At 72.4% G+C, this 109415-nt stretch carries 70 protein-coding genes and 3 pseudogenes (1 of these 73 cut by a window edge); 42 read left to right on the top strand and 31 right to left on the bottom strand.

The genetic code is table 11. The features are described 5' to 3' along the window. Positions 1-159, top strand: a pseudogene (locus ACZ7OH_RS39610) (class II fructose-bisphosphate aldolase); the annotation flags it as partial. Between the two features lie 8 nt (positions 160-167). Here ACZ7OH_RS39610 and ACZ7OH_RS39605 read toward each other — a convergent pair. Continuing rightward, positions 168-428: a hypothetical protein gene (locus ACZ7OH_RS39605; protein WP_470285597.1), complete on the bottom strand. Its 261-nt coding sequence runs from the start codon at positions 426-428 to the stop codon at positions 168-170. Between the two features lie 266 nt (positions 429-694). Here ACZ7OH_RS39605 and ACZ7OH_RS39600 point away from each other — a divergent pair, with 266 nt between their 5' ends. The 3 genes from ACZ7OH_RS39600 to ACZ7OH_RS39590 all read left to right on the top strand — a co-directional run bounded on the left by ACZ7OH_RS39600 (position 695) and on the right by ACZ7OH_RS39590 (position 8839). Next, positions 695-3517, top strand: a complete 2823-nt coding sequence (locus ACZ7OH_RS39600) for an ATP-binding protein (RefSeq protein WP_470285596.1) — start codon at positions 695-697, stop codon at positions 3515-3517. Between the two features lie 161 nt (positions 3518-3678). Then, positions 3679-6132, top strand: a complete 2454-nt coding sequence (locus ACZ7OH_RS39595; protein WP_470285595.1) for a helix-turn-helix transcriptional regulator — start codon at positions 3679-3681, stop codon at positions 6130-6132. A 4-nt stretch (positions 6133-6136) separates the two neighbouring features. Next, positions 6137-8839 carry an AAA family ATPase gene (locus ACZ7OH_RS39590; protein WP_470285594.1) on the top strand — a complete coding sequence of 901 codons (2703 nt, stop codon included), beginning with the start codon at positions 6137-6139 and terminating at the stop codon, positions 8837-8839. 19 nt (positions 8840-8858) lie between these two features. On the opposite strand, the gene ACZ7OH_RS39585 is transcribed toward ACZ7OH_RS39590, so the two are convergent. After that, positions 8859-35903, bottom strand: coding sequence for an SDR family NAD(P)-dependent oxidoreductase (locus ACZ7OH_RS39585; protein WP_470285593.1), 27045 nt, complete (start codon positions 35901-35903; stop codon positions 8859-8861). 218 nt (positions 35904-36121) lie between these two features. Here ACZ7OH_RS39585 and ACZ7OH_RS39580 point away from each other — a divergent pair, with 218 nt between their 5' ends. Then, entirely contained in the window at positions 36122-36937 is an 816-nt protein-coding gene (locus ACZ7OH_RS39580) for a DUF2306 domain-containing protein (RefSeq protein WP_470285592.1), read from the top strand. A 261-nt stretch (positions 36938-37198) separates the two neighbouring features. On the opposite strand, the pseudogene ACZ7OH_RS39575 reads toward ACZ7OH_RS39580, so the two are convergent. Then, positions 37199-37730: pseudogene (locus ACZ7OH_RS39575) on the bottom strand (helix-turn-helix domain-containing protein); the annotation flags it as partial. A 207-nt stretch (positions 37731-37937) separates the two neighbouring features. Between ACZ7OH_RS39575 and ACZ7OH_RS39570 the strand changes: the two are divergent. The 3 genes from ACZ7OH_RS39570 to ACZ7OH_RS39560 all read left to right on the top strand — a co-directional run bounded on the left by ACZ7OH_RS39570 (position 37938) and on the right by ACZ7OH_RS39560 (position 39887). Beyond that, positions 37938-38345: a hypothetical protein gene (locus tag ACZ7OH_RS39570; RefSeq protein ID WP_470285603.1), complete on the top strand. Its 408-nt coding sequence runs from the start codon at positions 37938-37940 to the stop codon at positions 38343-38345. A gap of 107 nt (positions 38346-38452) precedes the next feature. Further along, positions 38453-38617, top strand: a complete 165-nt coding sequence (locus tag ACZ7OH_RS39565; RefSeq protein WP_470285591.1) for a hypothetical protein — start codon at positions 38453-38455, stop codon at positions 38615-38617. Between the two features lie 289 nt (positions 38618-38906). Continuing rightward, a complete protein-coding gene (locus tag ACZ7OH_RS39560; protein ID WP_470285590.1) occupies positions 38907-39887 on the top strand; it encodes a VWA domain-containing protein in 981 nt (326 codons plus the stop codon). 70 nt (positions 39888-39957) lie between these two features. Here ACZ7OH_RS39560 and ACZ7OH_RS39555 read toward each other — a convergent pair whose 3' ends face one another. Together ACZ7OH_RS39555 and ACZ7OH_RS39550 are read right to left on the bottom strand one after the other, a co-directional pair. Beyond that, on the bottom strand, positions 39958-40122 hold the full coding sequence (locus tag ACZ7OH_RS39555; RefSeq protein ID WP_470285589.1) for a hypothetical protein: 165 nt from the start codon (positions 40120-40122) through the stop codon (positions 39958-39960). Positions 40123-40135: 13 nt separating this feature from the next. Then, positions 40136-40867: pseudogene (locus ACZ7OH_RS39550) on the bottom strand (divalent metal cation transporter); the annotation flags it as partial. Positions 40868-40887: 20 nt separating this feature from the next. Here ACZ7OH_RS39550 and ACZ7OH_RS39545 point away from each other — a divergent pair. Further along, complete coding sequence (locus ACZ7OH_RS39545) at positions 40888-41085, top strand: response regulator transcription factor (protein ID WP_470285602.1); 198 nt, start codon at positions 40888-40890, stop codon at positions 41083-41085. 503 nt (positions 41086-41588) lie between these two features. Continuing rightward, positions 41589-42134 (top strand): hypothetical protein, encoded by a 546-nt coding sequence (locus ACZ7OH_RS39540; RefSeq protein ID WP_470285588.1) that lies wholly within the window; start codon positions 41589-41591, stop codon positions 42132-42134. 267 nt (positions 42135-42401) lie between these two features. On the opposite strand, the gene ACZ7OH_RS39535 is transcribed toward ACZ7OH_RS39540, so the two are convergent. After that, on the bottom strand, positions 42402-42626 hold the full coding sequence (locus tag ACZ7OH_RS39535) for a hypothetical protein (RefSeq protein ID WP_470285587.1): 225 nt from the start codon (positions 42624-42626) through the stop codon (positions 42402-42404). A 237-nt stretch (positions 42627-42863) separates the two neighbouring features. Further along, a complete protein-coding gene (locus ACZ7OH_RS39530) occupies positions 42864-43919 on the bottom strand; it encodes a S1 family peptidase (protein WP_470285586.1) in 1056 nt (351 codons plus the stop codon). Positions 43920-44389: 470 nt separating this feature from the next. Here ACZ7OH_RS39530 and ACZ7OH_RS39525 point away from each other — a divergent pair, with 470 nt between their 5' ends. Next, complete coding sequence (locus ACZ7OH_RS39525; protein ID WP_470285585.1) at positions 44390-44998, top strand: tyrosine-type recombinase/integrase; 609 nt, start codon at positions 44390-44392, stop codon at positions 44996-44998. A 54-nt stretch (positions 44999-45052) separates the two neighbouring features. On the opposite strand, the gene ACZ7OH_RS39520 is transcribed toward ACZ7OH_RS39525, so the two are convergent. Then, complete coding sequence (locus ACZ7OH_RS39520) at positions 45053-45631, bottom strand: hypothetical protein (protein ID WP_470285601.1); 579 nt, start codon at positions 45629-45631, stop codon at positions 45053-45055. A gap of 215 nt (positions 45632-45846) precedes the next feature. On the opposite strand from ACZ7OH_RS39520, the gene ACZ7OH_RS39515 reads away from it, so the two are divergent. The 3 genes from ACZ7OH_RS39515 to ACZ7OH_RS39505 are packed head-to-tail and all read left to right on the top strand — an operon-like array spanning position 45847 to position 48100. Then, positions 45847-46422: a dihydrofolate reductase family protein gene (locus ACZ7OH_RS39515; protein ID WP_470285584.1), complete on the top strand. Its 576-nt coding sequence runs from the start codon at positions 45847-45849 to the stop codon at positions 46420-46422. 34 nt (positions 46423-46456) lie between these two features. Then, positions 46457-47083, top strand: a complete 627-nt coding sequence (locus ACZ7OH_RS39510) for an alpha-ketoglutarate-dependent dioxygenase AlkB (RefSeq protein WP_470285583.1) — start codon at positions 46457-46459, stop codon at positions 47081-47083. A 60-nt stretch (positions 47084-47143) separates the two neighbouring features. Continuing rightward, a complete protein-coding gene (locus ACZ7OH_RS39505; protein WP_470285582.1) occupies positions 47144-48100 on the top strand; it encodes a DUF1152 domain-containing protein in 957 nt (318 codons plus the stop codon). Here the strand turns inward: ACZ7OH_RS39505 and ACZ7OH_RS39500 are convergent. Then, entirely contained in the window at positions 48087-49382 is a 1296-nt protein-coding gene (locus ACZ7OH_RS39500; RefSeq protein WP_470285581.1) for a cytochrome P450, read from the bottom strand. The two genes, ACZ7OH_RS39505 and ACZ7OH_RS39500, sit on opposite strands and share 14 nt — an antisense overlap. Before the next feature lie 53 nt (positions 49383-49435). Continuing rightward, positions 49436-51097 carry a peptide-N4-asparagine amidase gene (locus ACZ7OH_RS39495; RefSeq protein WP_470285580.1) on the bottom strand — a complete coding sequence of 554 codons (1662 nt, stop codon included), beginning with the start codon at positions 51095-51097 and terminating at the stop codon, positions 49436-49438. 133 nt (positions 51098-51230) lie between these two features. Between ACZ7OH_RS39495 and ACZ7OH_RS39490 the strand changes: the two genes are divergently transcribed. Then, complete coding sequence (locus ACZ7OH_RS39490; RefSeq protein WP_470285579.1) at positions 51231-52226, top strand: LacI family DNA-binding transcriptional regulator; 996 nt, start codon at positions 51231-51233, stop codon at positions 52224-52226. 3 nt (positions 52227-52229) lie between these two features. On the opposite strand, the gene ACZ7OH_RS39485 is transcribed toward ACZ7OH_RS39490, so the two are convergent. Further along, entirely contained in the window at positions 52230-53093 is an 864-nt protein-coding gene (locus ACZ7OH_RS39485; protein WP_470285578.1) for a 1-aminocyclopropane-1-carboxylate deaminase/D-cysteine desulfhydrase, read from the bottom strand. A gap of 68 nt (positions 53094-53161) precedes the next feature. Between ACZ7OH_RS39485 and ACZ7OH_RS39480 the strand changes: the two genes are divergently transcribed. Continuing rightward, positions 53162-54373 carry an MFS transporter gene (locus ACZ7OH_RS39480; protein WP_470285577.1) on the top strand — a complete coding sequence of 404 codons (1212 nt, stop codon included), beginning with the start codon at positions 53162-53164 and terminating at the stop codon, positions 54371-54373. An 89-nt stretch (positions 54374-54462) separates the two neighbouring features. Here ACZ7OH_RS39480 and ACZ7OH_RS39475 read toward each other — a convergent pair whose 3' ends face one another. From ACZ7OH_RS39475 to ACZ7OH_RS39465, 3 genes are read right to left on the bottom strand one after another with little or no spacing between them, the layout of a single operon-like run. Next, on the bottom strand, positions 54463-55353 hold the full coding sequence (locus ACZ7OH_RS39475) for an ROK family protein (RefSeq protein WP_470285576.1): 891 nt from the start codon (positions 55351-55353) through the stop codon (positions 54463-54465). Then, complete coding sequence (locus ACZ7OH_RS39470; protein ID WP_470285575.1) at positions 55350-58217, bottom strand: glycoside hydrolase family 2 protein; 2868 nt, start codon at positions 58215-58217, stop codon at positions 55350-55352. Before ACZ7OH_RS39470 ends, ACZ7OH_RS39475 begins: the two co-directional genes overlap by 4 nt. Then, positions 58214-59644: an APC family permease gene (locus ACZ7OH_RS39465; RefSeq protein ID WP_470285574.1), complete on the bottom strand. Its 1431-nt coding sequence runs from the start codon at positions 59642-59644 to the stop codon at positions 58214-58216. The genes ACZ7OH_RS39470 and ACZ7OH_RS39465 overlap by 4 nt, the downstream gene beginning before the upstream one ends. Positions 59645-59781: 137 nt before the next feature. On the opposite strand from ACZ7OH_RS39465, the gene ACZ7OH_RS39460 reads away from it, so the two are divergent. Next, positions 59782-60951 (top strand): ROK family protein, encoded by a 1170-nt coding sequence (locus ACZ7OH_RS39460; protein ID WP_470285600.1) that lies wholly within the window; start codon positions 59782-59784, stop codon positions 60949-60951. A gap of 124 nt (positions 60952-61075) precedes the next feature. Here ACZ7OH_RS39460 and ACZ7OH_RS39455 read toward each other — a convergent pair whose 3' ends face one another. Then, entirely contained in the window at positions 61076-61306 is a 231-nt protein-coding gene (locus ACZ7OH_RS39455) for a hypothetical protein (RefSeq protein ID WP_470285599.1), read from the bottom strand. A 230-nt stretch (positions 61307-61536) separates the two neighbouring features. On the opposite strand from ACZ7OH_RS39455, the gene ACZ7OH_RS39450 reads away from it, so the two are divergent. The 3 genes from ACZ7OH_RS39450 (at position 61537) to ACZ7OH_RS39440 (ending at position 63921) form a co-directional block, all read left to right on the top strand. Next, positions 61537-61800, top strand: a complete 264-nt coding sequence (locus ACZ7OH_RS39450) for a hypothetical protein (RefSeq protein WP_470285573.1) — start codon at positions 61537-61539, stop codon at positions 61798-61800. A gap of 64 nt (positions 61801-61864) precedes the next feature. Then, positions 61865-63358, top strand: coding sequence for an MFS transporter (locus ACZ7OH_RS39445; protein ID WP_470285572.1), 1494 nt, complete (start codon positions 61865-61867; stop codon positions 63356-63358). 2 nt (positions 63359-63360) lie between these two features. After that, entirely contained in the window at positions 63361-63921 is a 561-nt protein-coding gene (locus ACZ7OH_RS39440) for a TetR/AcrR family transcriptional regulator (protein ID WP_470285571.1), read from the top strand. On the opposite strand, the gene ACZ7OH_RS39435 is transcribed toward ACZ7OH_RS39440, so the two are convergent. Beyond that, complete coding sequence (locus ACZ7OH_RS39435) at positions 63914-65677, bottom strand: alpha,alpha-trehalose-phosphate synthase (UDP-forming) (RefSeq protein ID WP_470285570.1); 1764 nt, start codon at positions 65675-65677, stop codon at positions 63914-63916. The two genes, ACZ7OH_RS39440 and ACZ7OH_RS39435, sit on opposite strands and share 8 nt — an antisense overlap. 200 nt (positions 65678-65877) lie before the next feature. Between ACZ7OH_RS39435 and ACZ7OH_RS39430 the strand changes: the two genes are divergently transcribed. Beyond that, complete coding sequence (locus ACZ7OH_RS39430) at positions 65878-66606, top strand: nucleotidyl cyclase domain-containing protein (RefSeq protein ID WP_470285569.1); 729 nt, start codon at positions 65878-65880, stop codon at positions 66604-66606. On the opposite strand, the gene ACZ7OH_RS39425 is transcribed toward ACZ7OH_RS39430, so the two are convergent. Next, positions 66564-68231, bottom strand: coding sequence for a phosphotransferase (locus ACZ7OH_RS39425; protein WP_470285568.1), 1668 nt, complete (start codon positions 68229-68231; stop codon positions 66564-66566). The two genes, ACZ7OH_RS39430 and ACZ7OH_RS39425, sit on opposite strands and share 43 nt — an antisense overlap. Continuing rightward, positions 68232-73022: a hypothetical protein gene (locus tag ACZ7OH_RS39420; RefSeq protein WP_470285567.1), complete on the bottom strand. Its 4791-nt coding sequence runs from the start codon at positions 73020-73022 to the stop codon at positions 68232-68234. A 468-nt stretch (positions 73023-73490) separates the two neighbouring features. Here ACZ7OH_RS39420 and ACZ7OH_RS39415 point away from each other — a divergent pair, with 468 nt between their 5' ends. Together ACZ7OH_RS39415 and ACZ7OH_RS39410 are read left to right on the top strand one after the other, a co-directional pair. Further along, complete coding sequence (locus ACZ7OH_RS39415) at positions 73491-77387, top strand: nSTAND1 domain-containing NTPase (RefSeq protein ID WP_470285566.1); 3897 nt, start codon at positions 73491-73493, stop codon at positions 77385-77387. Positions 77388-77564: 177 nt separating this feature from the next. Beyond that, positions 77565-78125 (top strand): snapalysin family zinc-dependent metalloprotease, encoded by a 561-nt coding sequence (locus tag ACZ7OH_RS39410; RefSeq protein WP_400892636.1) that lies wholly within the window; start codon positions 77565-77567, stop codon positions 78123-78125. A 53-nt stretch (positions 78126-78178) separates the two neighbouring features. Here ACZ7OH_RS39410 and ACZ7OH_RS39405 read toward each other — a convergent pair whose 3' ends face one another. Further along, complete coding sequence (locus tag ACZ7OH_RS39405) at positions 78179-79561, bottom strand: APC family permease (protein ID WP_470285565.1); 1383 nt, start codon at positions 79559-79561, stop codon at positions 78179-78181. Between the two features lie 120 nt (positions 79562-79681). Here ACZ7OH_RS39405 and ACZ7OH_RS39400 point away from each other — a divergent pair, with 120 nt between their 5' ends. Then, complete coding sequence (locus ACZ7OH_RS39400; protein ID WP_470285564.1) at positions 79682-80284, top strand: TetR/AcrR family transcriptional regulator; 603 nt, start codon at positions 79682-79684, stop codon at positions 80282-80284. Next, complete coding sequence (locus tag ACZ7OH_RS39395) at positions 80281-81345, top strand: DmpA family aminopeptidase (RefSeq protein ID WP_470285563.1); 1065 nt, start codon at positions 80281-80283, stop codon at positions 81343-81345. The genes ACZ7OH_RS39400 and ACZ7OH_RS39395 overlap by 4 nt, the downstream gene beginning before the upstream one ends. A 13-nt stretch (positions 81346-81358) precedes the next feature. Here ACZ7OH_RS39395 and ACZ7OH_RS39390 read toward each other — a convergent pair whose 3' ends face one another. From ACZ7OH_RS39390 to ACZ7OH_RS39370, 5 genes are all read right to left on the bottom strand, one after another. Beyond that, positions 81359-83038: a carbohydrate-binding protein gene (locus ACZ7OH_RS39390; protein ID WP_470285562.1), complete on the bottom strand. Its 1680-nt coding sequence runs from the start codon at positions 83036-83038 to the stop codon at positions 81359-81361. A gap of 65 nt (positions 83039-83103) precedes the next feature. Next, complete coding sequence (locus tag ACZ7OH_RS39385; RefSeq protein WP_470285561.1) at positions 83104-84975, bottom strand: RICIN domain-containing protein; 1872 nt, start codon at positions 84973-84975, stop codon at positions 83104-83106. Between the two features lie 180 nt (positions 84976-85155). Continuing rightward, the gene (locus tag ACZ7OH_RS39380) at positions 85156-85614 is read right to left on the bottom strand and encodes a dihydrofolate reductase (protein ID WP_470285560.1); all 459 of its coding nucleotides are present in this window, start codon (positions 85612-85614) and stop codon (positions 85156-85158) included. Further along, on the bottom strand, positions 85611-86408 hold the full coding sequence (locus tag ACZ7OH_RS39375) for a thymidylate synthase (protein WP_470285559.1): 798 nt from the start codon (positions 86406-86408) through the stop codon (positions 85611-85613). The genes ACZ7OH_RS39380 and ACZ7OH_RS39375 overlap by 4 nt, the downstream gene beginning before the upstream one ends. A 10-nt stretch (positions 86409-86418) precedes the next feature. Continuing rightward, on the bottom strand, positions 86419-87015 hold the full coding sequence (locus ACZ7OH_RS39370; protein WP_470285558.1) for a TetR/AcrR family transcriptional regulator: 597 nt from the start codon (positions 87013-87015) through the stop codon (positions 86419-86421). Positions 87016-87069: 54 nt separating this feature from the next. Between ACZ7OH_RS39370 and ACZ7OH_RS39365 the strand changes: the two genes are divergently transcribed. The 10 genes from ACZ7OH_RS39365 to ACZ7OH_RS39320 all read left to right on the top strand — a co-directional run bounded on the left by ACZ7OH_RS39365 (position 87070) and on the right by ACZ7OH_RS39320 (position 95936). After that, complete coding sequence (locus ACZ7OH_RS39365) at positions 87070-87741, top strand: class II aldolase/adducin family protein (RefSeq protein WP_470285557.1); 672 nt, start codon at positions 87070-87072, stop codon at positions 87739-87741. Continuing rightward, on the top strand, positions 87738-88679 hold the full coding sequence (locus tag ACZ7OH_RS39360) for a carbohydrate kinase family protein (RefSeq protein WP_470285556.1): 942 nt from the start codon (positions 87738-87740) through the stop codon (positions 88677-88679). The genes ACZ7OH_RS39365 and ACZ7OH_RS39360 overlap by 4 nt, the downstream gene beginning before the upstream one ends. 71 nt (positions 88680-88750) lie before the next feature. After that, positions 88751-89758: an Lrp/AsnC family transcriptional regulator gene (locus ACZ7OH_RS39355; RefSeq protein ID WP_470285555.1), complete on the top strand. Its 1008-nt coding sequence runs from the start codon at positions 88751-88753 to the stop codon at positions 89756-89758. Further along, a complete protein-coding gene (locus ACZ7OH_RS39350) occupies positions 89755-90642 on the top strand; it encodes a polysaccharide deacetylase family protein (protein WP_470285554.1) in 888 nt (295 codons plus the stop codon). Before ACZ7OH_RS39355 ends, ACZ7OH_RS39350 begins: the two co-directional genes overlap by 4 nt. After that, positions 90639-91922, top strand: coding sequence for an MFS transporter (locus ACZ7OH_RS39345; RefSeq protein ID WP_470285553.1), 1284 nt, complete (start codon positions 90639-90641; stop codon positions 91920-91922). Before ACZ7OH_RS39350 ends, ACZ7OH_RS39345 begins: the two co-directional genes overlap by 4 nt. Then, complete coding sequence (locus tag ACZ7OH_RS39340; RefSeq protein WP_470285552.1) at positions 91922-92701, top strand: SDR family NAD(P)-dependent oxidoreductase; 780 nt, start codon at positions 91922-91924, stop codon at positions 92699-92701. The genes ACZ7OH_RS39345 and ACZ7OH_RS39340 overlap by 1 nt, the downstream gene beginning before the upstream one ends. Beyond that, complete coding sequence (locus ACZ7OH_RS39335) at positions 92694-93680, top strand: ketopantoate reductase family protein (protein WP_470285551.1); 987 nt, start codon at positions 92694-92696, stop codon at positions 93678-93680. Before ACZ7OH_RS39340 ends, ACZ7OH_RS39335 begins: the two co-directional genes overlap by 8 nt. Beyond that, the gene (locus ACZ7OH_RS39330) at positions 93677-94816 is read left to right on the top strand and encodes a M20 family metallopeptidase (protein WP_470285550.1); all 1140 of its coding nucleotides are present in this window, start codon (positions 93677-93679) and stop codon (positions 94814-94816) included. The genes ACZ7OH_RS39335 and ACZ7OH_RS39330 overlap by 4 nt, the downstream gene beginning before the upstream one ends. A 74-nt stretch (positions 94817-94890) precedes the next feature. Next, on the top strand, positions 94891-95394 hold the full coding sequence (locus ACZ7OH_RS39325) for a winged helix-turn-helix transcriptional regulator (protein ID WP_470285549.1): 504 nt from the start codon (positions 94891-94893) through the stop codon (positions 95392-95394). A gap of 2 nt (positions 95395-95396) precedes the next feature. Further along, the gene (locus ACZ7OH_RS39320; protein ID WP_470285548.1) at positions 95397-95936 is read left to right on the top strand and encodes a pyridoxamine 5'-phosphate oxidase family protein; all 540 of its coding nucleotides are present in this window, start codon (positions 95397-95399) and stop codon (positions 95934-95936) included. On the opposite strand, the gene ACZ7OH_RS39315 is transcribed toward ACZ7OH_RS39320, so the two are convergent. From ACZ7OH_RS39315 to ACZ7OH_RS39305, 3 genes are all read right to left on the bottom strand, one after another. Continuing rightward, the gene (locus ACZ7OH_RS39315; RefSeq protein ID WP_470285547.1) at positions 95919-97391 is read right to left on the bottom strand and encodes an FAD-dependent oxidoreductase; all 1473 of its coding nucleotides are present in this window, start codon (positions 97389-97391) and stop codon (positions 95919-95921) included. The two genes, ACZ7OH_RS39320 and ACZ7OH_RS39315, sit on opposite strands and share 18 nt — an antisense overlap. A 1-nt stretch (position 97392) precedes the next feature. Further along, positions 97393-98310 carry an AurF N-oxygenase family protein gene (locus tag ACZ7OH_RS39310; RefSeq protein ID WP_470285546.1) on the bottom strand — a complete coding sequence of 306 codons (918 nt, stop codon included), beginning with the start codon at positions 98308-98310 and terminating at the stop codon, positions 97393-97395. Positions 98311-98390: 80 nt separating this feature from the next. Further along, the gene (locus ACZ7OH_RS39305) at positions 98391-99155 is read right to left on the bottom strand and encodes an AraC family transcriptional regulator (protein ID WP_470285545.1); all 765 of its coding nucleotides are present in this window, start codon (positions 99153-99155) and stop codon (positions 98391-98393) included. 87 nt (positions 99156-99242) lie between these two features. Here ACZ7OH_RS39305 and ACZ7OH_RS39300 point away from each other — a divergent pair, with 87 nt between their 5' ends. Together ACZ7OH_RS39300 and ACZ7OH_RS39295 are read left to right on the top strand one after the other, a co-directional pair. Next, a complete protein-coding gene (locus ACZ7OH_RS39300; protein WP_470285544.1) occupies positions 99243-99986 on the top strand; it encodes a sulfite exporter TauE/SafE family protein in 744 nt (247 codons plus the stop codon). A 69-nt stretch (positions 99987-100055) separates the two neighbouring features. Then, a complete protein-coding gene (locus ACZ7OH_RS39295; protein ID WP_470285543.1) occupies positions 100056-101615 on the top strand; it encodes an adenylate/guanylate cyclase domain-containing protein in 1560 nt (519 codons plus the stop codon). Here ACZ7OH_RS39295 and ACZ7OH_RS39290 read toward each other — a convergent pair. Continuing rightward, positions 101612-102595: a zinc-dependent alcohol dehydrogenase gene (locus tag ACZ7OH_RS39290; RefSeq protein ID WP_400892579.1), complete on the bottom strand. Its 984-nt coding sequence runs from the start codon at positions 102593-102595 to the stop codon at positions 101612-101614. The genes ACZ7OH_RS39295 and ACZ7OH_RS39290 overlap by 4 nt on opposite strands. Positions 102596-102673: 78 nt before the next feature. Here ACZ7OH_RS39290 and ACZ7OH_RS39285 point away from each other — a divergent pair, with 78 nt between their 5' ends. From ACZ7OH_RS39285 to ACZ7OH_RS39275, 3 genes are read left to right on the top strand one after another with little or no spacing between them, the layout of a single operon-like run. Then, positions 102674-103597: an SDR family oxidoreductase gene (locus ACZ7OH_RS39285; protein ID WP_470285542.1), complete on the top strand. Its 924-nt coding sequence runs from the start codon at positions 102674-102676 to the stop codon at positions 103595-103597. Between the two features lie 21 nt (positions 103598-103618). Then, the gene (locus ACZ7OH_RS39280; protein WP_470285541.1) at positions 103619-104212 is read left to right on the top strand and encodes a TetR/AcrR family transcriptional regulator; all 594 of its coding nucleotides are present in this window, start codon (positions 103619-103621) and stop codon (positions 104210-104212) included. Then, positions 104209-105825 (top strand): CocE/NonD family hydrolase, encoded by a 1617-nt coding sequence (locus ACZ7OH_RS39275; protein WP_470285540.1) that lies wholly within the window; start codon positions 104209-104211, stop codon positions 105823-105825. The genes ACZ7OH_RS39280 and ACZ7OH_RS39275 overlap by 4 nt, the downstream gene beginning before the upstream one ends. 6 nt (positions 105826-105831) lie before the next feature. On the opposite strand, the gene ACZ7OH_RS39270 is transcribed toward ACZ7OH_RS39275, so the two are convergent. Next, positions 105832-106650: a DUF427 domain-containing protein gene (locus tag ACZ7OH_RS39270; protein WP_470285539.1), complete on the bottom strand. Its 819-nt coding sequence runs from the start codon at positions 106648-106650 to the stop codon at positions 105832-105834. A 229-nt stretch (positions 106651-106879) separates the two neighbouring features. Continuing rightward, positions 106880-107530 (bottom strand): GntR family transcriptional regulator, encoded by a 651-nt coding sequence (locus ACZ7OH_RS39265; RefSeq protein ID WP_470285538.1) that lies wholly within the window; start codon positions 107528-107530, stop codon positions 106880-106882. 22 nt (positions 107531-107552) lie between these two features. Here ACZ7OH_RS39265 and ACZ7OH_RS39260 point away from each other — a divergent pair, with 22 nt between their 5' ends. Beyond that, positions 107553-107969 carry a VOC family protein gene (locus tag ACZ7OH_RS39260; RefSeq protein WP_470285537.1) on the top strand — a complete coding sequence of 139 codons (417 nt, stop codon included), beginning with the start codon at positions 107553-107555 and terminating at the stop codon, positions 107967-107969. Here the strand turns inward: ACZ7OH_RS39260 and ACZ7OH_RS39255 are convergent. Continuing rightward, positions 107949-108935 carry a TerC/Alx family metal homeostasis membrane protein gene (locus tag ACZ7OH_RS39255; RefSeq protein ID WP_470285536.1) on the bottom strand — a complete coding sequence of 329 codons (987 nt, stop codon included), beginning with the start codon at positions 108933-108935 and terminating at the stop codon, positions 107949-107951. The genes ACZ7OH_RS39260 and ACZ7OH_RS39255 overlap by 21 nt on opposite strands. Before the next feature lie 172 nt (positions 108936-109107). On the opposite strand from ACZ7OH_RS39255, the gene ACZ7OH_RS39250 reads away from it, so the two are divergent. Continuing rightward, a protein-coding gene (locus tag ACZ7OH_RS39250) for a zf-HC2 domain-containing protein (protein WP_470285535.1) crosses the window boundary here: on the top strand, positions 109108-109415 show its 5' portion. The gene runs 436 nt beyond the window's last position; only the first 308 of its 744 coding nucleotides appear in the window; it begins with the start codon at positions 109108-109110; the stop codon falls past the right edge of the window.

Here is a 109415-nt window from a genome sequence, read left to right as displayed (position 1 = left end):
TTCAAGAACTACGACGGCGTCCTGAAGATCGACGGCGAGGTCGGCAACAAGAAGGTCTACGACCCGCGCTCGTACCTGAAGGCCGCTGAGGCCGGAATGGCCCAGCGCGTGGTCGAGGCCTGCCAGGCGCTCGGCTCGGTCGGGACGAAGCTCAAGTAAAGGGATCTTCACGCTTCCTGGAGGATCCGGGTGACCGCACCCGGATCCTCCGTCGTCCGCAGGACGTCGAGGTGCGTGGGGTGGACGAGCACGGCGGAGATCCGGCACAGGATTTCGACGTGCTCCGCGGCCGACGCGGCGATCGCGACGCACAGCGAAACCAGCGAGTCACGGTATCCCGCGTGGACGGCGCCGTGTTCCTCGAGTGAATTTCCGATGCGGATCGACGCATCCCAGCGCGTGGACACCGGGGCGGCGAAGTCGGTCACGCGCACGGAAAGGGAACGCGGCGGCAAACTGTTCACAGAATCGATTCCTACGCGGGAACGGCGGAAAGGCCGCGAATTCCGCCGCGGGGGCGCGTTGTCAAGCAATCGGCGGGAAGTCTGCGGAAAACCGGGTCCGGAACGCCGCGGCCAGGCACGAACCGCGCACGCCGCCGAGCCCGGTGCCGGTCCCGCCGGGCCGATGGGCCAGGCTGGGGGCGCCGGCCCGGGTTCCCCGTTCCGGCGATCGCGCGCGAGACGGGAGAAACGTGGCTCTTCGGAGTGGGTTGCGGGAATCGCCCCGGTCGGGGCTGGCCGGCCGCGACTGGGAGCTTCGGGTGCTCACCGAACGCGCCGCCGCCGCCGCACTCGGCCGAGGACAGGCGGTGCTCCTGCGCGGGCCCGCCGGGATCGGCAAGACCCGCCTGCTCTCGGTCGCGCTCGACGAGCTCGACCGGACGGCGGCCACGGTGCTCACCGTCACCTGCGCCGACAGCGGCGGCACGGCCTACGAGGCGGTCCGCGCCCTGTTCGGCCCGCTGTGGCCGGACGGGGACGCCGCGGGAGCCGACCTGCTCACCGGCAGCGCCCGGCTCGCCCTGCCCGCGCTCGCCCCCGGCAGCGGGGACGGTCCGACCGACACGTACTCCGTCATGCACGGCCTCTCCTGGCTGGTCGCCGGGCTCGCCGCGCGCGGCCCGGTCGTGCTCGCGGTCGACGACGTCCAGTGGTGCGACGAAACCTCACTGCGGTGGCTGGGTTTCCTGCTGCGCCGCGCCGAAGACCTGCCGGTACTGGTGCTGCTGACCCAGCGCACCGGACCGGACGAACCCGGCCCCGAGGTACTCGCCGAGATCGGCGCCGAGGCGACCTGCCTGACCGTCGATCTCGCGCCGCTGACGGCCGACGCGGTCGCCGAGGTGCTGGCGGCCGGGTTCGGCGCGGACCCGGCCCCGGAGTTCGTCCGCCACGCCGTCGAGGTCACCGGTGGCAACCCGTTCCTGCTCGATCGGGTGGTCGGCGTGCTGCGCGACCACGTCACCCCGGATGCCGAGCACGTCGGCGCGCTCGACGAGCTCGGCCGCGAGGCCGTGGTGCGCCCGCTGCTGGACCGGCTCTCCCCCGAGGCGCTGGCGGTCGCCCGCGCGGTCGCCGTGCTGGGCGGTGAGCCGTTGGAGACGATCGCAGCGCTCGCCGGCACCCGGCCCGGGCCCGCGGGCAACGCCGTGCGGGCGCTGCGAGAGGGCGAACTGCTGGAACCGGAGCGTTTGGACTACACCCACGACCTGATCCGCGCCGCCGCGCTGGCCACCGCCGACGCGGCGGAGCTGGCCCGGCTGCGGGAACGCGCGGCCACGCTGCTCAACGACAGCGGCCGCGCCAGCGAGGAGGTCGCCGTCCACCTGCTGGTGCTCGACGGGCCGCCTCAGCCGTGGATGGTCACCGTGCTGCGAGAAGCCGCCGCGGCCGCCGAGAGCCGCGGCGCCCCGGCGGCGGCCGCGCGGTACCTCACCCAGGTGCTGCGCGCCCACGAGGACGACGTGCCGGTGCTCGTGCACCTGGCCCGGGTGCTCGGGCAGATCGACCCGGCGGCCTCGCTGCGCCACCTCGAACACGCGCTCGAGCTGGTGAGCGACCCGCGGCGCCGGGTGCCGATCGCGATGCAGTACGCGATGGTTTCCCTGAGCGCGCAGAACGCCCGGCGCGCCTACCCGCTGGCCACCGGGGTGGCCGACGCGCTGGCGGCCGCGATCGGGCCTGCCCCCGACGCGGGCGACCGGGCGCTGCGGATGGTCAGCCAGTCCGCCGTGCTGCTGGCCGGGCTGGACGAGAAGGCGACCGTCGCGGCCGCGGCGGCGCGCTTCCGCGACGTCGTCCCGCCGCCGGGCGACACCGCCGAAGAGCGCGAGCTGCTCGGCATGCTCTCGTCGCTGGGCACGCTGCAGGGCCGGCCCGCCGACGAGGTCGTCGCCCAGGCCGGGCAGGTGCTGCGGATCGGGGACGTGGCCCCGGGCGGCTGGGCCGTGCTGAGCGCCGTGCTCACTCTGCTGCTCGCCGACCGGCCCGAACCCGCGCTCGCGGCGATCACCGGGGTGCTCGACCACGCGCAACGCCGCGGCGAAGCTTGGACCTACGTCCTCGGCGCCACCATCCGCGCGCTGATCCACCAGTTCTCCGGCAACCTCGCCGACGCGCTGGCCGACGCGCAGTACTCCTTCGACGTCATCACGCAGGAACGCTGGGCGCCCGGCATCGCGATGCCGCAGACCGCGCTCGGCACGCTGCTGGTGCGCCAAGGCGACGTGGACGGCGCGGAGGCGGCGCTCGCCGCGATCGTCCGGCCCCGGCTCGAAGAGTTCACGCTCGAGTACCACTGGTACCTGGTGGCCAAGGCGCGGGCCCGGGCTGCTCGCGGCGACGCCGAAGGCGCGCTCGCGCTGCTGCGCACCTGCGGGGAAAGCCTGGCCTCGGCCGGGATCGGCAACCCGGTGCTGGCGCCGTGGTGGTTCGAGGCGGCCGAACTGCTGGCCGGGCTCGGCCGCACCGCCGAGGGCGAGGCCGTGCTCGACTCCGTCGAACCGGCGGTCCGCCGCTGGGGGACGAACCGGGCGCTCGGCATGCTCGAGGCATCGCGCGGCGCGCTGGCCGGCGGCGACGCGGCGATCGAACGGCTGCGGAACGCGGCCGCGCTGCTGGCGGATTCACCGGCCAAAGTGGAGCAGGCGAAGGCCGAGTACCTGCTGGGGCGCCGCTTGCTGGCCCGCGGCGACGCCGAGGGCGCGCGGGAGCGGCTGCGCCGGTCGATCGACCTCTCCGTGCTCAGCCGGGACAAGCAACAGCTCGCGCTGTCCCTGCCGGCACTGGCCGAAGCGGGCGGCCGGATGCGCCACGGCACCGGCTCGCCGTCGGACGCGCTCAGTGGCAGTGAACGGCGGGTCGCCCAGCGGGCCGCGGAGGGCGCGACCAACCGTGAGATCGCGGAGTCGCTGTTCATCACCCAGCGCACCGTCGAGGTGCACTTGACGAGCGTCTACCGCAAGCTCGGCATCGGCGGCCGGGCCGAACTGGCGGAAGCGCTGCGCGACGTCTGAGTCACCGTTGGTCGCGGGGTTGCCCGCATGCGCCCGGGTTTCCTGGCCGGGCGGGCAGAAGTCCCGGTTTCGGTGAACGGTGCGGCGTCTGGTGCCCGACACCCCTTTAGGCTGCCCTGGCCATCGGTCGACGTCGACCGGTCGGCGGAGGAGGTCGTCCTGTGCGCGATGAGCGTCTCGTCGGCCGGAACCGTGCGACGCGCGCGCTCGGCGAGATGGTCACGGCTCTCGCGCAGGGCCGCGGCGCGACCGCGGGGATCTTCGGCGCCGCGGGCAGCGGCCGGACGGTGCTGCTCGACCGCGTGCTCGCCGAGGCGCCGGGCGCGCTCGCTTCCTGCGTGCCGGACGGGATCCCGTTCGGCGCGGTCACCCAGCTGGCCGCCGCGTTGCTGCCGGCGGCCGAGTTCGCCGACGTCGTCACCGCCTGCCTGGCCGACCCCGAAGGCGCGCCGCGGCTGCTCTGCGACACGTTCACCGCGCTGGCCGCCGAGCGGCCGCTGGTCCTCGCGGTCGACGACTTCCCCTGGGCGGACGAGGGCTCGCGGCGGTGGTTCGAGCTGATGGCCGACCGCACGGCCACCCACCCGGTGCTGCTCGTCGCGACGACCTACGAGCCGCTGTCCCTCGGCCTCCCGATCCCGTTGCCGCCGTTGACGGTCGTGGAGCTGACGACGCTGGCCCAGCGCGTGCTCGGCGTCCTGCCGCCTTCGGACCTGGCCGCGGTCGACGAGATCACCCGCGGCCGACCGGCGGTCCTGCACGAACTGGCCGCGCGGTGGGTGCCGGGCAGCACGGTGGCCGAGACCGGCCGGGAGGTGAACTCGGCGCGGGCGGCCCGGGTCCGCCGCGGGCTGTCCCCGGACGCGCTGGCCCTACTGCGCGCGTTGTCGATCTCGCCGCGGCTGGGCGTCGCGGCGACGGCCGAGCTGGCGCGCCTTCCGGTGACGGCCGTCCCCGCGGCGCTCAGCGCGCTGAGCGCGAGCGGCCTGGTGACCGCCGGCCGGCCGGCCGAGCCCGCGGACGTCCTGGCGGAGCTGGCCGAAGCCGAGCGCGACGATCTCCACCGGCGCGGCGCGGCGCTGGCCCACCGGACCGGCGCGGGTGTGCTGCTCGCGGCGGAGCTGCTGCGCAGCGCGCCCCCGGTCGGCGAGCCGTGGGCGCGGGAGGTGCTCGTCTCGGCGGCGGAGCGGTGGGCGGCCGAGGGCGACCCCCAAGCGGCCGGCACCCTACGGCGAGCACTGGCCGAGCCGTCCCGCCCGGCGGACCGCGCTGCCCTGCTGATCCGGCTGGCCTCGGTCTTGATCCGGCACGAACCCGACCACGCGGACCGGCGGCTGGCGCAGGTGCTGGCGGAACCGGAGCTCTCGGCCCTTCCGGCGGCGACGACGGCGGCCGATCTGCTGCTGGCCCGCGGCGACGCGGAGACGGTGCACCGGCTGGTGGCCGAGCGGGTCGCCGCGGACCCGTCCACTGTGGAGCCGGCGGGGGTGGCGCTGGGTCTGCTCGCGCGGGAGGACGCGGCGGTCGAGCCCGAGATGCCGATCCCGCCCCTGCCCGACTTCGGGAGCCCGGTAACCCGCCGAAGCGGCACCGTGTCCGGATGGGATGATCCCGCCGCGGCCGGGGTCGCCGCCTTTCGGCTGGCCGTGCGCGGGCAAAACCGGCTCCGGGCCCTCGAACTCGCCGAACGGGCCCTCATCGTGCGGGAAGACGCGCCCCTGATGCCGCGGATCGCCGCCTGCCGGGCCTTGCTCTGCGCCGGTGATCCCGATGCCGCCTTCGAAGGGCTGACGGTCGTCGTCGCGGCCGCGCGGCGGCAGGATGCCCGGGCCGCCACCGCTCGGGCGCTCGTGCACCGCGCCGCAGCCTCGCTGCGCGGCGATCGGCCCGAAGACGCCCTCCTCGATCTCGCCGCCGCCGAGCGTGAGCTGCCCGCGCGGTGCTGGCACCCCATCGTCGTCCCGATCTGGCCCGCCGTCGAGATCGCCGCCCAGCTGCGCCTCGGCCGGGTCGAGCACGCCCGCGCCGTCGCCGCGGAGCCGCTGCCGCGCGGCAGCGGCCACGGTGTCCTCACCGCTTTCCTGCTGCACGCCGAAGCCGAACTGGCCTTGGCCGAGGACGAGCCGGAGACCGCGCTCGCCGCGGTTCTCGAGTGCGGCCGCGTCCTGAAGGCCCGCGGCTGGGTCAACCCGATGCTCGGCGCGTGGCGCACGACGGCGGCGCTGGCGCTGCGCCGGCTCGGCGACACCGCCGGGGCGGTCGCCCTCGTCACCGAAGAACGCGAGCTCGCCGAGCGCTGGGGCACCACCGCCGCGCTCGACGCGCTGCGGGCCCGGGCGCTCGCCGGGCCGCGCCGCTCCGTCCCCGCGCCGCGCGAATCCACCGACACACTGCCCGAGCCGCGGTTCCCGTCGCGGCCGGACGCCCTCTCCCCCGCCGAACGCGACGTCGCCGAGCTCGCCGCGCGCGGCCTCGCCAACCGCGAGATCGCCGGGGAGCTGTCGATCGCGCTGCGGACCGTCGAGCTGCGGCTCACCAAGGTCTACCGCAAGCTCGGGCTGAAGGGCCGCACCGCGCTCGCGGACCGCTGGACGACCAGGGCGCCTGGGGGCTGATCCGGTGCTGCTCGAACGCGAAATCCCCGACGCCGTCTTCGACGAAGCCCTGCACGAAAGCCGCGGCGTCCTGGTCATCCGGGGCGAACCCGGCACCGGACGGTCCGCGCTGCTGCGCCGGCTCGGGCAGGCCGCGGCGGAGCGCGGTGCCCGCGTCGTGCGCGCGAACCCGGCGCCCGGTGAGCGTGACTTCGCGTTCGGCGTCGTGCGCCAGCTCGTCCTGCCGCTGCTCGACGACCCGTGTGAGGCCGCGCTGCCGCCGATCGCCGGCAAGATGCTGCGCGCGCTGGCCGGGCCCGTCCCGGAGGGCACCGACGAAGTTCCCCTGCTCTACGGCCTGCACGTCCTGCTCACTTCGCTCGCCGCGACCGGACCGGTCGTCGCGCTCGTCGACGACCTGCACTGGGCCGACGAGCCGTCGTTGCGGGCGCTGGCCTTTCTGGCCGGGCGACTGCACGGGACGCGGGTGCTGCTCGGCGTCGTCCCGCCGGACGCGCAGCGAGTGCCGCTGCTGCGCGAGCTCACCCGCGCCGCGCGGCACGAGGTGCGGGCGCTGCCGCTGTCGCCGGCCGGCACGCGCGCGATCGTCGCCGGGCGGATCGGCGCCGGTGACGACCCGGCGTTCGCCGCCGCCTGCCACGAGCTGACCGGCGGCCGGCCGAAGGAGCTCGAAGAGCTGCTGGACCGCGCGTTCACCCACCGCCTCACCGGCGTGGCCGCCGACTGCGCACGGCTGCGCGAGCTCGGCGCGACCGTCCAGCGGGAACGGCTTCGGCTGCTGGTCCAGCGCGAACCGGAGGTCGAGGCGTTCGCACGGGCGGTCATCGTACTCGGCCGGCACGCGGAACCCGGGCTCGTCGCGCAGCTCGCCGGCCTGGACGCGGCCGCGTGCGCCGAGGCCGCCGCCCTGCTGGGCGATGCCTGGCTCGACACGGCCGCGGACGGGCGGCTCGTTCCCGAACCCGCCCTGGTGCGGGTCGTCGAGGAAACGCGGAGCGCGGCCGACACGGCCGCCGCGCACCGGGCCGCGGCGGCTTTGCTGACTGCGCAGGGGTTTCCGTCCGAGCACGTCGCCGCGCAGCTGATCGGCGTCGACACCCTCCGCGGCCCCGCCGAGGTCGCGACGCTGCGGGCGGCGGCCGTCGCGGCCCGGCGCGGCGGCGCGCCCGAGATCGCCGCCCGCTACCTGCGGCGCGCGCTGCTCGACGTGCCGCCCGGGCAGCCGGGCCGGGCGCGGCTGCTGACCGAGCTCGCCGCCGCGGAGCCCGATACCCGTGCGGCCGTGCGCTACCTCGTCCAGGCCGCGCCGTTGCTGCCCGCCGGCCGCGACCGGGCCGAGGCGGTCGCGCGGATCCCGCTCACCGCCACCGCCCGCGGGCCGCTGGTGACCGAGCTGGTCCGGACGGTCAGCAGCCCGGACGATCCCGACCTCGCGTGGCGGCTGGAAGCCCGCGGCTGGTTCGCGACGCTCGAGGACCCGGCCCGGCTGGCCGCCGCCGCGACCCGGCTGCGGGACCTGCCGGACCCCCCGCAGAGCCCCGGCGAACGGGAGCTGCGAGCCGTCCTGCTGCTGGCCGCCACGCTCGGCGGGCGGATCACCGCCGCCGAAGCCGCCCGCCACGCCACCGTCCTGCTCGACCACGAGCCGGCCCGGACCGCCCGCGCCGGGACCGCGTTGCGCACCGTGCCGCTCGTGCTGACCGCCGCCGGCCGGCCGGACGTAGTCATCCCGTGGCTCGCGTCCGCGGGCGGACCGCGCGCGACGACCGCGACGCGCGTGCTCGTCGACGTCCACCAAGCGCTGGCGTTGCTCTCGCACGGCCGGTTCACCGAAGCCGCGGCGCCGGCGGAGCGTGCGTTCCGCGCGGCCGAGCCCGGTAGCTACGACGCCCTGGCCTTGCCGGCGACGACCCTCGCGCTGGTCGCGGACTCGGCGCGGAGCCGCGAGCTGGCCCGGCAGGTGCTCGACGGGCTGCCCGACGTCGACGACCTCGCCGTGTTCGCGGTCCGTCGCGGCCTGCGCGGGATGCTGGCCGCCCGGGAGGACCCGGACGCGGCGCTCGCGCAGTTCCTCGACCGCGGCCGGCTGCTGGACCGGGCGGGCTGGCGCAACCCGGCGATCTACGCGTGGCGGGGCTCGGCGGCGCTGCTGTCGCGCCGGCTCGGCCGTGCGGACCAGGCCCGGCAGCTCGCCGAGGAGCACTACCGTCACTCCGTCGCGTGGGGCGCGCCGGCGATCGTCGGCCGGTCGCTGCGCGTCCTCGCCACCCTGGCCGACCCCCGGCGCGCGGTCGAACTGCTGCGCGAGGCGGTCGAGGTCCTCGACGGCGCCCCGGACGAGCTCGAGGCGGCCAAGGCCTGCGCCGGCCTGGGCACGCGTCTGCGCACGACGGAACCGGGCGCGGCCCGCCGGCTGCTGGCCCGCGCGCAGCAGCTGGCGGAAAGCTGCGGCGCCGGCCGGCTCGAAGTCCGCGAGGACGGCACGGTCGGCCACACGGACCGCCCCCGCCCGGCGCCCGAGCTCACGGCGAGCGAGGGCACGGTCGCCCGGCTGGCCGCCGCGGGCCACACGAACTCGGCGATCGCCGAGGAGCTGGGCATCAGCCGGCGCGCGGTGGAGAAGCACTTGACGAGCCTCTACCGCAAATTGGAGATCGACGGCCGCGCCCAGCTGAGCACGGTCCTGAGCACCCGGGCGGCGGACTGACCGGAGCCCCGCCGCGGGTTCAGTCGTCGGCGCCCAGCTTTTCGTCCAGCAGGGCGAACATCTCGTCGTCGCTGGCCGACTCGAAGTCGAAGTCGTCGCCGTCCACGTCCTCGCGGGCCGTCCACGTGCCGCGGACCCGCTCCAGGCGGGCCGAGATCTCTTCGCGCGCGTCCGCGTCGATCACCGTGTCCCGCAACGCCGTCTCCAGCCGGGCCAGGTCGGCGAGGATCGCCTGCTCCGGTTTCTCGTCCGGGACCAGCAGCTCCGCGAGGTGACCTGCCAGGTCGCGCGGGGTCGGCTGGTCGAAGGCCAGCGTCGCCGGCAGCTGCAGGCCCGTCACGGCGGTCAGGCGCCGCCGGAGCTCGACCGCCGTCAGCGAGTCGAAGCCCAGCTCCGTGAACGCCTGGTCCGGGCCGACGCTGTCCTGCTCGCCGTGCTCCAGCACCACCGCCACCGCGTCGGCGACGACCTCCAGCAGCAGCTCGATCCGTTCCGTCCCGCCGAGCCCGGCCAGCCGTGGCGCGAGGTCCGGGACCGCGGCCGCCGCACGGGTCGCGGCCCGCCGGGGCGGGACGAGCGTCCGCAGCACCGGGGGCACCTCGTCGAGCGCGCGCACGGCGCGCAGGTCGAGGTGCGCCGGCACCACCAGCGGGTCACGGCCCGCGCGGACCGCGTCGAACGCCGCGAGCCCGTCCGCCGGCGCCAGCAGCCCGACGCCCGCGCGGGCCAGCCGCCGGATCTCCGCCTCGGGCAGCGACGCCGTCATGCCGGTCTCGGCCGTCCACGGCCCCCACGCCAGGGACACCGCGGGCAGCCCGCGGCGCTGCCGGTGCACCGCGAGCGCGTCGAGGACCGCGTTCGCGGCCGCGTAGTTCGCCTGCCCCGCGCCGCCGAACGTGCCGGCCAGCGACGAGAACAGCACGAACCCGGCGAGGTCGTGTCCGGCCGTCAGCTCGTGCAGGTGCCACGCGCCGTCGGCCTTGGGCCGCAGCACGGTGTCGAACCGCTCCGGCGAGAGCGCCTCGACGACGCCGTCGTCCAGCACCCCCGCCGCGTGCACGACGGCGGTCAGGTCGAGACCGTCCAGCAGCGCGGCCAGGGCCGCGCGGTCGCCGACGTCGCAGGCCTTCACCTCCGCGCGGGCGCCGAGACCCGCCAGGTCGTCGAGGAGCCCGGGCTCCGCGGCGCCGGAGCGGCTGACCAGCACCAGGTGCCGCTGCCCGCCGGCGGCGAGGTGCCGGGCGACCAGTGCGCCGAGCCCGCTGGTGCCGCCGGTGACGAGCACCGCGCGCTCCGGGTGCCACTCGGTGACGGCGTCCCCGGGCACGGCTCGTTCGACGCGTGCGGCCCGGACGACACCGTCCTCGATGGACAGCTCTGGTTCCCCGTTGCCCAGGACATCGTGCAAGGCAACGGATCCGTCGGAATCGACGAGGACGAAGCGGCCGGGGCTCTCCTGCGCGGCCGACCGCACCAGGCCCCAGACGGCGGCCGCTCCGGGATCGTCACCGTCGAGCGCGCCCCTCGTGCGCACGACGAGTTTCGCGCCCCGCGACTCCGCGAGCCACGCCCGCACGAGCCCGAGAACACCGGCGGTCGACTCCCGGACCGTTCCGGCCGGAACGGCCACTTCGACGAATTCGGGCACGGCGACCAGTTCGGCCAGCGCCCGCGCCGGATCGGCGAGCGCGCCCGCCGGGGCCGTGACGACGTCGGCGGACGCGGCGGCGACCGGCACCCAGCCGAGCCGGTAGAGGTGCGAGACGCCCGGCTGCGCCGCTTCGCGCACGGTCAGCCCCTCGACCGACGCGGCCGGCGCGCCGGCCGCGTCGAAGATCGTCAGCGCGATCGTGTCCGGCCCGGCCGGAGCCAGCCGGACGCGCACGTCCGCGGTCCCGGGCCGGCGTACCGACACCCCGCGCCAGGTGAACGGCACCACGGGCGGGCCGTCGGGCGCGGCGACCAGCTGGGCGTGCAGGGCGGCGTCGAGCAGCGCCGGGTGCAGGCCGAAGCCGGCGGCGTCGTCGACGCGGACCTCGGCGAACAGCTCGTCGCCGCGGCGCCACAACGTCTTCAGGCCCTGGAACGCCGGGCCGTAGGCGAAGCCGCGCTCGGCCAAGTCGTCGTAGGCGCCGTCCAGTCCGACCGGGACGGCGTCCGTGGGAGGCCATTCCAGCGCTTCGAAGGCCGCCGGTGCATCCGGCGCGACGACGCCGGTGGCGTGCCGGGTCCACGAGCCGTCATCCGCGGCGGAGTGGATGTCCACCGAACGGTTTCCGGCCGCGTCGGGCGCGCCTGCGGACACCTGGACGGTCACGTCCCCGGTGAGCTCCAGCGGCGCCAGCAGGGTCAGGTCGTCGACGCGGGGGCACCCCGCCTCGGCGCCGGCGTGCCGCGCCAGCTCCAGGAAAGCCGTACCGGGCACGAGCGTCTTGCCCAGGACGACGTGGTCGGCGAGCCAGGGCTGCGCGGCCGCCGACAGCCGGCCGGTCGCGACGAACGTGCCGGTGCCGGCCACCTCGACGGCGGTCCCGAGCACCGGGTGCCCGCCGCGCGGCAGACCGGCCGGGCGCACCGGCGGCCAGAACCGCCGGTGCTCGAACGGGTACGCCGGAAGGTCGGCGCGCGGACCCGAGGAGTTCCAGGCGACATCGAGTCCGGAAACGTGCAGCCGGGCCAGCGCCGTGAGGAACGTCCGTTCCTCGGGACGGTCGCGGCGGGCGACCGGCACGACAACCGCGTCCGGAACGTCGACCAGGCCGGACAGCACCGCGTCCGGACCGGCTTCGACGAACCGCTTGACACCGGAGCCGGCGAGCCGCTCGAGGGCGTCGGCGAACCGGACGGGCTCGCGGACCTGCCGCACCCAGTACGCCGGGTCGGTCACGTCGCCGGCGGCGATCAGCGGGATCCACGGCTCGGCGAAGGTCAGCCCGGCGACGACGTCGCCGAACTCGGCCAGCATCGGGTCCATCAGCAGCGAGTGGAACGCGTGCGAGACGCGCAGCCGCCACTGCCTGCCGAACTCGGCCGCGACGGCCGTGACCGCGTCGTCGAGTCCGGAAAGGACGATCGACCGCGGGCCGTTCACCGCGGCGAGGTCGACGCCGTCGCGCAGGAACGGGCGAACGTCCGCTTCGGACGCCTGGACGGCGATCATCACACCGCCCTCGGGCAGCGCGCCCATGAGCCGGGCGCGCGCGGACACCAGCGCGCACGCGTCGTCGAGGCTCAGCACCCCGGCGATGTGCGCGGCGGCGATCTCGCCCACCGAGTGCCCGGCGACGAAGTCCGGGCGCACCCCCCGCGACTCCAGCAGCCGCGCGGCGGCGACCTCGAACGCGAACAGCCCGGGCTGCGTGAACTCGGTGCGGTGCACCAGATCACTGTCCACAGCGGACCGGACGGCCGGGTCGAGCCGGTCGAGGACCTCGGCGAACGCGGTGGCGAACACCGGGAACCGCGCCGCCAGTTCACGGCCCATGCCGGGCCGCTGCGCGCCCTGCCCGGAGAACAGGAACGCGGTCGACCCGGTTGTGGCGACGCCATCGAGCACGTCCGGCGACGGCTCGCCGGCGGCGAACGCGGCGAGCGCCTCGGCGGGCCGTTCGGAGACGACGACCGCCCGGTGCGCGAACCGCGCCCGGCCCGCCAGTGCCCGCGCGACATCCGCGGCCGGCAGACCGTCCACAGTGCCTGCCAGGCGGGCCGCGTGCGCCCGCAACGCCGTGGCCGAACGCGCGGACAGCGGCCAGACCGGCGTCTCTTCCTCCGCCTGAGCCGACGCCTCGGGTGCCTGCTCGATGATCACGTGCGCGTTGGTGCCGCTGATCCCGAACGACGAGATCCCGGCCCGCCGCGGCCGCGCCGCCGACGGCCAGTCACGCGTTTCGGTGACGACCTCCACGGCACCGGCGTCCCAGTCCACGTGGGACGACAGCGTGCCGGTGTGCAGGCTCGCCGGGACGACGCCGTGCCGCATCGCCTGGATCATCTTGATGATGCCCGCGACGCCCGCGGCGGCCTGGGTGTGCCCGATGTTGGACTTCACCGAACCCAGCAGCAGCGGCGTCGAGCGGTCCTGCCCGTACGTCGCCAGCAACGCCTGCGCTTCGATCGGGTCGCCCAATGTCGTGCCGGTACCGTGCGCTTCCACGACGTCGACGTCCGCGGTCGACAGCCCGGACTCGGCCAGCGCCGCCCGGATCACGCGCTGCTGCGACGGCCCGTTCGGCGCGGTGAGCCCGTTCGACGCGCCGTCCTGGTTGACCGCGCTCCCCCGCACCACGGCCAGGATCCGGTGTCCATTGCGGAGCGCGTCCGACTGCCGCTCCAGCACCAGCAGGCCGACGCCTTCGGACCAGCCGGTGCCGTCGGCGTCGTCGGAGAACGCCTTGCAGCGGCCGTCGGGCGAAAGCCCGCGCTGACGCGCGAATTCGACGAACGTCGCCGGGGTGGCCATCACCGTGACCCCGCCGGCCAGCGCCAGCGAGCACTCCCCCGACCGCACCGCCTGGGCCGCCCAGTGCAGCGCGACCAGCGACGACGAGCACGCCGTGTCGATGGTGACCGCCGGGCCTTCCAGTCCCAGCGTGTACGCGACGCGGCCCGAGGCGACGCTCGGCGAACTGCCGTTCCCTTGCTGGCCTTCGTAGTCGCTGTCGGCGAGCAGGCCGCCGTAGTCGCTGTACATCACGCCGGCGAACACGCCGGTCGCCGAGCCACGCAGTGTCGCCGGGTCGATGCCCGCGTGTTCCAGGGCCTCCCACGACGTCTCGAGCAGGAGCCGTTGCTGCGCGTCGGTCGCAACCGCCTCGCGCGGGCTCATGCCGAAGAACGCCGCGTCGAACTCCGCGGCGCCGGCCAGGAATCCGCCGGCCCGCGCGTAGGTCGTGCCCGCGTGGTCGGGGTCGGGGTCGTAGAGCGCGGACAGGTCCCAGCCGCGATCGGCCGGGAACGGGCCGATGGCGTCGCGGCCGCCGGCGACCAGGTCCCAGAACTCGTCCGCCGAACCCGCGCCGCCCGGATAGCGGCAGCCCATGCCGACCACCACGATCGGGTCGTCGTCACGAGCGCGGACCGCGCGGACCTCGGCGGCCGGCGCGTCACCGCCGATCAGCTCGGCCAGCAGGAACGCGGTGAGCGCCGCGCTGTTCGGGTGGTCGAACACGAGCGTCGCGGGCAGCCGCAGGCCGGTCGCGACGGCGAGCCGGTTGCGCAGCTCGACGCCGGTGAGGGAGTCGAAGCCCAGCGCGGAGAACGCGCGCGCCGGCTCGACGGCGGTGCGATCGGCGTGCCCCAGCACCGCCGCGACCTGCGTGGTGACCAGGTCGGCGACGACGCTGTGCCGGTCGGCTTCCGGCAGTCCGGCGAGGCGTGCGGCGAGTTCGCCCGGGGCGACGGCTCGGCGGGTGGTCGCGCGGACCAGCCCGCGCAGCGGGGCGGCGACCTCGCCCGACGCCGTCGCGGCCAGCCGGACCGGCACCAGCGCCGGCACTCCGGCGCCGACGGCGGCGTCGAACAGGGCGAGGCCGTCTTCGGCGGTCAGCGCGGTGATCCCGGCCCGGGCCATCCGGGCGACCTCGGTGCCGCTCAGCTCCGCGGCCATGCCGCCGGCCCCGGCCCACGGACCCCAGGCCAGCGACACCGCACGCAGCCCGCGGGCGGCGCGGTGTTCGGCGAGCGCGTCGAGGTAGGCGTTCGCGGCGGCGTAGTTCGCCTGTCCCGCACCGCCGATCGTGCCCGCGACGGAGGAGAACAGCACGAACCCGTCGACGTCACCGGCCAGCTCGTGCAGCAGCCACGCTGCTTCGGCCTTCGGACGCCAGACGCGGTCGAGCTGCTCGGCGGTCATCGCTTCGACCGTGCCGTCGGCCAGGACGCCGGCCGCGTGCACGACGGCGGTCAGGCGGTGGCCTTCGAGAACCGCGGAAAGCGCAGCGCGATCGGCGACGTCGCAGGCGGCAACGGTCACCTCGGCGCCGGCGTCGGTCAGCTCGGTGACGTCGGCCTGCCCGCTGCGGCTGAGCAGCAGGAGGCGGCGCATGCCGTGCTCGGTCACGAGGTGCCGGGCCAGCAGCAGGCCCAGGCCCCCGGTGCCGCCGGTGACGAGGACGGTCCCGTCGGGGTCCCAGCCAAGCGGCGCGGGTTCGGCGGGTGCCTTCGCCAGGCGCGGCACTTCCACGACGCCGTCGCGCACGCGGGCCTGCGGCTCGCCGGTGACGAGGCCGACGTCGGCCGGGTCGGCGCTGTCGACGAGCGCGAACCGGCCCGGGTGCTCGGACTGCGCCGCCCGGACCAGGCCCCATACGGCGGCCGCGTCGAGGTCGGCGCCGTCGGTGGCGCCGGTGGTGTGGAAGACGAGTTCCGCGTCGCGCGGTTCGGCGAGCCAGTCCCGGACCAGCTCCAGGGCTCGCGCCGGGCCGTCGGCCGTGACGACGACCCGCTCGGGCGCGTCACCCCGGGGCGTGGCGGCCGGGACCCAGTCGAGCCGGAACAGCGCGTCCTGGACGCGGGTGCGGGTAGCGGTGGCGGGCCGGAAGGTGACCGTGTCGACCTCGGCGACCGGACCGCCGTCGGTGTCCACAAAGGACAGCGAGACACCGTTCTCGCCCGCCGGGGAGATCCGGACGTGCAACGGCGACGCACCCGCGGTGTGCAGGCGGACGCCGTGCCAGCTGAAGGGCACCTGCGGCCGGTCGTGCCCGGCGGTGAGGGCGACCGCGTGCAGAGCGGCGTCGAGCAGGGCCGGGTGCAGGCCGAAGCCCTCGGGCCGCTCGTCGCCGAGGCTCAGCTCGGCGAACACGTCGTCGCCGCGGCGCCAGGCGCGGCGCAGGCACTGGAACGCGGGCCCGTACCCCAGGCCGAGCGCGGCGAGCCGGTCGTAGGCGTCGCCGAGGTCGAGGGGTTCGGCGTCGTCCGGACGTGTCGCATCCCGCGGTGTGGCAACAGCTTCCGGTTCGAGGACGCCGGTCGCGTGGCGGGTCCAGGCGCCGTCATCCCCTTCGACGCGGGAGAACACGTCCAGCTCACGCAGGCCGTCGTCGCCCGGCGCGCTCACGCGGACCTGCAGGTGCACGGCGCCCTCGGCGGGCAGGACGAGCGGTTCGGTCACGGTCAGCTCGCGCACGGCCCCCGCCGCCAGTGCGAGTTCGGTGAAGGCCGCGCCGGGGAGCACGGCCGAGCCGAGGACCGTGTGATCGGCCAGCCACGGCTGCGTGGCCAGGGAGATCCGGCCGGTGTGGAGTACGCCGGCGCCGTCGGCGAGGTCGACCGTGCCGCCGAGCAGCGGGTGCGCGGCCGCGCCGAGGCCGAGTCCGGCGGGGTCGCCGGCGCGCCGGCCGGCCGGCGGCCAGAAGCGCTCGTGCTGGAACGCATAACCCGGCAGCGGGACCGCGCGGCCGTCGGCGAGACCGGCCCATTCGACAGGCAGTCCGGCCGCGAACAGCCGGGCCAGCGCGGTGCGGAACGTGTGGAGTTCGTCGCGGTCGCGGCGCAGCAGCGGCACGACCACGGCGTCGTCGTCCGCGGCGAGCCCGGCAAGAACGGCGTCGGGGCCGACTTCGACGAACTTGTCGACGTCCCACGCCCGCAGCGCGCGCAGGGCGTCGGCGAAGCGGACGGTGTCGCGGACCTGCCGCACCCAGTACGCCGGATCCGTGACACTGCCGTTCGCCACCACGGGAATCGTCGGCTCGTGATACGTCAGGCTCGCCGCGATCTCGCCGAATTCGACGAGCATCGGGTCCATCGACGCCGAGTGGAAGGCGTGCGAGACCTTGAGCCGCTTGGCGTCGCCGAACTGCGCGGCGACGGCGGCGACCGCGTCTTCGGGTCCGGAGACGACGACCGAGCGCGGGCCGTTCACGGCAGCGAGATCCACTCCTTCGGTGAGCAGCGGCCGGACGTCGTCCTCCGCGGCGCGCAGGGCGACCATCGCCCCGCCGGGCGGCAGCGCCTGCATGAGCCGGCCGCGGGCGGTGACCAGCCGGGCGGCGTCGGGAACCGAGAACACCCCGGCGACGTGCGCGGCGGCGATCTCGCCGATCGAATGCCCGGTGACGTAGTCGGGGTTGACGCCCCGCGCGGTCAGCGTGTGGAACAACGCGACCTCGATGGCGAACAACGCGACCTGGGTGTACTCGGTGCGGTCGAGTGCCGAGGCGTCGTCGCCCCACATGACGTCGCGCACCGCCGGGTCGAATTCGGCGAGGACGGTGTCGAGCGCGGCGGCGAACACGGGGTCGGCGGCCAGCTCGCGGCCCATGCCGAGCCGCTGGGAACCCTGGCCGGAGAACAGGAACGCGGTCCGGCCGGGCGCGACGCCGCCGAGGACGAGGTCCGGGTGCTCGGTGCCGGAGGCGAGCGCGGTCAGCGCGGTTCCGCCGAACACGACGGCTCGCTCGTCGAAGCGAGCCCGTCCGCGGGTGAGGGTCCACGCGACGTCACGAGGGTCGTGGCGTCCGGCGTGGACACTCAGGCTTCGCGCTTGTGCCCGCAGCGCACCCGGGGTCCTGGCGCTGATCAGCCAGGGGACGTCCGGCGGCGCGGGCCGATCGGGCACCGCGCGCACCGCGGGCTGTTCCAGGATCACGTGGGCGTTCGTGCCGCTGATGCCGAACGAAGACACCCCGGCGCGGCGCACGCGGCCGGCGTCGGGCCAGGCCGTCTCCCCGGTGGCCAGCTCGACCGCGCCCGCGGTCCAGTCGACGTGCCCGGACGGTTCGGTGACGTGCAGTGTCCGTGGCACGACGCCGTGGCGCATCGCCTGCACCATCTTGATGATCCCGGCGACCCCGGAGGCGGCTTGCGTGTGCCCGAGGTTCGACTTCACCGACCCCAGCAGCAACGGCGTTTCCCGGTCCTGGCCGTAGGTCGCCAGCAGCGCCTGCGCCTCGATCGGGTCGCCCAGAGTGGTCCCGGTGCCGTGCGCTTCGACGACGTCGACGTCCGAAGTGGATAGTCCGGCACCGGCCAGCGCGGCGCGGATGACCCGCTGCTGCGAAGGTCCGTTGGGGGCAGTGAGGCCGTTGGACGCGCCGTCCTGGTTGACCGCGGACCCCTTCACCACGGCGAGGATCTCGTGGCCGTGGCGTTCGGCATCGGACTGCCGTTCCAGGACGAGCATGCCGACGCCCTCGGACCAGCCGACGCCGTCGGCGCTGCCGGAGAAGGGCTTGCAGCGGCCGTCGGGCGCGAGGCCGCGCTGGCGGGAGAACTCGACGAACGCCGTCGGCGTCGACATCACGGTGACGCCGCCGGCGAGCGCGAGGTCGCAGTCGCCGGAGCGCAGAGCCTGCGCGGCCCAGTGCAGCGCGACCAGCGAAGACGAGCACGCCGTGTCGACCGTGACGGCGGGGCCTTCGAGACCGAGCACATAGGACACCCGGCCGGAGGCGACGCTGCCCGCGCTGCCGCTGGTCTTGTACCCCTCGGCGTCCTCGCCGCCGTCGAGCAGCCGGCTGTAGTCGCCGTACATCACGCCGGCGAACACACCGGTCGCCGAGCCGCGCAGGGACGACGGGTCGACGCCCGCGCTCTCCACGGCCGCCCAGGACGTTTCGAGCAGCAGCCGCTGCTGGACGTCGGTCGCGACGGCCTCCCGCGGGCTCATGCCGAAGAACCCGGCGTCGAAGTCGGCGGCGTCGTGCAGGAACCCGCCGTGGCGCGTGTAGGACGTGCCGGCGTGGGCCGGGTCCGGGTCGTAGAGCGCGGCGAGGTCCCAGCCGCGGTTCGCCGGGAACTCCGAGACGGCGTCGCCGCCGGTTTCGACCAGCCGCCAGAGGTCTTCGGGCGAGGCGACCCCGCCCGGGTAGCGGCAGGCCATGCCGACGATCACGATCGGGTCGCCGTCGACGGCTTTCGCGACCGGCGCGGTCTCGGCCGGGGTGTCGCCGGCGAGGTGGTCGGCCAGCGCGCCGACGGTCGGGTAGTCGAAGACGAGTGTCGCGGGCAGCCGCAGCCCGGTGGCGGCGGTGAGCCGGTTGCGCAGCTCGACGGCCGTCAGCGAGTCGAACCCGAGCTCCGAGAACGACTTCGCGGGCGTGATCCGCTCGGTGCCGCGGTGGCCGAGGACGTGGGCGACCTCGTTCGCGACCACGACCGCGGCCTCGGCCCGGCTGCGCAGCCGCCGTTCGGGCGTCGCCGCGGCCGCTCGCCGCGGACGGATGAGTCCGCGCAGCGGGTGCGGGAGATTGTCGCGTCGGCGCAGGACGGCGCGGTCCAGCCGGACGGGCAGCGTCACAGCGGCGCCGTCGGCGAGGGCGGCGTCGAAGAGTCCGGTGCCCTGCTCGACGGACAGCGGCGGGAAGCCGGCGCGGGCGAGTCGGTCGAGGCCGGTGTCGCCGAGGTCGGCGGTCATGCCGGACGTCGCCACCCAGGGGCCCCAGGCCAGGCTCGCCGCCGGGCGCCCCTGGGCACGGCGGTGTTCGGCGAGGGCGTCGAGGAACGCGTTGGCGGCGCCGTAGTTCCCCTGGCCGGGAAGTCCGAGCGTGCCCGAGACGGATGAGAACAGGACCAGCTCGGCGTCTGCCAGGAGTTCGTGGAGGTGCCAGGCGGCGTCGGCCTTGGGCCGCCGGACGGCGGCCAGCCGGTCCGGGGTCAGGTCGGCGAGAAGGGCGTCGTCGAGCACCCCGGCGGCGTGCACGACCGTGGCGATTTCGCGGCCGTCGAGCAGCTGCTCGACGGCCGCCCGGTCGGCGACGTCGCAGGCGGCGACGGTGACGTCGGCCCCGCCCGCGGTGAGTTCGGCGACGAGGTCCTGCGCGCCGGGACTGTCGACCCCCCGGCGGCTGACGAGCACCAGCCGGCGCGTGCCGGTAGAGACGAGGTGCCGGGCGATGACCGCGCCGAGGCCGCCGGTCCCACCGGTGACCAGGACCGTCCCCTTCGGATTGCGGGAGACGGCACTTTCCCGGGAAAGCGCCGGAGTGAAGCGAGCGGCGAGCAAGGCGTTGTCCCGGAGAGCGAGCTGGGGTTCGTCGCTCGCGAGGGCGGCCTGGAGCAGCTCGGTCGTGTCGTCGACGTCGACGAGGCCGAAGCGGCCCGGGTGCTCGGCCTGAGCCGCGCGGACCAGGCCCCACACCGCGGCCGCCGGGATGTCCGTGCCGTCGGTCGCGCCGCGGGTGACGAAGACCAGCTTGCCCGACTCGGACTCCGCGACCCACTTCTGGGCCAGGTCCAGGGCGCGGCAAGTGAGGTCGTGCGCCGAGGCCGGGACGTCCGCGGCGCCGGTCAGGCACGTCACCACCAGCGGGGCGGCGGTGAGATGGGGGGCACCGGGCAGGGCGAGCCCGAACGGGTCGTCGCCCCAGAGGACCGCCTCCGTCGCCGGCGCCGGCGCCGGCAAGGGGACCCAGGCAAGAGTGAACAACGCGTCGGTGCGCTGGGCCGCGGGACGGTGTTCGCGCAAGTCCAGGGCGTCGATCGTGGCGACCGGGTGGCCGTCCGGGCCGGTCAGGTCGAGGGTGTCACCGTGGATGTGAACCCGCAGTGCCACCGCACCCGTCGCGTGCAGCGAGACGCCGCGCCACGAGAACGGGAGCACGCGGGCCGGGGTGCCCGGGCGCAGCGTCAGGGCGTGCAGGGCGGCGTCGAGCAACGCCGGGTGCAGGCCGAACTCCGCCGCTTCCGCGTGGTGCTCGGCGTCCAGGGCGACTTCGGCGAAAACGTCGCCGTCACGGCGCCACGCCGCGCGCAGGCCGCGGAAGCGCGGGCCGTACCCGAAGCCGTCCGCCGCGAAGTCCGCATAGAAGTCTTCCAGGTCGACCGGGTCCGCATCAGGGGGCGGCCAGGCTCCGGAGTCCGCGGCGGGAGCGGGTGAGGCGGCGCTCAGCGCGCCGGTGGCGTGCTCGGTCCAGGGGTCCTCTTCGGACTGTCGTGAGTGGATGGACACCGGCCGGACGCCGTGCTCCCCCGGCTCGCCCGCGCGGACCTGCACCGAAGCCGGGAGCACGAGGGGGACGGCCATGGTCAGCTCGTCGAGCCGCGGGCAGCCGCACTCGTCGCCGGCGCGGATCGCCAGCTCGGCCAGCGCCGTGCCCGGCAGCAGGGTCGTCCCAGCGACGACGTGCTCGGCCAGCCACGGCTGCGCGGCCACCGACAGCCGGCCGGTCAGCACGACCTCGTCGGAGCCGGCCAGCGTGACGACGTCGTCAAGCAGCGGGTGCGCGGCCGGGCCGCCCGCGCGCGACGGCCTCGGCGCGGGCCAGAACCGTTCGCGCTGGAACGGGTAGGTGGGCAGTTCGACCTGCCGCCCGCCGGCCACCGCGGGCCGCCAGTCGACGTCGATCCCGGCCACGAACAGCCGCGCCGCGGCCTCGACGAACGCGGTTTCCTCACCGCGGTCACGGCGCATGAGCGGCACCGCGGGCGCGTCGGCCACCAGCGCGGACAGCACGCCGTCCGGACCGGCCTCGACGAACCGCGTCACCCCGGCGCCGGTCAGGGTCGTGACGGCGTCGGCGAAGCGGACCGCCTCGCGCGCGTGCCGGACCCAGTAGTCCACTGTGGTCGGTTCCGCGCCGGATTCCACCGTGGAGAAGAACGGCAGCCGCGGTGCGGTGAACGTGAGTCCGCTCAGGACGCCGGAGAACTCCGCGAGCATCGGCTCCATCAGCGGCGAGTGGAACGCGTGCGACACCGTGAGCCGCCGCGTCTTCTCGAACCGCGCGGCCACTTCGGCGACGGCCTCGGCCGCGCCGGACAGGACGATCGAGCGCGGGCCGTTCACGGCGGCGATCGCGACGTCCGGGCCCAGCAGCGGCCGGACCTCGTCCTCGCTCGCGACGACGGCGACCATGGCGCCGCCGTCGGGCAGCGCCTGCATCAGCGCACCCCGCGCGACGACCAGCCGGCACGCGTCGGCCAGCGAGAACACCCCGGCGGCGTGCGCGGCGGCGATCTCGCCGATGGAGTGCCCGGCGACGACGTCGGGCGTGACACCCCAAGACCCGGCCAGCCGCAGCAGCGCGACGTGCAGGGCGAACAATGCGGGCTGCGCGAACTCCGTGCGGTCGAGGCGAGCCTGGTCGTCCCCGCGCACGACGTCGGCGATCGCCGGGCCGAACTCGGCGAGGACGGCGTCGTGGGCCTCAGCGAACGCCGGGAACCGCCGGGCCAGTTCGCGGCCCATGCCCGCCCGCTGGCCGCCCTGGCCGCTGAACAGGAATGCGGTCCTGCCGGGCACCGCGTCGCCGGTGACCATCTGTTCCCGGTTCGCCAGTACGACCGCGCGGTGCGCGAACCGGGAGCGGCCGGCCAGGGAGAAGCCGATGTCGAGCGGCGCGGCGTCGAGCGCGGTCACGCTCGCCACGGCAGCGTGCAGCGCGGCTTCGGACTTGGCCGACAGCGGCCACGGCACCAACGCGGGCTGGGGCGGGGCCGGTAGCTCCGGAGCGGACGGCGGCTGTTCGAGGATGGCGTGGGCGTTCGTGCCGCTGATCCCGAACGACGAGACCGCGGCCCGGCGCGGCCGGCCGGTCTCCGGCCACTCGGTCGGCTCACCGAGGAGGGCGACGCCCTCCCAGTCGACGCGCGACGACGGGGTGTCCGCGTGCAGAGTCGGTGGCAGCACGCCGTGCCGCATGGCGAGCACCATCTTGATCACGCTCGCGACCCCGGCGGCGGCCTGCGTGTGCCCGAGGTTGGACTTCACCGAGCCCAGCAGGAGCGGCGTCTCGCGATCCCGGCCGTAGGTCGCGATGAGCGCCTGCGCCTCGATCGGGTCGCCCAGCTGCGTGCCGGTGCCGTGACCGTCGACCGCGTCGACGTCCGAAGTGGACAGACCGGCGCTGGCCAGTGCGGCGCGGATGACGCGCTGCTGCGAGGGGCCGTTCGGCGCGGTCAGGCCGTTGGACGCGCCGTCCTGGTTGAGCGCGCTGCCCCTGACCACGGCCAAGACCGGGTGGCCGTTGCGACGCGCGTCGGAAAGCCTCTCCAGCAGAAGCATTCCGGCGCCTTCGGCCCAGCCGGTGCCGTCCGCGCCGTCGCCGAAGGAGCGGCAACGACCGTCGGCGGACAGGCCGCGCTGCCGGGAGAACTCGACGAACGTCGACGGCGTCGCCATCACGGTGACGCCACCGGCGAGCGCGAGGTCGCACTCCCCCGACCGCAGTGCCTGCGCGGCCAGGTGCAGCGAAACGAGCGAAGACGAGCACGCGGTGTCGACGGTGACCGCGGGGCCTTCCAGGCCGAGCACATAGGACACCCGACCGGACGCGACACTGCCGGCGCTGCCGCTGGTCAGGTAGCCTTCGGCGTCTTCGCTGCCGCCGAGCAGGCGGCTGTAGTCGTGGTACATCACCCCGGCGAACACACCGGTCGCGCTGCCGCGCAGCGACACCGGGTCGACGCCCGCGCGCTCGACGGCCTCCCACGACGTCTCCAGCAGCAGCCGCTGCTGGGCGTCGGTGGCCAGGGCTTCGCGCGGGCTCATGCCGAAGAACTCGGCGTCGAAGTCCGCGGCGTCGTGCAGGAACCCGCCGTGGCGCGTGTACGACGTGCCGGGGTGATCGGGGTCGGGGTCGTAGAGCGCATCGAGGTCCCAGCCGCGGTCGGCGGGGAACTCCGAGACGGCGTCGCGGCCGTCCGCGACCAGGTCCCAGAGCTGGTCGGGGGTGGTGACCCCGCCCGGGTAGCGGCAGGCCATCCCGACGATCACGACCGGATCGCCGGTGCTCACGGCCGCACGGCGGACCTCGGCGGCCGGCGCGTGGGCGTCGAACAGCTCGGCCAGCAGGTACGCGGCCAGCGCGGTGACGGTCGGCTGGTCGAACACCAGCGTGGTCGGCAGGCGTAGCCCGGTCGCGGCGGCGAGCCGGTTGCGCAGGTCGACGCCGGACAGGGAGTCGAACCCGAGGTCGGAGAAGGCGCGGACGGGGTCGATCGCGGCGGCGTCGGCGTGCCCGAGGGCGAGCGCGACGTGCGTGGCGACGAGCCCGGCCAGCGCTTCGGCGCGTTCGGCGGCGGGCAGCGGGGTGAGGGTGCGGACCAGGTCGCCCGCCTGTGCGGACCCGGCGGCGGCACGGCGGCGGCCTGGCCGGACCAGACCGCGCAGCACGTGCGGGATCTCGGGCCGGCGTCGCACGGCGGCGAGGTCGAGCGGCAGCGGCAGGAGCGCGGGCTCGCCGGCCGCGCGGGCGGCGTCGAACAGCGCGAGCCCGGCGTCGACGGTGACCGGCGGCAGCCCGGCTTCGGCAAGGCGGCGCAAGTCCACTTCGGACAGTGTCGACGTCATGCCACTGCCGGATTCCCACGGGCCCCAGCCGAGGGACACGGTGTTCGGGCGACGACGGGCGAGCGCGTCGAGGAAGGCGTTGGCGGCGGCGTAGTTCGCCTGACCGGCTCCCCCGAACGTGCCGACGACGGAGGAGAAGAAGACCAGTTCGGTGCCGGGCCCGGTCAGCTCGTGGAGGTACCAGGCGCCATCGGCCTTGGCCCGCAGGACCGGCTCGAAACGTTCGGGGGTGAGCGCGGCGAGGGTGCCGTCGTCGAGGACACCGGCGGCGTGGACGACGGTCGTGATCTCGCGGCCTTCGAGCAGCCGGGCGAGGGCGGCGCGGTCGCCGACGTCGCAGGCCGCCACCTCGGCGCCGTCGCCGAGCTCGGCGAGGAGGGCGGGATCGGCGGTACCGGATCGACTGACGAGCAGCAGGTCCCGCCGGCCGCGCGCGGCCAGGTGGCGGGCGACGGCACTGCCGAGCCCACCGGTGCCGCCGGTGATGAGCACGGTGCCGCCCGAGCTTTCCCGTGACAGCTCCGTCCCGGTGGCGCGGGCGAGCCGGGCGGCCAGGACGCGGCCTTCCTCGATCTTCAGGACGGGTTCGTCACCGGCGACGGCGAGTGCGCGGGAGCCGTCGGTTTCGACGAGCACGAACCGGCCGGGGTGTTCGGCTTGGGCCGCGCGGACCAGCCCCCCGGCGGCGGCCGCGACCGGGTCGGCGGCCGGCGTCACGACGACCAAGGTGCGGTCGCCGGTGAGGGTTTCCTGGAGCCTGCCCAGGACGTGAGAGGTCACCTCGCGCAGGGATCGCGGCACGTCGCCGAGGTCTCCGGCGACGGTGAGCACGTCGAAGGCGGCCGGGACTTCCTCGGCGGTGACGGGCGTCCACTCCAGCCGGAACAGGGGTTGCGGCGCCTTCGCGGCACCGGGGTGGCGGAGGACGAGGCGGTCCACGGACACCACGGGCGTGCCGGCCGGGTCCGTCGCGGTGACGCGAAGACCGCCGTCGGCAGGGGTGAGCCGGACGCGCAGCGCGGCCGCGCCGGTCGCGTGCAGCGCGACGCCCTGCCACGAGAACGGGACACTGCCGGTGAAGTCCGGGTCGAGCAGCGAGACGAGCCGCAGGGTCGCGTCGAAGAGGGCGGGGTGGAGGCCGTAGGCGGTCGCGTCGGGGCGGTGCGCGTCGGCGAGCGCGACTTCGGCGAAGATCTCCTGGTCCCGCCGCCAGGCGAGCGCGGGCCCGGCGAACGCGGGACCGTAGCCGAGCCCGTCGGCGGCGAGCCGGTCGGTGAGGCCGGTGAGGTCGAGGGGTTCGGCGCCGGCCGGGGGCCACGAGCCGAAGCCGTCGGCCGCGGCGATCTCCGGGACCAGGCGGCCGCTCGCGTGGCACTGCCAGGGCTCGTCCGTACCCTCCGGCCGCGACGACACGGAGAACTCTCGCGCGCCGTCGTCGTCCGCGGCGCCCGCCCGCACCTGCAGCTCGCGGGCCGCCGTCAGCTCCAGCGGGGACTCGATCGTCAGCTCATCGACGCCGAGGTCCGCGTCCGCCGCGAGGGCCAGCTCCACGAACGCCGTGCCGGGCAGGACGGGGGTGCCGTGGACCGTGTGGTCGGCGAGCCACGGCTGGGTCGCCGTCGTCAGGAGGCCTGTGCGGACCACGCTGCCGTCGGTCAGGTCCAGGGCCGGGCCGAGCAAGGGGTGCCCGGGCGCCGTCGGCCAGAACCGCTGGTGCTGGAACGGGTACGTCGGCAGGTCCACGACCCGCGCGCCCGAGCCGGCGAACCACGCCGGCCAGTCCACAGTAGACCCGGTGACGTGCAGGCGGCCCAACGCTTCCAGGATCGCGGCGGCCTCCGGGCGGTCGCGGCGCAGGACCGGCGTCGCCGTTGCGGCCGGGTCGTCGACGAGTCCGGACAGCACCGCGTCCGGCCCGACCTCGACGAACGTCGTCACGCCCGCTGCGGTCAGCCGGGCGAGCGCGTCGGCGAACCGGACCGTCGCGCGGACGTGGTCGACCCAGTGGTCCGGGCACGTCACGTCGCCGGCCGCGAGCACCGGGATTTCCGGCGGCTCGAAGGACAGCTCCGCGACGACCGCGCGGAACTCGTCGAGCATCGGGTCCATCAGGTGCGAGTGGAACGCGTGCGACACGGTGAGCCGCTTCGTCTTCCCGAAGCGGGACGCCACTTCCAGCACGGCGTCCTCGACGCCCGACAGCACGACGGACCGCGGCCCGTTCACCGCCGCGAGGTCGACGCCGTCGATCAGTTCGGCGCGAACGTCCTCTTCGGACGCTTCGACCGCCACCATCGCGCCACCGCGCGGCAGGGCCTGCATCAGGCGGCCGCGCGCGGAGACCAGCTTGCACGCGTCGGCCAGGGAGAGGACCCCGGCCACGTGCGCGGCCGCGATCTCCCCCACCGAGTGCCCGGCGACGAAGGCCGGGCGCACACCCCACGACGCGAGCAGCCGCGTCAGCGCGACCTCGATCGCGAACAACGCCGGTTGCGCGTGGCCGGTTTCGGCCAGCGCCTCCGCGTCGGTACCCCAGACGACCGAACGCAGTTCGGGGTCGAACGACGCCAGCACTTCGTCGAACGCCGCCGCGAACACCGGGTACTCGGCGGCCAATTCCCGGCCCATCCCGATCCGCTGGGCGCCCTGGCCGGTGAAGAGGAAGGCCAGCGGTCCCGGCGCCGCGACGCCGCGGGCGACCTCGCGGACGCCGTCGTCGCCGGCGAGCAGCACCGCGCGGTGGGCGAACCGCGCCCGGGTGGTCGCCAGGGTGAACCCGGCGTCGAGCGGAGCGGGGGCGGCGGCGGTGACCCGCATGATCTGGTCCGCGAGCGCGGCTTCGGAGCGTGCCGAGAGAACCCACGGCACCGTCGGGCGCTCGGCCGCGGGAGCGGAAACGACGGCCGGTGCCTCGATGACGACGTGCGCGTTGGTGCCGCCGATCCCGAACGACGAGATCCCGGCCCGGCGCGGCCGCTCCGAGACCGGCCACTCGCGGGGCTCGGCGAGCAGTTCGAGCGACCCGGCCGTCCAGTCCACGTGGGACGACGGCGTCCCGGCCCACAACGACTTCGGGACGACGCCGTGGCGCATGGCGAGGATCATCTTGATGATGCCCGCGACGCCCGCGGCGGCCTGGGTGTGCCCGATGTTGGACTTCACCGAACCCAGCAGCAGCGGCGTCGAGCGGTCCTGCCCGTACGTCGCCAGCAACGCCTGCGCTTCGATCGGGTCGCCCAATGTCGTGCCGGTACCGTGCGCTTCCACGACGTCGACGTCCGCGGTCGACAGCCCGGACTCGGCCAGCGCCGCCCGGATCACGCGCTGCTGCGACGGCCCGTTCGGCGCGGTGAGCCCGTTCGACGCGCCGTCCTGGTTGACCGCGCTCCCCCGCACCACGGCCAGGATCCGGTGTCCATTGCGGAGCGCGTCCGACTGCCGCTCCAGCACCAGCAGGCCGACGCCTTCGGACCAGCCGGTGCCGTCGGCGTCGTCCGAAAAGGACTTGCAGCGGCCGTCGCTCGCGAGACCGCCTTGGCGGGCGAAGTCGAGGAACGTCGCTGGCGTCGACATCACCGTCACGCCACCGGCCAGCGCCAGCGAGCACTCCCCCGACCGCAGGGCCCGCGCCGCCCAGTGCAACGCCACCAGCGACGACGAGCACGCGGTGTCCACCGTGACCGCCGGGCCTTCCAGCCCGAGGGCGTAGGCGACCCGGCCGGAGGCGATGCTGCCCGCGGTGCCGTTGACGTCGAAGCCGCGTGCCTCAGGATCCTGCGCGATGGCCGCGTAGTCGTGGTACATGACCCCGGCGAACACGCCGGTGTCGGAGCCCTTCAGTGACGTCGGGTCGATGCCGGCCTGTTCGAACGCCTCCCACGAGACTTCCAGCAGGAGCCGCTGCTGCGGGTCGGCGCTGAGCGCGTCCCGCGGTGAGATGCCGAAGAAGTCGGCGTCGAACCCGGTGGCTTCGTGCAGGAAGCCACCTTCGAAGTCGGCGCCGGGCGTGTGCCAGCCGCGGTCGGCGGGGATGGGCGTGATGCCGTCGCGGCCTTCGGCCAGCAGGTCCCAGAAGTCCTCCGGCGACGCCACACCGCCCGGATACCGGCAGGCCATGCCGACGATCACCACCGCGTCGTCGTCGCGCGCCACCACGCGAGTCGGGCGCTGGGTCGGCCCGTCCTCGGCGGACAGGAACGCCGTGACGGCGTCGGGAGTCGGGTGGTCGAACACCAGCGTCGCCGGCAGTCGTCGCCCGGTCGCCTCGGCGAGGCGGTTGCGCAGCTCGACCGAGGTCAGCGAGTCGAGGCCGAGTTCGCGGAACGTCAGCGTCGAGTCGACCGACGCCGCCGACGCGTGCCCGAGCACGTTCGCCACCGTCGAGACGACCAGCGCGCCGAAGTCCGTCGCCGCCGCGGCCGCGCGACGCGGGCGCGGCGGAGCCAGGCGGTGGAACACCGGCGGCACGACGTCGAGGGCGCGCAGGGCGGTGCGGTCGACGTGTGAGGCGACGACGGCGGGCTCGGCGCCCGCCAGCGCGGCGTCGAACCAGGCCAGCCCGTCGGCGACCGAGTGCGTCGGCAGCCCGGACCGGGCCATCCGCCGCAGCGCGGCTTCGGACAGCGTGCCGGTCATGCCGCCGTCGCGGCCCCACGGACCCCACGCGATCGCGCGCGCCGGGAGCCCGGCGGCCGCCCGGACGCGGACCAGCTCGTCAAGAGCCGCGTTGGCCGCGGTGTAGGCGCCCTGGCCGCCGTTGCCGAGCACGCCGAACACCGACGTGAACACGACGAACGCCGACAGGTCCGGCGCGAGTTCGTGCAGGTGCCAGGCCGCGTCGACCTTCGGGGCGAGGACGCGGGCGAGCCGGTCGGGCGTCAGGGCGGCGAGGACGCCGTCCTCGAGCACGCCGGCCGCGTGCACCACACCGGTGATGTCGTGGGCGGCGAGCAGCGCGGCGACGGAGTCGCGATCGGCCACGTCGCAGGCCACCAGAGCGACAGACGCACCCAGCGCGGTCAGCTCGTCGGACAGCTCGCGGGCACCGGGAGCGTCGGCGCCCCGGCGGCCGGCCAGCACCAGCCGCGTCACGCCGTGGGACGTCACCAGGTGGCGGGTGACGTGGCCACCGAGGCCACCGGTACCGCCGGTGATCAGGACGGCGCCGTCGCCCCAGTCGACCGGTCCGGGCTCGGCGGTCACCGGGGCGAGGCGCGGGACTTCGACGCGGCCGTCGCGGACGCGGACCTCGGTCTCGCCGGAGGTCGGCAGCGCGGCCAGCTCCGCTGCCGAAGGCACGCCGGACAGCAGGAAGAACCGGCCCCGGCGTTCGGCCTGGGCCGAGCGCACGAGCCCTTCGGCCGCGGCGGCGACCGGGCCGCCGCCGGTGACGAACACCAGCAGCTTGTCGTCCTCGAGGTGCCCGCGCAGGTGACTCAAGACGGTCGAGGTCACCAGCCGGACGCCGGCCGGGACGGGCAGGCCCACCGGGTCCGGGACCGGGACGAGCAGGACGTCGGCCGACGACGGGACGGCGTGGCGGCCGGTCAGCAGCGCGCCGAGGCCCTGGTCGTCGGGGCCGACGACGGCCCAGGTCAGGTCGGCCGGCGCGCCGAGGTCCTTGGGCGTCCACTCGACGTGCAGCAGTGGCGGCGCCACCGGGGCGGCGTCGGCCGGAGGCCGCAGCACCAGCGAACCGACGGTGGCGACCGGAGCGCCTTCGGGATCGGTCACCGACAGCGTGACGGTGTCCGGGCCGAGGCGCCGGATCCGCAACCGCAGCGCGGACGCGCCGACCGCGTGCAGGCCGACGTCGGACCAGACGAACGGCAGCCGGGCACGCGGGCGCGGGTCGAGCCCGAGGAACGGCACCAAGTGCAGGGCGGCGTCGAACAGGGCCGGGTGCAGCAGGTAGCCCGCCGGGTCACCGGCTTCCTGCGGCAGCACGAGGTCCGCGCACAGGTCGTCGCCTTCGTGCCAGGCGGCGCGGACGCCGCGGAACGCGGGCCCGTAGTCGAGCCCGGCGGCGGACAGGGTCGGGTACAGCTCGTCGACGTCGATGTCTTCGCCGCGCTCCCCCGACGACAGGACCGGCACCGGGACGGCCGCGACCAGGCGGCCGGTGGCGTGCTCGGTCCACGTGCCGTCGATGGCGCGTGAGTGGACGGTGACCGGGCGGCCATCGTCCACTCCCGCGTCGGCGCCGACGCGGACCTGGAGGGTGACGCCGTCGCCGGCCAGCGGCAGCGGCGCGGTGAGGGTCAGCTCGGCGAGCGCGCCGCAGCCGACCTCCGTGCCGGCGCGCAGCGCGAGCTCGACGAACCCGGTACCGGGGAACAGGACCCGGTCTTCGACGACGTGGTCGGCCGGCCAGGGCAGCGTGTCCGGCGAGACGTACCCGGTGAGCACGACGCCGTCTTCACCGGGAAGCTCGACCGGTGCGCCGAGCAGGGGGTGGTCCGAGCGATCGAAGGGACGAGCCGCGGGCCGGGCGGTGGCCCAGAAGCGCTCGTGCTGGAAGGCATACGTCGGCAGGGCGACACGCCGGGCGCCGGTGCCCGCGTAGAACGCCGGCCAGTCGAGTTCGGCGCCGAGCACGTGCAGGCGGCCGAGCGCGGTCGCGAACGCCGTCTCCTCGGGACGGTCCGAGCGCAGCAGCGGCACCGGCGCCGCGTCCGGCAGCGTCCGCGCGACCAGGCCGGACAAGGTGCTGTCCGGGCCGATCTCGACGAACGAGCCGATCCCGTTGTCCCGCAACGTCTCCAGCGCGTCGGCGAACCGGACGGTCGCGACGACCTGGGCGACCCAGTAGCCCGGATCGGTCAGCTCGCCCGGCTCGGCCGGGCGGCCGGTGACCGTCGAGACGACCGGCAGCGTGGGCTCGTGGAACGTCAGTTCTTCGGCCACGCGGCGGAAGTCGTCGAGCATCGGCGCCATCAACGGCGAGTGGAAGGCGTGCGACACCGAGAGCCGCCGGGCCTCCTCGAACGACGCCGCCAGCCGCAGCAGCGCGTCCTCCTCACCGGAGACGACCAGCGACTCGGGGGCGTTGACGGCGGCGATCGCGACGCCGTCGGTGAGGAGCGGCCGGACCTCGTCCTCGGTCGCCTGCAGCGCGATCATCGCGCCGCCCTCGGGCAGCGCCTCCATCAGCCGGCCGCGCGCGACGACGAGCGCGCACGCGTCCGGCAGGGCGAGCACCCCGGCGACGTGCGCCGCGGCCAGCTCGCCGATCGAGTGCCCGGCCACCCGTTCCGCGCGTACACCGAGCGATTCGACGAGCCGGAACAACGCGACTTCGAGCGCGAACAGCGCGGGCTGCGCGACCCCGGTGCGATCGAGCACGGCCGGGTCTTCGGTGCGGATCGCGTCGGCCACTTCGGCCGGGAAGTGCGCGCAGACCTCGGCGTACACGGCCGCGAAGACCGGGAACCGCGCGGCCAGCTCGCGGCCCATGCCGGGGCGCTGGGTGCCCTGCCCGGCGAACACCGCGGCGACGGCGGGCTCGACCGCGGGTGCGATGCCGCTCGCGATCTCGGCTCCGCCCAGCAGCACGGCCCGGCGGTCGAACGAAGACCGGGTCGTGACCAGGGAATACCCGACGTCGACCGGGTCGGCGTCGACGTCCCGCAGCCGCTCGACCGCAGCGCGCAAGGCAGGCTCGGATCGCGCCGAGACCACCCACGGCACGGCCGTCACGACGACCTCGCGCGCGGGTTCGGCGACGGTGTCCGCCGGGGCCTGCTCCAGGATCAGGTGCGCGTTCGTGCCGCTGATCCCGAAGGAGGACACGGCCGCGCGGCGCGGCCGTCCGGCGTCGAGCCACTCGCGGGCGGCGGTGGCCAGGTCGATCGCCCCCGCCGTCCAGTCGACATGGGACGACGGCGCGTCGGCGTGCAGCGTGCGCGGCACGACCCCGTGGCGCATCGCGGCGATCATCTTGATCACGCCCGCGACGCCGGCAGCGGCCTGCGTGTGCCCGATGTTGGACTTCACGGATCCCAGCAGCAGCGGCGTTTCCCGGTCCTGACCGTAGACTGCGAGGGCCGCGCGGGCTTCGATCGGGTCACCGAGGCGGGTGCCGGTGCCGTGGGCTTCGAGGACGTCGACGTCGGCGGCGGTGAGACCTGCGTCGCCGAGCGCCTCGAAGATCACGCGCTGCTGGGCCGGGCCGCTGGGCGCGGTGAGGCCGTTGGACGCGCCGTCGGAGTTGACCGCCGAGCCGCGCACGATCGCGAGGACGTCGTGGCCGAGCTCGCGGGCGCGCGAAAGCCGTTCGACGACGACCATGCCGACGCCTTCGGCCCAGCCGGTACCGTCGGCGCCGTCGCCGAACGCCTTGCAGCGCCCGTCGTCCGACAGGCCGCCCTGCTTGGCGAACTCGACGAAGATGCCGGGCTCGGCCATCACGGTGACGCCGCCGGCGATGGCGAGCGACGTCTCGCCCGAGCGCACCGACCGCACGGCCAGGTGCAGCGCGACCAGCGACGACGAGCACGCCGTGTCGACGGTGACGGCCGGGCCGCCGGTGCCGAGCACGTACGCGACGCGGCCGGAGACGAGGCTCGGCGAGGTGCCGGTGAGCACGTAGCCTTCGGCGCCGCCGGTGCCTTCGGCCAGTCGCGGGCCGTAGTCCTGCGCGGTGGCGCCGACGAACACGCCGGTGCGGGTGCCGCGCAGCGACGATGGCGCGATCCCGGCGCGTTCCAGGGTTTCCCAGACGACTTCGAGCACGAGCCGCTGCTGCGGCTCCATCGCCTGGGCTTCGCGCGGCGAGATGCCGAAGAGGCCGGCGTCGAACCCGGCGACGTCGGCGAGGAAGCCGCCCGGCCGGCCGGTGCCGAGCACCGACGCGGGCCAGCCGCGGTCGGCGGGCATCGCGGTGATCGCGTCCGTTTCGGACTCGATCAGCCGCCAGAGTTCTTCGGGGGAACCAGCTCCGCCCGGGTAGCGGCAGCCGAGGCCGACGATGACGACCGGGTCCGCGTCTCCCGTCGACGCGGTAGTGACGGCCGCCGCCGGTCCGGCGCCGGCGAGGTGTTCGGCGAGCGCGCGGACGGTCGGGTGGTCGAACAGCTCCGTCGTGGCCAGCGTGCGACCGGTGGCGGCGCCGAGGCGGACGGCGAGGTCGACGTTCATCGCCGAGTCGAAGCCCAGCTCCCGGAAGGGCGTAGTCGGGTCGACCTCGGCGCCGAGGACCGCGGCCGCTTCGGCGCGCACGAGCTTGAGCAGGTCGCGGTCGACCGGGACGGTCGTGGCTTTCGGTTCGGGGGCGTCGAACCAGTGGCGTTCGCGATCGAAGGCGTAGGTCGGCAGATCGAGCGGCCGGCCGCCGGCGGTGAGCTTCGTCCAGTCGGCGTCGATGCCGCGGACGTGCAGTTCCGCGAGTGCGGCGAGGGCACCGAAGTCCTCCGGACGCCGGGAACGCGACGACCGGACCGTGACCGGGTTGTCCAGGCAGGCGCGGACCAGTGAGGTGAGCGTGCCGTCCGGCCCCAGCTCGAGGAACGCGGTGATGCCCTGACGGGACAACGTATCGACGGCGTCGGCGAAGCGGACCGTGTCGCGCGCCTGGCGGATCCAGTACTCCGGTTCGCCGAGCTGAGCCTGGCGGATCACGCGGCCGGTCACCGTCGACACGATCGGCAGCCGCGGCGGCCGCAGGTCCAGCTGCTCGACGACCCGGCGGTACTCGGCCAGCATCGGGTCCATCAGCGGCGAGTGGAAAGCGTGCGAGACGGCCAGGCGCGTCACCTTGCGGCCGTCGGCCTCGAAGCGCGCGGCCAGCGCCAGCACCGGCTCCTCGGGGCCGGCCAGCACGACCGACTCGGGCCCGTTGACCGCGGCGAGGACGACGTCGTCGCCCAGCAGGGGCTCGACTTCGCCGGCCGCGGCGCGGACGGAGACCATCGCGCCGCCCGGCGGCAACGAGCTCATCAGCCGGCCGCGCGCGGTGACCAGTTCGCACGCGTCGTCGAGGGACAGCACGCCGGCGACGTGGGCGGCGGCGATCTCGCCCACCGAGTGCCCGGCCACGTACTCCGGCTCGATCCCCCACGAGGCGAACAGCCGGTACAGCGCGACCTCGTAGGCGAACAGCGCGGGCTGGGTGTGCCCGGTCTCGGCCAGTACAGCTGCGTCGGCCGAGCCCGGTTCGGAGAAGAGCACTTCCCGCAGCGGACGTTCGGTGTCGCAGCGCGCGCAGATCTCGTCCAGGGCCTCGGCGAACACCGGGAACCGCTCGTACAGCTCGCGGCCCATGCCGGGCCGCTGGGCGCCCTGGCCGGGGAACAGCACGGCCAGCCGGTGCTCGCCGGCGGTCCCGGTGACTACGTCGGCCGACGGCTCGCCGGCTGCGAGCGCGGGCAGCGCGCCGGTGTCGAGGACGACGGCGCGGTGCGTGAACGCGCTGCGAGTGGCGACCAGGGAGTGCGCGACGTCGCGGGCGTCGGCGTCCACAGTGGACAGGGCGGCGGCCTGCCCGCGCAGGCCGCCGGGGGTCCGGGCCGACAGCACCCAGGGGGCCGGTTCGGTCGTGGCCTGCCGCGGTGGTTCCGCGGTCGGGGGCGCGGCGGAGAGCACGAGGTGGCAGTTCGTGCCGCCCATGCCGAACGACGACACCCCGGCGTACGAGCCTTCCGCCCACGGGACCGCCTCGACGGCGACGCGCAGGCGCCAGTCGTCGAACCGGATGGCCGGGTTCGGGTGCTCGTGGTTGCGGCTGGGCGGGACTTCGCCGTGGGACAGCGACAGCGCGACCTTCAGCACGCCCGCGACGCCGGCGGCGCCTTCGAGGTGGCCGATGTTCGTCTTGACCGAGCCGACCCACAGCGGGTCCTCGCCGCGGCCGGGCGCGAAGACGGCGCCGAGCGCGGCGGCCTCCAGGGGGTCACCGACGCGGGTGCCGGTGCCGTGCAGTTCGACGTACCGGACGGCGTCGGCGGAGACGCCGGCGCGACGCAGCGCGGCCCGGATGACCGCCTCCTGCGCCTCCGCGCTCGGCGTCGTGAGGGTTTCGCTGAAGCCGTCGTTGTTGACCGCGCCGCCTTCGATGACGCAGTGGACGCGGTCGCCGTCCCGCAGAGCGGCGGCGAGGGGCTTGAGGACGACGAAGCCGCCGCCCTCGCCGCGGACGTAGCCGTTGGCCCGCTCGTCGAAGGTGTAGCAGCGGCCGTCGGGCGAGAGGCCGCCGAACCGGTCGGCGGCGATCGTGCTTTCCGGGGCCAGGTTCAGCTGCACGCCGCCGGCGATGGCGAGGTCGGCTTCGCCGCTGCGCAGGGCTTCGCAGGCGAGGTGCACGGCGACCAGCGACGACGACTGCCCGGTGTCGACCGACAGGCTCGGCCCGCGCAGGCCGAACGCGTAGGACAGCCGGTTGGCCAGCACCGCCCGGCTCTGCCCGGTGAGCGTGTGGTGCCCGATCGCGTTCGCGCCGCCCTGCTTGAGCAGGGTCGCGTAGTCATCCGCGCTCGCGCCGACGAAGACACCGGTCGAGGAGCCTTCGAGCCGGGACGGCACAATCCGCGCGTCTTCGAGGGCCTCCCAGCCCAGTTCGAGGGCGAGGCGCTGCTGCGGGTCCATGGTCGCGGCCTCGCGGGCCGGGATGCCGAAGAACGCGGCGTCGAAGGTATCCACTTCGGACAGGAACCCGCCGCGGCGGGTCTCCGGCGGCACCGACGACCGGCGCTCCGGCGGCACCTCGGACGTGCCGTCGGCACCGTCGCGCAGCAGTGTCCAGAACGCGCCGGGTGCGGGCGCCGCGGGCAGGCGGCAGGCCAGGCCCACGATCGCGACGGCACCTTCGCGGACAATGTGCTCGGCTCGATCCACCGCGGCGCTCCCCGTGATCGGTTCGGGCGGGCGCCCGGCCGCCTCGCGACGCCGGAGCCACCGCCGGACTTCAGGTCGGCCCGACTATGCCGCCGCCCGCGCTCGGTTTTCCCCAGAGATCCGCTCGCCGGGACCAGGGCCGGGCGCGAAGTCTGCGGTTTTCCGTGAGCCGGCCGCGGCATGCTCTGCGCGCCGGATGTCCCGTAGGAAGGCAGACCATGTCACGCATCGGAACGGCGTTGAGACGCCCCTGGATCGTCCCCTTCTATTTCTTGGTGTTCGGGTTCCTCGCCTTCCGGCTGCCCAACTACCTGGGGTTCGACCCGAGCAAGTCCACCGCCGCCACCCGGCTCGACCTGCCGTTCTACTACCCGCTGCTGGTCGCGCACATCATCTTCGGCTCGGTGGCGTTCGTGACCGCGGCCATGCAGATCTGGCCGTGGCTGCGCAACCGCAAGCCGAAGCTGCACCGCATCTCCGGCCGCATCTACGTCCTGGGCGGCGCGCTGCCGGCCGGGCTGGCGATCCTGACGATCACGCCGTTCTTGACGCACGGCCCTGGTCAGAAGGTGGGCAACGCGATCCTGGGCCTGCTCTGGCTGGCCACGACGATCGTCGGCTTCCGCCGGGCGCGGCAGGGCCGCATCGTGGAGCACCGCGAGTGGATGCTGCGCAGCTTCGCACTGTGCTTCTCGATCCTCGCGTCCCGGTTCTGGCTGGGGCCGGCCATCCTGTGGCTGGAGCCCGAGGTGTTCACCATGGGCGTCGACGGGCCACCTGCAGTGCAGGACCAGGTGTCCACGCTGACGTCGTGGGTCCCGTGGGTCGTGAACCTGCTGATCGCGGAGTGGTTTAACCATCGGGCGCGATACAAGGCCCTCGGCCGTCAGGCGGCCAAGCGCGCGGCGGCCAAACAGGATCCCCCGGCGAGGGCCACGACGCCAGTCGTCCCGTCCGCGGAACCGATCCTGACCCCGGCCTCGGGCACGAAGACGCCGGTCCTCGAGCGGCCGACCCCCGACCCGGTCCCCTAGTATGTTGCGCCTGGTCCTGGCACCGGCAAAGTCGACTTCCAGCCCGGAGACCTGCTGGGTGAGTAGTTGGTTGTCGGTGCTGCGCTGGCGGTCGAGGTCGGCCAACCGCCGGTTGTCACAGGTGAATTCGTCGATCCGATCGACCATTTCCCGGTGAGTCAGCGCGTCGAATGCCGGCCAGCTTGTCGCGCTCGACGCGCAGGTCGTTGATCTCCTGGCGAGCCAGCGCAGGTCGGTCTCAGGCTCGCGGCGCTGCCCGCAGCTTGGCGTGTAGGTGTAGCGGGCTCGCTGGCCGCGTGTTTTGCCGCGAGCGACGTGTCGAGCGTGCTCGCTGTCCTTGCCGTGGATTCGCCAGCCGCCGCCGTCGGGAATCCGACCGGTCTTTTTCACGTCGAGGTGGACCATGTGCCCGGGCCAGCGGGCGATGATCCGTCTCGGTGCCCGGTTGCTGGCGCCGGTGGGGTCGAGAAACCGGCGTCGGTTCAGCCCGAGCTGCAGCAGGTGCCGGCCGACGGTGCGGACGGAGATGGTGATGCCCTCGGCGGCGAGTTCGGCGCAGCTGCTCGATACGGACGACCACCTCGGCAGGGGTGGCGGTGGGCTGGTGGTGCGGGACGCTGGGCTGGTCGAGCAGGCCGGCTTGGCCGTGGCGGCGCCAGCGGTTGACCCATTTGGAGGCGCATTGGCGGGAGATGCCCATCTCGGCGGCGACGTGGGCGATCGGGCGGGTCTGGCAGCGCGCGACGAGCCGGCGGCGGCCCTCGAGAGACAGCGGGGCATTACGGTGGTGCACGGACGGGTCTTTCTGCTCGGAGGACGAGTTGGTCGCACTTCTCATCCTGCCGCTGAAAGACCCGTCCCTCGTCTCAGGCCCTCGCCCGCGTCACCAACGTCATGACCCGCAACAGCTGGCCTTGCTCGCCACCGATGGCGGTATCGGCCCGACAGACCCGTGTGCTGCGATCATCTTTGGTTGACGCGCACGGGGAGGGATTCCGGGTTGGCGACATGGCGGGAACTGGTGGAGTTCATCCGACGGGCATACGAAGTCACTCGCAGCGCGGCGGACGAAGTGCGGATCCTGGTGCGCTTCGACGATGACGTCGACTACGAGGGCCGGGCGCAGACCGTCGTCATTGCCCGGGAAGTGCTCGACGGCAAGGAGGAGTGGGTGCAGATCGTCACCCCTTTCGCCCGGGTCGCCGAGGTCGATCTGAAAGAAGTCCTGGAGGAGATCGGCACCGGCACGATCGTCGGCGGTGCCGCCGTCATGGGCGACTACTTGGTGCTGCGACACGCGCTGCCGTTGATCCATCTCGACTTCAACGAGTTCACCGATCCGGTCCAGCTGCTCGCTGACGCCGCCGACGGATTGGAACAGCAGTTCACCGGCCGCGACGACTACTGAACGACAGCTTGGCTCACATGAGATGACTGGGGCGGCTACGACGATCATGTCGCCACCCCGACGTCGAACGCACCGCCGACACGGTGCAACTCGCCTACAGCCCCCGGGTGCCGCTGCTGATGTTCGGCGGCCGGGCCGCGAACGCGCATCGATTCCCGCCGGTGCCCCACGTCAGCATCCCGAAAATTGCGCTGCAGCTGCTCGGCCTGCCCCGGCCTGGGGTGTCCCCCGCCTCGATGCCGACCCCTGTCTGGCCGACCGCGTCGACGTGAGCGCCGCGATGATGATCAACCTCACAATCCGTCCCGGCGCCGCCATCGCTCTGCGCCCGCCGCCACGGCAAGCATCAGATCTACTACGTCGACGACCCTCATGTCGTACACATCGTCCAGCTCGCGCTGTGCCACCAGGACGAGCCCGTCGCCAAGCCCTCGCATCGCCGGTACGCCCAGGCCGGATGACCGGGTTCACCGGGGTGTGACCGGACCGGAGGTTGACTGGTGTGGTGATCGTGAGGCCGTCTCACGTCACCGCGAGCAGTGACGACGGGAGCGTCGGCTGATGAGCATGAGTGGGTTCAGCGCGCCGTGGTGGTTCCTGCTGCTGGCTGCGGCGGCGGGCCTCGCGGCGGGATACGTGGTGACCCAGCGGATGCGGCGCAAGCGCGTGCTGCGGTTCGCCAATCTGGACCTGCTGGACCGGGTCGCGCCCAGCGGCCAGGGCCGTCGACGGCATCTGCCGGCGGCGTTGCTGATCACGTCGCTGGCGTTGTTCTCGGTGGCCATGGCCGGCCCCACCGCCGAGCAGAAAGTGCCACGCAACCGCGCCACGGTGATGCTGGTGATCGACGTGTCGTTGTCGATGCAGGCCACCGATATCGTCCCGACCCGGTTGAAGGCGGCGCAGGACGCCGCTCGCTCGTTCGTGCGTGACCTGACCCCCGGGATCAACCTGGGCCTGGTCTCCTTTGCCGGGTCGGCGACGGTGCTGGTCAGCCCGACCACGGAACGGGACGGTGTGGTCAGGGCGATCGACACGCTCAAGCTCGCGCCGTCCACCGCCACCGGAGAGGGCCTGTTTTCCGCGCTGCAGGCCATCGCCGGGCTTTCCGCCGTCCTCGGCGGTCCGGACGGTCCGCCCCCGGCCCGGATCGTGCTGATGACCGACGGCAAGCAGACCGTGCCCGAAGACCTCTCCGCGCCCCGCGGTGGCTACACCGCCGCGCTCGCGGCGAAGCAACAGGGCGTCCCGATCTCGGGGATCTCGTTCGGCACCCGCGACGGCACCGTCGACATCGACGGCAAGCCGGCTCCAGTCCCGGTCGACGACGAGGCCGTGCAGGAGATCGCGCAGCTATCCGGTGGGCAGTTCTTCAAGGCCGCCAGCGCAGAGGAGATCAAGAAGGTCTACGCCGACCTCGGCGAGCAGATCGGCTACGAGACCAAGGACGCAGACGCCAGCAGACCCTGGATGGCGCTCGGCGTGTTCGTGCTCATCGGCGCAGCGGGCAGCTCACTGCTGCTCGGCCAGCGACTTCCCTGACCCCGCTCGGACACACGAAAAGCGAGGTGCCCGGACGTGGTCCGGGCACCTCGCCGGGTTCACGGACTCCTTACCTGGCCGGGCGGTACCAGCGTGCCCGAAGGTACCGCTGTCCGTTCTCGTCGACGGCGATGTGCCAGCGCATCCGAAGCGGCGCCCGGGGACCGTCCTCGCCGGATCGGCGCGGCAGCGGCGTGGTCACGACAGGACGCCGCGTGGTGGTGGTCTCGATCATGACGTTCCTCCGTTCAGTTCCCGAGCGCGACCTGCACCAGCTTGACGATCACCAGGACCACCGCCAGGAGCAGATACGCCCGCAGCGCGGTGAGGCCGATCCTGCGGCCCAGCGAGAACTCCGGCTTGGTCAGGTACTCCAGCGGCGGCATCCGCCAGTCCGCCCGGCCTGTCCGGTCGATCGGAGCGGTCGTGCCGCGGCCGCGCCGCAGCAACGCGTAGCCGGCCACCAGGACCCCGATGCCGCCGCTGATCTGCAAGATCAGGACGATCTGACCGTCGCTGATGTCCGGGAACAGCACGGCCGTGGTGAGGATGACCGACAGCATCACCAGCACCCCGACCACCACGGAGGTGAACACATTGGTCGCGCGGCCGTTGACCCACGGCCCGAGTACCGCTTTGTCGTTGCAGAGCAACAGCAGGAACACCGTTGCCGAGGGCAGCAGCACCCCCGCCAGAGTCTGCACTCCGGCCGTGAGCAGCCCGAGCGGCGAGCCGGGGATCAGCACGATGGCCGCCGACAGCGCGACGAGTCCGGCGTAGACCGCGTAGAACCCCTTGGCCTGCTTGACACCGCGGTGCAGCGAGTGCTTCATTCCGAGGACGTCGCCGATGGCGTACGCGCTGGAGAGTGACACCGCGAACGCGCCGACGATCGAGGCGTCCAGCAGCGCGACCGCGAACAACCCGCCCGCCGCGCGCCCCGCATAGGACTCGAGCCCGGTCGCCAGGCCCGCGCTGTCGGTGAACTGGCTACGGCGACCTGACTCGGCCCGAACTCGACGTCCTCCGGTTCATCGCCGCCGGCCACAACAACCGAGAAATCGCCCGCACCCTCCTGCTGAGCGAAACCACCATCAAAACCCACATCTTCGCCAAAACCGGCAGCCGCGACCGCGCACGAGCCATCCACCACGCCTGCACCCACGGAATCGCCACACCCCGACATGACCGGCGCTGACGAATTCGTCGGCGCTGGCAGCCCGGTCGCACCGTATTCCGGGGCTCCGGTGCGTGGAAGCGTTTCACGCTGCCCTCAGCGAATGCGCTCTACGAGGAATGCGCCGCCGTGGGTCACGGACCTCCTCGCGGCCGATCCACACATCGCTCGGCCTCGGGCATGGTGACGCCGTCTCTCACCCGAGCGAGCCCGATTCCGGTGACCGACATCTCCGCGTGGCGCCTCACCGTTGCCGGCACCGCATCGGTGACCTGGCTCTGGGCTTCACGTGGCCGGTCACCAGCCCGATTGCGTCCATGATGTACGGCCGACGTCAGTTGTGCTCTTCGTCGCCGCTGCCCGGTTTTGCCCTGCCGGGCAACAGAAGTTCGTTTGCCGTTTGGTCAATTACCAACATTCGTCGGTAGTGCGGCGCCGGGCGCGCAACAGATCCTGTGCGCGTCTCGGCTTCTGTGCGACTCCTGCACACGAGCCTCGTCCCTGGTCCCCCTTGGAGGACACTCATGCCTGCCCAAAAAACGCTGTTCGGCGCCGTCATGTTCGCCTCGGCCGCGCTCCTGATCGGTGCCTGCCCCGCCACCGCCGCCACCGGCGTGGCCGTACCGCACGCCGCAGCGGCGTCCTGCTCGCAGGCCTACCTGCCGCTCCCGGACGCGGCGTGTACTCCCGGCGCCACCAATCCCGACGTCACCCAGGACACCATCGATCAGACCATCTGCGTCTCCGGCTGGACCAAGACCGTCCGCCCGCCGGTTTCCTACACCAACCCGCTGAAAGTGCAGCAGATCGCCGACTACGGCTACAGCGACACCAGCACCGCCGACTACGAAGAAGACCACCTCATCCCCCTCGAACTCGGCGGCGCACCCCGCGACCCCGGCAACCTCTGGCCCGAACCGCGCTACGGCGACCAGACCGCCGCAAACAAGGACTCGGTCGAAAACGCTCTCAAAACCGCCGTCTGCAACGGACAGGTCGCCCTCACCGACGCACAGAACGCCATCGCCACCGACTGGACCACCGCCGAATCCGTCGTCGGCATCGGCTGACCCAGCGGCCACCGCTGAGGCTGCCCGACCTACGCCAGGCAGCCAAGCTTCGTGACGCGGCCTCGCATCTCCTCCCCCTCGATACGGGGCCGCACCTCACCTCCGACGAGCGGCTGTCGAGCTCCCCCGGTTGTCTGGACAAGGCGTCCGGACAACAGGGGCAAGCTCACCCCCTCCTCACCGTCACCATCGACGCCACCAAACCCACGCTCAGCGCCCACACCGGCCCTGCGCCGAAGCCGACCGCTTCACCAGCACCGTCGTCGGCTACCAGGGCCACCGCGCCCCCTGAACCAGTCGGCTGGGCTGGACCGGCGTGGTCGCACGTTCCAGACCGATCATCGGCATCGTCGTGCCGGCCGTCAACGAGATCGGTGCCGGGCTGATCCGGCGGACTGCGCCGCCCAGGAGGTCTTCGTCCTCCCGCATGAACGAGGTGGCGAAGATGACGATCAGCAGCCCACCGTCCATGACCTGCCCGAGCCGCCGCACCGCTGGGGCACTTCCATGTCCTGGCCGGGCTTCTCGGTCTGGCCAAACATTCTTCATCCCGAACGTGTACCGGTAGCTGATCAACAGTAGGCCGGTGTTGCGCACGACCGAAGCGCCGCTCGAACTGCCCGCGGCGGTCCGGCATCACGCGGGCGAGCACCGGCCGGGCCGATCTCCGGCTGATCCGCGACCGAAGGGCTTCCCGCCGGCGGAGGGCCGGCGGGAAGCCCGTGCGGATCAGGGCAGAGTGAGGCCGTAGGCCTGAAGCGCAGCCGGCACCGGCTGGAAGAACGTCTCGCCACCGGACTGGCAATCACCGCTTCCGCCGGACGTGAGACCGATGGCAGTCGAACCGTCGAACAGCGCACCGCCGCTGTCGCCGGGCTCGGCACAGACGTCAGTGTCGATGAGACCGGACACCGAGCCTTCCTGGTAGTTCACCGTCGCGTTGAGACCGGTGACGGTGCCGGAGTGGACACCGCTGGTGGAGCCGGTGCGCGTCACCTGCTCGCCGATCGAGGCATCGCCGGCACCGGTGATCTGCTGGCCGGTGTTGACCGCGCTGGGCCCCTCCGCACCGGAGTCGTAGGCCGCGTACGAGTAGTCCGTGCCCGGGAAGTCCGCCTGCTGTGTGGTCGCGATGTGCTGTGCGTTCGCGGAATCGGCCCACCAGTCGTTCGTCGCGACACCGCAGTGCCCCGCGGTGATGAACCCGGGGTTGCCGCTCGAATCGTGCACGTTGAACCCGAGCGAGCAGCGCAGGCCCTGGCCCCAGATCGCGTCACCCCCGGTGAGCAGCGGACGCAGTCTGGCGGCGGTGCGATCCAGCCGGGCCTTGGCGCCGAAGCTGCGCACCGCCGCCGCCAGGCCTGCCAGCGCCGGCCCGGTGACGGTCGGATCGGCGCTCACCCGCACCTGGCCGGTGCGCGGGTCGATCCGCCACGCCGTGCCGGGAACGCGGTGGGACCGGTTCAGCTCGCCGGTCACCGCGGCCAGCTCGGACGCGCGGAAGGGCACCAGCCGCGGCTGCGCGCCCACCGCCCGGACCTGGCCCGCCGCCGCGGCGTCAGTGACAGTGACGACGAGATGGGAATTTTCGTAGTAGGCGCCCACGGTGCGGTCGCCGAGCCCGCTCGTGAGCCGCTCACCCAGCGCCGTCGCGACGCGAGCGGTCATCGGTTGCGCGGCGACCGCCGGGGACACCGCGGTGAGCGCGAACCCGGCGGCGAGCACCGCGGCGGCGCAAATCGTGCCGCCGCGCCGGAGCGGGGAATCCAGACGTACTGAAGACATGGTCATCTCCATATTCATGGGTGGGGTGACGACGCACCGGTGCATGGGAGAGCGCGCGCGGAAAACAGATTAGGTCGGCGTACGGTTTCTTTCCACCCACGAAAGTCGCATTACCAGATAAGTCCACAGTGGACACCCGCGTCGGAACATGATCCATCGACACGAAACAGGCCGTCCGCCTATTGTCCACGAGACCGCTGTGAGGATGCTGAGAAGGGGCACGACGATCCAACAGGATGCAACACAGCGCATCCCCACGGGCTTCGGCTGTCCACAATGGTCGGCCACGATGTCGTAGACGTGGCCGCAGACGCTTGCTTTTCCGTGAGCGCCGGCGCGGCGAGCGGATCGCCGGACGGGCTCCTGATCGCGCAGCGAACCGCCTCGAACCTTCACAGCGCTCGCCCCGCACCGAGGAACAGAAGACACGGGTACGCACAACAGCACTTGGCCTGCTGGGAACGGGACAGATGGAGATCTTCGGCTTCAGTCCGGACGACGTCGATCGCGAGGAGATGGTGGCCAACGTTCAGCGCCAAATCCGCTGGATCGGCAATTCGCCGGTGTTTGCTCCCCCGAAGGGCGGAAAGACACGGCAGGTGCCGGTCGGTGCGGGAGTCCTTGAAGAGATCGACGCGCACTTGGACAACTTCGAGCCCGTGACGGTCACCCTGCCCTGGCTCGACCCGGGCGGACGTCCGGTAACCGCACGGCTGCTCATTCGGCGGCCCGAAGGTCTTCAGCGCCTCGGCGCTCGCGCTGCCAGCGGGATGATCAGCGGCCCTGAGTACAACCTCGCCGTATGGAAGCCGGCCTACGCCGCAGCCGGGCTCGCCTACACACCACGGCGGGACGGGATGCACGGCAAGCGGCACTTCTACGCCTCGATCGCCTTGGCATCCGGAGTGTCGGTCAAAGAGCTGGCCGAGTACCTCGGTCACCACGATCCGGGTTACACGCTCCGGATCTATACCCACCTCGTTCCGTCGAGTCATCGCCGGGCGCGAGAGGCAGCCGACGGGATTTTCAAACCGCGCCACACCGCGGCGGCACGGCTTGAAAATCCCGAGACGGCCTAGCGACGGCCTGACGCCACCGAAAGCTACATAACAGCAGGTCAGACCCTATCTACACTACTTGTGCCAGAACTTGATGCCGCTCCACTCCACCGTGATCGGCCCCTGGCCGCTGGCGGTGCGGTAGCTGCCGAACTTGTCGTAGTAGCTGCCGCTCGGACTCGAGACCGAGTCCTTCTGGGAGCCGTTGATGTACACCTTGTGCGTGCTGCCGACCTGGTTGATCGTGTTCACCCGGACGCTCGTGCCCACGGTCGCGCCGGTGGCGATCGTCTCTCCGCCGTGGACCGCGTACAGGCGGCCGCCCTTCTCCACCGCCAGCAGGAAGAACGGGCCGGCGCTGGAGCCGTCGCGGAACGTCTGCTTCAGGCTGATCCGGGAGCCGGACATGCTGGTGATCTTGAACGATCCCTCGAACTGGTGGGTGCCGCCGGTGTAGGTGGTGTAGCGGCGTTCCGCGCGTTGGTCGCCACTGGCCGTTGAACACGTCAGCTTGAACGTGAGCCCGGAGACGTTGCCGCACCCCCGCTCCTGCTCGGAGTAACCCGGCGAATCCGAGATCCACGGGCCGGTCCCGACCTGGGCGTCGGCGACCGGGGTGACTACCGCGAGCCCCGTCGCGACCGCCGCGAGCACGCCCGCGCCGCGAAGTCTGCGCACCGTCCAACCTCCTGTCACTCGAGGCGGCGGTGACCGGAAAGGTTCAGACCTTCACCCGGTGTGATCACGACTGTACGAGCCGAAGCCGCCGCGGACAAGACCCGCCGGACTTTTCCGCGGAGCGGTGTCGAATCCGGCCACCGCCGTTCGACAGACTGACGAACGCACGGAACGACCACCGAGGAGCACCCATGCGCACCCTGATCGCCACCGCCTTCGTCTCGCTCGACGGCGTCGTCGAGGCACCCGGCGGCGAGCCCGGCTACCGCAACGCCGGCTGGACCTTCAAGGACATCGAGTTCGACCTGGCGGCCTACGAGCTCAAGGGCCGTGAGCAGGGCGAATCCGCGGCGATGATGATGGGCCGGGTCAGCTACGAGGCGTTCGCGCCGGTGTGGCCGGGCATGACCGAGGAGTTCGCGGGCTACAACGCGATGCCGAAGTACGTCGTCTCGACGACGCTGTCCGAGCAGGACCTGGTGTCGAACTGGGGCGAGATCACCCTCCTGCGGTCACTCGACGACGTCGCCGCGCTCAAGGAGACCGACGGCGGGCCGATCACGGTCCACGGCAGCGCCACCCTGAACCGCGCGCTGGCCGACGCCGGCCTGATCGACCGCTACCACCTGCTGGTGTTCCCGGTCCTGCTCGGCGCGGGCAAGCGGCTGTTCAGCGCGACCGACAAGGACAAGCAGAACCTGAAGGTCGTCGAGAGCGAGACCTACGGCAACGGGATCCAGAAGCTCGTCTACGACGTGATTCACTAGAACAGGTGTTCGATCTTGGTGTAGGCTGGAGACCATGAACCCGGGTCTCCAGTCTTCGCTTTTCGACACCCCGGGGTCGGTCGCGCTGCGCCCCCTCGCGCCGGAGCGCACCGACCTCGGCTCGGGCGCGTGGGTCGACATCCAGCCCGGCTGGCTCGAGGGCGCCGACGAGCTGTTCGCGGCGCTGGTCGAGGGCGTGCCGTGGCAGGCGGAGAAGCGGAAGATGTACGACCGCGTCGTCGCCGTGCCGCGGCTGCTCAGCTACTACCGCGAGAACGTGCCGCTCCCCCACCCGGTGCTGGCCGCCGCGCGGGACGCGTTGAGCCGGCACTACCTGCGGGAACTGCGCGAGCCGTTCCGGACGGCGGGGTTGTGCTACTACCGCGACGGCCGCGACAGCGTGGCCTGGCACGGTGACCGGATCGGGCGGGGCGCCCGGGAGGACACCATGGTCGCGATTCTTTCCGTGGGCGCGGCGCGGAACCTGGCGTTGCGGCCGCGGGGTGGGGGCGGGAAGACCTTGGCTCGGCCGCTGGGGCATGGGGACTTGCTCGTCATGGGTGGGAGTTGTCAGCGGACTTGGGAGCATTCGGTTCCCAAGACCGCCAAGGCTGTCGGGCCTCGGATCTCGGTTCAGTTCCGGCCTCGAGGAGTGAACTGAAGGTTTCCCCGGGGGAGGTTAGTCCATAAAGGACTTTGCCGGGGCCCGTACGATGGCTCTGTGCACAGTCTCTTCGAACCGCCGCTCTTTGCCCGGCTTCGCTCCGCGAAGCGTGTTCTCGTTGCCGGTGCCGGTGGGGGCTTCGACGTCTACGCCGGGCTTCCCCTTGCCGTTGCTCTTCGCGCGCAAGGCAAAGATGTCCACCTCGCCAACCTTGCCTTCAGTGATCTCAACCGGCTTGATCTCGACGACTGGCTCTTCCCCGGTGTCGCCACCGTTCGCCCCCACAGCTCCGGTGATGATGCCTACTTCCCGGAACGGACCCTTGCTCGGTGGCTCGACTCCCGCGGCTGGCCTTCCGTTGTCCACGCCTTCCCCCGCACCGGGGTCCGGCCGCTTCGGGATGCCTATCGGCAGCTCGTCGCCCACCTCGGTGTCGACGCCGTTGTTCTCGTCGATGGGGGTACCGACATCCTGTTGCGCGGTGACGAAGCCGGGCTCGGGACGCCCGAAGAGGACATGACCAGCCTTGCCGCCGTTGCCTCACTCGAGGGTGTCGACCGGCTTGTCGTCAGTCTCGGCTTCGGCATCGATGCCTTTCACGGCGTCTGCCACGCCCATGTCCTCGAGAACCTCGCCGCCCTCGATCGGGATGGTGGGTACCTCGGTGCCCTCTCCATCCCCTCACGTTCACCGGAAGCCGAGGCCTACCTCGATGCCGTTGCCGATGCCCAGCGCGCCACCCCGGAGCGGCCCAGCATCGTGCACGGGCAGATCGCCGCCGCTCTGCGTGGCGAATTCGGCAATACCCAGTTCACCGCTCGCACCGCCGGCAGTGAGCTCTTCGTGAACCCGCTCATGGGCGTCTACTTCACCGTCGACCTCGCGACCCTCGCCGCCGGGGTCTGCTACCTCGATGACCTAGCCGGTACCGAGAGCGCCGTCGACGTCGCCATGGTCATCGAAGCCCACCGGGACCGCGTCGAGCGGCGGCCGCGGCGGGTCATTCCGCACTGACCTCGCAGTCCACCAGCACCGGGAGCTCGTCCAGGCCGTACACAATGGACACCTTGCGGAACGAGAGCTCCTCCGCCGGCACCGCCAGGCGCAGGTTCGGGAACCGGCGGACCAGCGCCGGGTACGCCGTGCGCAGCTCCATGCGGGCCAGCTCCGCGCCGATGCAGCGGTGGATCCCGTAGCTGAACGCCAGGTGCGACGTCGGCTCGCGGGCCGCGTCGAACTTCTCCATGTCCGGGCCCAGCTTCGGGTCGCGGTCGGCCGCCGACAGCGACACCAGCACGATGTCGCCTTCGCTGATCCGCGCGCCGGCGATCTCCATGTCCTCCTTGGCGAACCGCGGGAACGCCATCTGGACGACCGTCAGGTACCGCAGCAGCTCCTCGACGAACCGGTGCACGGACTCCTCGTCGCCGCGGACCGCGTCGAACGCCTTCTCGTCGCGCAACAGCACCAGCGCGCCGAGCGCGAGCATGCTGGCCGTCGTCTCCAGGCCGCCGGTCAGCACGCCGTCGGCGAGACCGGCCAGCTCGCGGTCGTCGATCTCGTCGCCGTGCTCCTTGATCAGCATGCCGAGCAGGCCGTCGCCGGGCTCCTCACGCTGCTTCTTGACGATGTCGAGCAGGTAGGTCAGCGACTCCGACATCGCGCCGAGCGACGCGCCCGCGCCGCCGAAGAGGTCGAACCGGGCGGTGCTCAGCCGCTGGAAGTCCTCGCGGTCCTCGTAGGACACGCCGAGCAGCTCGCAGATCGTCAGCGACGGGATCGGCAGCGCGAACGCCTGCCACAGGTCGACCGGGCCGTCCGCCTTGGCCATCGCGTCGAGCTGCTCGGCGACGATCTGGTCGATGCGCGGGGTCAGCCGGCTCAGCCGCCGCATCGTGAACTCCGGCGTGAGCAGCTTCCGCAGCCGCGTGTGCACCGGGGGGTCCGCGAAGCCCAGGCCGCCCGGGTTCTGGTCCGCGGTGACGCCGGCGTTGCCGACGAGGTTGCCGAAGTCGCTGGAGAACCCGGTCGCCTTGCCGAGCACCGCCTTCGCCTCGTCGTACCCCGTGACCAGCCACGCGTTCATCCCGAACGGCAGGTCGAGCTTGCTGATCGGGGCTTCGGCGCGGCGCTCGGCCATCGCGGGCACCGGGTCCAGACCGTCGCGCCGGAGCGGCTCCAGCGCCGAGTCCGGCAGGATGGCCGACATCTTTTCGAGGTCGAAGCCTTTTTTCGACTGACGCGCGAGGTACCGGCGCCCGACCCAGCCCAGTACCCGTGAGCGGAGACTCCCCATGGATCCGACAGTACCGCACTAGCCCGATCGGGTGAGCCGCGGCGAGACGGGACTCACCTCCGCGGCGGGACCTCCCGGTTCTCGGTGATCAGCCCGTGCTCGCTCGCGACGTAGTGGAAGTACGGCCGGCCGAGGTCGTCGGTGCCGGCGTACGACGTGCGGGAGCGGCCGTCGGCCTCGGTGTTGACGCCGTTCGTGCGGGCCAGCACGCCGGACGAGCTCAGCCACTCCGTCGACGCGCGGACCGGCCGCCAGCGCCGGCCGTCGCCGGTGAGGTCGCCGAGGGTCTGCGTCATCTGCGCCGCGCCGGAGATCCGCAGGTTCTGGTCGTCGGTGATGTTCGCGGTGGCGTCGGTGGTCAGCGGGTAGGACCAGGTGTGCCGGTCCGCCGACCGCACCCGGCCGTCCACAGTGGACGTCGAGGTCTGCTGCCCCGAGTCGCCCTGCACGACGTGCTGGGTGAAGCCGCCGCCGGTGACGTCGTCGCTGTTGCGGTAGTCGCGGGTGCGTTCGACGCGCGTGTACACCCGGCCGGCGGAGGTGTCGACGTAGCCGGCGGTCACATCGTGGCGCTTCGCCGTGACTGTCACGTTCACGCCGTCCTTGATGTCCCGCACCGTTTCCTGCCGCACCGGGGCCGCGGCGACGTCGTGCTGCACCAAGGCGCCGGTGGTCTGCGCGGCGTTTTTGTCGGTGTAGAGCAGTAGCGTCGGGACGACGGTGAACTCACCGCCGATGTCCGGGAAGGAGAAGGAGAGATCATGCGCGGCACCGTCCACGAGCCGGCCGGCGAACGGCGTGATGTCGTAGGTTTCGGCGTGCAGGCTGAAGGTGTCGATCGCGACGATCGGCCGCCACAGCTGCGGCACGATCCCGCCGGAGTAGATGTGCGGGAAGGTGAACGCGCTGCCGGCGGGCGTCCCGTCGAGCGCGAAGTTCGCTTCGCGGTACGGGCCTTTGCCGCAGAGCCCCGCGGCCGGGTACTTCGCGCTCACGGCGTCCGGGACGTCGTCGAACCACTGCTCGTCGCAGGCGTGGCCTTCGAGGGTGACTTCGAGGTAGGCGCGGGTGATGTTGCGCGGCAGGTCCTTCGCGCTGAAGTGGACGGTGGGCGCCGCGGGGGTCGCGTCGGCGTGCCCGAACCCGGCCACGTGGTCGGCCGTCTCGGGTGCGGGGTGCTTCCGGTCGGCCTGGTAGTAGGTGAGCGTCACGGTCTGGGCGTAGACCCCGGTGTAGACCGGCGAGTTGTAGTTTTCGATGCCGCCGTGGAACGGCTGCGGCGTGCGCAGCAGCGCGCTGTAGGGCGTGAGGTCCTTGTCGAAGTGGTAGGTGATCGGCCGGTTGCCCTCGCCGCTGGGCTCCTCCGTGGTCCCCCACCAGATTTCGGTGCCGCCGATCCGCAGGTCGCCGATCCGGTCGTACTGGCGGCCGCTGACGGTCACGGTCTGGTCCATGACGACCTTCGCCCACGGGCCGGGGCACGCCTTCGGCGGCGCGAGCGTGCCTTCGTAGTACTGCGGCGTGCCGTCGGCGGCGTTGGAGCGGAAGGCGTCGGCGAGGGTGACCGTGCAGCGCGCGGTGTCCGGCCGGGTCACCGCGGGCGCCGCCGTCACCGGGTCGTCGGTGTCGTGTTCGAGCACGGGGTCCGCCGAGGCGACGGCCCCGGAGAGCACCCACGTCAGCACCAGTGACAGGACGATCGTGAAGATCCGCACCCGGACTCCTCCCAGCGGCAGCTCACCGCGGGGAAGCCTAGTACCGCGATCATGCTACTTACGGTGGGAAACGACCGCACTGAAACGTTTCAGCACCGTGGTAGGCTCACGCCCTTCTCAGCGAGGGGGTGCGGTGGTCGGCATCAAGGACGTCGCGAAGCGGGCCGGCGTCTCGATCGGCACGGTGTCCAATGTGGTCAACCGGCCGCACGTGGTCGCCGCGGCCACCCGGAACCGGGTGCTGTCGGTCATCGAAGAGCTCGGCTACGTCCGCGACGAGTCGGCCCGCCAGCTGCGCGCCGGCCGCAGCCGGATCATGGGGCTGCTGGTGCTCGACCTCGGCAACCCGTTCTTCGTCGACGTCGCCCGCGGCGCCGAACAGGCCGCGCACGCCGAGGGCCTCAACATCATCACCTGCAACAGCGGCCAGCGATCCGACCTCGAAGCGTCCTACCTGGCGATGTTCGCCGAGCAGCGGGTCCGCGGCGTGCTGCTGAGCCCGGTCGGGACGTCCGGTGAGGCCCTGCGCGCGTTCCGCCGCAGCGGCACGCCGTACGTGTTCGTCGACCGCAAGGCGCCGACGTCGGAGGCGAGTTCGGTCGCGGTCGACGACATCGCGGGCGGCGCGCTCGCGGCCCGGCACCTCCTGGAGACCGGCCACCGCCGCATCGCGTTCGTCAACGGGCCGACGATCCTCGCCCAGTGCCGCGACCGCGAGCAGGGCCTGCGCACGGCGCTGGCGGGCTCGGCGGCGGAGCTGACGGTGCTGGAAGCGATCGGCCTCGACGTGGCTTCGGGCCGCGACGCCGGCGCCCGCCTGCTGGGCACGATCCCCCGTCCGACGGCGGTGTTCTGCGCGAACGACCTCCTCGCCCTGGGGGTGTTGCAGGCCATGGTCGGCGCGGGCGTGCGCGTCCCGGACGAGATGGCGATCGTCGGCTACGACGACATCGAGTTCGCGGGCGCGGCGGCGGTCCCGCTGACGTCGGTCCGCCAGCCGGCCCAGCGCCTCGGCCGCACGGCGGCGGAACTCCTGCTGGCGGAAACGGCGGACACGACCATCGACCACCAAGCCGTGGTGTTCACGCCGGAACTGGTCGTCCGCGAATCCACCCGCGTCCGCCGCTGATCTCTACCCGGCGATGACGGCGACGACCGTCGTGCCCTCGGGGAAGTCCCCGCCGCGAATGCGGTCCCACAGGCCGAACATCATCTTGGCTTCGTAGACCCAGTCGAGCCGGACGCCGTGGCACCGCTCGAACTCGTCGACGAAGGCGTCGAGCTCGCGGGTCCGCCGCGCGAAGCCCCCGAAGTGGTAGCCCGTCTCGACCGACCACTCCCCCAGCTCGCGCCCGAACGTCACGGTCTGGAAGCCGGCCACGTCGGACCGCAGGAACCCGCCGCCTTTCAAGGCCGAGAACCCGATCGCGCGCTGGCCGGGCCCGAGCCCGGCGGCGATCCCGGCGAGCGTCGCGCCCGTGCCGACGGCGCAGGCGACGACGTCGAACGGCCGCTCGATCTCGGCCACCAGCTCGGCGCACCCCCGGACGCCGGCCGGGTTCGCCCCGCCTTCCGGGATCAGGAAGAACTCGCCCCACGCGCGGCGCAGATCGTCGAGGACTTCGGGGTCGGCTTTCGCGCGGTACGCCGTGCGGTCCAGGTAGGTGAGCTTCATGCCGTGGCCGGCCGCCGCCCGCAGCACGTCGTTGAGGGGCAGGTGTTCCTCACCCCGGACGACGCCGACCGTCTCGAACCCGAAGTGGTGGCCGGCCGCGGCGGTGGCGAGCAGGTGGTTGGAGTAGGCCCCGCCGAAAGTCAGCAAGCGGGTGGCACCGGCCTCGGCGGCGTCCCGGAGGTTGTGCTTGAGCTTGCGCCACTTGTTGCCGGGCAGCTCGGGGTGGATCAGGTCGTCGCGCTTGAGCAGGACACGCACCCCGCGTTCGGGTTCCCCCAGCTCGACGAGCGGCGAAGGCACGGTGAGCTGCAGCTTCGTCACGCTGTGAGCATAAATCGTTTGAACCGCGTACGACCGTTCGGCATGATGCCGATCATGGGGCTTCGCGCGTGACGAACAGGTGGGTGCGGCTGCAGGCGGTCGCGGTGTCCGGTTCGTCCGCCGAAGGGCTGATGCTCGCCGCGCTGCCGTTGCTCGCGGTTTCCGTCACCACCGATCCGCGCGAAGTGTCGCTGGTCAACGTCGCCGGGCAGGCGCCGTGGCTGCTGCTCTCGCTCTTCGCGGGTGTGCTCATCGACCGCGTGCGGCGGACCGCCGTGCTCGCCTGGGCGTACGCCGTGCAGGTCGTGGCCGCCGTCGTGCTCGCCGTCGTCGCGTCCGCCGGGTTGCTCGGCCTGCCGGTGCTGCTGGTGGTCGCCTTCGTCGTCACGTCCGCGCAGGTGCTCGGCGACGGCGCGAGCGGCGCGCTGGTGCCCGAACTCGTCCCGCCGGACCGCCTGGCGCACGCCAACGCGCGGCTCACGGTGATCGACCGCGGGGTCGTGCAGTTCGTCGTGCCGCCGCTGACGGGGTTCCTCATCGTCGTCAGCACCGGGGCGCCGGCTTGGCTGGCCGCGGGCTTCGCGCTGCTCGCGCTGTTCATGGTCCGGCGCATCCATTCGGAGTCCGTCGTCGCCGCGCGGACGCACCCGCTGCGCGACCTGTCGGCCGGGCTGCGGCACCTGGTGCAGACGCCGCTGCTGCGGTCGATCACGCTCAACGTCGCGCTCGGCTCGTTCGCCGCGAGCGCGGGCAACTCGATGTTCGTGCTGTACGCGACGCAGGTCCTGCACGTCGGCTCGGTCGGCTACGGCCTGCTGCTGGCGTGCCTGGCCTTCGGCTGGATCGCGTCGTCGTTCGTCGTGCAGAAGGTCGTCGACCGGATCGGCTATTCGTGGTCGATGCGGTTCGGGCAGAGCTTCGGCGTGGTGACGAACCTGCTGATCGCCCTGGTCCCGCCGTGGCCGCCACTGGTGGGCGCGGTGTTGATCCTGCTGACGGCGACGGTGCTGATCTGGAACGTGTGCTCCCAGTCGAGCCGCCAGCGCTTCACCCCGGCGCCGCTGCTCGGCCGGGTGCTGACGAGCCACCGCGCGCTGGCGTGGGGCTTGACGCCGCTGGGCGCGCTGACGGGCGGTTTCGTGGCGGCGCACTGGGGGCTGCGAGCGGTGTGGGTGATGGCCGCGGCGATCCAGTCGGTGAGCGCGGTACTGGTGTGGTTCACCCTGTCCCCGGCGGCGTTCGAGCGCACCGAGCGAGAGATGGCCAACGCCGCGAGCTAAGGCCCCGGCGAGAGCGGCAGCCCCGCCTCCGGGTGGAGTTGATACCGGGTGGTGCGCCGGGTCGGGGCACCGGCGCACCACCCGGACGCCTACCCGCCCAGCGCCAGCGCCACCGCGCCCAGCAGCGCCGCGTCCTGGTCGAACCGCGCCGAAACCAGCTCCGGGGGGAACGGCACCGCGTGCGCCAGCCGGGCCGCCAAAGCCGGCAGCAGTACGTCCGCCGAGCGCACCAGGCCGCCGCCCACCGCGATGCGCTGCGGGTCCAGGACGATCGCGAGGTTGGCCACGTGCATCGACAACTCGTCGAGCGCCGCCGTCACCAGTTCCTTCGCCTCGGCGTTCTCCTTGGCCAGTGCGAACAACTCGCCCGCGGTGACCGGGCGGCCGAGCAGACTGCTCGCCCGGCCGCCCAGCCCACGCCCACCGACGGCTTCCTCAAGCGGCGCCGCTCCGCTTGCGAAACCCTCGGTGTCCTGCGGCGAGAGCAGGTTGTACCCGATCTCGCCCGCAGCTCCGTTGGCGCCGGTCAGCAACCGGCCGCCCACCAGCACCGCCGCCGCGATGCCCGTGCCCAGCGACAGGAACACTGCCGGGTCCGCCCCTTCCAGGGCGCCCCAGCGCCACTCCGCCAGCGCCGCCGCCTTCGCGTCCGTGCCCACCGAGATCGGCACGTCCGGGAACTCGGCCGCCACCAGCTCGGCCAGGTGCAGCTGTTCCCAGCCGGGGACGTTCGGCGCGAGCAGGATCTCCTCCGGCAGCACGATCCCCGGGCTGACGACGCCGACGGCGGCCGGTTCCGCGCCCGACTCGGCCAGGAGCGCTCGCGCCCCGGCCAGCGCCCGCACCACCACCTGCTCGGCCCCCGCCTGCGCGTCGGTGTCCAGCCGGCGCGTGGCCAGCAGGTTCCCGTCGTGGTCGGCGAGCCCCAGCGCCACCTTCGTGCCGCCGAAGTCGATCCCGAGAATCTTCTCCCCTGTCACTCCCTGAACCCCTCGATCTGCGGCGCGACGGCCGCGTCCCCGTGGTGGCCGTACCCGCCGGCCGCACCCACCACGATCCGGCCGGTGTTGAACCCGTCGACGCTGATCACCGGCACCGCGCCGCGCAGGTCGGACGCCTTGTAGGTGGCGGTCAGCGTCTGCGACTGGCCCGGCCACAGCGTGATGTCGTTGTCGTCCCAGGTCGCGTTCGCGAGCTGGTTGTCGCCCGGCCCCTCGTGCCCGTCCGGCGTGCCGCGACGGACGTCGGCCCGCAGGAAGAACGCCGCCCCCGGCGTCTTCGACGTGTTGGTCACGGTCACCGTGGAGACGAGGTCACCGCCGTTCGCGCGGGTCGACGCCACGGCGCTGACCTGCGACTTCGGCAGATTCTGCAGGGCCTGCAGGTTGCTGTACTGCGACAGCGTCGCCTGCGGGTTGCCCAGCGTCTTGCCCCAGTCGACGACGTCCTTCTGCGTCGAGAGCCAGTAGACGTTCCGGTCGACGACCTTCCCGCCCTGCTTCACCTGCAGCTCGACGAAGTAGACCTGCGCGGGCGCCGGTGCCTTCGTCTCGGCCGGCACCTTCGGCTTCAGGACCCCGGTGCGCACGCCCTGGCTGCCGAGCGAAATCCCGGAAGCCGTCTGGTCGTCGAGGACCTTGCCCGCGGTGTCGAGCACCCGCGCCTGCACCGAAAGGCCGGACTGCGTGGCCGCACCGAGGTTGTCCAGGGTCACGGACCCGTTGTCGTAGCCGTAGATCGCGTGCAGCGGCTTGTTCGCCTTCTTGGCCCCGAAGAACGCGCCTGCCTGGTCGCCGTCGTCGTTGTAGAGCGACCACAGCAGTGTCGGCCAGCCCTTGTTGAGCTGCCAGTAGACGACGCCGGTCGACGGGTTGTCCTTGTCCGTCGAGTGGTGCAGGAACGCCTCGAACTGCGAGCGGGTGTTCTCGTAGTTCGCGATGTTCGCCAGGTCCACATAGGACTCCAGCGAGCTCCACTTGCCGTACCGCTGGGTGATCGACTGGTCCAGCGTGAACAGCGTGCCGAACGCGTAGCCGCCGTGGTCCGGCTCGAAGTTCGCGTGGTACTGGTTGTACGCCGGGTCCTGCCACAGCTTCGCCTGCTCGGTCGGCGACAGGAAGCGCTTGATCGAGTCCAGCGTCGGGACGGTGTGCCCGGCGCTCTGCTCGCTCGCGAAGCCCCACGAACCACCCGCGTTGGTGCGGCTGTCATCGGAAGCGTCGAAGTGCGAGGTGTCGTACCAGTACGACGGCGGGACCCAGTCGTACGGGCCTTCCTTCTCCCCCGAGTTACCCAGGGTCGGCGTGCTCTTGTACTCGGCCGAGGCGATCACCGGGACCTGGAAGTCCTCCTGCTTGAAGGCGGACAGGACGGCCTGCTCCTGGTTCGGGAACGGCTCGTTGTCGCTCCAGCCGTAGTTGAAGACGCTGGGGTGGTTGCGTTCGCGCTGCGCGATGCTCACCGACGAGTCGTGGATGATCCGCAGGTCCCGCTCCCCCAGCTGCGCGGCGGTGTCGGGCTGCCAGGCGTCACAGCAGATGAACCCGCCGATGACCAGCAGGCCCGCGCGGTCGGCCTGGTCGTAGAAGTCCTGCGGCATGTCGTGGCCTTCGAGGCGGACGCCGGAGAGGCCCATGTTCTTGATCAGCGCGATCTGGTGCGCGGTGTCGGCCTTGTCGTAGCGCAGGAACAGGTCCGGCGCGAAGCCGCCGCCGCGGAACACGAAGTCCTTGCCGTTGATCGAGAACTGCCGCGCGCCGTCGGGCAGCGGCGCGGACTTGCCGACCAGGCGCGAGGTAACCGTGCGGATGCCGAAGGTGCTCTTCGACGACGTCGACAGCACACCGTCCTGCGAGACCGCTGTGCTCAGCGTGTACAGCGGCTGGTCACCCATCGAGTACGGCCACCACACCTGCGGCTTGGCGATCTTCACCGGCGCGAACGTCACAGTCTGCTTGGTGTTCGCCGGGATCGTCACCTTCTGGTGGACGACGATCGGCGCACCCGACGGCGGCGTGATCGTCGCGGCGACGTCGCCGGTCTGCGAAGTGGCGGCGTCGTTGGTGACGTCGACCTTCACTGTCAGCTTCGAGCTGGACAGGTCGGGCGCGTTGTCCTGCACGACGTGCGCGTTGTCGCCGGTGAGCGCATCCCCCACTTGCAGGGTCGGCGGGAACTGGATGCCGGTGTCGTTGTCCGGCGGGATCTGGCTCCAGTCGACCTGGTCGAGCGTGTACATCTTGAGCGGGTTGTTGGGGTAGACCTTGATGGCCAGGGTGTTCTTGCCCGGCTTGACCAGCTTCGAGACGTCGAAGGTGTGCCCGGCGAACGCGCCGCTCACGATGTCCTTGGTGGCGACGAGCTTGCCGTTCACCCAGACGTCGCCCTCGCCGACGATGCCCGGGATGGTCAGCTTCGCGTGCTGGCCGGTCTTGAAGTCCGGGGTGAAGTCGGTGCGGTACCACCACGGGTCGGAGAACGGCTTCGTGACGACGGGGCCGAGCTTGTCGACGTACCCGAAGCACTTGCGCATGTTGTCGGAGTAGAAGACGTCCGGGCACTTCCCGTTCTGCACCAGCGCGTTGATCTCGGTGCCGGGCGCGCCCGCGTCGTCGGGCTTCACCGGCAGCCAGCCGGGGGTGGCGTACCCGGGCGTGGAGACCTTGTCACCGCCGTCCTTGACGTTCGCGGTCGTCAGGACCTGCCAGCCCTGCGCGCCGATCGTGGTGAGGCCGTGCGGCTTCGCCCCTTCGGCTTGGGTGTCCTGCGCGGCGGCGGGTCCGGCGAAGCTGAGCACGCCGGGCACGAGCAGCAGCGCGGCCAGCGCCGCGAGCTTCTTCGTCATGCCTGAGCCCCTTCGGTGTCGGCGGAGGCGAAGGCCTCCTTGATCTCCTTGGGTCCGAACGGCCAAGTGTTCTCGGCCTTGGCGTAGACCAGGTACGCGATCGCGCCGAGGACGATCCAGCCCAGCGACAGGCCGATCGAGAGCCAGTCGGCCGAGATGTAGATGTAGACCCAGCCGACGAGCGCGATGAGCGTCGGCACCGGGTAGAGCCACTGGCGGTACGGCCGCCGCAGCTCCGGCTGCCGTCGCCGCAGCACGACGATCGCGGCGACCTGGGCCAGCGACTGGATGATGACCAGGGTCGCGACCGCCGCGTTGATCACCGTGGTCAGGGTGAACAGGGAGCCGAGGATCGTGATGGCGCCCATCGTGAGCACGCCCGCGGTGGGCAGGTGCAGCTTGGGGTGCAGCTTGCCGAACATCGGCAGGAACACCTTGTCGCGCGCGGCTTCGAACGGCACGCGCGAGCCGCCGAGCAGCCCGGCGAAGACCGATCCGATGGCGGCGATCACGATCAGCACGGTGATGGCCTTCGCCGTGCCGGTGCCCCACACCTGTTCCAGCACCGACGACGCCACCGACTTCGCGTCCTTCAGCTGGTCCAGCGGGATCGAGCCGAGCACGCCGACCTGCAGCAGGAAGTACAGGCCCATGATGCCGAGGATCGAGAAGATGATCGAGCGGGGCAGCGTGCGGCCCGGGTCGCGCACCTCGCCGCCGAGGTAGGCGGTCGTGTTGTAGCCGAGGTAGTCGTAGATCGCGATGATCAGGCCGGCCCCGAGGCCGCCCCAGAACGTGCCGTCGCCGGCCGAGCTGAACGCGCCCGGGGTGAACGCGAACGCCTGCGCCGCGCTGAAGTGCGAGAACGCCGCGACGATCGTCGTCAGCACGGCGGCGAGCATGATCACGAACAGCACCGTCGTGAGCTTGGAGATCTGGCCGATCTTCCGGAACAGCGCCAGGATGATCACGAGCGTGATGCCGACGCCGATGATCTTGCCCAGTGGCGTCGTGCCCGCGTCGTCGGTGACGCCGGGGATCAGGTAGCCGAGGTACTGGACGAGCCCGATGATGCCGGTGGACATGATCAGCGGGATGAACAGCACCGCGCTCCACACGAACAGGAACGGCATCAGGCGTCCGGTGCGGTACTGGAACGCCTCGCGCAGGTAGAGGTAGGTGCCGCCGGCACCCGGCATCGCGGCGCCGAGCTCGGCCCAGATGAGGCCGTCGGCCAGCGCGACGAGCGCCCCGATGACCCAGCCGAACATCGCCTGCGGGCCGCCCATCGTGGCGACCATGGCGGGGATCGTGACGAACGGGCCGATACCGCACATTTGCGTCATGTTGATCGCAGTGGCCTGAAGGGGCCCGATCTTGCGTTCAAGGGCGGGCTGCGGCTCCCCTGAACGAGTGGGTGAACTCACGACGTGCCTCCGGCTAGTAGTTAGTAAAGTTTCTTAACATAGAACGGGCGGGGTCGAAAGAGTTCCGTCGATAAACTTGCGGCAACACAGGAGGACGCGTGGGGCAAAACGGGCCGCAGGTCGGAACTCCGGCGAGCATGCGGGCGCTGAACCAGCGTCTCGTGCTCGACCGGTTGCGTATCCAGGGCGAGGCGACGCGACCGCAGATCGCGGGCGACACGGGGTTGTCGAAACCCACGGTGGGACAGGCGCTCCTCGATCTCGAGCAGCACGGACTGGTCCGGACCACCGGCCGCAGCCTGGCGGGTCCGGGCCGCGCGGCGGTGGTGTACCAGGCGGCGCCGGACGCGGGGCACGTCGTCGGCGTCGACATCGGACGGCGCGCGATCCGGATCGCGGTGGCGGACCTGGAGGGCAGCATCGTCGCGCGGCTCGACGAGCCCAACCGGTGCCGCTCCGCGAGCGCGTTGGTGCGCACGGTCAGCGAATCCGTCGAACGCGCGGTGGCGTCAGCCGGGCTGGCGCCGCACGACGTCGTCGCCACGGTGGTCGCCACGCCGGGCGTCCCCGACCCGGCCACCGGGACGGTCCACCGCGCGCCGAACCTGCCGGGCTGGGAGCGGCGCGGGGTGCTGCACGAGCTCGTCGCGGCGCTGGCGGGCGCGGGGTCGGACGTCGTGGTGGAGAACGACGCGAACCTGTGCGCGGTGGGCGAGCACGCGCTCGGGGCGGCGCTGGGCGTGGACGTGCTGGTGTGCCTGACGGTCGGGACGGGCATCGGGATGGGCGTGCTCGTGGAGGGCCGCCTGTTCCGCGGCGCCCACGGCGCGGCGGGCGAGATCGCGGACCTGCCGTTCGGCCCGTTGCCGTCGGCCGCGGGGCCGCGCCGACCGGGGCCGATGGAGACGGCGGCGGCGGGGCAGGCCGTGGTGGACGCGGCGCGGTCGGCGGGGTTGACGGTGCGGTCGGCGAAGGACGTCTTCCGGTTGGCTCGGAGCGGGGACGCGCGGGCCTCGCGCGTGGTCGCCGAGGAGGCGGAGAAGCTGGCTTACGTGGTCGCGGCGGTCACCGCGGTCCTGGACCCGGGGTTGATCGTGCTGGGCGGCGGGATCGGCGGGAACGCGGACCTGCTGGCCACCCCGATGCGGCGGGCGCTCGCCGCGACGGTGCCGGTGGTGCCGGAGATCGTGGCGGGGCAACTGGGTTCGGACGCGGTGTTGGCGGGCGCGATCGCGACGGCGTTGGGGACGGCCCGGGAGCTGGTGTTCGACCGGCGGGGCCTCCAGCGGGCGGCCGGAGTGGGTTAGCGAGAACGGCCGGCTCACGCCCGCCCGCCGCGAGGCGCGATGAACTGTCCAGTGAGTTCGCCCCTGCAGGCCGCGCAGGCCGGCTCCCACCCGCGCCACCGGGCGCGGTGGACTACCCAGTGAGTCAGTCCGAAGGTCCCTGCAGGGTGAGCACCACCCGCAGCACGTGCTCGACCGCCGTCGGGAACGGGGCTCCTCGCAACTCCCCCCGCTCCGCCAGGTTCTCCGCCGCGAACTCCAGCACCCGCTCCGGCCCGCCCCGCCGCACGACCAGCGCCGCCAGGTCCTCGAGGTCCAGGTCCGGGTGGTCCAAGCGCGTCAAAGCGAACTCGACCATCAGCTCTTCCGCTGTCACGGCCACCTCCGTCCTCCATCGTAATCGCCGCCGGCTAACACTTGATCGACCAGACTTCGAGCCCCGATGTGGTGACGTCACGAAGCAAGCCCACCACCCTCAGCAGACGAACATTACGCCATTCGGCGGATAATCCGGGCGATCGTGTACGGACCGCGAATACCCGGTAACCCGGACGAGCCGGTCAGTCATGATGCATAACCCCACCCGGCGGCGGACGGAGGCGACCCATGGCGATGCACCGGCACCGCACCCGGCCCGTCGTCCGGCGGCCGCGGCACGCCCTCCCCGCCCGGTGGTGGCCGCCCATGCTGCTCGCCGCCTCCGTCGCCGCCGTCATCCCCGGTGACACCGTCGGCGGGCTGCTCGCCGGGACCGGCGTGCTCGTCGCCTTGACCGCGCTCGCCGCCGCGCGGCGGGTCCTGGGGCACGCCGCCGTGCGCGTCGACCTCATCCTCGCCGAAGAACTGAGCGAAGACCCGCGCGGCAACTGAGCCACCCGAGCCGGTGATCGACTTCACCGCCTTACTGTACCGTCCAGACGGTATAGTATCCGGCATGACCACCACCATGCCGACCTCGGAACACCACGTCCTCAGCCCCCGCCGCCGGTGGGCCGCGCTGGGCGTACTGGTCGGCGCGGTCCTCCTCCTCGCCGTCGACGGCACGGTCCTCTACCTCGCCGTCCCGTCGCTCACCCGCGAACTCGCGCCGAGCGCCGTCGAGATCCTCTGGATCGGCGACGTCTACTCGCTCGCGCTCGCCGGCCTGCTCGTCACGGCCGGCAACCTGGCCGACCGCTTCGGCCGCAAGAAAGTGCTGCTCCTCGGCACCGCGGCGTTCGGGCTGGCCTCCGCGCTGGCGGCCTTCTCCCCCACCGCCGGCGTGCTCGTCATCGCGCGGCTGCTGCTCGGCGTCGCGGGCGCGACGATCATGCCGTCGACGCTGTCGCTCATCCGCACCCTGTTCACCGACCCGCGCGAGCGCACCCGCGCCGTCGCGATCTGGTCGGCCGGGTCCGGCGGCGGCATCGCGCTGGGCCCGCTCGTCGGCGGGTCGCTGCTCGAGCACTTCTGGTGGGGCTCGGTGTTCCTGATCAACGTGCCGATCGTCATCGCCTTCCTGATCGCCGGCGCGTTCCTGCTGCCGGAGTCGCGCGACCCGAACCCCGGCCGCTTCGACGTGCTCTCGGCCGCCCTGTCGATGGCCGCGATCGTCCCGCTGGTCTACGCGGTCAAGCACGCCGTCAGCGCGGGGGTCGACGCACAGGTCGCCGTCGCGGCGGTCGTCGGGATCGGCGCCGGGGTCCTGTTCGTGCGCCGGCAAAAGCGCGCGGCCGACCCGCTGATCGACGTCACCCTGTTCCGCAACGGGGCCTTCAGCGGCGCGGTTCTCGCCAGCTTCATCGCGGTCTTCGCGTTGATGGGCTTGCTGTTCTTCTTCTCCCAGTACCTGCAGCTCGTCCGCGGCTTCTCGCCGTTGCAAGCCGGCTTCGCGGAGATGCCGGCGACGCTCGCGTCGATCGTCGTCGTGGCCGCGGTCGGCGTGGTCGTCGGCCGGCTCGGGCGGGGACGCGCCGTCGCCGCGGCCCTGGCCGTCGCCGCGCTGGGCCTGGCGCTCGTCGCCGTCGCCGAACGGATGCCGCAGTACTGGTGGCTCGGCCTGACGCTCGTCCCGGTCGGGCTCGGGGTCGGGCTCGCGCTGACGCTCACCGTCGACTCGGTGCTCTCGGCGGTGCCGCGGGACAAGGCCGGGTCGGCGTCGGCGATCTCCGAGACCGCGTACGAACTCGGTGCGGCACTGGGCATCGCGATCCTGGGGTCGCTCGTCACCGTGGTCTACCGCGCTTTCCTGCCCATCGGCCCGATCCCGGCCGAGGTCCGCGATTCCCTCGCGGCCGCGGCGAACACGCTCGATCCGTCGTCGGAGCTGGCGCACGCCGCGCGCGAGGCGTTCACCGGTGCCATGCAGGTGACTTCGCTCGCGGCCGCCGCGGTCACCGCCGTCGCCGCGGTGATCGCCTGGCGTACCATTCCGTCCGGAAAGGACTGAGCATGCCTCGCAAAGCCGGGCGCGGCCCGGAAGAAACGCGCCGGGCGCTGCTGGACGCGGCCGGGACGGTCATCCGCACGCGCGGGATCGCCGCGTCGCTCGACGAGATCGCGAGGGCGGCCGGGGTGTCGAAAGGCGGGCTGCTTTACCACTTCCCCGCCAAGGACGCGCTCGTCCGCACCCTGGCGCAGGACCTGCTGGACAGCTTCCGCGCCGAGGTCGACGCGGCGCTGGACCCGGCCGACACCGCGCCGGGCCGGCTGACCCGCGCGTACGTCCGGGCGTCGCTGGACACGTCGTACGACGAGGTCGCGATCCGCGAGAACATCGCCTTGATCGCCCAGCTGATCTCGATCCCGGAGATCGCCGAGCTGGCGCGCGCGGACGCCGAGCGCTGGGACCGCGACCTGCGCGCCGACGGCCTCCCGGGCCCGGTGGTCACCCTGGTGATCGCGGCGGCGGACGGCGCGAGCACGGCCCCCCTGTGGGGCGCGGGCATCGACGTCACCGCCGCGCGCGAGCTCGAACAGCAGCTGCTGGATCTGACCAGACCGGTCAAGTGACTCGGTCGAGGTCGATCATGAAGGACGTGATCCAAGCCTCGCTGTCGTGTGCTCGCAGCCGTTCCCTCATCGCCTTCATGCGCCGCGCCTGCTCGGCCGGTCCCATCGCAATCGCGCGTAGGATCGCGTCCTTCAGCTCGTCGGTGTCGTTCGGGTTGACCAGGATGGCCTCACCCAGCTCCGTGGCCGCCCCGGCGAACTCGCTCAGGACGAGCACACCTCGGTCGTCGACTCGGCTCGCGACGTACTCCTTCGCCACCAGGTTCATGCCGTCGCGGAACGGCGTCGCGACCATCACGTCGGCGGCGCGGTAGAGCGACACCAGCTCGTGGAAGTCGAGGGCGCTGTTCGTGTACCGGACCGCCGGGCTTCCCATCCGGCCGTAGCTGCCGTTCAAATGGCCGGCGAGCCGGTCGACGCGTTCGCGGAGGCTCGCGTACCGGGCGACCCGTTCCCTGCTCAGGGGCGCGACCTGGATGAAGGCCGGTGGGTTCGCCGTGGATCGCAGGTCGTTGAGAATCGCCCCGTAGGCCAGGAGACGCTGCTCGATGCCCTTCGTGTAGTCAAGCCGGTCGATCCCGGCGACAAGAACCTCGGGGTTGCCGAGTTCAGCCCGGATCTGCTGTGCTCGTCGCCTGATCCGGGACTGGCCGACGAGCCGCTCGATCGCCGCCACGTCGATAGAGACGGGATAGGCACCGACGACGACGTTACGTCCCCCCGACTCGACGGCGCCGTCGGATGTCGGCAGGCCGAGAACATCCCGACAGAGCTGCAGGAAGTTTCCGGCGCTCCGCGGGAGTTGGAAGCCGACGACATCGGCGCCGAGCAATCCGCGCAGCACTTCGTCACGCCCGGGCAGCTGAGCGAACAGTTCAGCCGGTGGCAGCGGAATGTGCAGGAAGAACCCGATCCGCAGGTCAGGTCGTCGCTCTCGCACCAGCGCGGGTACCAGCTGGAGCTGGTAGTCGTGAATCCAGACCACGGCCCGGGGTGCAGCGACGCGAACCACTGCGTCGGCGTAACGCTCGTTGACCACGCGGTAGGCATCCCGCCAGTCCCGGCGAAATTCGGGACGTTCGATCGCGTCGTGGTAAAGCGGCCACAAGGTCGAGTTGCACTGCCCTTCGGAGTGCCATTCGACCTCCCGCTCGGTCAAGGCCACCGACATGAGCGGCGGTCCACTCGTCTCGTCGAGACCATCCGTAGCTGTCTCATCCCGCGACCACCCCACCCACACGCCGCGACGCCGGATGACGAGGTCGCGAAACACCTGGTCCAAGCCGGCGCTGTGGGCGCTCCTCGTCCCGGCAGGCCCGCCATCATTGTGCGCGTGCACCGGTACCCGGTTCGTCACCAGGACGAAATTGAAAGGTGTCACGGGGTCCTTCGCCACGACCGGGACCGCCTCGAACTGCGGGGCATCCCCACCCGCCGAACCCATTGCCGGACCCTGTCCGGCAATGGGTTCGGGACCAGGCGAGGCGAGTTCCGCGAGTCGCGCAGCGCGCCACAGGACGCGAAACGTCTCGGGATTGCCTCCGAGCTGGTCGACGATGAGCTCCAGATGCCCCCACTTTGGCACCTTCGGACCGCGGAACACATTGTGGACGGTCGTGTAGCTCACGACACCACGACCGATCCCCGTGGCGATCTGCCGGACCCCCGGCTCGCCGGCGTCGAGGTGCAGATCGTGCAGGCGATCGAACAGCTCGGTGATCGCCCCTGCCGGTGTCGGTTCACGCTTCAGCGCCACGACATCTCCTTGCGTCGGCGTTCAAGCCTGTCAGAAACGGTCAACTGATCACCAGCGCTTTCGCGGGAACGGAGTACAGAGCGCGTTCATCGCCGTCCACGTTCGTCGAACCTGGTGGAGTTCGGCCCGCTACTCGTGGAATACGGCTCCACGAGTATGACGATCGATCCGGCAATGACCTCGGTGAAGGGCAGGCTCCCGTGAAATTCCGATTCCACCAGATCCGGTTCGCGGCGCCCTCGGTGTTACCAGCCCGAGCTCGAGGTCCGCGGCGTCAGCGGCACGCGGATCCGCAGCACCGGTCGATCATCGTCATCGATGTGGCCGGCTTCGGACGGCGGACAGACCTCGCTCAGGTACACGTCCGCACGAGCCTGGACGAAGTCGTGCGCGCGGCCTGTCGCACGTCAGGCTTGCCCCTGTCCCGGCTGGTGTTCGAAGACCGCGGCGACGGCGTGATCGTGTTCGTTCCCGCAACCGTCTCCAAGGCAGTGCTGGTCCATCCGCTCATCCCCCAACTGAGCGCTCGTTTGCACGACCACAATTCACGGGTGGAAGCGGACCGACGCATCCGAGTCCGGATCGCAGTGCATGCGGGCGAGGTGGTCCGTGGCCCGCACGGTTGGCTCGGAGCCGACCTCAATCTGGCCTGTCGGCTGGTCGATTCCGCGCTTCTCCGCGACGAACTCATCCGCCGGCCGCGCGCGGTCCTGGTCGTCGCTCTTTCGGACGCGATCCATCGGGCGGTCGTGCGGCACTGGCACCGCGGGGTCGAAGCGAGCCAGTACACGGACGTCCGTTTGGCCGTCAAGGAAGTCGTGACGCGCGCTTGGATCCACACCCCGGTCCGCGAGGACCACCTCTCAATCACGGCACTTCGCGGTCGTCACTCCCGCTCGGGTACCGCGGTTGCGGCGGCTATCAGCTGATCGTGCGCCGCAACCAGACCGGCTACCCGCTTCGGAGGAGGCATGTCACGGTGATAGCTCACCCGCAGCAGCTGACTGGCCAAAGCGAGATGCCATTCCCAACGGTTTCGCCGAAAGGCCCCGTCGTCGCGCAGTTCAGGACAGATTTGGCGAAGCTGGACGGTGAGCCAGCCGAGGCCGCCCAGGCACGCGGTCGTCGACAGATCCGAGGAAACAGCCCGCAGATCGCCGGACAGTACGCCGACGGCGGCCGCGAGCTTCCGCCACACCGGAATTCCTTCGAAGAAAGCGGATTCGGGCCCTGCGTCGATCCCGTACATCAAGAGGTCGATCGCGAGCCGAGCCGGATCGACCGCCCAGTGCATTTTGCCGAATTCGCTGAAGTCGATCAGCGCAGGCGACGGGTGGCGCCCCGGGTAGACCAGGACGTTACCGCCATGGAGGTCGCCGTGGCCCATGCATACACGGCTTCGCTGGGGCAAGTTCCGTTCCTGTGTGCTGGGCAGCCGTCGTTCGGTGACGAACGCTCCGACGTTGGCGAGGACGGTGGACGCATCCTTGAGCCGGCCGCCTCTGGGATGAGTCAGCAGGGGCGCGAGCTCCTCGAGCGCACGCAGCACGAGGCACTGCTTGTAATACGGGAGGGTGAACAGCGAAGGTGCGCTGCCGTCGCGGTCCTCCCCTGTCGTTTCGTACAACCCGCCCAGACAGTCGGAGAACAGCAGGTCGAAGAGATCCCGGACGAGTTCCGGCGCCGGTCCGGTACCGAGCCACCGGTGCAGCGGCACCGCGTCCCGGTCGAGGTGCGCGCCCGTCGCGCACCAGCCGTTCACCGGGCCCACCGGCCGTTCCGGCTGGATGGGGACGACGAACCGCTGCGGCAGCAGCTGGCGCGCGTGCAGTGCTCCGCGGGTCTCGCGGACGAGGTTCTCGGCGGCCCGGCTGACTTTGAGCACGTGGTGCACGGTCGGCCCTCGCCGTACCCGCGCGGTCGTGCTGCACACGCTCGCGCCGGACGCACCGGGCACGAGGCACTTGACCTCGACGGTGTCAGCGACGTCGTCGGTGGCCTCCAGTACGAGCCGGTGCAACTGGGTCAGTGTCGCCTCCTTGACGTCGAACAGGAGGGCCTGGACAGCCGGATCGGTGCGGTCGGCACGCACCTGAACCTCGATGACGCTGCCGTTGCCGAGCAGGTGGTTGCGGATCGCTGCGGCCACCGCCGCCGGGCTGGTGCTCGTCGTCTCGGTGCTGAACTCCCCTCGGCGCAGGACCTTGTGCGCTCCCAGCTCCTCGGCTTTGGAAAACAGATCCCGCCGGTTCCGGTCGCCGGCGCTGATGACGAAGACGTAGGCGCGCGGAGCGACCTCGAGAGCACGCGCGACCAGCTCCAGTCCCCTCGGCTCGTCGTCGTCGAAGTCCTCCCGGTCGAAGAGCAGATCGATCACGCACAGGTCGAACGGCGGCTCTTCGGCGAGCAGCCGGTACGCTTCGTTCGGATCCCCGACCATGGTCCAGGCGACCGACCAGCCCTTGGCTTTGAGCTGCTGGTTCAGCCGGAGGCTGACCGAGTTCCGGTTCTTCTCGATGTCGTCGACCATCAGGCCACGGATGACGTGTTCCATTCAGGCTCCCTGCCAGACGGACAAGCCGATTTGCGTCGCGAACGCCCACTCGCCCTCGAGCGGCGTCCCGGTGATCGAACCGCCGAACGGGCGGAGCTTGTCGTTGAGCGTTCGAAGGCCGTGCCCGGGATGGGTACTCGTGCGGGTGGCCGTGTTCCGGACAACCAGCAGCAGCCGTTTCTCTTCAAGCAGGCTGTATTCGACGCGCACCACCGGAGCCGCGGTCTTCCTCCCGTGTTGCCGGATGTTCGCGATGGTGTGCGTCACGACCTCTTCGAGCAGCGGCGCCGGGCAGAAGACCTCCGTCCGGTCCCCGATTTCCCGGTCGAGCGTGGAGAATTCCATTCCCGCCGTCTGCACGACTCGGTCGACGCGCGGGCCGGGGGTGACCGGCGCGGATTCCACGAGCTCCACGAACACCGCGGTGCGGCCGGTGTCGAGGTGGGTCGCCGTGAACATCCGGTGCCACCAGCGGAGCCGGGCCAGCAGTTCGCGGTGTCCCCGGAGCCAGGCCGGGTCATCGGGGGTCCACGGGCGGTCGATCATGTCCTCCAGCCGGTCGTGGACCTGCCGAAGTACGGGGAAGTCGGGATCGGCGATCGCGGCCAGCAATCGTCGCTGGTCGCGCCGCCCGACGCGATCGGACACGTAGTCACCGGCGATGGTGTCGGTCAGGACGGTCATATTCGCCAGGGCGCGCTGGCAGAGCTGCGTGCTGCACTGCTCCCAATCGGACAACGCCTCTCTGCCGCGCGAGGGCGGCGGCTGGGCGAAGACGAGGTCTTCCACGAAGTCCCGTACCCGGAGCAGTGCGGCCTCCATCCGGTGGTCCTGCACGTGCCTGCTGAGCTCTTCGTGCAGAAGCCACCAGCCGTGCTGGGGACTCCGCGGGCGGGGCCAGGCTTTCGCGTCGACCACGGCGAGCAGCTCCTTGACCACCCCGAACGACTTCCGGACCACCTCGGTGTCGCCCGGGCCGAGCAGGCCCTCGAGCCGGTCGCGGCACCGGATCAGGGCCGACCGCATGGCGGCGTGGTCGATCGGCATGTCCTCCAACGGCCGGCGGAGCAGGCGGTGGCACTCGAGGAAGAGCTGGTCGCTGAGCTCCCGCTCGTCGATGGCGACGGCACGGGCGAGAAGCCTCGGCAGGAACTCGACGAAGGTCTCCGGCTTGGCGGCTGCCATCACCATGACGGCCTGGGTCCGGAACCAGGCGTGGCCGGTCTGCGATCGCCGCAACGCGGTCTCGCAGATCGCCGCCAGCCGCGACCTCGCGGCGGCGAAACGCAAGGGTGGCAGCTTCAGCCAGTTCTGCTCGGCCGCGGCCAGCCGCAGGAGGCTGTCCCTGGTCCATTCGGTGCGGGGCTCGGCTTCGGGGCCGACGTCGTCGAGCCCCCCGATCCGGTCGAGCACCTCCTGCCGCGCGGAGGTGTCTTCGAGTGCCCGGAGCAACAGGCCCCGCCAGCGGAGGTAGTCGGCCATGTCTTCGGCCCGGATCGGTACCTTGAAGACGTCGACCGGCACCTCGCCGAAGATTTCGGTCCGCGTCCGAAGCCGGGTTCGTTCCCGGAGCCGTTTCGCATGGCGCCGCAGGGCTCGCGGAGCCGACTCCGCGTACTCCTCGTAGAGGTTCCGGGTTTCGCACAGGGAGCAGTCCGGAACCGCTGGCCTGCCGAGACTGCTCGTCGCCAGGAAGCGCACCTCGGCGGGCACCGCGGGCCCGGCCCGGCCGCTCCGCCGGGCCCGCAGCGCACTGAGGGCCCGCAGCACGTCCGACTCCTGGTCGGCCAGTTGGTCGAGCAGGACGAGCGCCAGGATCGCGGACGCTCCCGCTTCGGCCGCGAGACGCATCATCTGGTGGATCGACTTCGCGCTCAGCGCACCCCAGTCGACGACGACCACGGTGCCCAGCTCCGGTGGGGCGGGCAGGCTGGCCGGGAACGTCCACCGGTTCCCGGCGACCGCCCGCGGGATCGCCGACACGTCGGCGACCGTCACCCCGTCCTCGACGAGCACCCTCCGCACCAGCTGGGCGAGCTTGGCCGCGTAATCCATAGCGCCGTCCGGATGCCAGATCCGGCACCGGTTCAGCCGGTCGGCGGTCTGCGGGCCGTCGGCGTCCCACTGCCACCTCACGTCGTCCACGCTGCGGCGGATCGCGGCACGCACCTCGTCGCTCACCCCTTTGCCGAACAGGAGGTGGTCGAGCTGGGGATAGGCGCTGAAGTGACGAGCGCGCGGAACGCTCTCGACGTGCCCGAGCCGCAAGGAATCGTCGTCCTTCGCGCACCAGCCGAGCAAGGTTTCCTCCGTGATCGGGGTCCGCGCCGGCGTGAGCACCTCGTCGGGAGCCACCGGCCGCCGGTGGATCGGGTTGATGTCGACCGGTACGGCTCCGGGCTGCGGTGGTACCGCGATGTCCACGGTCACCAGGGAGAGCACCACGATGTCGCGGTTGAACATCCGGATAGGGCCGGAATGCGTCCGCGCGTCAACCACGCTGACCACCGCGACGGGAACGGCACTGGTGCCGACGAGCGCGGCCGCCGCGCGGCGAGCGGTGTTCTCCGTGGACAGCATGTCGGCGCAGATGACGACGTTCGCCCGCCGGGGCACCTGCTCACTGACGGGCATGCCATCCAGGTCCAGCTCACCGGGGAGGTCGTAGTACCGCCCATCGCGGTACAGGCATTCACTCAGCTGAGCCGCCAACGGCGCGGGTGTCGTCGAAGCACGGGCCACCACGAGGGAACCGTCGTGTCCCTGCCCCGCCAGCGACGCCTCTTCGACCGCTCGCGCCAGGAGGAAGGTCACGAGGTCCAGGCCGACCGTGCCGCTCACCAGGCAGTCGACGTCGATCCACCGGTTGGCCAGGCGGAGCATCGGCGTCCGGAACAGCCCGGACATCACACCGGGTCCGTTCCGGTCGATCGCTTCGGCGAGGGCGTCGCGCACGTACTCGCCGAGAGCGCGCACCGCGTCACCCGCCGACACATGCAGGATCACCTCCGACTCGGTGACGGTGACCAGGTGCGGGTGTCCGGCGAGAGTCGGCCACAGCTCGTCGGCCGCCCTGCCCACCTTCGCCCACAATCGGACCACGTCGTCCACCGGCAACGCGCCACCGGCCGCGGTCAGTCTCTCCAGCACGGCACGCAGGCACATCGAGCCGCCGCACCACAGGGGCGCGCCGGACGCCCCGAGCACCAGGATCGGGTTCGGTGTGCGGCTCCACTGCGTGAGCTCCCACTCCCGCTGCTCGTCGGCGTTCAGCCCGGCGACGAGGAGATCAAGGAGCCGCGGATCGGCGTTCGGGAAGACCAGGACGACCGTAGCTTGGTGCGGGGTCAGGCTGGCCACGTGCAGGGCACGCGACAACGCGGTCTGCACCGCCGCGTCGGAAAGCGCGTGGTCCTGCAGTCGGATCGCGATGGTCGCGACCACGCCCGCCGAGCGCCTCCCTTCCTGAGCCAGCAGCGCCGCCTCGTCCAGCCGCGCGCGATCGGAGTCCCCGATGCCGTGGACGGGGTCGAACTCGCAGGGAATGACTTCCCAGCGGGTGTCGGAGTGGGCGCTGGACCGCCACTCCCATTGCACCGACAACGCCCGCGTGAGGTAATCGCGGATGACCAGGGTGACCTCGACGACCGTGCCCGGCGCCCACGTCGGCTGCGGCTCGTCGAAGTCCCCGACCGAGTTGCCGGCGTAGACCTTCCCGATCGCCGCGTCGGCCGAGCGCGTCACGACACTGCCGTGGTAGCTGCCCACCAACCGGGCGACCCGCCAGAGCCCCACCGCGCCGCTCCGCTCGCCCGGGCCCTTCCCCGTGATGTTCCGCTCGAAGGCTTGCAGCACCAGGTCACGGGTCGGCACCGACCGCATCGCCGGATCCCGGTCGAGGGACAGCCGCCGGAGCAGGCCGATGCCCGAATCCGCAACGACGAGCTGCAGCACCTGGCCGCCGGTTCCACCGCTCTCCAGTGCATCGGCCAAGTCCCGCGCGAAGCGGGGAAGGGTGCGGCGGCGGCCGACGTAGAGGTCGTCGTCGACCAGCACCGCCGCGATCAGCGCGTGCGTATTTGGCGAGCCGGCCGCGGCGTGCCGGCCGACGTTCTCGACGAGACCCGAAACGACCGCGAGGGTGATCGCTCGCGCGTCCGACCGGGAGAGTCCCATGTCCTTGAACCGTCTCTGCGTCTCCGGGAAGACGTCCGCGGGCACGGCGCCGTGGGTGTCGACAGGCACCCAACGGAACGGGAGGATCCTCCGCCTGCGAAGCAGTTTCGCTTCGTCGATGGCTGTCGTCACCGCGCCCGGCATCGCCTCCGGCCCCGGTTGGCTGAGCCGGGGTGCCGCGGTTTCGTCGACTCGCACGGCCCCCTCCACCCAGTGGGGCGCGCGCAGGGCTTCGAGGAACCCGACGTCCCGCATGAACGCCCTCGCGTCCTCTCGGGCCCTGGCCTGCCGAGCGACACGCCGCTCGATCGGCTCGAACGCGGCATCTGCGTCGGCCGACTCGCCGGGTTCCCCGGCCTCGGCGACCGGCAGGTGCCCGGTGGGCAGCACCACGGAAGCTCGGACGCCGTCGCGAGCGGCGGCGTCCAGGAGGACCAACGCGCGCGCCAGCGTCTCGAAGTGGACGAACTCCACCGACGCGAAGTCGAGCCGGAACCCCTCCTCGGCGACCTCCGGGCGCCAGCCCTCAGCACCGGTGAAGGGACTGCCGTCACCGCTCAGAGTGTTTTCCCAGGCCTCGACGGTGAGGAGACCGGGCAACCGGTAGACGATCATTTCCGGAGCCCTCCGCCGCACCATTCGACAGGTGACGAACAATCATCGGATGACCACACAGAGCCCCATTCGATCACCAAATCGACGCTCCACTTCCACCGTGTGCACAATTGTCCAAAGCCTGTCCTTGACCACGGACCCGCCGTGCGCTTCCGTGGAGAACACCGGATTTCGGAGGCGCGCCCATGCCACAACCCGATCGCGACACCGAATCGCGGTCGCGGCTTCCTCCCTCCAGTCAAGCGCGAACGCCATCCCCTCGGGAACTCCGCGTCGAATCCTCGAACAGCTCCGAACAAGAACCGCGGCCGGGGGAACAGAGTCTCGTACGTTCTCGTACACGGCAGAGGACTTCGCCGTTCGGCCGTTCGGACGAAGGTCCAAGGCCGCTTGCCACACCCGTCCCGGAATAATCGCGTCACAGCAGTTCAGGAGCGATTCCATCGGAACCGAAGGGAGGAATGACTCGTGCCTGATCCCGAGATCGACCCGAAAAGGATCAACTCCCGCGAGGAATTCGGCCAGGCACTCGAGGCTCTCTGCCTGCGAGCACGCTTGAGCTTGCGCGAGGCCGCCCGCAAGGCCGGGATCCCGGTCACGACGCTCCACGGCTACGTTCGAGGTCGCACTCTGCCCCAGCGCGGCGGCGGCTCGGGGTTCGCCGAACTCCTGAAAGTATTAGGGATACACGACGCAAAGGCGCACGATGAATGGTTCGACGCGATTGAACGGATCCGCCGACGCCCCGGTCCGGAGCCGGCCGGCGGCCCGGTCCCGTACCGGGGCCTGGAAGCGTTCGACGAACAGGACACCGACTGGTTCTTCGGACGAACTCGTATCACGGACTTGATCCTGAGCCGGATCCGCAACCGTCCCTCCCGCGGGCGTCCCCTGTTCGTCGTCGGCTCGTCCGGCGTGGGCAAGTCGTCGGTGCTCAAGGCCGGGGTGACGCCGGCGCTCTCCCGTGCCGGTGAAGGTGATCGTCTTGTCCTGTTCATGACGCCCGGGCAGAAACCTTGTGCACGGCTCGCCGGCCTGCTCGGGATCGACGCAGCGGAGGTTTCCCGGCAAGTCGCAGCCGATCCCGCGGAGCTTTCCCGGCATCTTCTGCACCCCGCTCTGCGCGAACGCCTGGACGCCGAGGGCCGGGGAGGCGCAGTTCTGATCATCGACCAGTTCGAGGAAGTGTTCAGCGCGGAAACCGATGAAGCCGAGCGGCAGACCTTCCTGCACGCGATCGGCTACCTCGCCGACGGGCTCGCCAGCGGAGCCGCGCCGACCGTCGTCGTGCTGGGCATGCGCGCCGACTTCTTCCCCCAGGCGACCGGCGACCCGATGCTCGCCGCGGCGCTCAACGACGGCCAGGTGGTGATCGCTCCGATGTCGCGGGGCGAACTCACCGACGTCATCGCCGGACCCGCCAAGAAGGCCAGGCTCTCGCTCGAACCCGGTCTGGTCGACCTCATCCTGCGGGAATTGGCGCCGGCGGGCTCGACCGCGGCGTGCGATCCCGGAGCACTGCCCCTGCTGGCCCACGCTCTCCGCATGACCTGGGAACGCCGGGAGAACGGCCGGCTGACGGTGGCCGGGTACAAGGAGTGCGGGGGCATCCGGCGAGCCGTCGCGCAAACGGCGGAAACCATCCACGAGGAGCTGGGGCCGGCCGGGCAGACGCGGGCGCGCAGCATCTTCCTCCGGTTGGTCCACACCGGTGATGCGCTTCCGGACACCCGCCGCCGGGTCCCCGCGGCGGAGATCGAGGACCGTTCGGTGGACGACGTGTCGACCGAAGTGCTGGACCGGTTCGTGAACGGACGGCTGCTGACCATCGCGGAGGACGGCGTCGAGATCGCCCACGAAGCCCTGATCCTGGCGTGGCCACGACTCCGGACCTGGCTCGACGACGACCGCGCCGGTCACGCCCTGCACCGACGTCTCGGCTTGGCCGCGCGGACGTGGCAGGAATCCCGCGAAGACGACGACCTGCTGTACCGCGGCGGTCTGCTCGCAGCGGCGAACGAGTGGGCTGAGCAGCCGGGGCACGACGCCTTGCTGAACGCCGCCGAGCGCGATTTCCTCCTCGCCTCCAACGATCGTCACCGCATCGAGCAGCGCGACCTGCGCACGAGACGGCGGGTCCGGCGCGGGCTCATCTCGATCATCGCGGTCTGCGTCCTGTTGGCGAGCGCGATGGTCAGCTACGCCGTCACACAGTCGGCGGCGAGCGCTCGGCAACGCGACCTGAGCCAGTCCAGGGAACTCGCCGCACAGGCAGATCGGTTCCGGACGAGCGACATTTCCCTGGCCGCGCAGTTGAGCTTGGAGGCATACCGCATCTCGCCGACCCCGCAGGCGAGGGCGAGTCTCCTCGATGCTTCGGCCAGTCCACTGGCCATGCGGCTGCTCGGCCCCTTGCAGGTTCTGCAGGCTGTAGCCGCGAAGCCGGACGGTACTCTCCTCGCGACCGCCGGCACCGGACGGCAAGTCCAGTTGTGGACTCGTAACCCCGGCGAACTGCCCGTCCGCGCGGGCCCGCCGTTCCCGGCGGCGGACGACACGATCTTCACGCTCACCTTCTCGCAGCCCGGCGATGTCCTCGCCACCGGGGGAGGCGATCGCCGGGTGCGGCTGTGGGACGTCACGACACCGTCGAATCCGGTGCCGCTCGGCGATCCGCTCACCGGGTTCGGCAACACGATCTACTCGGCCGCTTTCAACCCCGCCGGCACGCTGCTGGCGATCGGATCGGCGGACGAAACCGTGCGTTTGTTCTCGACCGTGGATCGGACCCGGCCCGCCCTGCTGGCCACGTTGACGGACTTCGCCGGCTTCGTCCAGGCGGTAGGTTTTGCCGCGGATGGCCATACACTGGCCGCGGGCGGCGCGGATCGCACTGTCCGGCTCTGGGATGTCGCCACGCCGACCCGACCGGTACCGTTGGGGCCCGCACTCGGCGGGGCGACCAGCAAGGTGCTGAGCATCGCTTTCTCCGAGGACGGCCGCACACTTGCCGCCGGGAGCGCCGACAAGAACGTTTATACGTGGGATCTCGCGGACATCCACCGCCCGGTGCCCGCCCCTCCGTTGGCCGGAGCGACCGGCCGGGTCAACGGAATCGCCTTCGCCCCGGATGGGATCACACTCGCGGCAGGCAGCTCCGACAGTTCGGTTCGCATCTGGGACCGGACCACGGGCCGGGTGATCGTGTCGCTGCCGCACCCCGGACCGGTCACCGGCGTCGAGTTCCTCGACGACGGCGCAGTGCTCGCGACCGTGGCGGCCGACGGCGTCACCCGACTCTGGCCGGTGCCCGGGCAGCGGATCGGGAACCGCGCGAACAGCGTTTTCTCCCTGGAGTACGCGGGCAACCACGACACCCTGATCACCAGCGCGGGCCTCCTGCCGAACACGACGGAACTGTGGGACACGACGGACCCGGCGCGACCGGTGCGACGCGGGATGCCCCTGGTGAACTCCCACCCCGGCGACAACTTCTCCGGGTCGGTGGCCGTCAGTCCCGACGGCCGGACCGCCGCGACCGGGCTCGACAACGGTTACGTCGTTCTCTTCGACGTTTCCGATCCCGACGTTCCCCGGGCGCTTGGCCCGCCCCTGCACGCCGCCGGCAGCTTGGTCGAAACCGTGGAGTTCAGCCGGAACGGCCGGCTGCTGGCGGTCGGCACCGATGAACGGACCGTCACCGTGTGGGACGTAAACGACCAGCGATCGGCCACCTTGGTGACGACCCTGCGCGGGCCGGGCAACAGCGTCTACTCCCTCTCATTCAGCGACGACGACACCCTTCTGGCGGCCGGCAGCCTCGACGGAAAGATCTGGCTCTGGGACATCAGCCGTCCTCGGGCGCCGCAGCCGCTTCCGCCGCTCACCGGCTTCGACAGCTACGTCCACTCCGTCGTATTCGCCCCGAAGGGAAAAGTCGTCGCGGCGGGCAGCGCGGACAAGACCGTCCGCCTGTGGGACCTCGCTGATCCGCACGCACCCCGCACACTCGGCAATCCCTTGGTGGGCGCGACCAACTACGTGTACTCGGTGGCTTTCAGTCCTGACGGCAAGACGTTGGCGGCGGGCGGGTACGACCACACAGTCTGGACCTGGGACGTGACCACTCCGGACGCGCCGCGGTGGCTGGCGACCCTGACTGCCGCGCAGGACTCCGTGTTCGTGGTCGAGTTCGCCCCGGACGGGCACACCCTCACCGCCGGAACCGCGGAGAAGGCGATCCGGATGTGGGAGACCGACCCGGCCCGCGCAGCCACCCGAATCTGCGCCGCCGTGGGCCAGCGGATCACCGATGCCGAGTGGAGCCGTTATGTGCCGGATCGACCTTACGAACCGCAGTGTTGACCCCGGAAGCCGGCCCTGGTCATGTCAGCGAGGCTTTGTCAACCCGCGAATAGTGTTGGTAAATCACCACTGGCAGCGCCCTACGGAAGTCGGCTCCGGGGCTGGCTGACAGCCGGTAAATTCTCGACAGCGCGCGCAAATCCGGCAAATCCCCGTCCCCCCACGAGGAGTCTTCCGATGTCGAGGAAGTTCGCTCTGGCCGGCGCCGTCGCGCTGGCCCTGGCCGTGACGCCGATCGCCGCGGGCACCGCGTCCGCCGCGCCGGCCTCCACCCAGCAGGAAGCCGCCGTCACGACGGTCTACTACAGCACCGCCAGCGCGCCGTCGTTCCGGTCGGTGATCAACGCGGGTGCCGCCAACTGGAACAACAGCGTCACCAACGTCAGGCTGGTCGAGCGCAACTCCGGCGCGAGCCTGCGCTACACGGAGGGCAACGACCCGCGCGGCTCCTACGCCTCGACCAACGGGCACGGCAGCGGCACCATCTTCATCGACTACACCCAGGCCCGCCAGTACAACCCGACCCGCATCGCGGCGCACGAGACCGGCCACGCCCTCGGGCTGCCGGACCACTACTCGGGCCCGTGCTCGGAGCTGATGTCGGGTGGCGGCCCCGGCCCGTCGTGCACCAACGCGGTGCCGAACGCGGCCGAGCGCAGCCGCGTGAACTCGCTGTGGGCCAACGGCCTCGTGGCGACGAACCAGCAACGGGTCTACGAAACGATCTACGGCTTCTGATCCACCGCCGGTGAGCGGCCCCGGGGACGATCGTCCCCGGGGCCGCTTCGCGACTACTTCACGCGGCGACGCTCGTCCTCGTCGACGACGTCCTCCGCGAGCTGCCAGCCCCCGCGGCGGCGCAGCACCACGCCGTAATACACCGCCGCCAGCACGACTATCCCCGCCGTCACGATCAAGCTCGGCCGGCCGACGGCCGGGTCCAGCAGGTTCTGGTACACCACGAACACCAGCACCGCCAGCGCCAGGATCGGGGCGACCGGGAACCACGGCATCCGGTAGCGCGCGTGTGCCGTCGTGCCCGTGCGGCGGCCGTTGAGCGCTCCCAGGCAAAGGGCCGCGTACACCGCCACGATCGAGGTGCTCGTCACCACCAGCAGCAGCTTCGGGTCGACGTAGCACAACAGCGCCGCCACGATGCCCGTGCCGATCGTCGCCAGCCACGGGGTGCCGAAACGCGGGTGGACCGCCGACAGCGCTCGGTTGATCGCGCCCGGCCAGGCGCGGTCGCGGCCGCTGCTGAACACCAGGCGGGAGCTGATCAGCACGATCGCCAGCACCGCGTTGACGATCGCGAGCGCCACCGCGAGGCTGATCACCGTGTCGAGGGTGCCGCCGCCGCGGGCGGAGATGAACGCCGACAGCATGTTGTCCGCGCCGAACAGCTGCCCGAGGTCCGGGGCGCCCAGCAGGACCGCCGTCACCGGGACGAGCTCGGCGACCACGGTGATCGCCAGCGCCAGCAGGATCGCCCGGGCGATGCCGCGCGGCGCGTCCTGCGTCTCCTCGCCGAAGTAGACCGCCGAGCCGTAGCCGTTGTAGGCGAACATCGCCACGGCCATCGCGATCGCGATGGCGCCGACGGTCGCCGGGCCGCCGTCCGCGGCGACCGGGTGCGCGATCAGGTCGGTGAACGGCCGGGCCGGGTGCAGGAACCCGAGCGCGCTCACCACCACCAGCGCGAGGATCTCGATGGCGAGGAAGACGCCGGTCACCCACGCGTTCAGCTTGATGTCGAACACGCCGACCACGGCGGCCAGCACGCACGTCGCCGCGGCGACCGCCGGCCCGGGCAGGCCCGGCCACAGCACGCTCAGGTAGGTGCCGACGCCGAGCGCGATCACCGCGACGATGAGCACCTGCGTGATGATCATCAGGCCCAGCACGGCGAACCCGGGCAGCCGGCCGAGCGTGCGCGCGACGATCGCGTATTCGCCGCCGGCCAGCGGGAACGCCGACGCGAGCTCCGCGTAGACGAACGCCATGAACACCCCGACGACCGCCGCGGCCGCGAAGCTGAGGAACGCGCCGGTGCCGGCGCCGGTGAGCACCCCCGGCGCGATGATGAACACCGACGACGCGGGGCTGATCGCCGAGAGCGTGATGAGCAGGGTGCCGAGCGTGCGCAGGCCGCGGCGGAGGGCGGGGGTGGTCACGAGCGGGCCTCCAGTTCTTTGAAGCTCCTTCGAACAACCAGGTGACCACGCATCAAAGGCGCTCACCAGCAACAAGTCAAGAGCTTGCTTTTTTCGAAGATCCTTCGAAGAATGACCCGCATGGCACGACCGAGCAGGGCCCCCGAGCGGCGGGCCGAGCTGATCGCGGTGGCGCGCCGCGCCGTCGTCGAACGCGGGGTCCTCAACCTCCGGCTGCGGGACATCGCCGACGGCGCCGGCCTCTCCTCGGGCTCGGTGCTCTACTACTTCCCCACCCTCACCGACCTCCTGCAGGAGGTGCAGCACGAAGCCGTCGAACGCTTCTGCACCCAACGGGAGGAGTCCGCCCGGCACGGGACTCCGCGGGACCGGCTGCTCGCCACGATCCGCGGCGGCCTGCCGAGCGGACCGGACGACGAACTGTGCGTCCTGCTCTACGAGCTCGGCACGATCGCCCGCCGCGACCCCGCGTACGCCGCCCGGCACGTCGCGCTGTACGAGCGGCAGGTGCGGATCTACACCGGGATCCTCGAGGCCGGTGCCGCGACCGGCGAGTTCACCCTGACCGCCGACGCGGTCGCGATCGCGCGGAACCTCGTCGCCCTCGAAGACGGCTACGGCCTGCACCTCACCCAGGCCGTGCCGACGCTGGAGCGGGCCACCGCCGAAGCGATGCTGCTGTCCTACGCCGAAACGGCCTGTACCTTGGAGGACCTCCGATGACCCGCGCCCGCGACCTGGGCATCGCGCTGCCCGGCCGGCCCGGCACGCACAACGCGCTCACCGACGTCCCCGGCGTCGAAGTCGGCTACACGACGCTGGTCGAGGGCGAATCCGTGCGTACCGGCGTCACCGCGGTCCTCCCCCGCGGCCGCGAAGGCTTCGCCGTCCCGTGCGCGGCCGGGACGTCTTCCCTCAACGGCAACGGCGAGATGACCGGCACGGCGTGGCTCGCCGAGACCGGGTCGCTCACCCTGCCCGTGCTGATCACCAACACCCACGCCGTCGGGCCGTGCCACCGCGGCGTCATCGACTGGGTGGCGCGCGAGCGGCCGGACGTCGCGGCGGAGTGGCTGCTCCCGGTGGTCGCCGAGACGTGGGACGGCTACCTCAACGACATCAACGCCCCGACCATCCACAGTGGACAGGCGGTCGCGGCGATCGACGCGGCCCGCCCGGGTGCCATCGCGGAGGGCTCGGTCGGCGGCGGCACCGGGATGACCTGCTACGGCTTCAAGGGCGGCACCGGCACGGCGTCCCGGACCGTCGCCCACGGCGCGGACGAGTACACGGTGGGCGTGCTGGTGCAGGCCAACTTCGGCAGCCGGCGCGAACTCACCGTCGCGGGCTCGCCGGCCGGGCTCGCGCTGACGGCGGACAACCCGATGGAAGAGTGGGCGGCCGCACCGGCCGGCGCGGGCTCGGTGATCGTCGTCGTCGGGACGGACGCGCCCCTGCTGCCGGGCCAGTGCACGGCGCTCGCCCGCCGCGTCCCGCTCGGCCTGGCCCGCACCGGCACGACGGGCTCGCACTTCTCCGGCGACCTGTTCCTCGCGTTCAGCACGGCGAACCCGGGCGCGCTGACCAGCACGTTCCCGCGCACGGCCGAAGCCGAGTACGAAACGCTGCGGTTCGTGCCGTGGGGCCGGATCGACCCGTTCTTCGAGGCGGTCGTGCAGGCCGTCGAGGAGGCGGTGCTCAACGCGCTGGTGGCCGGTCGCGAGACGACCGGCCACCGCGGCCGCCGGGTGCCCGGGCTGCCACTCTCGCACTGGCTCGGGTGACCCGGCCGCTGGTTCAGTTCAGCTGGAGGTAGTCGAGTTCGGCGTAACCGGTGCCGCCGGCGAAGAACGGCGCGCCCTTGGCCAGCCGGATCACGTTGTAGCCCGCGTGGAGGCTGACCGACGTGGAGACCGTGCCGAAGCGGCCCCAGCCGGCGGTAGGCGGATAGCTCACCGTGGACCAGGCGCCGCCGTTGTACGCCAGGCCCTGGGTGGACGTCGCGCCGGTGCCGTTCGCGTAGCCGATGGTCATCGTGTAGGCCCGCGCGCTCGGCACGTTCACGACGAAGTCGACGTAACTGTCGTCGCGGGAGTCGCCGGAGTTGTCGATGCGGCCGACGTAACCACCGTTGGACGCGGTCGTGCTCGACAGCCGTTGCGCGCGGAAGACCGACGCGTTCTCCGCCTCGTACCGCTGCTGGTACGCGGGCACGCCGCTCGCCGGCTCGACCACCAGGTGGTAGGCGCTCGTCGCGGACATGTTCGGCACCGGCACGGTGATCTGTCCATTCGAGACGGTGTAGGTCGACGTCGAAATCGCGGTCGGCGCGGTCACGGCGGTGAACCGGCCCGACGACGGCGTCGACTCCAGGGTGACGCGGACCGTGCCGCTGATCCCGGTCACCCGCACCGAGTTGGTCCCGGCCTCGTCGCCGAAGACGACGTCGACGCGGTTGCGGGTGGCGTCGTAGGAAGCGAACCCGTCGAGCCCGGTCTGCGCCGGTGGCGTCGTGGTCACCATCGAGCCGGCCATGTCGCCGTACCACTTGTACAGCCACCACGTCCCGGTCGGCTGTGTGTTGTTGACGACCAGCCCGTTGACGGTCCCGTACTCGTACCAGAACGCCCGGTCGGCGCCCGCCACGCCGGCGCGTTCCAGCTTGGCGACGTAGTTCGCCACGCGCCCGGGCACGTCGACCTCGTCGGTCCAGGCGTACTCGTTGATGAGGATCGGCCGCGCGCTGATGCCGAGCGAAGACTCCACCGCGCGGTACGCCGAGACGTCGGCCGCGATCGACGCGCTGCTGTGGCCCAGCTCGTGCCAGACAACGATGTCCGGCACGGTGTTGGTGTTCTTCGCGGCGGTCAGGAACGCCCGCATCCGGTCGGTGTTCCAGCTCGAGTAGCCGGGTCCGGCGACCGGGGTCACCGTGTCACGGGTCCGGATCCGCTGGACCGTCCGCGCCCACCCGGCGTTGAAGTCACCCGCCGCGGCGGTGTTCCACGTGCCGTCGGGCTCGTTCCAGATCTCCCACGCGGCGACGTTGCTCACCGACGTGGCCGCCAGCCGCTTCGAGACCATCGTGTCCACTTTGGAGAGCCAGTCGTCCCAGCTCACCCACTTGTAGGGGAAGTCGGGGTAGATGTCCGGCAGCCGGATCACCTGGGCGGCGCCGACCCGGTCGGCCTGCGGCGCGACCAGCAGCGCGTCGCCACCGGGCGGCTGGCCGTTGGGCTTCTGCCCGACGCCCGGCGGCGGCTGGGTGAGGGTGTTGAGCTTGAGGGGCAGCAACGTCGAGTCGGCCGGCCGACTGTTCTCGGCCAGCGCGTAGAGGCCGCCCGCGGCGGCGTGCGTCACCGGCCGGAACGCGGCCGCGGCGTCCACCACCAGGGTGTGGCCGGCGGCCGCCGCCGGGGCGACCGTGAGGCCTGCCAGGACGACGATCGCACTGAGCAGGACGGGGGTTCTGGACATCGGGACCTCGATCGGTGTCGGGGACGGGGAAGTACGGGATGAGGCTCGGTTCGGCGGCCGCGGGGTCACCGCCGGGTCCACTGCTGGTTGGCCCCGCCGCCGCAGGCCCAGAGGATGATCTTCGTGCCGTTGGCGGTGGCCGCGCCGCTCGCGTCGAGGCACAGCCCGGACAGCGCGTTGGTGATGGTGCCGTTGCTGTTCAACGTCCACTGCTGGTTGCGCTGGCCGTTGCAGTCCCAGATGACGACCGCGGTGCCGTTGGCCGTGCCGTTGTTGTACGCGTCCAGGCATTTGGTGCCGTTGACGACGAGCTGGCCACGCACCGGCGCCCACGTCTGGTTGGGCCCCGCGGCGCAGTCCCACAGCTGGGTCTGGACGCCGTTGGCGATGCTGTTGTCGTTCACGTCGAGGCAGCGGCCCGACTGCGTGCCGGCCACCTGGACGCCGTCGGTGCCGGGCAGCGGCAGGATCGCGACGTCGGTGAGCTGCGGCGACGTCCCCGAGAACGTCAAGGAGTTCGTTCCCTTGCCCAGGGAGACGATCGCGGAGACGGTCTTGGCCGCTCCCCCGTTCGCCGGGAACGCGACGACGGTCGGCTGCTGGCCGTTCACCGCGAGCGCCGGGGTCTGCGTGGTCGTCGCACTGTAGGTGAAGGTCGCGACGGCCAGGCCCGTGGCGGCCGCGGTGATCGTCGTGCCGTGCGTGGACGCGGCGTCGGTGCCCTGGACGGTCAACAGGACCGAATCGTTCGCCGGGACGCTCACGCTGTAGCCGGTGGCGTAGCTGCCGTTGTCCGTGGCGGCCCAGAGGTTCCGCACCTTCGCCGAGGCCGTCGTCAGCCCGAGGTCGGCCCACCGCGCGGTCATCGTCGCCGCCGAGGACGTCCGGTTGAGCAGCAGCACCGCGCGTTTCCCGGCGCCGCTCAGGACTTTGCCGTACACCTGCAGGCCCGCGGCGTCCTCGGCGACCTTCATCCCTTGCAGCCCACGCGAATCCTGGTCGACGGCGATGAGTTCCCGGTTCTTCAGGATGCTCGCCGTTTCCGCGCTCATCGTCGCGAGGTTGTTGCCCGCCAGCAGCGGCGCGCCGGAGATCGCCCACATGCCCAGTTCCGTCCGGCCTTGCGCGGCGGTCAGCCCGGGCATGCCCACGGTGAGCATGTCGGGGTCGTTGACGTACCCGGTGTGCTGCGACACGGGGTGCTGCGCCTGGTCGAAGTTGGTCAGGGCCTGCGGGAGGGTCGCGCTCTGGCCGTAGTAGATGATGTCCGTGCTGGTGCGCCACATCGGGGCCGTCCCGGCGCCCCAGTTCCACGGGTTCTTCCGGCCCCAGTCGCAAATGGACAGTGCGAGCGCGCGGCCGGTCTGCGCGGTCGCGGCGCGGTTGGCGTCGCTGATCGCGCGGTAGGTGCTCGCCGGGTCGAGGCCCTCGGCGTCGCCGCCGCACCAGTCGACCTTGACGAAGTCGAAGCCCCAGCGCTGGAACTGCAGCATGTCCTGCAGGTAGTGGCCTTCGCTGCCACTCCCGGGCGCGGCGGGGCGCCCGGTCGGGAAGTAGTAGCCGCAGCCGTCGCGCCCGGCGTCGGTGTAAATCCCGGCCTTCAACCCCTTGCCGTGCAGGTAATCCGCGATCGCTTGCATGCCGCCGGGCCACTCGGCGGTGTCCACCGTGATGTTCCCGGCGCTGTCGCGGGTGCCCTGCCACCAGCCTTCGTCGATGTTGACGTAGGTGTACCCGGCGTCCTTCAGGCCGGCCGAGACCAGCGCGTCGGCTTGGGCCTTGATGACGGAATAGTCGATCTTGGCGGCGAAGGAGTTCCAGGACGCCCAGCCCATCGCGGGGGCCGGGACCGGGGCTTCCGCGGCGCTCGCGGTCCCCGCACCGAGGAGCGTTCCGGCGAGCAGCACGAGCACGGACAACGCATGGCGCAGCTTCATGGCAGGGCTCCGACTTCGTCGTCGAAAGTGTTAGCGTTAACATTCCGGGCTACGGGTGAATTGTTGACCTCCGGCGATTCCCGCGTCAACCGGCGGATGGTGGAAAGTCGCTCAGCGGGCGGTCTTCAGGTCGATGACGACCAGCCCGAGCACGGCGAGCCGGTGCGCGGAGTGCGCACGCTAGCCCCAGGTCAGGAAGCGGTAGTGCAGCCCGGTCGACGACTCCTGCCACTCGCCCGTGGCGTCCGGCGCCCGGCCGACGTCCGGCGCCCGCGTGTCACCCTCGAACGTCTCCCGGATCTCCGTGACGACGATCCGGTCCGCGAAGGGCAGCGCCGCCGTGTACACCGCCGCGCCGCCGATCACCCAGCCGTCACCCGACACCGCGTCCACCGCGGGAGCCAGGTCCGGGAACGTCTCGACGCCCTCCTGCGGGGTGGCCGACAGCACCAGGTTGCGCCGGCCCGGCAGCGGCCGGAACCGCGGGGGCAGCGACTCCCACGTGCGGCGTCCCATGAGGACGGTCGCGCCCGCCGTCAGCGTGCGGAAGTGCTTCAGGTCCTCCGGCAGGTGCCACGGCAGGGTGCCGTCGCGGCCGATGACGCCGTTCGCCGACTGCGCCCAGACCAGCCCGATCACACCGCCACCGGCGCTTTGATGCCCGGGTGCGGGTCGTAGCCGTCGAGCGCGATGTCGTCGTAGGTGTACTCGAAGAGGCTGCTCGCCTCCTTCAGGCTCAGCGTCGGGAACGGCCGCGCGTCGCGGGCGAGCTGCTTGCGCACCTGCTCTTCGTGGTTGTCGTAGATGTGGCAGTCGCCACCGGTCCAGATGAAGTCGCCGGGGCGCAGGCCCACCTGGTCGGCGATCATGTGCGTGAGCAGCGCGTAGCTGGCGATGTTGAACGGCACGCCGAGGAACAGGTCGGCGCTGCGCTGGTACAGCTGGCACGAGAGCTCGCCGTCGGCGACGTAGAACTGGAAGAACGCGTGGCACGGCGGCAGCGCCATCTGCGGGATCTCGCCGACGTTCCACGCCGACACGATGATCCGCCGCGAGTCCGGGTTCTCACGCAGGGTGCGCAGCACCTCGGCGATCTGGTCGACGTGCCCGCCGTCCGGGGTCGGCCACGACCGCCACTGGACGCCGTAGACGGGGCCGAGGTCGCCGTCCGGCGCAGCCCACTCGTCCCAGATCGTGACACCGTTGTCCTGCAGCCACCGGACGTTGCGCTCACCGCGCAGGAACCACAGCAGCTCGTAGGCGACCGACCGGAAGTGGACCTTCTTCGTCGTGATCAGCGGGAAGCCGTCGTCGAGGCGATAGCGCAGCTGGTGCCCGAAGATCGACCGCGTGCCGGTGCCGGTGCGGTCCGCCTTGCGGGCGCCGGTGTCGAGAACGTGGCGGAGCAGGTCTTCGTACTGCGTGTCGGGCATGTCCGCGAGCCTAGACGAGCCGCTCCAGATAGGCCCGCAGCATCGCCTTCAGCTGGTCGAGCAGCGCGGCGGCGCCGTCGGGGTCGGCGCGGAACGCCTCCTGGATGACCGCGTCGGCGGCCAGGAACGCGGTGCGGCACGCCGTCGCGGCCGCTTCGTCGTCCCGGAGCCGGCCTTGGGCGACGAGCACGCGGTGCACCCCGGCGGCCATCACGCGCTTGTGGGCGACGTCCGCCTCCCGCGTCGCCTCGGTGAGCCCGCGGCCCAGCCACAGGGCGCGGAAGCCGGGTTCGGCGCGGTAGAGCGCGGCGAAGGCGTCGACCAGCAGGCCGACGGGGTCTTCCCAGGTCTCCCGCGCGGCCTGGTCGGTGAATGCCGTCATCAGGTCTTCGAGGCGGGCGAGGTAGCCGTCGGCCAGGGCTTCGGTGATGGCGTCGCGGTCGGGGAGGTACTGGTAGAGCGTCCCGACGGAGACGCCGGCCGCGGCGGCGACCCGGGTGGTCGTCAGCGCCTCGACGCCCTCTTCGGCGAGCAGCCGGTCCGCGGCCTCCAGCACCCGGGCGAGCTTCTCGCGAGCCCGGGCTTGGCGCGGTACTCGCCGCGGCATGCGCTCTCCAAACCTGAACGTGACTTTGTTTCGGGTTTATCCTAGCCTCGGACCATGGCAGCAGGAAGTTCGGTGCTCGACGACGCCCGGCGGGCGGTGGCCCGGGCGAGCAACGGCCTCGCCGCGGAGGGCCTGCTGATCGGCACCGCGGGCAATGTCAGCGTCCGGACCGGCGACCACGTGGCGGTGACCGCGACGGGTGTCGTGCTGGGCACGGCCGGGCCGGCGGACGTCACGGTCGTCGATCTCGACGGCGCGGTCGTCGAGGGCGAGCTGGCGCCGACGTCGGAGCTGGAGCTGCACCTGGGGATCTACCGGCGCTACGGCGCCGGCGCGGTGGTGCACACGCACTCCCCGCACGCGACCGCGGTGTCCCTGGTGCTCGACGAGCTGCCGTGCGTGCACTACCAGCAGCTCGCGCTGGGCGGGTCCGTCCGGGTCGCGCCGTTCGCGGTGTTCGGGTCGGCGGAGCTGGCCGCGGGCACCCTCGCGGCGCTCGAGGGCAAGGCGGCGGCGCTGCTGGCCAACCACGGCGCGATCGTCCACGGCCCGACCCTGGAGGCGGCGATGGACCACGCGCTGCTGCTGGAGTGGGCGTGCGGCCTGTACGTCCGGGCGGCGACGCTCGGCGTGCCGCGGGCGCTGGACGACGTGCAGCAGGAAGCCGTCGTGACCGCGGCGGGCCGGCACGGCTACGGCCGTCCGCGGCGGCTGGAGGACGAGTGACGCAGACCGTCGTGACGCTGGGGGCGCACGTGTTCGACGTGCAGGTCCGGCCGGTGTCGGCGATCCCGGAGGGCCAGGGCGCGGCGCTGGTGGAGCAGATCCGTTTCGGCCCGGCGGGGACGGCGGCGGGCACGGCGGTGACGCTGGCGAAGCTCGGCGCCGACGTGCGTTCCGCGGGTGCGGTGGGCGACGACCCGATCGGCGACCTGCTGCTGGCGATGCTCGCGAAGTACGGCGTCGACACGTCGCTGGTGCTGCGGCGTTCCGGGGTGCAGACGTCGGCGTCGGTGCTCCCGATCCGTCCCGACGGCAGCCGGCCCGCGTTCCACGTCCCGGGTGCGAACCTGGGTTACGTGCCGTCGGAGTTCCCGGCCGCGTCGCTGGCCGGCATGACCCATCTGCACCTGGGCGGGCCGGAGCTGATGGGCGGCGCCGCGGCGGCTTCCCTGCTGGGCCCGGCTCGGTCCGCCGGCGTGGTGACGTCCGCCGACCTGCTGGCGCCCGGCGACCCGGGGGTGCTCGCCTGGATCGACCCTGCGTTGTCCTCTGTGGACTACCTGCTGCCGAACGAGGAGCAGGTGCTGGGGTTGACGAGCGCGGTCTCCCTGGAAGACGGCGCCCACGCCCTGCTGGAACGCGGGGTCGGGTGCGTCGCGGTCACGCGCGGTACGCGGGGAGCACTGGTGGTGACCCCCGCCTCGACACTGGCGGTGCCGGCGTTCGAGGTTCCGGTGGTCGACACGACCGGCTGCGGCGACGCGTTCTCGGCCGGGTTCCTCCGCGGCGTGGGCCTGGGCCGGTCACTGAGGCAGGCCGCGGTGCTGGGCTGCGCGGCGGCGGGCCTGGTCGCGCAGGGGCTGGGCAGCGACCACGGCGAGTTCGACCTGGCGGCCGCCGACGCCTTCGCGGCCCAGACACCGGTGCTCCCGATCGACTAAGCACCCAATTTGCAACTTTCCCGCATCGCCACCCCTTGACTTGACGTTTTCCTGCATTCAGGATGCCTCCTGTGCAGAACGAAGCCAAGACCTCCGAGCTGGACCGCCGCATCGTGGCGGCTCTGCAGCTCAACGGCCGGGCGTCCTGGGGTGCCGTCGCCCGGCATGTCGGGGCCAGTGAGTCCACCGTGCTGCGGCGGGCCGAAAAGCTCACCGAGAGCGGGCGCCTGCGGGTCATCGGTGTCGTCGATGTCCTGCGCTGCGGCCTCGGCGTGCCCGTCATCGCCCGGCTGAAGTGCCGGCCCGGCGCCGCCGCCACCGTCGCCGATGCCCTCGCCGCCCGGCCCGATGTCCGGTACGCCAGCGTGCTCGCCGGGAGCGCCGACTGCTCCGCCGAGTTCGTCCTCCCCTCCTACGCCGACATCGCCGGCCTGCAGGAGAACGGCTTCCCCGCCGCCGAAGCCATCCGGGACGCCGAGACCTTCGCCGTCATGCGGACCTTCACCTCCAACCACGACTGGGACTCCGGCGAGCTGACCCCCGACGCCGCGAAGGACCTGCGCGGCGGTGACGTCCGGCCGTTCGAAGAACAGCACTGGGAACGCCCGCCCGAGCAGCTCGACGAGCTCGACCTCGCCCTCTGCGCCGCCCTCGGCGAAGACGGCCGGCTGCCGTTCAAGGAAGTGTCCAAACTGGTCGGCACCAGCGAGTCCACTGTGGCCCGCCGCGTCGACTCGCTGGTGCGGCGCGGCTGCCTGCGGTTCCGGACGCTCGCCGAGCCCGCCATGTTCGGCTACGCCCTGGAGTTCATGCTCTGGCTGTCGATCGTCCCCGGTGAGCTCGACCGCGCCGGGCAGCAGCTCGCCGCCCACCCCGGCACGAAGTACCTCTCCGCCACCACCGGGCGGTTCAACCTCGTCGGCCAGATCGTGCTGCGCCACTACGCCGAGCTCTACCGCCACACCACCGACGTCGTCGGCGCGCTGCCCGGGCTCCGGGAGGCCGACGTGACCCTGCAGGTTTCGACGCTCAAGCGCGCGTGGGCCCCTACGCCCGCCGCCAGCTTGGAGGACGCATGACCGACCGACCGTGGCAGTGGGACGAACAGACGTGGCGCGGGCACGTCGAACACGTCCGCGCCGGGCGCACGCTTCGCCCGGCGTCGTGGCCCGGCGGCGCGAAGGTCGCCGTCGCCCTGTCCTTCGACTCCGACCACGAGACGCCGTCCCTGCGCGACGGTGACGTCCTGCCCGGCAAGATGGCGCAGGGCGAGTACGGCGCCCGCGTCGGCGTGCCACGCATCCTCAAATTGCTGCGCAAGTACAACGCCCCCGCGTCGTTCTTCATGCCCGCCGTGTCGGCGCTGCTGCACGAGGGCGAAGTGAAGTCCTATGTGGACGCTGGGCACGAAGTGGCGCTGCACGGCTGGATCCACGAGCGCAACACCGCACTCACCGAGGCCGAGGAGCGCGACCTCGCCTTCCGCGCCGCCGACGTCCTGGAGGGCCTGGCGGGCACGCGGCCGGTCGGGATCCGGACGCCGTCCTGGGACTTCTCCGCCCACACCCTCGCGATCACGCGCGAGCTGGGCCTGACGTACGACTCTTCGCTGATGGCCGACGACGACTGCTACGAACTCCTCGAGCACGGCGAGCCGACCGGGATCGTCGAGCTGCCGGTGGAGTGGATCCGCGACGACGCGCCGTACTTCATGATGGACCGGTTCGCCTCGCTGCGGCCGTACACCCCGCCGCGCGGCGTGCTCTCCATCTGGCGCGACGAGTTCGACGCGGCCTACGCCGACGGCGGCCTCTTCCAGCTCACCATGCACCCGCACATCATCGGTCACCGCTCGCGCCTCGCGATCCTGGCGGAGCTCCTCGACCACATCGCCGGCCACGGCGGCGTCTGGTTCGCCACGCACGCGCAGATCGTCGACCACGTCCGCCAGGAGCAGCCATGACCACTGTGGACACCGTCGTCAGCCACCGCTTGACGGCTCACCAGCGCAAGGCGATCGTCGCCGGCGCCGTCGGCAACACCGTCGAATGGGTCGACTGGGCCGTCTACGCGACCTTCGCCCCGGTGTTCGCCGGCCAGTTCTTCGCCGGTGGCAACGAAACCACGGCACTGCTGTCCACTTTGGCCGTGTTCGCCGTCGGGTTCGTGATGCGGCCCATCGGCGGTGCGGTGCTCGGCGCCTACGCCGACCGCCGGGGCCGCAAGAAGGGCCTGACGCTCACCATCTCGCTGATGGCCGGCGCGTCGATCCTCATCGCGCTGACCCCGACCTACGCGCAGATCGGCGTGCTCGCCCCGATCGTGCTGCTGCTGGCCCGGCTCGTGCAGGGCTTCTCCGCGGGCGGCGAGTTCGGTTCGTCGTCGGCGTTCCTCATCGAGTCGGCCGCGCCCGGCCGCCGCGCGTTCGCCGGTTCGTGGCAGCAGGTCTCGGTCGGCCTGGGGTCCCTGCTGGCCGCGCTGATGGGCACCATCCTCAACTCGACGCTGTCCGACGCCGACCTGCGCGGCTGGGGCTGGCGGCTCGCCTTCGGCCTCGCCGGCCTGCTCGGCCTGGTCGGGCTGTGGCTGCGGGTGTCGGTGCACGAGACCGAGGCGTTCCGGAAGATCAGCGCGAAACCCCGGCGCAACCCGCTGGTGGCGATGCTGCGCGACCACCCGAAAGCCGCGCTGCGCGTCGCCGGCGTGACGATCGCCGGGACGCTGATCTACTACGTGTGGGTGTCCTACATGCCGGCCTACGCCCACCTGGCCACCGGCATCCCGCTCAAGACCGCGCTGCTGGCCAACACCCTCGCCATGGTCGTGTTCATCGCGCTGCTGCCCTTCGGCGGCCTGCTGTCGGACCGGATCGGGCGGAAGGCGACGATGACCGCGTTCGCCGCCGGGTTCGTCGTGTTCGCCTGGCCCGCGTTCCACTTCCTGGGCAACAGCTTCTGGAGCGTCTTCGCCATCGAACTGATCGGGCTGGTCCTGATCGTCGGGTATTCGGCGAACTGCGCGGTGATCATGGCCGAGCAGTTCCCGCCGGAGGTCCGCACGACCGGCATCGGGCTGCCGTACGCGCTCGCCGTGGCGCTCTTCGGCGGGACCGCGCCGTACGTCACGACCTGGCTGAACGCCAACCACCTCGGCAACCTCGTGTGGGTCTACGTCGCCGTCGCCGCGCTCATCGGCGTCGCGGTCTACCTCACCATGCCGGAGACCAAGGGGAAGGAGCTGTAGTGCGGACCGTGCTCGTCACCGGGGCCGGCGGCGGCATCGGCGCCGCGATCGCGGCCCGGTTCGCCGAAGCCGGCGACCGCTTGGTCCTGGCCGATCTCCGCGCGGCGGAACTGTCCACAGTGGCCGCGGGGCTGCCGGCTGACGTCGTCGAACTGCCCGGCGATCTCGCCGACGCCGGTTACGCCGAGGGGCTCGTCGAGCGGGCCGGCGCGGTGGACGTCCTCGTCAACGCCGCCGGGATCTACCCCGCCACTCCCCTGCTGGAGCTGACGGCGGCGGTCTGGGACCGCGTCCAGGACGTCAACGTGCGCGCCGCCTTGCTCACGACTGTCGCGTTCGGACGCGCCCACGTCGAAGCCGGAACCACCGGCGCCGTCGTCAACATCTCCTCCGGCGCGGCCACCCGGGCGCGTCCCGGAGCCGCGCACTACGCGACGTCGAAGGCCGCCCTGGAGATGGTCACCAAGGCCTGTGCGGTCGAGCTGGGCCCGCACGGCATCCGCGTGAACGCGGTGAGCCCGGGTTTCGTCACCGTCGACAGCGACGCCAACCCGGTCACCGCGGCCTACGCGGCCGCGGTGTCGGTCAACCCCCTCGGGCGGCGCGGCGAGCCGCGCGAGATCGCCGACGCCGTGTACTGGCTCGCCGGCCCGGAGGCCGCCTGGATCACCGGCGCCGTCCTGCGCGTCGACGGCGGTTCGACGGCGGGGGCGGCCGGCCTGCCGCTGCACTGGAACGGGGAGACGTCCGTCCAGCAAGGAAAGGAAACGCATGTCTGACCGGCGCTCGTACACCGTCGTCGGCGGCGGCGCGATCGGCGGGACGCTCGCGTTCCACCTCGCCCGCGCCGGCCACCCGGTGTCCATCGTGGATGCCGACCCGGCTCACGTGGCCGCGATCGCGGACCGCGGCCTCACCCTGCGCGGCCCCGACGGCGACGAAACCGTGGAGCTGCCGGCTTTCCTGCCGGAGGACGCCCCGCCCACGCTCGGCCGCGTGCTGCTGGCCGTCAAAGCGCAGGCCACCGAGACCGTGCTTCCGTGGTTGACGCCGCGGCTGGCCGAAGGCGGTTTCGTCGTTTCCCTCCAGAACGGACTCAACGAAGGGCTGATCGCCGCGCACGTCGGTCCGGAACGGACGGTCGGCGCGTTCGTGAACCTCTTCGCCGACGTCGTCGAGCCCGGTGTCGTGCGGGACGGCGGGCTCGGCGCGCTGGTCGTCGGCGAGCCGGACGGGCAGATCAGCGACCGGGTCGAGGAGGTCGTCGCCGACCTGCAGGCCTGGGGCCCGGCGAAGGCGACCGCCAACGTCGAGGGCTACCTGTGGGCGAAGCTCGGCTTCGGCGCAATGCTCACGACGACGGCGCTGGCCGACGCGCCGATGGCCGACCTCATCGACCGGCACCGCCCGCTCATGCACGCCCTCGCCGCCGAGGTCCTCGAAGCGGCGGGCGACCGCGTCCTGGAGCCGTTCGACCAGTTCGACCCGGCGGCCTACCTGCCCGGTGCGTCCGGCCGCGACGCGGCGACCGACCGGCTGGTCGCGTGGCTGCGGACCCAGCCGAAGGACCGCAGCGGCATCTGGCGCGACATCGCCGTCCGGCACCGCCCGATCGAGGTGCACCACCACTACGCGCCGGTGCTCGCCGCGGTGGAGGTCCCGTTGCTGCGGGCGATGCTGACGCGGCTGCGTGACGTCGAAACGGGCGCCGCGCCGATGTCCGAAGACCACCTCGTCGAACTGGAGCGAACGCTGTGATCCGCGAACTGCACGAATGGGTGCGCGCGCACCGCCACGACCTCCTCGCCGACGTCGCCGCCTACGTCGGCATCGAGACGCCCAGCGACGACAAGGCCGCGTTGACCGCCGGACTGTCCTGGGTGGACGGTTGGCTTCGCGAACGCCTCGGCGAACCCGACCACGTCCGGGACGTCGACGGCGGCCGGTACGGCGACATCAAGGTCTACGACTTCCCCGGCACCGGCGAGCCGGTGCTGCTCCTGTGCCACTACGACACGGTGTGGCCACTGGGTACCCTGGCGAACTGGCCGTTCACCGTGGACGGTGACCGCGCGACCGGGCCGGGAATCTTCGACATGAAGTCCGGCCTGGTGCACGCGGTGTGGGCGCTGCGCGCGCTCGACGCGGCCGGCCTGCCGCGCCCGGCCGTGCGGCTGGTCCTCAACGGCGACGAGGAGATCGGCAGCCCGGCGTCCCGCCCGGTGATCGAAGAGGCTTCCGCGGGCACCCGCGCGACGCTGGTGTTCGAGGCGAGCGCCGACGGCGCGGTGAAGACCGCGCGCAAGGGCGTCGGCCTCTTCCAGGTGCACACCACGGGTGTCGAGGCGCACGCCGGGCTCGACCCGGCCAAGGGCGCGAGCGCGGTCGACGAGCTGGCCCGGGCGGTGCTCGCGCTGCACGCACTGTCCGATGTGGACGCCGGGACGACGGTGAACGTCGGCGTGGTCACCGGCGGCACCCGCCAGAACGTGATCGCGGGCGCGGCGTCGGGCGAGATCGACGTCCGCGTGTCCAGCGCGGCCGAGGCGGCCCGCATCGACGCGGGCCTCGCGGCGTTGAAGGCGCACGACCCGCGCGCGGCGGTCGAGGTGACCGGCGGCTGGAACCGGCCGGTGATGGAACGGTCGGACGCCATCGCGCGGCTCTACGAACTGGCTCGCGAGGAGGCCGCGGAACTGGGTGTCACGCTGCGGGAATGTTCGGTCGGCGGTGCGAGCGACGGCAACTTCGTGGCCGCGTTGGGCCACCCGGTCCTGGACGGCTTCGGCGCGGTCGGCGACGGCGCGCACGCCCGGCACGAGCACATCAGCGTCGAAGGGATGCTGGAACGGACGGCTTTGGCGGCCGCCGTCCTGCACCAGCTCGCCGGCTGACCGCTTGCGGTTTACAACCGGTCTTCGCCGGGTAATACTGCTCTCGTAACGCAACCAGTTCCGAGGTGAGAGCAGTGCGCGAGGCGCGGTCGAGGTGTCCGATCAACCTGTCGCTGGAGATCTTCGGCGACCGGTGGACGCTGCTCGTCCTGCGTGACGTCGTCTTCGGCGGCGCCCGGCACTTCCGCGAGCTGCTCGGCGGCGAGGAACGGATCTCGTCGAACGTGCTGGCCGACCGGCTCGCCGTGCTCGTCGAGCACGGGCTGCTCACCCGGTCCGGCGACCCGTCGCACAAGCAGAAGGTCACCTACAGCCTGACCGAACGCGCGATCGACCTGGTCCCGGTGCTCGTCCAGCTCAGCTCGTGGGGCGTCCGGCACCTGCCCGTGGCCGACCCGTACGCGGCGCGCGCCCAGGTGCTCACCGACGGCGGTCCGCCGCTGTGGGAAGCCTTCATGGACGAACTGCGCGAAACCCACCTCGGCACCCGCCGCGGACCGGCGCCCGGCGGCCCGACCGTCGCCGCGCGCCTGGACGCCGCCTACGCGGCCGCCACCGGCGGCCGACGAACGGAGTGACCATGGAAACCCGGCTCGACGAACGGTTCAGCGACCCCGGCACCGAGGCCACCGGCTGGGCCGAAACCGCGCACGCGCTCGAGAACGCCCAGATCAGCTGGCTCACCACGGTGCGCGCCGACGGCCGGCCGCACGTCACGCCGCTGGTCGCGATCTGGCTCGACGACGTCCTGCACTTCGCGACCGGCGAGACCGAGCAGAAGTACCTCAACCTCGCCGCGAACCCGAACGTCGTGCTCACCACCGGCCGCGACTCCTGGGACGACGCCCTCGACGTGATGGTCGAAGGCGCCGCCCGGCGCGTCACCGACCGGGCGCGGCTGGAACGGCTGGCCGAGGCGTGGCTGGCCAAGTGGGACGGCAGCTGGGTCTACGAGGCCACCGACAACGGGTTCCGGCAGGGCGCCCACGACGACGTGGCGGTGTTCGCGGTCGAACCGGCGAAGGTCCTCGCCTTCGGCCGCCGCCGCTCGACGACGGACGCCTCGATGCTGTCCACAGTGGAATTCACCCACACCAGCCATTCACCGTCGCGCGCCTGACCGCCCGAACCCGCGCGCACGGCGCCGGCCGCCGGTCCGCAGCCGCCCGGCGACCGCGTCCTCCAGCAGGGCGCCGACCGTTTCGCGGGCGCACGCCTTGTTCGCGCCGATGCCCCCCGACGGGCCGCGCTTGATCCACCCGGCCACGTAGGTCCCGGGCTCGACCCGCCCGGCGTCGTTCGGCACGGTCCCGGTGTCCTCGTCGAAAGGCAGGCCCGGCACCGGGACACCCCGGAACCCGGCCGCCCGCACCACGCGGCCGGCGGTGATCTCGACGTCACCGGTCACGCGGACCCCGCGGACCTCCGTGTCGCCGGTGAACTCCAGCGGGGCCGAGTGGAAGCGCAGGACGACCCGGCGCCCGCCGTCCGGGGGCGGCGACGACCAGTCCACCGGTTCGCGCGGAACCCCTTGCAGCAGCGCGGCTTTGTCCCCCGGCGAGGCCGCGTCGATCGCCTCGGCGACGCGCGGGTCGTGCGCGTCCACCACGAGGTCGCCGCGGGCGGCCAGCGCCAGCAGCTCCGAGCGCGTGTACGCGGCTTCGGAAGGCCCGCGCCGGGCCAGCAGCACGACTTCGCGCACCTTGCTCGAGCGCAGCCGGGCCAGCGCGGCCGGCGCCAGGGACGTGCCGGCCAGCGGCTCCGGGTCGGCGGTCAGGATCCGGGCGATGTCGAGGGCGACGTTGCCGGTGCCGACCACGACCACCCGCTCGGCCGAGAGGTCGACCGCGTCCGGCGGGACGTCCGGGTGGCCGTTGTACCAGCCGACCACCGTCGCGGCGGGCAGGCTGCCGGGCAGGTCTTCGCCGGGGACGCCGAGGCGGCGGGCCTCCGTGGCGCCGACCGCGTAGATCACCGCGTCGTGCCGCTCGGCCAGCTCGGGACCGGCCTCGGTGCCCAGGCGCAGCCGCAGCCGCGGGTGGTCGTGGAACCGCGCGAAGGTCTCGCCGATCTTCTTCGTCGACGGGTGGTCCGGCGCGACGCCGTAGCGGATCAGGCCGCCGGGCGTCGCCAGCCGGTCGATCAGCGTGACGCGGGAGTTGGTGTGCAGCAACAGGTCTTCGACGGCGTACATGCCCGCCGGGCCGGTGCCGACGACGGCGACGTCCAGCGGCGTGAAGTCGCTCGGCAGGACGCGGCCGAACTCCGGCGGCGACCAGCGGTGGAAGTTCGGCGCGACCGTCGCCGCGGCGAGGACGTCCCGGCCCGCGTAGAACTCCGCGTTGATCTCTTCGTAGACCTTCAGCGGCCCGGTGAGGTCACCGGCCGGGAAGATCGCGTCGACCGGGCAGGCGTCGGCGCAGGCACCGCAGTCGATGCAGGTCGCCGGGTCGACGTAGAGCATGTCGGTCGTCCCGAAGTCCGGCTCGTCCGGCGTCGGGTGGATGCAGTTGACCGGGCAGACCGACACGCACGACGCGTCCGCGCAGCAGGTCTGGGTGATCGCGAACGCCATGTCAGATCAGGTTGGCGCGCTTGTAGAACCACAGCGACGGCTTGGTGAGCAGCCCGGCCGAGTGCAGGAACTCCATCAGCCCGGAGCAGCTCGACCGCAGCATCGACTTGTGGTGCTCGTTGGCCTTCGCCTCGCGCCGCGCGCGCTTGCCGTCGAGCCCGGCGTTCTCGTACACCTTGGCGTTCCACATGCTGCCGACGATGACGTAGGACGCGATCGCGACGACCAGCGCGTTGACCTGGCGCCGCACCCAGCCGGCGCCCTCGAGCCGCTGGCGGGTCTCCTCGCGCGCGAACTTCATGTGGCGCGACTCTTCGACGACGTGGATGTTGTTGATGGTGCGCACGAACGGGACGACGCGCTCGTCACGCATCCAGTCGCGCTGCATGACGTCGAGGACCTCTTCGGCCACGAGGATCGCCGCGTAGGCCGCCTCGCCGGTCGCGGTCGCCTTGAAGATCCGGCCGGCCTCGACGACGAACCGGCGCGGCCGGTAGGCGGGCGCACGCAGCTTGGCGGCGCCGCGGGCGAACATGATCGAGTGCCGGCATTCGTCGGCGATCTCGGTCAGCGCCCACTGGAACGCGGGGTCGGTCGGGTCCTTCGCGTAGAAGTCCCGCAGGATCATCTGCTGCAGGATCATCTCGAACCAGATCCCGGTGCTGGCCACCGACGCCGCCTCCTGGCGGGTCAGCTCGCGCTGCTGCTCCGGGGTCATGTCGGCCCAGTAGGACGTGCCGTAGAGCGTGCTCCACTCGGGGCTCGCGCCGTGGAACTCCGTGTCCAGCGGCGTCTCCCAGTCGACCTCCTTGACGGGGTCGTAGGACAGCTGCTCCGACGAGTCCAGCAGCCGGCGCGCGGTGGTCTCGCGGTCCGAAGACGCTGCCGTCCCCGCTTCGCGTTCGCTGATGCTGGTCATCGCCGACCTCCTCGTCAGGTGTTACCCGAGTTCACTGTTACCAACCGTAACACATATCCATCCGGTGCGCACCCGTCGGCTCAACGGCCGCGGAACTCGCTCGGCGGGACGACGAGCAGGCCGTGGAACATCGTCGTGAACGCGCCGGGCCCTGCGTAGCCGAGCACGGCCGCGACCTCCGCCACCGGGGTGCCCGCGGCCAGCAGCGGCAACGCGTGCAGCACGCAGGCCCGGCGCCGCCACGGCGCGAGCGCGAGGCCGGTCTCGGCGCGGAACCGCCGGTGCAGCGTCCGCTCGGCGACGTGCAGCCGCGCGGCCCACGCCGCCGGCCGGACGTCGATCCGGGGCGCTGCCAGGAAGTCCTGGCACAGCCGGCGCAGCGCCGGGTCGGCGGGCAGCGGCAGGTCGAGCGGCAGCGGCGCGGCCCGGCGCAGCTCGTGCAGCGCCAGCTGCAGCACCGCGGCGTCCCGCCCGCGCGCGGCGTACCGCGGTTCGACGTCGACGGCTTCGCGCAGCAGCTCACGCAGCAGCGGCGAGACGTCGACAACCCGGCAGCGGGCCGGGAACCACGGGACGGCCCGCGGTTCGACGTAGAGGCTGCGCGTGCTCACGCCGTCCATCCGCACCGCGTGCGCCACCCCCGCCGGGATCAGCACGGCCCGCTGCGGCGGGACGGTCCACGCCCCGTCCGCCGTGTCGACCCGCATCGACCCGGTGACGCCGTAGAGCACCTGGGCCCGCCGGTGGCGGTGCTCGGCGAGGACGTGACCGGGCGGGTAGTCGGTGCCGATGGCCACGACGTCGCGGTCGAGGTCGTCGACGGTGTCGATCGGGACGTTGCGCACCCCTCGAGCCTAGGGTGGCCGGAACTCGGAAGGATCTGGCCGATCGGCGAATGCCCGCCACGGCCGCGCGCCGTAGCGTCGAGCCACGTGCCCGCCACCTTCACCGTCCTTTTCGGACTCGGGATCCTGTCCGGCGTGACGACCGCGCTCTTCGGCTTCGGGGGCGGATTCGTGACGGTGCCGGTGATCTACGCGGTGACGGGGGCGATGCACGTGGCGGTCGGGACGTCCGCCGCGGTGATGCTGGTCAACTCGCTCATCGCGACGGTCACCGTGGTCCGGGCCGACCGGCTGCGCCGCCGGTACGTCTGGCCGCTGGGCGGCTTCGTCGCGCTCGGCGCGGGCCTCGGCGCGCTGGCCGCCACCCGGGTCGCCGACGGCCTCCTGCACGCGCTGTTCGCGGCCTACCTCGGCCTGACCATCGTGGACAGCGTGCTGCGGCGGGGTTTCCTCGCCGGCGGGGCACCGCGGCCGCTCGGCCGCGGCACGGCGTCCGCGGGAGGGGCCGGGATCGGCGCGGTCGCGGCGTTCCTCGGGGTCGGCGGCAGCGTGCTGACCGTGCCGCTGCTGCGCCGCCACGGCCTGCCGATGAGCGACGCGACGGCGCTGGCCAACCCGCTCAGCCTGCCGGTCGCCGCGGTGGCCACGGCCGTCTACCTCCTCGCCCCCGGCCCGTCGGCCATCGACCCGGTCGCCGCGGGCCTGCTGCTCGCCGGATCCCTGCCCACGATCGCCGTCCTGCGGCGGTGGCCGCCGGCCATCCCGGACCGCGCGCACGCCGTCGGCTACCTGGTGCTGCTCGGGGCGGCACTGGTGGCCGTCCTGACGTGAACCGGCTCGCGGGGCATCGGCGTTTCGGTGTACATTCGTTCACTCAAACGCTTCGAACGGCGGGAACCGGTGCACTCACCCAGCGACACGCCCACCCGGACCGGCCCGTTCGGCTCCGGGCTGCTCGGCCCCCTCGACCAGGACGTCACTGTATTGCGCCGGCGCGTCCAGCGCCTGTTGACCGCCACCCTCATCTCCACGAACGTGATCGGCGCGCTGGTGGTCGTCGGGCTTGCGGCGCTGCTCATGCCGTCCCCCGGCATGTCCGGCGACCTGCTGCGGACCACGGCGATCGCGGTGCCGGTCTACGTCGTGTCGGCGGTCGTCGTCGGCACGCTGTGGGGCACCCGCGGGGCGCTGCGGACGCTGCACTGGGCCCCCGAGGGCCGGCACCCGACCGACGCCGAGCGCGCCGCCAGCCTGCGCGTCCCCCTGCGTCTCACGCTCATGCAGGCGGTCCTGTGGGGCGTGGCGACCCTCGTGTTCGCCGCGCTGGCCGTGCTCCGGCAGCCCGCCGTCGCGCTGACGGTGTTCCTCGTCGTGGCGTTCGCGAGCGTCGTGGTGTGCGCGATCGCGTACCTCTTCGGCGAGTTCGCCCTGCGGCCCTACGCCGCGCTGGCGCTGGCCGGGACCGCGCCGGCGCGGCCGCTCAGCGGCGGCGTCAACCTGCGGATGCTGCTGTTCTGGTGCCTGGGCACCGGGGTGCCCGTGGCCGGGCTCGTCGTCACGGCGGTGCTGGCCTGGGTGCGCGGCGACGTCTCGACCACGAAGCTCGCGGTGTCGGTGATCGCGCTCGGGCTGGTCGTGCTCTGCTTCGGCCTGCTGGTCACCGTGTTCACCGCCCGCGCGGTCGTCAACCCGATCACGTCGGTGCGCGACGCGCTGGGCCGCGTCCGGGCCGGCGAGTTCGAGGTCGCCATCCCGGTCTACGACGGGACCGAGCTGGGCCTGCTGCAGGCCGGGTTCAACGACATGGCGGCCGGGCTGGCCGAACGGGAGCGGATGCGCGACCTGTTCGGCCGGCACGTCGGCCACGAGGTCGCCGTCGAAGCCATGCGCACGACCGGGGCCGGCACCGCGCTCGGCGGCTCCGTCCGGACGGTGTCGGTGCTGTTCGTCGACCTGGTCGGCTCGACGGCGCTGGCCGCGAGCCGCCCGCCCGAGGAGGTCGTCGGCCTGCTCAACCGGTTCTTCGCGGTGGTGGTCGACGAGGTCGACCGGCACCACGGCCTGGTCAACAAGTTCGTCGGCGACGCGGCGCTGGCCGTCTTCGGGGCGCCCACGCAGCTCGCGGACCACGCGACGTGCGCGCTGGCCGCCGGGCGCGCGATCGCCCGGCGGCTCGCCGAAGAGGTGCCGGACGGCCCGGCCGGCATCGGCGTCGCGACCGGCGACGCGGTGGCGGGCAACGTCGGCGACCCGCGCCGGTTCGAGTACACGGTGATCGGCGACCCGGTCAACGAGGCCGCCCGGCTGACGGAGCTGGCGAAGAACGCGCCGGACCGCCTCCTCGCGTCGTGGACGGCCGTCGAGGCGGCGGCCGCCGAGGAAGCCGAACGCTGGAAGGCCACCGAGGACGTCACCCTGCGCGGGCGCAGCCGCCCGACGACCCTGGCCGTGCCGCGCTAGCGCCGCGGGTCGACGTGCACCTTCGGCGCGGCGAACCGTTCGCCGGCGAGCACCGCGCCGACCCGGTCCAGCCCGACGGTCGCCCCGACGAGCGGCCGCGGGTCGACGGTCCCGGCGGCGTAGGCGGCGATCGTGTCGGCCAGCCCCGGTGACGCGGACAGCACCCCGACCGCGGTGACGTCCTTCAGCACCAGCGCGCGGCTGTCGAGCGTGCTGGGCCGGCCGGACAGTCCGATGTAGACGACCCGGCCGGCGGGCTCCACCAGGTCCAGCGCCAGCGCGGGCGAGCCGGCCGCGTCGGTGGCGTCGACGACGGCGTCGAAAGGCAGGTCCGGCAGCGTCTCGCGGGTCCGGACGTGCTCGCTTTCGACCAGGCCCAGGACGTGGACCTCGGCGCCGGCGGCACGCAGGAACATCGCGGTGAGCAGGCCGATCGTCCCCGGGCCCAGCACCAGCGCCCGATCACCGGGACCGACGCCGGCCGCCCGCGCCGCCCGCAAGGCGTTACCGCCGGGTTCGACCAGGGCGCCGAGCACGGCGTCGACCTCGTCGGGCAGGGCGTGCAGCGACCACGCGGGAACGGCGAGCTTTTCGGCCAGCGCACCGGCCCGGCCGCCGCGGATCCCGACTTCCTGCCGGTTCTCGCAGGTGTGCTGGTGACCTTTCCGGCAGCGGCGGCACGTCCGGTCGCCGAGCATGGTGTCCCCCATGACCCGCCGGCCCAGCCACGCGGGATCGACGCCGTCCCCGACGGCGGAAACCGTGCCGGCCCACTCGTGCCCGAGCCGCATCGGGTAGGCGGCGTGGCCCTGGTGCAGGTAGGCCATGTCGCCGGTGAAGAACTCGACGTCGGTGCCGCAGACCCCGGCCCGTTCGACGTCGACGACGACCTCGCCGGGGACGGCCTCCGGGACGGGCACCTCCTGGACGGCCCCTTCGCGCGGGCCGGTGAGCACGAAGGCCCGCATGGTCGAAGACATGGCTGCATGCTCGCACCCGCCTCGGCGATCGCTTTCGGGCGGCTCGGTTGTCCGACTGAGCGAGAGAGAGGAAAACCCATGATCCTGCTGACAGGAGCGACCGGGCTGACCGGCTCCGCGGTACTGCGCGCCTGCGTCGCCGACGGACTGCCGGTCCGCGCACTCGTCCGCGACCCCGCGAAGGCCGCCGGCTTCCCGGACAGCGTCGACGTCGTGCGCGGCGACCTGCTGGACCCGGCCCCCGCGATCTTCGACGGCGTCGAACGGGCCCTGCTGATCTCCTCGGCCGACGCACGGCTCGTCGAGACGCAGCGAACGTTCATCGATGCCGCGAAGCGCGCCGGCGTGGGGCACGTCGTGAAGGTGTCCGGGCGGGGGTGCCGGGACGAGTCCGGGTTCCGGTTCGCGCGGATGCACGCCGAGGTCGAGCGGTACCTCGCCGGCTCCGGGCTCGGCTGGTCGGTCCTGCGGCCGAGCCAGTTCATGCCGGTGTACTTCCGCGAGGTCCCGTCGATCCGGCGGGGTGTGCTGAACCTGCCGATGGGGGACGCGAAACTCGCGCCGGTGGACGTCGGCGACATCGCGCGCGTCGCCGTCGCCCTGCTGCGCGGCGAAGGCGAGGACGGCGGACGGTACGAGATGACCGGGCCCGAGGCGCTGACGATGTCCGAGGTCGCCGCGCGGATCGCCGCGGCCGTCGGCCGGCCGGTCCGCTACGTCGACGCCGATCCGGCGGCCAAGCGGGCCGAACTGCTCGCCGCCGGGATTCCCGTCTTCTTCGCCGACGCGATGGACGAACTGTTCGCCGAGCGACGGACTGGCGCAGAAGAGTCCCGGGTGGACTTGAGCACCCACGAGGAGTTCGGCGTCCGGCCGACGACCTTCGCCGAGTTCGCCCGGCGGCACGCGGCGGTGTTCCGCGGCGAGGCACCGCCGTCGCACCTGTGGGCCTCGGGCTGGCGTGACGCCCGGACAGATACCGAACACTTGCCATTTTTTTGACAGCTGTCCATTATCAGAGCCGTGCGAGCCGACTGGACGACCGAAGCCCCCGTCAAGGACCGGCGGGTGCGCCGGTCGCGGGCCGCATTGATGGGGGCCGCCGTCGAGCTCGTGACCGGACGGGACTCCACCGCTGTGTCCGTGTCGGAGCTCGCCGAGGCGGCCGACGTCAGCCGTCAGGTGCTCTACCAGCAGTTCGGCGACCGCGACGCGCTCCTCCTGGAGGCCGCGCTCGACCTCGTCCGCCGGGAGCTCCTGGCAGACCTGCCCGAAGACGAACGCGCGTCGCTCCTGGCCCTGGCCCGGCACTTCGCCGCCCACCGGCGCTTCTACCGCGCGCTGCTGACCGGGACGTCCGCCTTCGCGTTCACCGAGGCGCTCACCGGCCTGTTCCTCCCGCTCAACCGCCGGCACCTCGGCCACACGCTCGGCGACCGGCTCGGCGAGCGGGAGATCGAGGACCTGGCCACGTTCCTGACCGGCGGGGCGGGCGCGGTCGTCAACGCCTGGGTCGTCGGCGGGCCGGACCCGCTCGACGCGCACGAGTTCACCGACCGGCTGCTGCGGATCCGGTCGGTCGTCACCGCGACGATCACGAAGGAGGCCGACCGGTGATCAGCCGTGTCCTCGAACGCCTGCTGCGGCTGCCCGCCCCGGCGACCCGGCGCCTGACCGTCCAGCGCGACCTGCGCGTCCCGATGCCCGACGGCGCCGAGCTGCTCGCCGACCGGTGGGCGCCCCGCGCCGGCGGGGACGGCCTGCCGACCGCGCTGGTCCGCAGTCCCTACGGGCGCAAAGGCGCGTTCGGCGCGCTGTTCGGCCGGCCGCTGGCCGAACGCGGCTTCCAGGTGCTGATCCAGAGCACGCGCGGCGGCTTCGGCTCCGGCGGCGTCTTCGACCCGCTGCGGCAGGAGCGCGAAGACGGCCTCGCGACGCTGGACTGGGTCGTGCGGCAGCCGTGGTTCGGCGACGCGGTGGTGCTCGTCGGCGCGAGCTACCTCGGCTACGTCCAGTGGGCGGTCGCCGACCGCCTGCCGCCGCAGGTGAAGGCGATGGTCCCGCACGTCACCGAATCCGGGCTGACGCTGGAGTTCCTGCGGGAGGACGGCCTTTCGCTGGAGACGCCGTTCGGCTGGGGCGTGCAGGTCGCCGTCCAGGAGCGCCGGTTCGCGCTGCTGCGCCAGCGCGGCCAGGCGAAGAAGCTGGAGCGGGCGCTGAACACCCTCCCGCTCGCGCAGGCGGACGTCGTCGCCATCGGTCACCGCTCCGACTACATCCAGGACGTCCTGGCCCACCCCGAAACCCACCCGCGGTGGGCGGCGGTCGACCACCGGGCGCGCGTCGCGGACGTCACCGTGCCGGTGAGCGCGATCGGCGGCTGGTACGACATCTTCCTGCCCGGCCAGCTGCGCGACTTCCGGACGCTGCAGGACTTGGGCCGGCGGCCCCGGCTGACGGTCGGGCCGTGGACCCACGCCGGGCGGCCCGACCTGCTCGCGGGCGCGGGCCTGACGCTCCGGGAGACGCTCGGCTTCGGGCTCGCGCACGCCCGCGGCGAGGAGCCACCCGAGCGCGCGCCGGTCCGGTTGTTCGTCATGGGCGAGGAAGCCTGGCGCGACTTCGCCTCCTGGCCACCGGAAGGCTATGCGCCGCAACGGTTCCACCTCCACGGCGGCGGCACGCTGTCGGTCGGCGGCCCCGAGGAGTCCGAACCGGACCGCTACCGCTACGACCCGGCGGACCCGACGCCCGCGGCCGGCGGCGTGCGCATGGCCCCGGACGCCAGCCGCGTCGACAACGCGGCCCTGGAAGCCCGCGCCGACGTCCTCACCTACACCACGGCAGTGCTCACCGACGACGTCGAAGTCGTCGGCGACGTGAGCGCGGAGATCTGGTTCCGCAGCAGCCTTTCCTTCGCCGACGTCTTCGTCCGGCTCTGCGACGTCGATCCCGGCGGCCGGTCGGTCAACGTCTGCGACGGCCTGACGAGCCTGCGCGACGCCGGCGAGCTCGCCGCGGTCGCCGTGCGGATGTGGCCGACGGCGCACCGCTTCCGGCGCGGGCACCGCATCCGCGTCCAGGTGTCCAGCGGCGCGTTCCCGCGCTACGCCCGCAATCCCGGCACCGGCGAGCCGCACGCCACCGCGACCACGTTGCGCGCCGCGGACCAGGAGGTCCGCCACGACCCGGCGCACCCGTCGGCGATCGTGCTGCCGGTACGGCGGTGATCGGGGCTATGACCAGGGCGTGACCGGCCGCGGCAGCCGCTCGCCGTCCAGGACGACGTCGACGCGCTCGGTGAGGAAGGCGATGAGCCCGGCGACCTCGCGGGCGTCGGACAGCGGTTCTTCGTACGTCCAGGCGAGATCGCGGTGCGCACCCACCGACCAGTAGGTCGCGTGTCCTTTGTAGGCGCAGGTGGTGCGCGTGTCCGACGGCGTGAGCAGGTCCATCCGGACGTCTTCGCGCGGCAGGTAGTACCGGGTGGTGATGCCGGTTTCGAAGAGCATGCGGGGCGCGGCCGAGTCGGCCACGACGACACCGTCCACTTCGATCCGCACCCGGCTGTCGCCGCGCCGGATGTCGATGCGCGCGAAGGGGTCCCGCGGGTGCCCGACGATCGGTTCGGCTTCCTCGAGCCACTCGTCGAAGGCGGCGAAGTCGAGGATGACGTGCTCGGCGAGGTCGGGGTCGGCGGGCCGGAAACCCGCGCCCGGCAGGGTCACGCCGTCCGCGGCGAGGGTCAGCGGCTCGCCGGCGCAGGTGTGCGCGGCGAACGGGGTCCGCGGGTCGAGGACGGGCGGGCCGCCTTCGGCCAGCTGCACCGGGTGTTCGGACGCCGTCGCGTCGCCGGCCGGGGTCAGGGTCGCGTGCAGGTCGGCCAAGGGGAACGCGTACGAGGGCACGACGCGTTTCGGTTCCCAGACCAGCACGGCCCGCCGCGAGGCGGCGAACGTCCGTCCATTCGCGACCGCGCGCACCCGCTTGGCCACCGGTTCGTATCGCAGCGCGGCCAGGTCCCCGGTGAACCGCGCGCCCATGCGTGTCGCCATGGGTCCACGATCCGCGCCGGACGGCGCCGCCGTCAACACCCGCCGGCGCGGGTCCGCCGGCCGAAGCCCCAGGCCGACAGCTGCCCGGCCGCGCTGTCGCTATCCTCTGGCCGGGCCGAGCCAGGTCACCAGCGGACGCGCCAACGCCTCCTCCGAGAACGCCGGCAGCCGCGCCATCACGAGCGGTCGCCGGGACCGAGTCAGGTCGCCGGCGACCGAACGCAACTCCTTAGTCAGTCCGTCCGGTGAGGACGTCGAACGCGTGGCGGCGGTGGACGGCGAAGAGGGCGAGAGCCGCGTCGCGGTCGCCGGCCCGCAGCGCCTCGGCGAGCTCCCGGTGCTCGGCGGGGATGCCCGCGAGGTAGCCCTCGGACTCGACGCCGATCCGGGTCAGCAGGAACAGGTGGACCTGCGACCGGATCGCTTCCCAGGCTTCGCGCAGGCGGCGGTGGCCCGCGGCGGCGTAGACCGCGTCGTGGAAGTCGAGGTCGCAGCGGACCATCTCGTGCTCGTCGGCCGCCCGCTCCATGCGCGCGACGACGGCGTCGACCGCCGCCAGGTCGGGCCCGCGATCGACGACCAGCGTGACGGCGAGCTGCTCCAGCGCCGCCCGCAGGCTGTCCAGCTCGGCGACGTCCGCTTCGGACAGCGCCGTCACCGTCGTCCCCCGGTGCCACTCGCCGCGCACCAGCCCCTCGCGTTCCAGCTTGAGGAGTGCCTCGCGCACCGGCCCGCGGCTGACGCCGAGCGCGTCCGCCAGCTCCACCTCGCGCAGCGACCCGCCCGGCGGGTAGGTCCCGTCGAAGATCGCGTCCCGGATGCGGTCGGCGACCTCGTCGGCCAGCCCGCGCCGGCGCGCGGGAGCCACTTGAGCACTCATGTCGTAATGTTAACATTTAGACATGACGATCCCGCGCTTCCACCTCGCCATGCCCGTCGACGACCTCACCGCCGCCCGTCGCTTCTACGGCGAAGTCCTCGGCCTCGACCAGGGCCGCAGCGCCGAGACCTGGGTCGACTGGAACCTGCACGGCCACCAGTTCGTGACGCACCTGGCGCCGAAGGGGCCGGAGCGGGTCCACAACCCGGTCGACGGCCACGACGTGCCGGTCCCCCACTTCGGCCTGATCCTGACCGTCCCCGAGTTCCAGGCGCTGGCCGAGCGGCTGCGCGCCGCCGGGACGGTGTTCGTGATCGAGCCCTACGTCCGCTTCGAGGGCCAGCCCGGCGAGCAGTGGACGATGTTCCTGCTCGACCCCGCCGGGAACGCCCTGGAGTTCAAGGCGTTCGCCGACGACTCACAGGTCTTCGCGGTCTGACGCCGTCAGCGAGCCCGGGTGCGCCTTCGCCCCGGGGTCGCGCCGGGTCTTGACGAGGCTGGCGACCGTCACCACGGCCAGCACCCCGATGATCACCGCGAGGCTCACCGGGGTGGCGATCTCCGGGACGCGCGCGTCGATGTCCACGTGCGCCCAGTGCAGGATCAGCTTCACGCCGATGAACGCGAGGATCACCGCGAGCCCGGCCGAGAGGTACACGAGCCGGTCGAGCAGGCCCTTGACCAGGAAGTACAGGGCGCGCAGGCCGAGCAGCGCGAAGGCGTTCGCGGCGAACACGACGAAGGGCTCATCGGTGACGCCGAAGACGGCCGGGATCGAGTCGAGGGCGAACAGCAGGTCGACGCCGCCGATCGCGACGAGCACGACGACCAGCGGCGTCACCAGCCGGCGGCCGCCCTCGCGGGTGAGCAGCCGGCCGCCGTCGTAGGCGTCGGAGACCGGCAGGACCCGGCGGGCCGTCCGGACGATGACGTTGGACTCGATGTCGGGGTCGGTGTCGCGGTGCCGGAACAGCTGGACGCCGGTGTAGATCAGCAGCAGCCCGAAGAGCAGGAACATCACCGAGAACAGCGACAGGAGCGTCGCGCCGAGGGCGATGAAGAGCGCCCGCATGATCAACGCGAGCACGATCCCGAACGTGAGCACCTTGTGCTGGTGCTCCTCCGGGACGGCGAACGTCGTCATGATGATCACGAAGACGAACAGGTTGTCGACCGACAAGCTCTTCTCGACGATGTAGCCGGCGAAGTACTCGGTGCCGAGTTCGCCGCCGTGGGCCAGCGTCAGCCAGACGCCGAACGCCACCGCGACGAGGATGTAGCCCACCGACCACGCGACCGCCTCGCCGAACCCGACCCGGTGCGGCCGGACCGCGGCGAGCACGAGGTCGACCGCGAGCAGCGCCAGGACGACGCCGATGGTGACCAGCCAGGTGCCGACGCCCATCCACTCCCCCGCTCCCCGTGTGGCGCGATCGTAAAGGCGGGAAAGCGATCGCGCACCAGGAGTCCACTGTGGACGACGCGGGCGGCCGTCGCGCGGAGTGCGTCCGCGGGCCGCTGTGCCGTACACTGCCGTACCTCTTACTTTGAGTGCCAGCAGGCCACGGAGAGTGCCGATGTGGGATGCCGCCGCCGAGCCGCCGGACGCCGTGCTGCTCGCCGCGTTCCGCGCGGGCGACCTCGACGCCGGCGGCGCCCTGTTCCGGCGGCACGCCGGGCCGCTGCGCCGGACCGCGGCGGCGTGGGCGAAGCAGCCCGCGGAGCGCGACGACCTGGTGGCCGAGACGTTCGCCCGGGTGCTGGCCGTGGTGCGCGCGGGCGGCGGGCCGGACGGCGACCTGCGGCCCTACCTCGTCGTGACGCTGCGGAACCTGGTGTGCCGCTGGAGCCGGCAGGGCAGCCGCGTCGAGCTGTGCGAGACCGT

The sequence above is a fragment of the Amycolatopsis sp. NPDC114478 genome (assembly GCF_055633805.1).
The sequence above is the reverse complement of the archived record's forward strand: the minus strand, read 5'-3'. Positions and strand labels throughout refer to the sequence as shown.

Excerpts from the sequence above, each read along its gene's own strand:
- ACZ7OH_RS39560 (WP_470285590.1), top strand. The coding sequence starts at position 38,907 with ATGAGCATGAGTGGGTTCAGCGCGCCGTGGTGGTTCCTGCTGCTGGCT.
- ACZ7OH_RS39315 (WP_470285547.1), bottom strand. The coding sequence starts at position 97,391 with ATGGCGTTCGCGATCACCCAGACCTGCTGCGCGGACGCGTCGTGCGTG.
- ACZ7OH_RS39500 (WP_470285581.1), bottom strand. The coding sequence starts at position 49,382 with ATGGGGAGTCTCCGCTCACGGGTACTGGGCTGGGTCGGGCGCCGGTAC.
- ACZ7OH_RS39420 (WP_470285567.1), bottom strand. The coding sequence starts at position 73,022 with ATGATCGTCTACCGGTTGCCCGGTCTCCTCACCGTCGAGGCCTGGGAA.
- ACZ7OH_RS39290 (WP_400892579.1), bottom strand. The coding sequence starts at position 102,595 with ATGTCTTCGACCATGCGGGCCTTCGTGCTCACCGGCCCGCGCGAAGGG.
- ACZ7OH_RS39390 (WP_470285562.1), bottom strand. The coding sequence starts at position 83,038 with ATGTCCAGAACCCCCGTCCTGCTCAGTGCGATCGTCGTCCTGGCAGGC.
- ACZ7OH_RS39320 (WP_470285548.1), top strand. The coding sequence starts at position 95,397 with ATGGAAACCCGGCTCGACGAACGGTTCAGCGACCCCGGCACCGAGGCC.
- ACZ7OH_RS39260 (WP_470285537.1), top strand. The coding sequence starts at position 107,553 with ATGACGATCCCGCGCTTCCACCTCGCCATGCCCGTCGACGACCTCACC.
- ACZ7OH_RS39265 (WP_470285538.1), bottom strand. The coding sequence starts at position 107,530 with ATGAGTGCTCAAGTGGCTCCCGCGCGCCGGCGCGGGCTGGCCGACGAG.
- ACZ7OH_RS39555 (WP_470285589.1), bottom strand. The coding sequence starts at position 40,122 with ATGATCGAGACCACCACCACGCGGCGTCCTGTCGTGACCACGCCGCTG.
- ACZ7OH_RS39270 (WP_470285539.1), bottom strand. The coding sequence starts at position 106,650 with ATGGCGACACGCATGGGCGCGCGGTTCACCGGGGACCTGGCCGCGCTG.
- ACZ7OH_RS39445 (WP_470285572.1), top strand. The coding sequence starts at position 61,865 with ATGACCACCACCATGCCGACCTCGGAACACCACGTCCTCAGCCCCCGC.
- ACZ7OH_RS39410 (WP_400892636.1), top strand. The coding sequence starts at position 77,565 with ATGTCGAGGAAGTTCGCTCTGGCCGGCGCCGTCGCGCTGGCCCTGGCC.
- ACZ7OH_RS39530 (WP_470285586.1), bottom strand. The coding sequence starts at position 43,919 with ATGTCTTCAGTACGTCTGGATTCCCCGCTCCGGCGCGGCGGCACGATT.
- ACZ7OH_RS39285 (WP_470285542.1), top strand. The coding sequence starts at position 102,674 with ATGATCCTGCTGACAGGAGCGACCGGGCTGACCGGCTCCGCGGTACTG.
- ACZ7OH_RS39350 (WP_470285554.1), top strand. The coding sequence starts at position 89,755 with ATGACCGACCGACCGTGGCAGTGGGACGAACAGACGTGGCGCGGGCAC.
- ACZ7OH_RS39440 (WP_470285571.1), top strand. The coding sequence starts at position 63,361 with ATGCCTCGCAAAGCCGGGCGCGGCCCGGAAGAAACGCGCCGGGCGCTG.
- ACZ7OH_RS39580 (WP_470285592.1), top strand. The coding sequence starts at position 36,122 with ATGTCACGCATCGGAACGGCGTTGAGACGCCCCTGGATCGTCCCCTTC.
- ACZ7OH_RS39370 (WP_470285558.1), bottom strand. The coding sequence starts at position 87,015 with ATGCCGCGGCGAGTACCGCGCCAAGCCCGGGCTCGCGAGAAGCTCGCC.
- ACZ7OH_RS39335 (WP_470285551.1), top strand. The coding sequence starts at position 92,694 with ATGTCTGACCGGCGCTCGTACACCGTCGTCGGCGGCGGCGCGATCGGC.
- ACZ7OH_RS39540 (WP_470285588.1), top strand. The coding sequence starts at position 41,589 with ATGCCTGCCCAAAAAACGCTGTTCGGCGCCGTCATGTTCGCCTCGGCC.
- ACZ7OH_RS39470 (WP_470285575.1), bottom strand. The coding sequence starts at position 58,217 with ATGACGAAGAAGCTCGCGGCGCTGGCCGCGCTGCTGCTCGTGCCCGGC.
- ACZ7OH_RS39310 (WP_470285546.1), bottom strand. The coding sequence starts at position 98,310 with ATGACCAGCATCAGCGAACGCGAAGCGGGGACGGCAGCGTCTTCGGAC.
- ACZ7OH_RS39515 (WP_470285584.1), top strand. The coding sequence starts at position 45,847 with ATGCGCACCCTGATCGCCACCGCCTTCGTCTCGCTCGACGGCGTCGTC.
- ACZ7OH_RS39365 (WP_470285557.1), top strand. The coding sequence starts at position 87,070 with ATGGCAGCAGGAAGTTCGGTGCTCGACGACGCCCGGCGGGCGGTGGCC.
- ACZ7OH_RS39255 (WP_470285536.1), bottom strand. The coding sequence starts at position 108,935 with ATGGGCGTCGGCACCTGGCTGGTCACCATCGGCGTCGTCCTGGCGCTG.
- ACZ7OH_RS39450 (WP_470285573.1), top strand. The coding sequence starts at position 61,537 with ATGGCGATGCACCGGCACCGCACCCGGCCCGTCGTCCGGCGGCCGCGG.
- ACZ7OH_RS39460 (WP_470285600.1), top strand. The coding sequence starts at position 59,782 with ATGCGGGCGCTGAACCAGCGTCTCGTGCTCGACCGGTTGCGTATCCAG.
- ACZ7OH_RS39525 (WP_470285585.1), top strand. The coding sequence starts at position 44,390 with ATGGAGATCTTCGGCTTCAGTCCGGACGACGTCGATCGCGAGGAGATG.
- ACZ7OH_RS39375 (WP_470285559.1), bottom strand. The coding sequence starts at position 86,408 with ATGCCCGACACGCAGTACGAAGACCTGCTCCGCCACGTTCTCGACACC.
- ACZ7OH_RS39400 (WP_470285564.1), top strand. The coding sequence starts at position 79,682 with ATGGCACGACCGAGCAGGGCCCCCGAGCGGCGGGCCGAGCTGATCGCG.
- ACZ7OH_RS39385 (WP_470285561.1), bottom strand. The coding sequence starts at position 84,975 with ATGAAGCTGCGCCATGCGTTGTCCGTGCTCGTGCTGCTCGCCGGAACG.
- ACZ7OH_RS39345 (WP_470285553.1), top strand. The coding sequence starts at position 90,639 with ATGACCACTGTGGACACCGTCGTCAGCCACCGCTTGACGGCTCACCAG.
- ACZ7OH_RS39395 (WP_470285563.1), top strand. The coding sequence starts at position 80,281 with ATGACCCGCGCCCGCGACCTGGGCATCGCGCTGCCCGGCCGGCCCGGC.
- ACZ7OH_RS39510 (WP_470285583.1), top strand. The coding sequence starts at position 46,457 with ATGAACCCGGGTCTCCAGTCTTCGCTTTTCGACACCCCGGGGTCGGTC.
- ACZ7OH_RS39425 (WP_470285568.1), bottom strand. The coding sequence starts at position 68,231 with ATGGAACACGTCATCCGTGGCCTGATGGTCGACGACATCGAGAAGAAC.